At 61.5% G+C, this 115,343-nt stretch carries 101 protein-coding genes, 1 pseudogene and 1 riboswitch (2 of these 103 only partly in view); of the genes and pseudogenes, 54 read left to right on the top strand and 48 right to left on the bottom strand.

All coding sequences use genetic code 11. The annotated features are described in order from the left end of the window. A protein-coding gene (locus GR212_RS06570; RefSeq protein ID WP_204326281.1) for an MmgE/PrpD family protein crosses the window boundary here: on the top strand, positions 1-412 show its 3' end. 983 nt of this gene lie to the left of the window's left edge; the window shows 412 of its 1,395 coding nt (coding positions 984-1,395); the start codon falls outside the window, past its left edge; it ends in the stop codon at positions 410-412. 40 nt (positions 413-452) lie between these two features. Here GR212_RS06570 and GR212_RS06565 read toward each other — a convergent pair whose 3' ends face one another. Next, a complete protein-coding gene (locus tag GR212_RS06565; protein WP_163985649.1) occupies positions 453-1,772 on the bottom strand; it encodes an aspartate aminotransferase family protein in 1,320 nt (439 codons plus the stop codon). Further along, positions 1,769-2,827, bottom strand: coding sequence for a phosphotransferase (locus tag GR212_RS06560; RefSeq protein ID WP_163985648.1), 1,059 nt, complete (start codon positions 2,825-2,827; stop codon positions 1,769-1,771). Before GR212_RS06560 ends, GR212_RS06565 begins: the two co-directional genes overlap by 4 nt. Positions 2,828-2,936: 109 nt before the next feature. Between GR212_RS06560 and GR212_RS06555 the strand changes: the two genes are divergently transcribed. After that, positions 2,937-4,148: an ROK family transcriptional regulator gene (locus GR212_RS06555; protein ID WP_163985647.1), complete on the top strand. Its 1,212-nt coding sequence runs from the start codon at positions 2,937-2,939 to the stop codon at positions 4,146-4,148. A 2-nt stretch (positions 4,149-4,150) separates the two neighbouring features. Here the strand turns inward: GR212_RS06555 and GR212_RS06550 are convergent, their stop codons facing one another. After that, positions 4,151-5,179, bottom strand: coding sequence for an SIS domain-containing protein (locus GR212_RS06550; RefSeq protein ID WP_163985646.1), 1,029 nt, complete (start codon positions 5,177-5,179; stop codon positions 4,151-4,153). Beyond that, complete coding sequence (locus tag GR212_RS06545; protein ID WP_163985645.1) at positions 5,169-6,092, bottom strand: N-acetylglucosamine kinase; 924 nt, start codon at positions 6,090-6,092, stop codon at positions 5,169-5,171. The genes GR212_RS06550 and GR212_RS06545 overlap by 11 nt, the downstream gene beginning before the upstream one ends. Before the next feature lie 124 nt (positions 6,093-6,216). On the opposite strand from GR212_RS06545, the gene GR212_RS06540 reads away from it, so the two are divergent. Genes GR212_RS06540 through GR212_RS06520 form a run of 5 tightly spaced genes read left to right on the top strand, consistent with a single transcriptional unit; the run spans position 6,217 to position 11,138 of the window. Next, positions 6,217-7,467, top strand: a complete 1,251-nt coding sequence (locus GR212_RS06540) for an extracellular solute-binding protein (RefSeq protein ID WP_163985644.1) — start codon at positions 6,217-6,219, stop codon at positions 7,465-7,467. 1 nt (position 7,468) lies between these two features. Then, positions 7,469-8,404, top strand: coding sequence for a carbohydrate ABC transporter permease (locus tag GR212_RS06535; RefSeq protein ID WP_163985643.1), 936 nt, complete (start codon positions 7,469-7,471; stop codon positions 8,402-8,404). 45 nt (positions 8,405-8,449) lie between these two features. Further along, positions 8,450-9,280 (top strand): carbohydrate ABC transporter permease, encoded by an 831-nt coding sequence (locus GR212_RS06530; protein ID WP_163985642.1) that lies wholly within the window; start codon positions 8,450-8,452, stop codon positions 9,278-9,280. A gap of 20 nt (positions 9,281-9,300) precedes the next feature. Further along, positions 9,301-10,353: an ABC transporter ATP-binding protein gene (locus GR212_RS06525; protein WP_163985641.1), complete on the top strand. Its 1,053-nt coding sequence runs from the start codon at positions 9,301-9,303 to the stop codon at positions 10,351-10,353. An 11-nt stretch (positions 10,354-10,364) separates the two neighbouring features. Beyond that, on the top strand, positions 10,365-11,138 hold the full coding sequence (locus GR212_RS06520) for an SDR family NAD(P)-dependent oxidoreductase (protein WP_163985640.1): 774 nt from the start codon (positions 10,365-10,367) through the stop codon (positions 11,136-11,138). 230 nt (positions 11,139-11,368) lie between these two features. On the opposite strand, the gene GR212_RS06515 is transcribed toward GR212_RS06520, so the two are convergent. The 7 genes from GR212_RS06515 to GR212_RS06485 form a co-directional block, all read right to left on the bottom strand. Beyond that, positions 11,369-17,581, bottom strand: coding sequence for a putative Ig domain-containing protein (locus GR212_RS06515; RefSeq protein ID WP_163985639.1), 6,213 nt, complete (start codon positions 17,579-17,581; stop codon positions 11,369-11,371). Between the two features lie 936 nt (positions 17,582-18,517). Next, positions 18,518-19,036: a MarR family transcriptional regulator gene (locus GR212_RS06510; RefSeq protein ID WP_163985638.1), complete on the bottom strand. Its 519-nt coding sequence runs from the start codon at positions 19,034-19,036 to the stop codon at positions 18,518-18,520. 81 nt (positions 19,037-19,117) lie between these two features. Beyond that, positions 19,118-19,798 (bottom strand): ABC transporter ATP-binding protein, encoded by a 681-nt coding sequence (locus tag GR212_RS06505; RefSeq protein ID WP_163985741.1) that lies wholly within the window; start codon positions 19,796-19,798, stop codon positions 19,118-19,120. Next, on the bottom strand, positions 19,798-20,541 hold the full coding sequence (locus GR212_RS06500; RefSeq protein WP_348643448.1) for an ABC transporter ATP-binding protein: 744 nt from the start codon (positions 20,539-20,541) through the stop codon (positions 19,798-19,800). Before GR212_RS06500 ends, GR212_RS06505 begins: the two co-directional genes overlap by 1 nt. Further along, entirely contained in the window at positions 20,538-21,470 is a 933-nt protein-coding gene (locus GR212_RS06495; RefSeq protein WP_163985637.1) for a branched-chain amino acid ABC transporter permease, read from the bottom strand. The genes GR212_RS06500 and GR212_RS06495 overlap by 4 nt, the downstream gene beginning before the upstream one ends. 3 nt (positions 21,471-21,473) lie before the next feature. After that, positions 21,474-22,373, bottom strand: a complete 900-nt coding sequence (locus GR212_RS06490; protein WP_163985636.1) for a branched-chain amino acid ABC transporter permease — start codon at positions 22,371-22,373, stop codon at positions 21,474-21,476. Between the two features lie 77 nt (positions 22,374-22,450). Beyond that, positions 22,451-23,752: an ABC transporter substrate-binding protein gene (locus tag GR212_RS06485; protein ID WP_163985635.1), complete on the bottom strand. Its 1,302-nt coding sequence runs from the start codon at positions 23,750-23,752 to the stop codon at positions 22,451-22,453. Between the two features lie 239 nt (positions 23,753-23,991). Between GR212_RS06485 and GR212_RS06480 the strand changes: the two genes are divergently transcribed. Further along, a complete protein-coding gene (locus tag GR212_RS06480; RefSeq protein ID WP_163985634.1) occupies positions 23,992-24,678 on the top strand; it encodes a DUF2848 domain-containing protein in 687 nt (228 codons plus the stop codon). 109 nt (positions 24,679-24,787) lie between these two features. Beyond that, complete coding sequence (locus GR212_RS06475; RefSeq protein WP_163985633.1) at positions 24,788-25,486, top strand: GntR family transcriptional regulator; 699 nt, start codon at positions 24,788-24,790, stop codon at positions 25,484-25,486. A 139-nt stretch (positions 25,487-25,625) separates the two neighbouring features. Here the strand turns inward: GR212_RS06475 and GR212_RS06470 are convergent, their stop codons facing one another. The 6 genes from GR212_RS06470 to GR212_RS06445 form a co-directional block, all read right to left on the bottom strand. Continuing rightward, complete coding sequence (locus GR212_RS06470) at positions 25,626-26,972, bottom strand: amidase (protein WP_163985632.1); 1,347 nt, start codon at positions 26,970-26,972, stop codon at positions 25,626-25,628. 29 nt (positions 26,973-27,001) lie between these two features. After that, entirely contained in the window at positions 27,002-27,382 is a 381-nt protein-coding gene (locus GR212_RS06465) for a cupin (RefSeq protein WP_163985631.1), read from the bottom strand. Between the two features lie 65 nt (positions 27,383-27,447). Then, positions 27,448-28,935: a 4-hydroxyphenylacetate 3-hydroxylase family protein gene (locus GR212_RS06460; protein ID WP_163985630.1), complete on the bottom strand. Its 1,488-nt coding sequence runs from the start codon at positions 28,933-28,935 to the stop codon at positions 27,448-27,450. A gap of 24 nt (positions 28,936-28,959) precedes the next feature. Further along, positions 28,960-29,478, bottom strand: coding sequence for a flavin reductase family protein (locus GR212_RS06455; RefSeq protein WP_163985629.1), 519 nt, complete (start codon positions 29,476-29,478; stop codon positions 28,960-28,962). Between the two features lie 400 nt (positions 29,479-29,878). Next, positions 29,879-31,531 (bottom strand): alpha/beta hydrolase, encoded by a 1,653-nt coding sequence (locus GR212_RS06450; protein ID WP_163985628.1) that lies wholly within the window; start codon positions 31,529-31,531, stop codon positions 29,879-29,881. A 173-nt stretch (positions 31,532-31,704) separates the two neighbouring features. Continuing rightward, a complete protein-coding gene (locus GR212_RS06445; RefSeq protein WP_163985627.1) occupies positions 31,705-32,157 on the bottom strand; it encodes a DUF1801 domain-containing protein in 453 nt (150 codons plus the stop codon). A 148-nt stretch (positions 32,158-32,305) separates the two neighbouring features. Here GR212_RS06445 and greA point away from each other — a divergent pair, with 148 nt between their 5' ends. Then, positions 32,306-32,788, top strand: coding sequence for a transcription elongation factor GreA (gene greA, locus GR212_RS06440; RefSeq protein ID WP_163985626.1), 483 nt, complete (start codon positions 32,306-32,308; stop codon positions 32,786-32,788). Here greA and GR212_RS06435 read toward each other — a convergent pair. Further along, the gene (locus tag GR212_RS06435; protein WP_163985625.1) at positions 32,772-33,704 is read right to left on the bottom strand and encodes a LysR family transcriptional regulator; all 933 of its coding nucleotides are present in this window, start codon (positions 33,702-33,704) and stop codon (positions 32,772-32,774) included. The two genes, greA and GR212_RS06435, sit on opposite strands and share 17 nt — an antisense overlap. Before the next feature lie 242 nt (positions 33,705-33,946). Between GR212_RS06435 and GR212_RS06430 the strand changes: the two genes are divergently transcribed. Genes GR212_RS06430 through GR212_RS06420 form a run of 3 tightly spaced genes read left to right on the top strand, consistent with a single transcriptional unit; the run spans position 33,947 to position 36,956 of the window. Further along, positions 33,947-35,071 (top strand): ABC transporter substrate-binding protein, encoded by a 1,125-nt coding sequence (locus tag GR212_RS06430; protein ID WP_163985624.1) that lies wholly within the window; start codon positions 33,947-33,949, stop codon positions 35,069-35,071. 14 nt (positions 35,072-35,085) lie between these two features. Continuing rightward, positions 35,086-36,177, top strand: a complete 1,092-nt coding sequence (locus GR212_RS06425) for a FecCD family ABC transporter permease (protein ID WP_163985623.1) — start codon at positions 35,086-35,088, stop codon at positions 36,175-36,177. Further along, on the top strand, positions 36,174-36,956 hold the full coding sequence (locus GR212_RS06420; RefSeq protein WP_163985622.1) for an ABC transporter ATP-binding protein: 783 nt from the start codon (positions 36,174-36,176) through the stop codon (positions 36,954-36,956). The genes GR212_RS06425 and GR212_RS06420 overlap by 4 nt, the downstream gene beginning before the upstream one ends. A 40-nt stretch (positions 36,957-36,996) precedes the next feature. Here GR212_RS06420 and GR212_RS06415 read toward each other — a convergent pair whose 3' ends face one another. Beyond that, positions 36,997-38,016, bottom strand: a complete 1,020-nt coding sequence (locus GR212_RS06415) for a substrate-binding domain-containing protein (RefSeq protein WP_163985621.1) — start codon at positions 38,014-38,016, stop codon at positions 36,997-36,999. A 108-nt stretch (positions 38,017-38,124) separates the two neighbouring features. Between GR212_RS06415 and GR212_RS06410 the strand changes: the two genes are divergently transcribed. Together GR212_RS06410 and GR212_RS06405 are read left to right on the top strand one after the other, a co-directional pair. After that, complete coding sequence (locus GR212_RS06410; RefSeq protein ID WP_163985620.1) at positions 38,125-39,318, top strand: phytanoyl-CoA dioxygenase family protein; 1,194 nt, start codon at positions 38,125-38,127, stop codon at positions 39,316-39,318. A gap of 7 nt (positions 39,319-39,325) precedes the next feature. After that, positions 39,326-40,135, top strand: a complete 810-nt coding sequence (locus tag GR212_RS06405) for an SDR family oxidoreductase (protein WP_163985619.1) — start codon at positions 39,326-39,328, stop codon at positions 40,133-40,135. A 175-nt stretch (positions 40,136-40,310) separates the two neighbouring features. On the opposite strand, the gene GR212_RS06400 is transcribed toward GR212_RS06405, so the two are convergent. The 11 genes from GR212_RS06400 to GR212_RS06350 all read right to left on the bottom strand — a co-directional run bounded on the left by GR212_RS06400 (position 40,311) and on the right by GR212_RS06350 (position 49,977). Further along, positions 40,311-41,465, bottom strand: coding sequence for an alpha-D-ribose 1-methylphosphonate 5-triphosphate diphosphatase (locus tag GR212_RS06400; protein WP_163985618.1), 1,155 nt, complete (start codon positions 41,463-41,465; stop codon positions 40,311-40,313). Continuing rightward, positions 41,452-42,198, bottom strand: a complete 747-nt coding sequence (locus GR212_RS06395; RefSeq protein WP_163985617.1) for a phosphonate C-P lyase system protein PhnL — start codon at positions 42,196-42,198, stop codon at positions 41,452-41,454. Before GR212_RS06395 ends, GR212_RS06400 begins: the two co-directional genes overlap by 14 nt. Before the next feature lie 14 nt (positions 42,199-42,212). Next, complete coding sequence (locus GR212_RS06390; protein WP_163985616.1) at positions 42,213-43,040, bottom strand: ATP-binding cassette domain-containing protein; 828 nt, start codon at positions 43,038-43,040, stop codon at positions 42,213-42,215. After that, a complete protein-coding gene (locus tag GR212_RS06385) occupies positions 43,040-43,951 on the bottom strand; it encodes an alpha-D-ribose 1-methylphosphonate 5-phosphate C-P-lyase PhnJ (protein WP_163985615.1) in 912 nt (303 codons plus the stop codon). Before GR212_RS06385 ends, GR212_RS06390 begins: the two co-directional genes overlap by 1 nt. After that, complete coding sequence (locus tag GR212_RS06380) at positions 43,948-45,042, bottom strand: carbon-phosphorus lyase complex subunit PhnI (protein WP_163985614.1); 1,095 nt, start codon at positions 45,040-45,042, stop codon at positions 43,948-43,950. The genes GR212_RS06385 and GR212_RS06380 overlap by 4 nt, the downstream gene beginning before the upstream one ends. Then, positions 45,042-45,587 (bottom strand): phosphonate C-P lyase system protein PhnH, encoded by a 546-nt coding sequence (gene phnH, locus GR212_RS06375; RefSeq protein WP_163985613.1) that lies wholly within the window; start codon positions 45,585-45,587, stop codon positions 45,042-45,044. Before phnH ends, GR212_RS06380 begins: the two co-directional genes overlap by 1 nt. A gap of 2 nt (positions 45,588-45,589) precedes the next feature. Beyond that, positions 45,590-46,051 (bottom strand): phosphonate C-P lyase system protein PhnG, encoded by a 462-nt coding sequence (locus GR212_RS06370; RefSeq protein ID WP_246725695.1) that lies wholly within the window; start codon positions 46,049-46,051, stop codon positions 45,590-45,592. A 139-nt stretch (positions 46,052-46,190) separates the two neighbouring features. Next, complete coding sequence (locus GR212_RS06365; RefSeq protein WP_204326280.1) at positions 46,191-46,991, bottom strand: PfkB family carbohydrate kinase; 801 nt, start codon at positions 46,989-46,991, stop codon at positions 46,191-46,193. A gap of 7 nt (positions 46,992-46,998) precedes the next feature. After that, entirely contained in the window at positions 46,999-47,838 is an 840-nt protein-coding gene (locus GR212_RS06360) for a carbohydrate ABC transporter permease (protein ID WP_204326279.1), read from the bottom strand. Next, positions 47,835-48,719: a carbohydrate ABC transporter permease gene (locus tag GR212_RS06355; protein WP_163985611.1), complete on the bottom strand. Its 885-nt coding sequence runs from the start codon at positions 48,717-48,719 to the stop codon at positions 47,835-47,837. The genes GR212_RS06360 and GR212_RS06355 overlap by 4 nt, the downstream gene beginning before the upstream one ends. A gap of 10 nt (positions 48,720-48,729) precedes the next feature. Further along, positions 48,730-49,977 (bottom strand): extracellular solute-binding protein, encoded by a 1,248-nt coding sequence (locus GR212_RS06350; RefSeq protein ID WP_163985610.1) that lies wholly within the window; start codon positions 49,975-49,977, stop codon positions 48,730-48,732. A 223-nt stretch (positions 49,978-50,200) separates the two neighbouring features. On the opposite strand from GR212_RS06350, the gene phnF reads away from it, so the two are divergent. The 3 genes from phnF to GR212_RS06335 all read left to right on the top strand — a co-directional run bounded on the left by phnF (position 50,201) and on the right by GR212_RS06335 (position 53,166). Continuing rightward, on the top strand, positions 50,201-50,959 hold the full coding sequence (phnF, locus tag GR212_RS06345; RefSeq protein WP_163985609.1) for a phosphonate metabolism transcriptional regulator PhnF: 759 nt from the start codon (positions 50,201-50,203) through the stop codon (positions 50,957-50,959). Positions 50,960-51,057: 98 nt separating this feature from the next. Further along, entirely contained in the window at positions 51,058-51,870 is an 813-nt protein-coding gene (locus GR212_RS06340; RefSeq protein WP_163985608.1) for a class I SAM-dependent methyltransferase, read from the top strand. A 129-nt stretch (positions 51,871-51,999) separates the two neighbouring features. Then, on the top strand, positions 52,000-53,166 hold the full coding sequence (locus GR212_RS06335; protein WP_348643447.1) for an acyltransferase family protein: 1,167 nt from the start codon (positions 52,000-52,002) through the stop codon (positions 53,164-53,166). A 5-nt stretch (positions 53,167-53,171) separates the two neighbouring features. Here GR212_RS06335 and GR212_RS06330 read toward each other — a convergent pair whose 3' ends face one another. Then, entirely contained in the window at positions 53,172-55,208 is a 2,037-nt protein-coding gene (locus GR212_RS06330; RefSeq protein WP_163985607.1) for an FUSC family protein, read from the bottom strand. Positions 55,209-55,355: 147 nt separating this feature from the next. Between GR212_RS06330 and GR212_RS06325 the strand changes: the two genes are divergently transcribed. Then, positions 55,356-56,258, top strand: coding sequence for a LysR family transcriptional regulator (locus tag GR212_RS06325; RefSeq protein WP_163985606.1), 903 nt, complete (start codon positions 55,356-55,358; stop codon positions 56,256-56,258). A gap of 21 nt (positions 56,259-56,279) precedes the next feature. Here the strand turns inward: GR212_RS06325 and GR212_RS06320 are convergent, their stop codons facing one another. Together GR212_RS06320 and GR212_RS06315 are read right to left on the bottom strand one after the other, a co-directional pair. Continuing rightward, positions 56,280-57,206, bottom strand: a complete 927-nt coding sequence (locus GR212_RS06320; protein WP_163985605.1) for a cation diffusion facilitator family transporter — start codon at positions 57,204-57,206, stop codon at positions 56,280-56,282. A 138-nt stretch (positions 57,207-57,344) separates the two neighbouring features. Continuing rightward, positions 57,345-58,226: a helix-turn-helix transcriptional regulator gene (locus tag GR212_RS06315; protein WP_246725694.1), complete on the bottom strand. Its 882-nt coding sequence runs from the start codon at positions 58,224-58,226 to the stop codon at positions 57,345-57,347. A gap of 123 nt (positions 58,227-58,349) precedes the next feature. Here GR212_RS06315 and GR212_RS06310 point away from each other — a divergent pair, with 123 nt between their 5' ends. The 3 genes from GR212_RS06310 (at position 58,350) to GR212_RS06300 (ending at position 61,897) form a co-directional block, all read left to right on the top strand. Then, positions 58,350-59,582: a cytochrome P450 gene (locus tag GR212_RS06310; RefSeq protein WP_348643446.1), complete on the top strand. Its 1,233-nt coding sequence runs from the start codon at positions 58,350-58,352 to the stop codon at positions 59,580-59,582. 35 nt (positions 59,583-59,617) lie between these two features. After that, the gene (locus tag GR212_RS06305) at positions 59,618-59,938 is read left to right on the top strand and encodes a 2Fe-2S iron-sulfur cluster-binding protein (protein WP_163985603.1); all 321 of its coding nucleotides are present in this window, start codon (positions 59,618-59,620) and stop codon (positions 59,936-59,938) included. Positions 59,939-60,232: 294 nt separating this feature from the next. Beyond that, positions 60,233-61,897 (top strand): ABC transporter ATP-binding protein, encoded by a 1,665-nt coding sequence (locus tag GR212_RS06300; protein WP_163985602.1) that lies wholly within the window; start codon positions 60,233-60,235, stop codon positions 61,895-61,897. Between the two features lie 4 nt (positions 61,898-61,901). Here the strand turns inward: GR212_RS06300 and GR212_RS06295 are convergent, their stop codons facing one another. Both GR212_RS06295 and GR212_RS06290 read right to left on the bottom strand, forming a co-directional pair. Then, positions 61,902-62,957 carry an isopenicillin N synthase family dioxygenase gene (locus GR212_RS06295; protein WP_163985601.1) on the bottom strand — a complete coding sequence of 352 codons (1,056 nt, stop codon included), beginning with the start codon at positions 62,955-62,957 and terminating at the stop codon, positions 61,902-61,904. A gap of 160 nt (positions 62,958-63,117) precedes the next feature. After that, entirely contained in the window at positions 63,118-63,621 is a 504-nt protein-coding gene (locus GR212_RS06290) for an NUDIX domain-containing protein (RefSeq protein ID WP_163985600.1), read from the bottom strand. Positions 63,622-63,754: 133 nt separating this feature from the next. Between GR212_RS06290 and GR212_RS06285 the strand changes: the two genes are divergently transcribed. From GR212_RS06285 to GR212_RS06270, 4 genes are all read left to right on the top strand, one after another. After that, on the top strand, positions 63,755-64,141 hold the full coding sequence (locus tag GR212_RS06285; RefSeq protein WP_163985599.1) for a VOC family protein: 387 nt from the start codon (positions 63,755-63,757) through the stop codon (positions 64,139-64,141). Positions 64,142-64,179: 38 nt separating this feature from the next. Further along, positions 64,180-64,656 carry a GNAT family N-acetyltransferase gene (locus tag GR212_RS06280; protein ID WP_163985598.1) on the top strand — a complete coding sequence of 159 codons (477 nt, stop codon included), beginning with the start codon at positions 64,180-64,182 and terminating at the stop codon, positions 64,654-64,656. Between the two features lie 222 nt (positions 64,657-64,878). Next, a complete protein-coding gene (locus GR212_RS06275; RefSeq protein ID WP_246725693.1) occupies positions 64,879-65,460 on the top strand; it encodes an isochorismatase family cysteine hydrolase in 582 nt (193 codons plus the stop codon). Then, the gene (locus GR212_RS06270; protein WP_163985596.1) at positions 65,450-66,331 is read left to right on the top strand and encodes a phosphotransferase; all 882 of its coding nucleotides are present in this window, start codon (positions 65,450-65,452) and stop codon (positions 66,329-66,331) included. Before GR212_RS06275 ends, GR212_RS06270 begins: the two co-directional genes overlap by 11 nt. Positions 66,332-66,362: 31 nt before the next feature. Here GR212_RS06270 and GR212_RS06265 read toward each other — a convergent pair whose 3' ends face one another. Both GR212_RS06265 and GR212_RS06260 read right to left on the bottom strand, forming a co-directional pair. Then, the gene (locus GR212_RS06265) at positions 66,363-66,920 is read right to left on the bottom strand and encodes a cytochrome b (protein ID WP_163985595.1); all 558 of its coding nucleotides are present in this window, start codon (positions 66,918-66,920) and stop codon (positions 66,363-66,365) included. Between the two features lie 239 nt (positions 66,921-67,159). Further along, positions 67,160-67,393, bottom strand: a pseudogene (locus tag GR212_RS06260) (helix-turn-helix transcriptional regulator); the annotation flags it as partial. A gap of 136 nt (positions 67,394-67,529) precedes the next feature. Here GR212_RS06260 and GR212_RS06255 point away from each other — a divergent pair. The 7 genes from GR212_RS06255 (at position 67,530) to GR212_RS06225 (ending at position 74,647) form a co-directional block, all read left to right on the top strand. Beyond that, complete coding sequence (locus GR212_RS06255; RefSeq protein WP_348643451.1) at positions 67,530-70,451, top strand: monovalent cation/H+ antiporter subunit A; 2,922 nt, start codon at positions 67,530-67,532, stop codon at positions 70,449-70,451. After that, entirely contained in the window at positions 70,451-70,789 is a 339-nt protein-coding gene (locus GR212_RS06250) for a Na+/H+ antiporter subunit C (protein ID WP_163985593.1), read from the top strand. Before GR212_RS06255 ends, GR212_RS06250 begins: the two co-directional genes overlap by 1 nt. After that, positions 70,786-72,417 carry a monovalent cation/H+ antiporter subunit D gene (locus GR212_RS06245; protein ID WP_163985592.1) on the top strand — a complete coding sequence of 544 codons (1,632 nt, stop codon included), beginning with the start codon at positions 70,786-70,788 and terminating at the stop codon, positions 72,415-72,417. The genes GR212_RS06250 and GR212_RS06245 overlap by 4 nt, the downstream gene beginning before the upstream one ends. Then, positions 72,417-72,893, top strand: a complete 477-nt coding sequence (locus GR212_RS06240; protein ID WP_163985591.1) for a Na+/H+ antiporter subunit E — start codon at positions 72,417-72,419, stop codon at positions 72,891-72,893. Before GR212_RS06245 ends, GR212_RS06240 begins: the two co-directional genes overlap by 1 nt. Continuing rightward, complete coding sequence (locus tag GR212_RS06235) at positions 72,890-73,171, top strand: K+/H+ antiporter subunit F (protein WP_163985590.1); 282 nt, start codon at positions 72,890-72,892, stop codon at positions 73,169-73,171. The genes GR212_RS06240 and GR212_RS06235 overlap by 4 nt, the downstream gene beginning before the upstream one ends. Then, complete coding sequence (mnhG, locus tag GR212_RS06230) at positions 73,168-73,551, top strand: monovalent cation/H(+) antiporter subunit G (RefSeq protein ID WP_163985589.1); 384 nt, start codon at positions 73,168-73,170, stop codon at positions 73,549-73,551. Before GR212_RS06235 ends, mnhG begins: the two co-directional genes overlap by 4 nt. Positions 73,552-73,702: 151 nt before the next feature. After that, complete coding sequence (locus GR212_RS06225) at positions 73,703-74,647, top strand: isoaspartyl peptidase/L-asparaginase family protein (protein WP_163985588.1); 945 nt, start codon at positions 73,703-73,705, stop codon at positions 74,645-74,647. Positions 74,648-74,703: 56 nt separating this feature from the next. On the opposite strand, the gene GR212_RS06220 is transcribed toward GR212_RS06225, so the two are convergent. Next, positions 74,704-75,276, bottom strand: a complete 573-nt coding sequence (locus GR212_RS06220) for a GNAT family N-acetyltransferase (protein ID WP_163985587.1) — start codon at positions 75,274-75,276, stop codon at positions 74,704-74,706. A gap of 670 nt (positions 75,277-75,946) precedes the next feature. Here GR212_RS06220 and msrB point away from each other — a divergent pair. After that, on the top strand, positions 75,947-76,435 hold the full coding sequence (gene msrB / locus GR212_RS06215; protein ID WP_163985586.1) for a peptide-methionine (R)-S-oxide reductase MsrB: 489 nt from the start codon (positions 75,947-75,949) through the stop codon (positions 76,433-76,435). Between the two features lie 18 nt (positions 76,436-76,453). Then, entirely contained in the window at positions 76,454-78,307 is a 1,854-nt protein-coding gene (locus tag GR212_RS06210; RefSeq protein ID WP_163985585.1) for a cytochrome c biogenesis protein DipZ, read from the top strand. 40 nt (positions 78,308-78,347) lie between these two features. Here the strand turns inward: GR212_RS06210 and GR212_RS06205 are convergent, their stop codons facing one another. Then, positions 78,348-78,896 (bottom strand): cupin domain-containing protein, encoded by a 549-nt coding sequence (locus GR212_RS06205; RefSeq protein WP_163985584.1) that lies wholly within the window; start codon positions 78,894-78,896, stop codon positions 78,348-78,350. A gap of 143 nt (positions 78,897-79,039) precedes the next feature. Between GR212_RS06205 and GR212_RS06200 the strand changes: the two genes are divergently transcribed. From GR212_RS06200 to GR212_RS06135, 14 genes are all read left to right on the top strand, one after another. Further along, a complete protein-coding gene (locus tag GR212_RS06200) occupies positions 79,040-80,374 on the top strand; it encodes an aspartate aminotransferase family protein (RefSeq protein WP_163985583.1) in 1,335 nt (444 codons plus the stop codon). Positions 80,375-80,766: 392 nt separating this feature from the next. Beyond that, positions 80,767-81,912 carry an ABC transporter ATP-binding protein gene (locus GR212_RS06195; RefSeq protein ID WP_163985582.1) on the top strand — a complete coding sequence of 382 codons (1,146 nt, stop codon included), beginning with the start codon at positions 80,767-80,769 and terminating at the stop codon, positions 81,910-81,912. Positions 81,913-81,932: 20 nt separating this feature from the next. After that, positions 81,933-83,165: an ABC transporter substrate-binding protein gene (locus tag GR212_RS06190; protein ID WP_163985581.1), complete on the top strand. Its 1,233-nt coding sequence runs from the start codon at positions 81,933-81,935 to the stop codon at positions 83,163-83,165. A 23-nt stretch (positions 83,166-83,188) separates the two neighbouring features. Further along, positions 83,189-84,133 (top strand): carbohydrate ABC transporter permease, encoded by a 945-nt coding sequence (locus tag GR212_RS06185; RefSeq protein ID WP_432444354.1) that lies wholly within the window; start codon positions 83,189-83,191, stop codon positions 84,131-84,133. After that, positions 84,126-84,938, top strand: a complete 813-nt coding sequence (locus tag GR212_RS06180) for a carbohydrate ABC transporter permease (RefSeq protein ID WP_163985579.1) — start codon at positions 84,126-84,128, stop codon at positions 84,936-84,938. The genes GR212_RS06185 and GR212_RS06180 overlap by 8 nt, the downstream gene beginning before the upstream one ends. Before the next feature lie 2 nt (positions 84,939-84,940). After that, positions 84,941-86,644 (top strand): amylo-alpha-1,6-glucosidase, encoded by a 1,704-nt coding sequence (locus GR212_RS06175; RefSeq protein WP_163985578.1) that lies wholly within the window; start codon positions 84,941-84,943, stop codon positions 86,642-86,644. A gap of 13 nt (positions 86,645-86,657) precedes the next feature. Next, positions 86,658-87,692 carry a substrate-binding domain-containing protein gene (locus tag GR212_RS06170; protein WP_163985577.1) on the top strand — a complete coding sequence of 345 codons (1,035 nt, stop codon included), beginning with the start codon at positions 86,658-86,660 and terminating at the stop codon, positions 87,690-87,692. 281 nt (positions 87,693-87,973) lie between these two features. Then, positions 87,974-88,720 (top strand): transporter substrate-binding domain-containing protein, encoded by a 747-nt coding sequence (locus GR212_RS06165; RefSeq protein WP_163985576.1) that lies wholly within the window; start codon positions 87,974-87,976, stop codon positions 88,718-88,720. Positions 88,721-88,787: 67 nt separating this feature from the next. Then, entirely contained in the window at positions 88,788-90,443 is a 1,656-nt protein-coding gene (locus tag GR212_RS06160; protein ID WP_163985575.1) for an amino acid ABC transporter permease, read from the top strand. Next, a complete protein-coding gene (locus GR212_RS06155; RefSeq protein WP_163985574.1) occupies positions 90,424-91,143 on the top strand; it encodes an SDR family oxidoreductase in 720 nt (239 codons plus the stop codon). Before GR212_RS06160 ends, GR212_RS06155 begins: the two co-directional genes overlap by 20 nt. Before the next feature lie 16 nt (positions 91,144-91,159). Then, complete coding sequence (locus GR212_RS06150; protein ID WP_163985573.1) at positions 91,160-94,195, top strand: aminotransferase class III-fold pyridoxal phosphate-dependent enzyme; 3,036 nt, start codon at positions 91,160-91,162, stop codon at positions 94,193-94,195. Between the two features lie 123 nt (positions 94,196-94,318). Next, on the top strand, positions 94,319-96,355 hold the full coding sequence (locus GR212_RS06145) for a beta-galactosidase (RefSeq protein ID WP_432444353.1): 2,037 nt from the start codon (positions 94,319-94,321) through the stop codon (positions 96,353-96,355). 134 nt (positions 96,356-96,489) lie between these two features. Next, a riboswitch (cobalamin riboswitch) is annotated at positions 96,490-96,693 on the top strand. Between the two features lie 226 nt (positions 96,694-96,919). After that, positions 96,920-98,110: a formaldehyde dehydrogenase, glutathione-independent gene (fdhA, locus tag GR212_RS06140; RefSeq protein ID WP_163985571.1), complete on the top strand. Its 1,191-nt coding sequence runs from the start codon at positions 96,920-96,922 to the stop codon at positions 98,108-98,110. A 504-nt stretch (positions 98,111-98,614) separates the two neighbouring features. Beyond that, positions 98,615-99,199: a hypothetical protein gene (locus tag GR212_RS06135; RefSeq protein WP_163985570.1), complete on the top strand. Its 585-nt coding sequence runs from the start codon at positions 98,615-98,617 to the stop codon at positions 99,197-99,199. A gap of 614 nt (positions 99,200-99,813) precedes the next feature. On the opposite strand, the gene GR212_RS06130 is transcribed toward GR212_RS06135, so the two are convergent. Then, complete coding sequence (locus GR212_RS06130; RefSeq protein ID WP_163985569.1) at positions 99,814-100,416, bottom strand: inorganic diphosphatase; 603 nt, start codon at positions 100,414-100,416, stop codon at positions 99,814-99,816. 107 nt (positions 100,417-100,523) lie between these two features. After that, entirely contained in the window at positions 100,524-101,462 is a 939-nt protein-coding gene (locus GR212_RS06125; RefSeq protein WP_163985568.1) for a GlxA family transcriptional regulator, read from the bottom strand. Between the two features lie 199 nt (positions 101,463-101,661). Between GR212_RS06125 and GR212_RS06120 the strand changes: the two genes are divergently transcribed. Both GR212_RS06120 and GR212_RS06115 read left to right on the top strand, forming a co-directional pair. Then, positions 101,662-102,456, top strand: a complete 795-nt coding sequence (locus GR212_RS06120) for an SDR family NAD(P)-dependent oxidoreductase (RefSeq protein ID WP_163985567.1) — start codon at positions 101,662-101,664, stop codon at positions 102,454-102,456. 241 nt (positions 102,457-102,697) lie between these two features. After that, positions 102,698-103,762 carry a glycosyltransferase family 2 protein gene (locus GR212_RS06115; RefSeq protein ID WP_163985566.1) on the top strand — a complete coding sequence of 355 codons (1,065 nt, stop codon included), beginning with the start codon at positions 102,698-102,700 and terminating at the stop codon, positions 103,760-103,762. Between the two features lie 80 nt (positions 103,763-103,842). On the opposite strand, the gene GR212_RS06110 is transcribed toward GR212_RS06115, so the two are convergent. Beyond that, on the bottom strand, positions 103,843-105,075 hold the full coding sequence (locus GR212_RS06110) for a YbfB/YjiJ family MFS transporter (RefSeq protein ID WP_163985565.1): 1,233 nt from the start codon (positions 105,073-105,075) through the stop codon (positions 103,843-103,845). A gap of 104 nt (positions 105,076-105,179) precedes the next feature. Between GR212_RS06110 and GR212_RS06105 the strand changes: the two genes are divergently transcribed. Beyond that, positions 105,180-106,067 (top strand): LysR family transcriptional regulator, encoded by an 888-nt coding sequence (locus GR212_RS06105; RefSeq protein WP_163985564.1) that lies wholly within the window; start codon positions 105,180-105,182, stop codon positions 106,065-106,067. Here the strand turns inward: GR212_RS06105 and GR212_RS06100 are convergent. The 6 genes from GR212_RS06100 to GR212_RS37500 form a co-directional block, all read right to left on the bottom strand. Next, positions 106,051-107,781, bottom strand: a complete 1,731-nt coding sequence (locus tag GR212_RS06100) for a M14 family metallopeptidase (protein ID WP_163985563.1) — start codon at positions 107,779-107,781, stop codon at positions 106,051-106,053. The genes GR212_RS06105 and GR212_RS06100 overlap by 17 nt on opposite strands. A gap of 6 nt (positions 107,782-107,787) precedes the next feature. After that, the gene (locus tag GR212_RS06095) at positions 107,788-108,636 is read right to left on the bottom strand and encodes an ABC transporter permease (RefSeq protein WP_163985562.1); all 849 of its coding nucleotides are present in this window, start codon (positions 108,634-108,636) and stop codon (positions 107,788-107,790) included. 5 nt (positions 108,637-108,641) lie between these two features. Further along, the gene (locus GR212_RS06090) at positions 108,642-109,565 is read right to left on the bottom strand and encodes an ABC transporter permease subunit (protein WP_163985561.1); all 924 of its coding nucleotides are present in this window, start codon (positions 109,563-109,565) and stop codon (positions 108,642-108,644) included. Positions 109,566-109,629: 64 nt separating this feature from the next. After that, positions 109,630-111,165, bottom strand: coding sequence for an ABC transporter substrate-binding protein (locus tag GR212_RS06085; RefSeq protein ID WP_163985560.1), 1,536 nt, complete (start codon positions 111,163-111,165; stop codon positions 109,630-109,632). A 44-nt stretch (positions 111,166-111,209) separates the two neighbouring features. Next, positions 111,210-113,036, bottom strand: coding sequence for an ABC transporter ATP-binding protein (locus GR212_RS06080; RefSeq protein WP_163985559.1), 1,827 nt, complete (start codon positions 113,034-113,036; stop codon positions 111,210-111,212). Further along, the gene (locus tag GR212_RS37500) at positions 113,033-113,161 is read right to left on the bottom strand and encodes a hypothetical protein (protein ID WP_281411019.1); all 129 of its coding nucleotides are present in this window, start codon (positions 113,159-113,161) and stop codon (positions 113,033-113,035) included. The genes GR212_RS06080 and GR212_RS37500 overlap by 4 nt, the downstream gene beginning before the upstream one ends. 315 nt (positions 113,162-113,476) lie before the next feature. On the opposite strand from GR212_RS37500, the gene GR212_RS06075 reads away from it, so the two are divergent. Both GR212_RS06075 and GR212_RS06070 read left to right on the top strand, forming a co-directional pair. Continuing rightward, positions 113,477-114,169, top strand: a complete 693-nt coding sequence (locus GR212_RS06075; protein ID WP_163985558.1) for a GntR family transcriptional regulator — start codon at positions 113,477-113,479, stop codon at positions 114,167-114,169. Between the two features lie 239 nt (positions 114,170-114,408). Further along, positions 114,409-115,343: the 5' portion of an MFS transporter gene (locus tag GR212_RS06070; RefSeq protein ID WP_163985557.1), read on the top strand. It continues 289 nt past the right edge of the window; the window shows 935 of its 1,224 coding nt (coding positions 1-935); it begins with the start codon at positions 114,409-114,411; the stop codon falls past the right edge of the window.

Below are 115,343 nucleotides of genomic sequence, written 5' to 3'. Positions count from 1 at the left end.
GCCGCCTTCCGGCTATGCGGCAAAGTTCAGCATGCCCTTCTGCATGGCGGTCGCCTTCTTTGACGGCGACGCCGGTCTGCAGCAGTTCACCGACGAAAGGGCCGCCGATCCGCGCGTACTCGATCTTGCCAGCCGGATCCGCTACGTCATCGATCCGGCCAACGAGTATCCAAGGAATTATACCGGTCACATCCGGGTTAGCCTCAAGGATGGTTCGGTGGTGGAGCTGCGTCAGCCGCATTTCCGCGGCGGTGTCCGCGAGCCGCTGACCCGCGACGAACTGATCGCCAAGTTCAAAGGCAATATCGCTTACGGCGGCGCGTCGGCGGAATATGGAAATTCGCTTCTCGACTTCTGCCTCAACCTCCGCCAGCTGGACGAGGTGTCCCAGCTGACGGAGGCGAGCGCATGAAAAGACCCACGGTATAGTCGTCGTTGCGGACGGCCTGAAATCATCGGCCCTTTTGCATGACGTCTTTCAATGTGGCGTCGAAGGCTTCCATAAAGCAATCGGCGTGCGAGCGGGAAAATACCAATGGTGGCCGGATTTTCAGGACGTTGGCATGGGGGCCGCTGGCACTGATCAGAACGCGCCTGTCGCGGAGGCCGTTGACGATTCGGGCTGCCGCTGCCGCCGAAGGCTCTCCGCCTTCCATTACGTCGACGCCCAGGAACAGGCCGACCCCGCGGACGGACTTGATAAGCTCGGAGCGACCGGCATATGTCTCCAGCGCCGCCTTGAGATAGGCGCCCACCGAGCGGGCATTCGCGACAAGGTCCTGATCTCTGATGAACTCCAGGACGGCCTGCCCGGCGGCGGCCGCGACAGGATTGCCGCCGAACGTATTGAAATAGCGGGCGTTGCGGCCGAAATCGGCAATAATCTCCGGCCGGGCAATCAGGCCGGCCATCGGATAGCCATTGCCCATCGGCTTGCCGGTCGTGACAAGGTCCGGAACGATGTCGTGACGGAGGAAGCCCCATAGCGCTTCGCCCGTCCGCCCGAAACCTGGCTGGACCTCATCGGCGACGAAGATGCCGCCTGCCTCGCGGATAGCCGCGACCGCCGCTTTCAGAAAGCCCGGAGGATCGGCGATGACCCCATCGCTGGAGAAGATCGTATCGACGATGAGCATCGCCGGTTTGATGCCGTGCCGCCTGAGGTCGGCGATTGCGGCTTCGACTTCGCGGGAAAAGGCCGCTTCGACCTCGGATGCTGGCAGATCCGGGTTCGGCGGCGAAACAGTCCTGACGTGAATTCCAAGGTCGACATTGGGGCCAAGCGAGGGAGAGAATTCCGCCACCGTGCTGGTGACGCCATGGTATGCATGGGATGTCACAATGATACCCGTCCCGCCGGTATAGGTCCGGGCGATGCGCACGGCGAGATCGTTCGCTTCGCTTCCCGTGCATGTGAACATGACCTGGCTGAGCTCGGCCGGAAAGGTTGCCGTTAGCGCTTCGGCATAGGCCAGGATGCCCTCATGCAGATATCGGGTGTGGGTGTTGAGCGTTGCCGCCTGCCGACCGATTGCCTCAAGAACCGTGGGGTTGCCATGACCGATGGAGGCGACGTTGTTATAGGCGTCAAGGTAGGCTTGGCCGTCCGCATCGTAGAGCCAGACCCCTTCGCCGCGCACGAAATGCAGCGGCCGTTCGTAGAAGAGACGATAGGCCGGCCCGAGGACGCGTTCACGACGCGCGATCATCTCTTGCTCTTCCTTGTTCAGCCGGCTGAAATCATCAGCGCCGAATGCATTTGCCATCGTCATGAGAGGTCTCCGATTTTCTGCCGGAAGAAAGCGCCAAGGTCTGCGTCGCTGTGGTCGACAAGGCGCATGAGGCCGGCAAGTGCGATTGGGTGATTGCGGAGAATATAGTCACGGTTCTCCGGATAAAGGGCGGCGCGCCATTCGGTAATGATGACGGTCATGGCGAGCCGCGTGCGTAACAAAGTCGGAAGGCAGGAGATTTCCAAAGGATCGAGCGGATTGACGCGGTGATAGGCGCGAAGCATGGCGACGATGTCATCGAGCCCGTTTTCTGCGCCGATCTGGTATGAAAGTGCGACGGCAAGATCGTTGACGAGAGGTGCTTCGACCATATCCCCGAAGTCGATGACGCCCGTCACCGTCGCGGGATCCCGCTCCGAAACAACGATATTGTGCGGATTGAAGTCGTTGTGGATGACCTGCCGTCGCAGTCCCCTCATCGCCCCGTTTGCAAGCAGGTCGAAGTTTTCGAGAACGTGGCCGACCATCCTTTGCCGCGAAGGGTCGACATGGGCGACATAGCCGGTCAGCGCGGCCGCATTGCAAATATCCCAGAGCAGGGTCTGGTGCGGAGTTTGCAGGTGGAAATCCGCCAGGCCCTTGCCGAGACGCGCGAGCATCTCGCCCAGGGCGCCCATCTGCTCCGGCGAGCGCCGAGCCTTGTAAAGTTGCCGACCAGGAAGATAGGTCAGCAACCGCGCAATCCGGGGCTTCTCCCCGAGAGGCAGGGTAACCAGCATCTGGCCAGTTTTCGAAGGAATGGCGCGAGGCAGAGGAAGGGCCGGTGATTTGGCTGCGAGATGGATGAGCGCCTGCGTCTGAAATTCGAGGACATCGGGCCGCTCGGCCGGATTGGCGATCTTGAGAATATAGTCGTCTGCCGTATCTGTCTGGATCAGGAAGGTTTCATCCCGCTCGCTCGACAGCGTTGCCGCCTTTCCGGTGAGACCGAAATAATCGAATGCGATTGCCTCGACAGTCTCATGCGAAGTCTTTCCGACTTCGGCGCTGAGCGCGTCTTGGCTTTGCCGGTTTGGCTCTGATGTCGAGGACATAAGGATCACGCCTTTATTGACACTGGGCTATGGAGGATGATTGAAACTGCCAGATGCGATTTGCATTTTGCGGTGCCAGAATCGCCGCCGCCCACCGAAACGAGCCAAGATGCCACCCAGCCCAATTCCATCTCTCACGGAAAGTTCGCGTCAGGTTCTGCGCGTGGTGGCTTCGTCCGGACCGATTACCCGCCCAAGGCTTGGCGCGATCCTCGATCTGTCCAAGCCGACGATGACCGCGGTCATGAACGAGCTGGGCGCGCTTGGCCTCGTCGCGCCGATCGGCTCGCAGCAGGGCGCCATGGGCCGGTCCGCGACCGTTTATGCGCTCGGGCCCGCAACGGGTTACGTCATCGGCATGGATGTCGGCGCGGGACAGGTCCGCGCCGTCGCGCAGGGACTTGACGGCAGTCCGCTTGCAACCGTCGAGCTCAAAATCGCAAAGCAGAGCCGCGCGACGATTGAAGAAGTCGCGTCCGTGGTCGATGATGCCGCGAAGGCTGCGATCCTGGCCGTTGGCCCTCGTGGCAAGGTGCTCCGCAGCATTGCCGTTGCCGTTCCGCGCATCGTTTCCAGAAATCGCTTGGGTCAGAACAAGCGTCGCGCGCCGGAGGCCGTTCTGCAGCGCTTGCGCCAATCGGTTGATGCGCCGATCCTTCTCGAAAACAACGTGAACTGCGCCGCCTTCGGCGAACTGCAAACCGGCATAGCGAAAGGCCGGGACATCTTTGTATTCCTGCAGGTCGGCGTGCGCGTCGGTCTCGGCATCGTCATCGGCGGAAAACTGTTTCGCGGCTTTAACGGTGCGGCAGGGGAAGCCGGCCGCATCCCCTTTCCGTGGTCGCTGGATGCCGTTCCGGAACGTGAAGGCCTCGAACATTATCTCGGCTCCGATGCGTTGATGGAACGCTGCATTGCCGGATGGTCGGCGGGCGATGCGCCGGCAACCGCGCGGGAACTCTTCGATCGTGCGCAGCAAGGCGAAAAGGAAGCTCTGGACTGGGTCAACCGGCACGCTGCCGATATCGGACGGATGGTCGCTGGTTGCATCGGCTTCTTCGATCCGGGTCTCGTTGTGCTCGGCGGCGGTGTTGGGCAGAATCCCATGATTCTGGACGAGGTTCGACATGTGTCGCGCGATCTGAGCTGGGCAACGGAAATCGCAAACAGCACGCTCGGCGCAAATGGTACGGTTCTTGGCGCAACGCGGCTGGCCGCGGAATACGCGCTGGCGAGAATTCTGGGAGAAACGCCGGATGCCACCGTCGTTCTTCCCTGGAATGAGGCTGCGGCGGATGAACCGCAGCCTTCGTTTGGCTAGAGTCAGACTTCCGTCGGTGACCAGGGTTTCAATTTCGTATCGGTTTGGCGATAACGGAAGGTGATATCGGTCAGTCCGGCTGCGTCTTGCATATCGCCGACGATCATCTGCAACGCGACGATCTGTATGATCGCGTCGGCCACCGGATTGTCGAATCCCGGCACCGTCATGACGGTGAGGCCTGGACGCTCGGCGACGTCATCGCGATTCGTGATCAGAACCGAGGGGCAGCCGAAGCCCGCCATATCCTGCGCTATCCTCACCTCGCGGCCATTGCCGAAAGCGATGACGCCGGTGCGGCCATCCTGGGATTCCATCGGGCCGTGCAGATAGTTGAGGGTATCCCAGCCGGCGGCCGGGATACGCACCGCCTCGCGAATCAGCATCGCGCCTTCGCCGGCAGTCGCAAAGCCGGCGCCGGCACCGACGAGATCGATCTCGGCACAGGATTGCAGGCTGGCCGCTGCCGCTTTTGCCGCCCCCCGCGCCGATTGCAACGTCTGCCGAACGGCTGACGGCAATTCCGTCCACCCGTCGAAGGCCTTGCCAGCAATGGCATCGCAGAGAAGCCCAATGGCCAGCACCATGCCGGTATAACCGGTCGAGCTTGCACCGTTGTCCGCGCCGGATCCGCTTGGAATGACGGCGCCGACCAGCTCGGCCAGCGGATTGCCGCCGCTTCTGCAGATTGCCACGCGAGGCAGATGCGCGCGCAGCGCCATGACGTCGGAAATCTCCTTGCTCTGCCCGGATGCCGACAGAGCGACAAAAGCTTCCGCAGCGCTATCCACGGCCTGATAGAGATCGGTCGGGCAATAAGGGAAGGATGGGACGCCAAGCAGCCGGAGATAGAAGGCGCCGACCATCGCGGCCTGGTAGCTGGCGCCTATGCCCGCAAAACCGATCGACTTGCCGCGAAAAGGCGCAATATCGATCGCCTGCAACGCGCTCGCCACGGTCTCCAAGCCCTGAGCCAGGCTCTCCGGCTGCCGGGCGACGGCACCGCGATAGCCAATCCGTTCATTTGCCATTGAATTTCTCCATTCCTAGAATGCCATTGCGAAAACGTTCGGCCATTGCCAGCGCGCCGGTCACGGGAGGCGCGCGCAGCAGCGTGACCTCGCTGGCCGGCGACAGGTTCGACATGGCGTCGACAAATGCGTCGAAAAGCATGGGCTGCTCGACGACGACACCGCCGCCGATCACCACATGACGCGCATCCGCCCCGCGGCCGATCAGGACCCCAATCAGAGCGGCAAGCGCCTCCGCGCCTTCGCGGATCACCCGGTTTGCCAATGGCGAGCCCTGCCTTGCGGCTGCAAACACGGCATCGGCATAGCCGCCCCAGATGGCGGCGCTGCGGGTGTCGTTCAAAAGCCGGCCGATCTTGGTCGGATCGCCGATCCTGAGCTTTGCCATCAACTCCGCAATCAGCGGATCGTTCGTTTGTCCGAGGTCTATCGCGCCGCGAACCGCGCGCGCAGCTTCCCTGACGAGAGCGGCGGCGCTGCCTTCGTCTCCGAGAATCCAGCCCCATCCGCCGGCGACGAGCATTTCATCATCCGCGTTGCGGGCGACGGCGATCGACCCGGTTCCAGACACGACGCCGATGCCGGACTGAAAACCTGCAGCCGGAACGAGCAGTTCGGAATCGTTGACGACCTTTATGTAACCCTCCAGCTGCGGGGCGAGGTCGGATTCGAGCTGTTTGCAATGCAGATCCGTGTCACAGCCATGGGCACCGATTACGGTTGCAAATAGTTTGCCGCCGGCCGTCTGCTTGATGAGCGCGGCGAGTGCTGCGGCGTCTTTTTCCCGGTCCCATATGCGCCAGTCCGTGGAGGCAACCACCTTGTCCGCGATAACGCGGCCGGAATCCTTGACGAGGATATGCGTTTTCGTTCCCCCGATGTCGATCCCGGCGATGAGGTCAGCTTGTTTCATATGGTTTGGCGCCCTGTCATCAAAAATATAGTTAGGCAAATTTACAAACTATCTAGCCAGAACGCAAGAACTATGATTTGGTAATCGTCGTGGACATGCTCTAGAACCAAAAAGGGGGAGCGCAATGAAACTGAAATCGATTGCAGGGGTGCTGACCGCAGCAACCATCGCCTGGGGCGTTTCCGCGCCCTTTACCTATGCGACTGACATTTCTTTCTGGACCTGGCGTCAGGAAGACAAGGCCGCGTACAACGAGCTATTCTCCGATTTCACGAAGGAGAATCCGGATATTCATGTGAAGTTCGAATCCTTTCCGGACGAGAACTACCCGACGATCGTTTCCACCGCGCTTGCCGGCGGAAAGGGTGGCGATGTCATTCACACCCACGCCTATGGCTGGCTGGAGCAGTTCATAAAATCCGGCTACTTCGTCAAGCAGGACAGCTCGAACATGCCTTCGCTTGCCAACATGTCGGCCGACGCGCTGCTGGCCGGCACCTATCGCGGCGACGGGCAGGTTTACTCTCTGCCTTTCGCGTCGCAGACCCTCGGTCTGTTCATCAACAAGGATGTCTTCCAGCAGGCCGGCCTGAAGCCGCCGACCACATGGGACGAGTTCATCACCGTCTCCAAGGCGCTGAAGGAAAAGGGCATTATCCCGCTGGCGAACGGCCTCGGCACCAGCTGGTTCAATGAGATGTTCGTCGCATCCTTCACAGGGCCCTTCCTCGGACAGGATTTCGTCTCGGACCTGAAGACCGGAAAGGCGACATTCAAGGACCCGCGCTACATCGCAGCGCTCAACAAACTGCTTGAACTGCGCGACTACATGCCGTCCGGTTACGAAGGCGTCGACTACGACACCGCCGGCCAGTTGTTCGTGAGTGGGCGTGCCGCCATGCTTGCCGGCGGCAGCTTCGATATCGCCACCTACAAAAGTCAGAATCCGCAGCTCAACATGGAATTCGTCGCGCCACCGGCTGCCAAGGCAGGCGACATTCCGCAGGTGACGAAATTCTTCGACGGCGGCTATGCGGTCAATGCCGCTTCGCCCAACAAGGATGCCGCTCTGAAACTGGTGGCCTGGATGGGCACCAAGGAATTCGGAGACAAGTTCACCGCGCTTCTTGGAAACATCTCGCCGATCAAGGGCGTCGAGGTGAAGGATCCCCTGCTGGCCGAGGTTGCCAAGCTCAACGAGACGGCCATGCCGCATATCAACGTCGTCTACTTCCGTTTCGAAAAGCCGACGGGATCCGAGTTGCTGCAGACCGACATTACGAAGATGATGTCGGGATCGATGACACCTGAACAGCTGGGCGCCGACCTCACCAATGGTCTCGCCAAGTGGTACAAGCCTTTCCAGGGGAAATAAGATGAGTTCAGATCGGCGCCGATCCACGTCCCTTTGGCCGCGGCGCCGGTCGTGGTGGATTTTCTTCCTGCTGTTTCCGGCTCTGGCCGTGATGACGCTCTTTGTCGTCTGGCCATTGCTGTCCGCCCTGCGATTTGCTTTCTACGATTTCAACGGGCTCCTGCCTTCGAACTTCGTCGGGTTGGAAAACTTCCGCAAGGTGCTGTTCGAGGAGCCTTTCAGCGGCTGGACGTACAATGCCTTCTGGCACAACGTCATCGTATTCATCTCGCTGATGATCTTCGAGAACGGGACTGCCTTCCTGATCGCCTTCGCGCTCTTGAAAGGGCTGCCGGGGCACCGCATCCACCAAGTCATCATCTTTGTGCCCGTGGTGCTATCGTCAGTCATCGTCGGCTTCCTGTGGAAACTGTTCCTGCACCCTCTCTTCGGCCTGGTGAACGGCGCTTTGGCGCTCATTCACATCCAGGGGCCGGCCTGGCTGGGCAATGAGAACACAGCGCTCGGCAGCATCATTTTCGCCAATGTCTGGCACTGGCTCGGGTTTCCGACTCTTGTACTCCTCGCCGGGATGCAGCGCATTTCATCCGAGGTGATCGAGGCTGCCCGTCTCGACGGCGCCGGCGATTATGTCCTGCTTCGCAAGATCATCTGGCCGCTGATCGCGCCGAGCGTGACGATCGTCTGCATCCTGACATTCATCGGCAGCTTCAACTGGTTCGAGATTCCCTATGTGATGGCCGGCCTCACCGGTTCGCCGGGGGGCTCGACCGATGTCCTGGGCCTCTATTTCTACCGTACCGCCTTCGGCAGCGTGACGAGCGGCATTCAGGATTTCGGCCAGGGCAGCGCTCTCGCCGTGCTGATGTTCATCTTCGTCGCCGGCTTTTCGTTCGTCGCCCTGCGGTTCCTGCGCCGCCGTGAAATCCAGCTTTAGAGATTGCGCCTTGCCGTTGTCGCCTTCAAACCTGCGAGACTAGACATGAAGAATTCCAACGAGTGGATGAAGAACGGCGTCATTCAAGCGCTGCTGGCGCTGAACGGGCTGGTGATGCTTTATCCGCTCTTCGTCATGGTTGTGTCCGCCTTCAAGACGAATGCCGAGATCTTCAGCTCGCCCTTTGCCTTGCCGCACAGCTTCGCGCTGACGAACTTGCAGAAGGTGTGGGAGCAGACCAATTTCATTCGCTATATGCTGAATTCCTTCGGTGTCACAGCCGCCTCGATCGTGCTGATCCTCGTTTTTGGCACCATGGCGGCCTATGCGATAGCGCGGTATGAATTCAAGCTCGGCGGAGCCGTCCTGATGTTCTTCATCAGCGGCATGACGGTCCCCCTCAAGCTGGCGATCATTCCGCTCTTCATTCAGCTCGACGCGCTGCATCTGATCGATACCTATGCGGGGCTGATCCTCGTCTATGTCGCCATGGGCCTGCCGTCCGCGGTCTTCATCCTGACAGGCTTCCTTCGGACGTTGCCGCGGGAGCTCGAAGAATCCGCACGCATCGATGGCGCAAGCGAACTGCTGATCATGCTGCGCATCATGCTGCCGCTGGCGCGGCCGGCCATGGTGATCGTCGCGATCCAGAATGCCGTTCCCATCTGGAACGATTTCTTCTTTCCGCTGATCCTCATCACCTCGGATGATCTGAAGACGCTGCCGCAGGGCCTGACCGTCTTCATCGGCGAATTCACCACCGATTGGGGCGTCATGTTCACCGGCCTGACGCTGGCCGCGCTGCCGATCACGCTTCTTTATATCATCCTCTCCAAGCAGTTTATCGCCGGCATCACGCAAGGCGCCGTGAAATAGCCAGGCAAGGGAATCTCGACATGAGCTCCGTTCAAATCCGCAATGTCAGCAAGAGCTACGCGCAAACCAGCATCATCAAGGACATCTCGGTCGACATCCCGGATGGCGAGTTCGTCGTACTCGTCGGACCTTCCGGCTGTGGAAAGTCCACGCTCTTGCGGATGATTGCGGGACTGGAAGAGATTACGGATGGCGAGATAGCGATTGCTGGCAATGTGATCAACGATATCGCGCCCAAGGCACGCGATATTGCCATGGTTTTTCAGAACTATGCGCTCTATCCGCACATGACCATCCGCGAAAACATGGAGTTTGCGCTTTCGCTCAAGAAGGTGCCGAAGCCGGAGATCGATGGAAAGGTGATGCGGGCCGCGGAAATTCTCGGACTGCAGGATTTGCTGACCCGCTATCCGCGTCAGTTGTCCGGCGGTCAACGCCAGCGCGTCGCCATGGGCCGGGCGATTGTCCGCGATCCGAAGGTGTTTCTGTTCGACGAGCCCTTGTCGAACCTCGATGCCAAGCTGCGCGTGCAGATGCGCGCCGAAATCAAGGCGCTGCACCAGCGGCTGAAGACCACGACGGTCTACGTCACCCACGATCAGGTCGAGGCGATGACGATGGCCGACCGAATCGTGGTTATGCGGTCAGGGATTGTCGAGCAATCCGGAACGCCTTTGGACCTCTACGACGATCCGGCCAATATTTTTGTCGCGCAGTTCATTGGCTCTCCGGCGATGAACATCCTCGAAGGGGAGATCAAGGCTGGCGCTTTCGAAACAAGCGACGGCATGAGACTGACGCTGCCCGTCTCAAGCGCTGCCGATGGCCAGCGTGTTTTCTACGGCATCCGCCCCGAACATATTCGTCTGTCCGATCAGGGCGTGCCGGGCACGGTTCACATTATCGAACCCACGGGCGCTTCGACGGAAGTGATCGTCCAGGCGGGCGCGCAGCGGATCACGCTGACGCTTCATGAGCGCTTGATCTCGAAGCCGGGCCAAGACGTCCGCTTGAGGATCGATACGAGCAAGGTTTGCCTGTTCGATGCCGACGGCCGGCGCATCCGCGACTGAAGGGGCAAGAGATGATCGAGGAAACGGGCAGAAAATGCGTTGTTGTCACCGGCGGCGGTTCGGGGATCGGCGCTGCGGCCGCTTTCGCCTTTGCCGCGGCCGGCTACGATATCGTCGTCAACTACAGCCGCAACCGCGAAGGCGCGGAGGCCGTTGCCGATCGATGCCGGATCCGGGGTGTCGACGCGATCTGCATTCGGGGCGACATTGCCGATGATGCCGATTGCCGGTCAATCGCGGAGGCTGCAGTGAAGCATTTCGGCCGGCTTGATGCGCTGGTCAACAATGCAGGCGTGACCCGCTATGCCGAAGCAACCGATCTGGAGGCTTCGAATGCCGAGGATTTCGACCATATCTTCGATGTCAACGTCGTCGGCACTTATCAGATGATCCGCGCGGCCGTGCCCCATCTCAAACAGGCCGAGCTAGGGTCGATCGTCAACGTTTCCTCCGATTCCGCCTTCTCCGGCTCCGGCTCATCGCTTGCCTATGCCGCATCGAAAGGCGCGATCAACACGATGACGATGGGTCTGGCACGAACGCTGGCGCCGCGGATCCGCGTCAACTCCGTTTGCCCCGGCTTCGTCGATACGACCTGGGCGCTCTCCTGGCATGATGAAGCCTCCTATGGCGACTTCAAGGCAAACTTGATCGACGCATCCCCTCTGAAAAGCATTCCCGATGCCGCCGACATCGCAGACGCCATCTTGTGGTTGAGCGACCGGGCCAGCAAGGTCACGGGCCAATGCATCGTGATCGACAGTGGAATGCATCTCGGCGCCTAGGCGGAGATTGGTCTTTTGATTTCCGACAGGAACCGGCTCTCACTCATACGTGCCGCCGATTTCAGCGCCGATATTCGTGCTGGCGATCGGACTTGAGCGCTGTGCTCTTCAGGCACAGCGTCTGATGTCGTTGACAGCCCCATGGGCCAACGTGGACGTACCCATTTGACTGATCGGGTGACGTCTCCCATGTCCCGGCGGAGGCTGTGCGGCTGCCGTTGGAAGGCGCGCTAGAAGCGTTCGCGGATGCTCAGGCGCACTTGTTGCGGTGTCGTGCCCGTCTGCCCCAGTGTCGTTCCGTACTCTGCGCCAATTGTCAGGTCTTGCCCCACCTTGAAATCGGCACCGACGGAAACTGTTGCGTAGTCGTTTCCGGTTCCGAGCGTTTTCAGGTCGAACTTGGAGTTCGGCAGATCGGCGTAACCGAGCGAAACGCTGCTGTCTCCGGCGAAATCGTGCCCATACTCCAAGCGGGCACGCGGAGTGATGAACCCCCAATCCGTGCCGATTTTGTATGCGACCCGTAGGCCAAGAGTACCCGTGAGCGTATCGATCGACTGCGATCCATAACTCAAGTTCGCCCAGTCCGCCCCGGATTCCGTGAAGGAATCCAGTGTCGATCGGGACGCTGAAAGACGTCCGTAGGGAGAGATCAGGAAGCCGTCATTGGTATATTCGTAGCCCGTCGTTACGGAGCCGAAGAACTGATGGCCATCGCGGGAACCATTGGCAAAGCTGTCGGTATCCACCGCAAACCGTTTGGAATCGAAGTTCAGCAGTCCGTAACCCGCCAAGCTGTCGATGAAGGTGTCCGACGTCGGATGATAGCTGCCATAGAGCGCGAAACTATAGGACTTTGCGTCACTCTGCGTTCCATTGTCGCCGATGCGGCTCTGATCGCTTCCGTAACCCAGGCCGACGCCGGCCGTAAAGGATTTGCTGAAACGATAGTCCACGCCCGCGCTCACACCGACGGTCGTGTAGTCGTAGCCCTGGTCGAGAGAGCTGATATTCCTCGAGCCGAAGTTCACGAAGCCGCCGGTCCACACCGCAATGCTTCCCTCTCCAAAGGGCGAGCAACGATCCTTGCTGTCGTCCCGAGCCTTTTGAGGATGGGCTGGCTTGTCCTTGCCCTTGCGCGCAAGCAGACCGTCGTCCGATGAATCCGTCTGAGGAGTGGTCGAATTGTCTTTTGATCCGCTTCGATTGTCGCTGACCGTCAGGTCCCATTGATTCTGCAGGCAGCCGTCGCCGTGAAGCTGTTCCAGGTGATCGTTGAAGTTGGAGATCTGTGTTTCGGCGAAGCGCTTGGCTGCATCCGTTTGCGCGTTGATAAGGCCGATGACATCGGGATCCTTCGAGGGATCCTTGCGTGGTGTGACGACGAAGGTTACCGTGCCGGGCGGTGAGGATCCGAAGACGTTGCTGAGCGTGAAGGTTGCCACCGCGGTACCGGAAAAGTCGGGCGATGCCGTGAATTTCAGCTTGTAGTGCCCGGCGCTGACGACCTCGGCAACGACCATTTCGGAGGCTGCCGCAGTATCACCCAACGTGATCATCGCAGTGCCCGCCGAAGCCGGCGACAATGAAACCAGCCGGGCGCCGGTGAAGGGGCCGCCCGTCGCGCCCTGGGTCAGGTCTATCGTCGTCGAGACGCCCGCAACGACCGTAGCGCTTGAAGAAACAACGGTGATGGCCGGGCCGGAGATGGTCAAAGCGTAGGTGATCGAGCCGGTTGCGGTATGAACGTCGGTCGCCGTGATCGTGAAGTTGCTCGCGCCCGCGCCCTTCGGCGTGCCGCTGAGTTTTCCGGTCGCTGTGTCGAGCGACAGCCCATCGGGGAGAGATCCGCTGCTGACGGCATAGGAGTATGGCCCCATTCCGCTCGAGGCGGTAATGGTTTGCGCATAAGCATTGCCGGCCACGCCGTTCGGGAGACTGGTGGGCGTAAAGGTCAAGGTCGGAAGAATGACCGTTAAGCTGAAGGTTGCGCTCGCAGTGGCGCCATTGGTGTCGGTGACGGCGACGGTATAGGTCGTTGCACCGCTTATTGCCGTTGGTATGCCGGAGATGGCGCCTGTCGCCGTATTGAACGACAGGCCCGACGGGAGCGTCGGTGAAAGCGCATAGGTCAAAGCTCCAGTCCCGCCGCTCCCCGTGACCGGAGCGAACGTGGATGCCGCATGCCCGAGTATCAATGTCTGGGAGGCGATCGCCTGGGTGGCTGTTACCGCGCCATTTACCGTCAGGCTGAAGGCCGCACTGGCTGTCGCGCCGTTGGTGTCGGTGACCGTGACGGTATATGAGGCGGTGCCGCTTCCGGCACCTGGCGTACCTGAAACCGTCCCTGTCGCCGTATTGAACGTCAGGCCTGCCGGCAAGGATGGCGAGACGTTATAGGACAAGGTGCCCGTGCCGCCGCTGCCTGTAACCGGCGTGAACGATGTTGCCGCGTGGCCGCTCGTCAGTGATGTCGACGCAATCGCCTGGGTGGCCGTCACCGCGCCATTCACCGTCAGGCTGAAGGTGGCGCTGCCCGTCGCGCCGTTGGCATCACTAATGGTCACCGTGTAGGTCGTTGCGCTGCTCGCCGATGCCGGCGTTCCTGAAACCGTACCGCTGGAGGTGCTGAACGAGAGCCCTGACGGCAGGGAAGGTGAGACGGCGTAGGACAGGGTGCCCGTCCCGCCGCTGCCGGTAACGGGCGTGAATGATGTCGCCGCATGCCCATTTGTGAGCATTGTACTAGCGACCGCCTGCGTTGCCGTCACCGCACCGTTCACGGTCAGGTCGAAGGCGGCACTGGCCGTTGCGCCGTTGGCATCCGTGACGGTGACGGTATAGCTCGTTGCGCCACTGGCAGATGCTGCGGTTCCCGATACCGCGCCGCTCGAGGTGCTGAACGAAAGACCCGACGGCAGGGAAGGCGAGACGCTGTAGGACAGGGTTCCGGTGCCGCCGCTGCCGCTGACGGGCGTGAACGAGGTCGCCGCATGGCCGCTCGTCAGCGTCGTGGAAGCAACTATCTGGTTTGCCGTTACCGCACCGTTTACCGCCAAGCTGAAGGCGGCACTGGCGGTCGCGCCGTTGGCGTCGGTGACGGTAACGGTATAGCTCGTTGCACCGCTTGCCGACGTTGCGGTTCCCGACACAGTGCCGCTTGAACCACTGAACGAAAGCCCCGACGGCAGGGAAGGTGAGACGGTGTAGGACAGGGTTCCGGTGCCGCCGCTGCCGGTAACCGGTGTGAACGATGTTGCCGCGTGGCCGCTCGTCAGCGACGTGGACGCAATCGCCTGGGTGGCCGTCACCGCGCCATTCACCGTCAGGCTGAAGGTAGCGCTGCCCGTCGCGCCGTTGGTGTCCGTGACGGTGACGGTATAGGTGGTGGCGGTGCTTGCCGACGTTGCCGTTCCCGACACAGTGCCGCTCGAGGTGCTGAACGAAAGTCCTGAGGGCAGGGAAGGTGAGATGGCGTAGGATAGGGTGCCCGTCCCGCCGCCGCCGGTGACGGGGGTGAACGAAGCCGCTGCGTGGCCTCTCGTCAACGATGCGGAAGCGACCGCCTGCGTTGCGGTCACTGCGCCATTCACTGTCAAATTAAAGGTCGCAGTCGCAGTGGCGCCGTTGGCGTCCGTGACGGTCACGGTATAGGTGGTGGCCGCACTTGCCGCCGTTGGCGATCCCGACACAGCACCGCTGGAGGTACTGAAGGCAACGCCTGCCGGCAGGGATGGCGAGACGCTGTAGGACAGGGCTCCTGTCCCGCCGCTCCCGGTGACGGGCGTGAACGAGGTCACGGCGTGTCCGCTCGTCAATGATGCGGAAGCGACGGCTTGTGTCGCGGTCACCGCGCCGTTTACCGTTAAGCTGAAGGTTGCGGCGGCCGTGGCGCCATTGGCATCGCTGACCGTGACGGTATAGGTGGTCGCGGCATTTGCCGAGGTTGGCGTGCCGGAGACCACGCCCGTCGCCGTATCGAATGCCAGGCCTGCCGGGAGGGATGGCGAGACGGCGTAAGACAGGGCTCCCGTCCCGCCGCTGCCGGCGACGGGTGTGAAAGCGGTCGCCGCGTGTCCGCTCGTCAAGGATGTGGACGCGACCGCCTGTGTTGCGGCTACCGCGCTGTTGACCGTCAAGCCGAAGGTCGCACTTGCCGTCGCACCATTGATATCGGTGACTGTGACTGTGTAGGTGGTCGCGCCGCTCGCCGCAGTTGGCGTTCCGGATACGGTGCCGGTCGCGGTGCTGAACGAAAGTCCTGATGGCAGCGATGGCGAGACGGCGTAAGACAGCGTTCCCGTTCCGCCGCTGCCGGTGACAGGCGTGAACGAAGTTGCCGCGTGACCGGTCGTCAGCGACGTGGAGGCAACTGCTTGGCTTGCGGCTATCGGGCCGTTTACAGCGAGGCTAAAGCTCTGGCTGGCATTGGACCCGTTGGTGTCGGTAACCGTGACCGTATAGGTCGTCGCGCTGCTGGCCGACGTCGCCGTACCGGAGACCGCGCCGGTACTCGTGTCGAACGACAATCCCGCCGGCAACACCGGTGATATTCCATAGGCAAGCGGCGCAGTGCCTCCAGACCCTGTGACAGGTACGAAGGTACTCGCGGCGTGATTGGCCGTCAGAGTTGCGGATGCCACCGCCTGGCTGGCCGCTACCGGGCTATTCACGATCAGAATAAAATTATTGCTTGCCGTCGTGCTGTTGGAATCCGTCACCGTCACCACGAAGGTGGTCGCTGTGAGCGAGGTCGTCGGAGTGCCTGTGACCGCGCCCGTCGAGGCATTGATCGACAAGCCCGCGGGCAATGCCGGCGAGATGCTGTAAGTAAGCGGTGCGGTCCCACCCGATCCCGTCACAGGCGTGAAGGCGGTCGCCGCACGACCGCTCGTCAACGCGACAGAGGCGATGGCCTGCGTGGCTGTCGGCGGGCCGTTTACCGTCAAACCGAAGGTGTTGCTGGCTGTTGCGCCGTTGGTGTCGGTGACCGTCACCGTATAGGTCGCCGTGCCGCTTGCCGACGTCGGGGTCCCGGAGACGAGGCCCGTTGAGGCGTTGAACGACAGGCCACCGGGCAATGCCGGCGAAATGCTGTAGGTAAGCGGCGTGGTCCCGCCCGATCCTGTCACAGGCGTGAAGGCGGTGGCTGCATGACCGCTCGTCAACGTTATGGAGGCAACAGCCTGCGTGGCCGTTGGCGACCCGTTGACCGCCAGACTGAACGTGTTGCTGGCCGTTGCGCCGTTGATGTCGGTGATCGTTACGGTATAGGTCGCTGCACTGCTGGTCGCCGTTGGAACGCCCGATACGAAGCCGGTGGACGCATCCAACGACAGGCCTGAAGGTAACGTCGGGAAGACGCTATAAGTCAAACCGCCCGTTCCACCGCCGCCGGTCACCGGCCTGAATGCGGTTGCGGAATGATTGGCAGTCAACGCCGTCGAGGGAACTCCCTGCGTTGCCGTTACCGCCGAATTGACTGCCAATGCGAATCCCGCAGATGCAGTCAGTCCGTTCGTGTCGGTGACGGTGACGGTAAAATTCGAGGGTGCCAAGGTCACGCTGGGCGTGCCTGAAATAGTGCCGCTGGAGCCACTGACGCTTAGCCCGGCGGGAAGTGCCGGCGAGATACTATAAGTCAGTGGAGCGGTGCCACCCGAGCCCGTGACGGGTGTGAATGCCGAGACGGCCCTGGCTTGCGTGGCAGCTTTCGACGCAATCGCAGTCGTTGCCGTCACCGGAGAGACATAGGTGAATTGATTCGCGGCGCCTGTTGTCGACGTTCCACCGGGATTCGTGACCGTGACATTTACAGTGCCGGCACTCCCGGAAGGCGATGACACGGTTATGGAACTATCCGAATTTACACTGAAGCCTGGCGCATTCGTTGCGCCAAAATGCACGGCCGTCGCCCCCGTGAAACCCGTACCGGTCAGTGTGACGCTTGTGCCGCCCGCGGTCGGTCCCGTTGCCGGCGACAGGGCAGTTACCGTCGGAGCCGCGCCGAGCGGGGCCAAGCAACTCCAGTCGATCCGGAAGTTGCCCGTATTGTTGACGACCACTGCTATCGGGTTGGACGTTGTGGATGGGACCGTATAGGTGCCGGTGCCTGTCGACGGGCCAAATACCGTGGCGCCTCCCGACGTAATCCAGTAATTGGAACCGCCGTTTCCGCTCGTCCAGGTAACGACAACGCGCTCGCCTGTGTTGAAATTGGATGCGCTGGAGGTCCCGTGGTACCCCCCGCTTGCAGAATCGAAGTAACCCGACAAAGCGGTACAGCCGGACGACAGCGCGTAGGACGGGGTTGCGAAACCCTGCAAGGCAACCAGAAAAACAGCTGAGAAAAATGCCGGCGCGAGCGTCTGAAAGCGCTTCGCCAGAATTCGAATCGTCGCTAGCAGGAAGATGGCAGCCGGTACGACCATTCGAAAATGCATATGGATGGCTCCCTCAAGCCGTCAAGGATAGGCAAGCTTTGCAAGACGATCTGCCAGTGCCATTCCCGGCGCATCCCTCCATCCGCGAAATGGATTTAAACGTGCGCGCCTGCGTTGGGAAATAATAGTTTTACTAGAAAATTTAGAACCGCATGTCTGTGGCTTTTCAGCAACATGAGGTTGGCATGCCCTGTGTCATGCTTTGGCACGGTTTCGTAATTCGGCAGGGCAAGAAACGTTAATTGACCCGCTGGGATGCTGCCCGGGATTGCGATGGAAAATATTCAATTATCCGCCAGCTATGCTTCACGGCGTTCCAATATTAAGAAATGGGTAATGATTTTTATTAAATGATACGTGAATTATTTCTAATAAACACTAAAGAACACGCCGAGTAAACATAACTATACTTTGGATTCGGCTGGTAATTCCTCGGAATGTATTCTGACTTTGCATGCGGCAAAAGGCTCGGACAGATTCAAAGTGGCTTCATAGCGAGGCGCTAACCCAGGAGTTTGGGACGGGATGGCGAAATCGATAGTTCGCCTCCCGGCCATAGCTTTCCCCGCGGTCGAATCAATACAATCATGGAGAGCGCATTTTCAGTAAATGCACCTTCGATTTGGACATGGAATAGCAAAGAATCACACACGGGGAATCGATGTCCGATTCCCTGGCGGGGATACTGTCGATTCGAGCCAATGCAAGCCTCTCCGCGATCCAGTTCGCTATGAGCGATCGGGAGTGTCGATTGCCATTCCTCCGGTTGTTTTTCAGCACGCAGACCTGGCCGCATGAGATCATTGGCTTCGGCTGTGCAAAGCTGCGGCCAGCAAACTTCTGCTTCCTCCGGCTGAAGTGCGAAGCAGGTTCAGGTCGGAACTATCGAAAACAACGGGCAGAACGTTGCTGCGGTTCGGGGAGCCGCGGGATGCTTCAGGTGCGGCTGCGGCGCTGCTCGGCCCTGTAGCGTAGAAGAGCCAGGCTCTCGTCCGTGCCGGAGACGAGCTTTGTGGCGATGTCGGCAAAGGCGCGAAACTCGTCCGGATCGAGCGCTCCAAAAATAGCGTCGTTGACGGGACGCTGGGTTTCGGCAAGCTCGGTCAGAAGCGCGCGCGCCTTGTCCGTCACCTCGACAATGACGCGGCGGCCGTCCTCCGGGTTGGCGAACTTGTCGACGAGACCGGCCCTGACGAGCTTGGCCACCTCCAGCGTCACAAAGGCGCCGGACTGGTGCAGATGCTCGCTCACCTGGCTGATGCCGACATCGGCCTCCTTCGAGAGGTGCTCGATGGCAATCAGGATGGAAAAGGCCGGACCGGAAAGGCCTATGACCTCGCCGAGCCGGTTGCGGATTTCAAGGAGCCGGGTGCTGAAGCCGAGCGCATCGTGGATCATTTGGCGAAAGGGCGCGTCGTCGCCATCCTTGATCAGTTCGGGTCTGCTGATCGTCACCGACATCATTCGTCCTTCAGCTTTGTAAATTAACTAGCTGAGACGATATATAGAGCGGACCGACCGTCCGCTCAACAAGTGTCACGCCGTCATTTGCGTTTCCCGCGGCTGGAGGTTTACCGCGCCGCGCTCGATAAGCAGCGTCTCGTCCGCCACGGACTTCAGGAGGTTCGGGCTGGATTCGGTGATGAACAGCGCGAGGTCGCGCATGGTCTCGCGCAGGCGCGACAGAGTGCGTGCGTAATCGAGCGCGAGCGCCGGAGCCAGACCCTGGAAGGGCTCGTCGAGCATCAAGAGCTTTTCCGCCACCATCAGCGCCCGGCCAAGCGCCACCATCTTGCCTTGCCCGCCGGAAACGCCGTTGCCGGGGCGTGCCCGCATGATGTGCAATTCCGGCAAAAGCGCATAGACCTTTTCCAGACGGCGTTTGATTTCGGCTCGGGACAGCTTCAAGGCCTGCCCGGGCAGGAGGATATTGTCCTCGACGCTGAATTCGGGGATCAGCCGCCGGTCCTCCGGCGCATAACCAATGCCGGCCGGAGCGCGGGCAAAGGCGGCGAGCGGCAGAATGTCCTTTCCATCCAGGACAATCGAGCCGGAGTCAGCCGGTACCAGCCCCATGATGGCCCGCAACAGCGTCGTCTTGCCGGCGCCGTTGCGCCCGATGAGTATGGTCGTGACGCCGGGCTTCAACGAAAAGGTCACGTCGCGCAGGATTTTTGCTCCCGCCAATGAGACGTCGAGCGAAGAGACGGTCAGCATCATGCCACTCCAATCACGTTTTCGATGACACGGGGATCCTTGAAGACGGCGTCCGGTTTGCCCTGCGCCATCACCCGGCCGGCTTCCCAGACGACGACGCGGTCGGCATAGCGCTCCACGACGTCCATGTCGTGTTCGACGAAAAGGGCGGAAACCTTTGCCTGCCGGAGCGCGCCCATCAGCGTTTCCATCAGGGCAAACCGTTCGAGCGCGCTGACGCCGCTGGTGGGTTCGTCAAGAAGTACGAGCCGGGGTTTCAGCGCCAGGGCAATGGCGATGTCCACGAGCTTGCGCCGGCCTTCCGGCAGGCTTGAGGCGAGCGCCGGAGCGCAATCCGCAAGATTGAACATGGCGAGCAGCGCGGTGGCCTCATCGCGATAGACCTGACGGTCGAGCGCCTTGCCGGCCTGCCAGAGGCCCTCGCGCGAGGCGATTGCCAACATCAGATTGGTCAGCACCGTCTGTTCGAGGAAAAGCTGGGGGATCTGGAAGGCCCGCGCAATGCCCTTTCGCGCGATGGTGCGCGGCGGCAGGCGGGTGATCGGCTTGCCGTCGAGATAGACCTCGCCATCCGACGGTCTGATATAGCCGGTGCAGAGATTGAGAAAGGTCGTCTTGCCGGAACCGTTCGGGCCGATGATGGCGAGGAACTCGCCCTCATCGATATGCAGATCCACGCCATTGGCTGCTTTCACCGCGCCGAAGGTGATATGAAGGTTCTTCGCTTCGAGTAGAACGGTCACGCGAGGTCTCCCTTCCTGGCGGTGTTGAACAAGCCGATCAGACCCTTGGGCAGGAAGAAGATGACACCAAGCAATGCGGCGCCCACGATCATGTTCCAGGCATCCGTGTAGCCGGCGGCGAATGTATGCACCAGTTCGAGGAAGATCGCGCCCACGAACGGTCCGGCTGTTCCGCTGATGCCGCCAAGCACCGCGACCAGCACGAGATGGCCGGAATCGGTCCAGTAGGCCATATCGGGCAGGACATGCCCGATGGTCATCGCGGCGAGCGTGCCGCCGATGCCGGCGAGAAGCGCCGATAGGGCGTAGGCGACAAGAAGGACACCGCGCACCGGAATGCCGAGATATTCGAGGCGGATCTCATTGCTGTGGACTGCCGACAATGCCTCGCCGAGCGGGCTTTTGAAGTAGGCGTTCACCGCGAGGCAGGCCAGAATCATCAGCGCGATGGAGGCATAGAACAGGAAATTGGCAAAGCTCCTGGCCTCCATCGCCATGCCGAGCACGGTCGGCGTGGCAACGCGCATGCCGTCCGTACCGCCGGTGACGCCGTAGAATTTTGCCAGCAGGGAGAACATCACCATAGAGATGGCAAGGTTCAGCATGGCGAAGAAGATGGCGCGATAGCGCACCACGAAGGCGCCGATGAGAAGTCCGGCCGCAAGCGATGCCACGCTGGCGATCAGCAACAGGGCGAAGACATCGGAAATGCCGAAATCACGCATGGCAAAAGCGGTGGCATAGGCACCGACGGCAAAGAACATGGCGTGGCCTATGGAGATCAACCCGCCGCGCAGCAGGATAGCGACGCCGAGGGCGGCAAGGCCCTTGGCGATAGCGAGCGTCAGTATGAATTCGAGCCAGGGGAAGACGACGGTGGCCGCGATGAGGGCGGCAATACCGCCGGCGGCGATGACAAGGCGAGCCATGTTTCAGATCTTTCTCGTCGTTGCGGAACCGAACAGCCCGTAAGGACGGAACAGGAGAACGAGCAGCATCACCAGGTAAGGTGCGACTGCATCGAGTTCGGGAGCGAAATAGACGGCGCCCACACGGGCGAGCGCGACGATGACCGCGGCGACCGCCGCACCTTCGATCTTGCCGAGGCCGCCGATCGCGGCAACGGCGAAGGCAAGTACCATCGTATCGGCGCCCAGCCCCGGCGAGACGCCGGCCTGCGGCACCGTCAGCGCCCCGCCGAGCGCGGCGAGGAAGACGCCGAGGCTGAAGGCGATCATGAAAACACGGTTGGTATTGATGCCCATCGCCTGGGAGACCTCGCGGTCGGCGACGACGGCAGCGATCAGCTTGCCGATGCGGGTATGGCCGATGAAGAGCTTGAGGCCGATGAGGAGCAGTATGGCGAACAAAATCAGGAGAAGCTGATAGGTGAGATACACCACGCCACCGATCTCGATGCTGCCGAGCATCTGCACCGGCGTATCCTCATAGATGGAATCGACACCGAAGACGATGCGTTGCAGGTCTTCCAGGATGAGAAACAGGCCGAAGGTGACGAGGATCTGTACGGCCTCCGACTTGCCGTAGGTCCAGCGGATCAGCGTGCGCTCGACAATGGGGCCGACGATGAGGGCCACGATTGCGGCACTTCCGAAGAGCGCGACGAAGGTCAGCCCCGCCGGCAGGCCCGCGCTCACCACCCAGAGGCTGAGCGACGCCGCGGCATAGGCGCCGATCGAGTAGAAACTGCCATGCGCGACATTGAGCACGCGCAAAACGCTGAAAACGAGAGTGAGGCCAACGGCGACCAGAAAGACGAGCGCCGCGTTTGCCAAACCGTCGATGAGAAGAGGGACGATGGTTCCGAACATGAATTGAACTCCGTGCGCAGGGCACGGGGTGCCTGCGCAAGATGGAGGGTAAGGGGAAGGCGTTTGCCGGCCGAAACCTATTTGTAGGAACCGGGCTGCGGCAGCTTGGAAAGCAGGCTCGCGGAAAGCGTATCGATCCAGGCAATCGGATCCTCGCCCTCGGGCGGCATGAGATCGGCCCCTTTGTAGCGCACCATATTGGCAATGACCGTGCCGTCATGGCCGTTCGCCTTGGCGGTGACGCCGATGATCTGGTCGACCACGCCATCATTGTCGGCGCGGGTCTGCATCGTGCCGGTCAGCGTCTTGACCACGCTGTTCTTCATGGCGGCCGCAACCTCGTCGCGGCTCGGCCATTTGCCGCCATTTTCGGCCATGGCCTTTTCGTATGCTGCCTGCACGTAGAGGAAGCTGTTGGCCATCTTGATGGCCGGGAAGACCGGCCATTTGCCGTATTTGGTCTTGTAGGCCTCGGCAAACTCCCTGGTTTCCGGATTGGCGGCGGCATCGGGTGACATCCACCAGCCATCACCCAGCACGCCGACGATCGCGCCGTCCGGAATCTGCACGTTCTGCATGGAGGATTCGCCGAGGGCGAGGATTGCCTGGGAGGATCGGAACAGGCCGCGCGGGGTTGCCTGACGCACGAAGTTTTCGAGGTCGCCGCCCCAGAGGTTGGAGAAGATCACATCGGGGCGGGCGGCGGTCAGCCGGGAGATCTCCGTCTGATAGGTTCCGGCGCCGAGCTTCGGATATAGTTCGGCCACCACTTCCACATCCGGCTTGAAGGTCTTGATCGCCGTCGTGAAGATTTTCGCGGCGTCGTGTCCGAAGGCATAGTCCGGGTTAATGATGGCGATACGCTTCACATCCGGTTTCACAGCCAGAAGATAGGCGGCATAGGCGACGAATTCCGGCACGGTATTCCCGTTCGGCCGGAAGAAATAGGGATGAGCATCCTTGAGATAGAGCTGGTGCGTGTCGCAGTTCCAGCCGACGGTCGGCACCTTCAATTGATCGCTGATCGGGGCCAGTGCCATGCAATTGCCGGAAGAGAGCGCGGCAATCATCACCTGGTTGGCGGCATCGCCTGCAAGTTTGCGGTATTCGGCGATCACGCCCTCGGTGCCCTGTCCTTCATCCACATAGGTTGCCGAAAGCGGCACGCCGCCGATGCCGCCCTTGGCGTTGATGCGCTCGATCATCAGTTCGGCGGCATCGCGGCCAGGCTTGCCATAGGCAGCCGTGCCGCCGGAGGTGAAGCTGAACACGCCGACACCGAGGGCGGCTGGCTTTTCCTGCGAAAATGCGGTGCCGGCGGCGGCGAGCACGGCGGCGGCGGCAACGGCCGAACGAAGAATTCCACGGTAGCTGATCATCTTTATCCCTCTGGTTTTCCGGTGTTCCGGGTGTTTTGCGTCCGGCGATGCGGCATCGCTGCTTGAGGCGACACGTCCGGGCCGGTCCTGGCGCCGGTTTCCTCGTCCTGCGCCCTGTTTTGATGATTGCGTAAACTCATCTGATATGCAAGATAAAACTGCAGTGAAATATCACTGCCACAAATGAATGCCTTTTAACCCCTTTGCGGGGGTGTCGATACCCAAGGAGCCGTACCGCCATGACCACCCTGCATTTCACCCTGGAAAGCCGCGAGGGTCACACGCCCGTCGCCTTCGACGTCGCCGATTTCGTGATCGCCGGCTGGGCTGGCCGCAACAAGGAGGCGATGGAGCATCATATTCGCGAGCTGGAAGCGCTCGGCGTTGCCCGTCCTGCCGCAACCCCCACCTATTACCGCGTCGCCGCGGCGCGCCTGACGACGGCCGCGCGGATCGAAGACGCCGGGACCGATGGCAGCGGCGAGGTCGAGGCCCTGCTGATTGCCGCTGACGGCAAGCTGCATGTCGGCGTCGGCTCGGACCATACGGACCGCAAGGTGGAAGCCTACGGCGTCACCGTCTCCAAGCAGGTCTGCGACAAGCCTGTCGCCACCACGGTCTGGCCCTTCGAGGAGGTGGCGGATCACTGGGACGACCTGATCCTGAGGAGCTATGCCGTGATCGACGGCGAACGCGTGCTCTACCAGGAGGGGCCGATTTCCGGCCTGCTTGCGCCGAAGGACCTGATTGCTGGCTGGGCGACCGACGGCAGGTTGCCGGATGGGACTGCCATGTTCGGCGGCACCATGCCGGCCATCGGGGCCGTGCGGCCGGCAACGCGTTTCGAAGGCGAGCTGGAAGATCCGGTTTTGCAGCGCAAGATCGGGTTCGGCTATGATGTGAAGACGTTGCCGGTCGCGGGTTGATCTGCGGAAAGGTGGCGCACCCCGCTTGCTTGCGCCCGGCGAGTCGATACTAATCGATCTTGCCGGGCCGCACGAACGGACCGGCGAGAGAGCAATCCGGAATGTAGACATGACGGCCGAAACATCACCTGGCGAGACCGACGACGCTACACCCGCGCGGCGCAGGCGCGGCGACCCCGTCGTGTCCCTGCGCGACACAGCCTATGAGGCGATCAAGCGGCGCATCATCACTTGCGATCTGAAGCCGGGCGAGGTTTTGAGCGAAGGCGTGCTCAGCAGTGAGCTCGGCATCGGGCGTACGCCCGTCCACCAGGCGATCGACCGGCTGGCGGCGGACGGCCTGATCGACGTACTGCCGCGCAAGGGCGTTATGGTCAAGCCCATCAGCCTCAACGAGATTTTCGATATCATCGACGTGCGCCTGGTCAACGAGGCCTTCTGCGTGCGCAGGGTGGCGGAGCTGGCCGAGCCTGCGGATATCGCCCGGCTCTGCGAAAACCTCGACGCGACCTGGGAGGCAGCCAGGAGCCGCGAGATCGAGACGATGATGAACCTCGACCGTGCCTTCCATGCCGCCCTGGCGGCCAGCTCGCGCAATTCCCTGCTGCCCGACATCATGGGCAACCTGCACGACCGCTCGACCCGCCTATGGTTCATTTCGCTGCGCTCGAACGAGCAGCATGTCCGCGTCTGCGAGCAGCACGCGGCGGTAATCGAAGGCATCCGCAACCGGGACCCGGAGCAGGCGGAAAAAGCCATCCGCGAGCATATCGAAGCTTTTCGCGACAATATCGTTCGGCAGTTCTGAGGGCATTGTGACGCGCGCGATCGAGCGCGACCGTCGGCACGGCTCTCTCCCCAAGCGGAGAGGGGAATATGTCGAACCAGCCCGGCGACGGCTTCCCGTTCTTGGGAGAACGCCGCCGAACAAGTGCTTTCGCCGGACGTTATTGCCGCAATGCCGCTTCCACCGTCCGCGCGATGGCAAACAATGCAGCATCCCGCCCGCCGGCAGCCGCCAGCATCAGGCCGACCGGGGCCTCGCCCTCTTTGTGAACGGGCAGGGAGATTGCGCAACCGTCCAGCATGTTGATCAGCGTCGGATTGCGCAGCAGGGTAAGGTTGGTCTTTACGAAGAGGTCATTATCCGCCTCCAGCGAGGCGATGGTGGGTGCAATCATCGGCACGGTGGGCATGGCGATGACATCATAGGGAGAGATCGCTTTGCCTGCCTGATCTATGTAGGCGCGGCGAAGATGCAGCATGTCGATATAGTCGGCGGCCGTCTGATCCCTCGCACGCAGGATTCTGGCTCTGACCCGCTGATCGTACAGTTCGCCCTGTTCTTCGACCAAATCGCGATGCCAGGCAAGCGCTTCGGGCGCCGGAAAGCCGCCTTTGGCATTGATGCGCCCGACCATCTCGAACTCCTTGAGCGCGATTTCCGTCACGTTCGCGCCAGCGTCGGCGAGGCGCTTCAATGCAGCCTCGAAAGCCTTTGCAACGTGCGGCTCGATGCCGTCGAAGACGACGGATTGTGGTACGGCGATGCGCAGGCCGGCGATGGAGCGTTCGGCCTCGCCGTGAAGCGGCATGCCGCTCATGATTTCATGGAGGATCGCGCAACAATCGACGCTGTTTGCCAGCGGACCGATGGAATCGAGCGTGAAGGAGAGAGGCAGCGCGCCTTTCAGTGGCACGGTACTGGCCGTCGGCTTGTAGCCGACGATGCCGCAGAGCGCCGCCGGAATGCGGCAGGATCCACCCGTGTCCGAGCCGATCGCCGCGGCTGCCATACCGTCCGAAACCGCGACGGCGGCACCGGAGGAGGAGCCGCCCGGAATGCGGCCGATCCCGCGGTCATGGGGGTTGGCGGGCGTGCCATAATGGGGGTTGATGCCAACGCCGGAAAAGGCGAATTCCGTCATGTTATTGCGACCGACGACAATGAAGCCCGCGGCCTTGAGGCGTGCGATCGCGGGGGCGTCGGCCTCGGCCGGCCGGGCGTTCGCCAGCACCTTCGATCCGGCGGGCGTCGGCTCGCCCTTGAGGTCGAAGAGATCCTTGACTGCAATCGGAATGCCCGCGAAGCGCGACGGTTCGAGGCCCGCCTTGCGCAGGTCGTCGACGGCTTTCGCCGCGGTGCGCGCCTTGTCCGCGTGGACCTTGACGAAGGCGCGCGCACCTTCGCCGGTTTCGTCGGCGATACGCGCCAGCGTTTCCTCGACGAGCTGTGACGCGGCGACCGTGCCTGTCGCAAGGTTCGAGGCAAGTTCCTTCAGGGTTGCGCGCATCTTCTTTTGTCTCCTGCCCATGCTCTCATTCAAACCGGATCGAAATAGTGAATCTCGAGCAGCAGGCAACCTTTTTCCGACTTGAACGGGCCGTGTGGCGCATGCGGAGGCCGGCAGGCATAGGTGTTCGGCGGAAAGCTCTCGCCGCCATTGCCGTCCTGGTCGTTGCCGACCGTCAGGTCGCCGGAGACGAGATAGACCTCTTCCCAGTATTCGTGCTCGAAAGGCTTGGTCGTGAAGACGCCGGGATCGAATTTCAGAAGGCGTGTGCGGGTGCCGCGACGCTTGTCCTCGTCGAGCGCGCCGGAAAGGATCTTCTGCTTGATGCCCTGCGGATAGCCGGTGGGCACTTCCCAGCCTGAAGACATGTCAAGCGTGTAGAATTCGTCGTGTTTCTTGTTGACCGGCATGGGGTCCTCCTGTGGCGAGCGTGAAAAAGCGGGCACGCCGGAAGGCGTGCCCGCGAGAGATAAGGTCAGGCAGCCTTGCCGGCCGTCAGGCTGTCCTCGAGCGAGTAGGAGTCGAGGATGCTTTGCAGAAGGCCGTCGGCGGCCGACCAGTCGTAGGTGCGGAAGGCATGGTTCTTCGTCACGAAGGTCGCGCCGGCATAGAACATTTCATACTGGTGATGGCGCGAGCCGAATTCGGAGCCGACCGCATCCCAGGCGAGCTTGTAGAATTTGACGCGATCGCGGGACGAGGCGGCTGGCGATTGCTGCGTCTTGTCGATGAGGCGGGCGAGCTCCGGATTGCCGAAATCCTCTACCGAGGACGGCAGCATGATCATGCCGCCACCGGCAAGCTCGCGCAGCGTGTTGAGGATTTTCGGATAGAGCTGCTGGGTCAGCACCTGCGCACTGTAGAGCGTTCCGGCATCCGGCACGAAGTAGGAGCCGACCTGCTTGCCCTTCGCTTCCATCGCGGCAACGAGCGCATCCACCATGCCGGCTTCCGCGGCGAGCTGACCGAGCATCTCGCGCACCTGCGGGAACTGCGAGATGCCGTTGACGTCGGTCGTGCGCTTGGCGATCCCGACCAGGAAGCGAAGCTTGACGGACAGACGGATCATCGCCTGATAGTTCTGGTAGACATGGGCAGGTGTCGCATGGAACTGCTTTGCGCACATGGCAACGTCGCCATCGACGAACACGCGATCCCACGGAACCTTCACGTCGTCGAAGTAAAGCACCGCGTCATTCTCGTCGAAGCGGCTTGCGAGCGGATTGTCGAAGACCGAGGGCGAAGCCGCCTCATAGGACTTCCGGGAAAGAATCTTGAGGCCTTTGGCATTCATGGGAATGGCGAATGAAAGCGCATAGTTCTCCTCGCCTGCCTTTAGCGGCTGGATACAGGTGACGAAAACCTCGTTGGCGACGACGCCGCCGGTCGCCAGCATTTTTGCGCCGCGCACGGTAATGCCCTCCGCGTCGCGATCGACCACGCCGGCCGTCAGGAACGGGTCGGCCTGTTCGGCGGCACTCTTGGAGCGATCGGCCTGCGGATTGATGATGACGTAGGTGAGGTACAGGTCGTTGTCGCGTGCGTACTTGTAATAGTCGGCGAGGTTGCGCGCGAATTTGGGATTGTAGTCCTCAAAGACGTTAAGGCCCATGTACATGCCGGCGATGCAGGAGGCGACGTGATCCGGCGCGCGGCCGAGGAAGCCGCCATGCAGACCGGTCCATGCCTCGAGGCCGGCGCGGCGCTTGACGAGGTCCTGATAGGTGCCCGGTATCTCCCATATGCGGTTGGCGCGGCCGCCTTCGGGTGTGACGTAGGTCATCAGGTCGGCATTGGCCGGATTGTTCGCGAAGTCGAACATCTTTTCGACCGAGCGGGCGACATTGGCAAAGGCGTGATGCGTCGTCACGTCGTCGACGCGGGCGCCATTGATGAAGATCTCGCGGCCGTCGCGCAGGCTGGCAAGATGCTCCTTGCCGGATTTGGTTTCGGACTTGCTCATTGTCTTGTTCATCCTCCAGAGAGTTCAGTAGTGCAGGGGCAGGGGCCACGCATCGACATCGATGCGCGGGCCGGCGACGCTGTGATAGCGGCCGCGGAAAAACAGCAGCGGTTCAGTCGCCGTATCGGACGTATGGAAATTGACGACGCGACCGAGGAAGATCAGGTGATCGCCGCCTTCGTGGCATGCATAGGGTTCGCATTCGAACTGGGCGATGGCGTTGGTCAGCCGCGGAGCGCCCTTATGGCCTTCCGTGTGGTGCACGCCCGCCCATTTGTCGCTCGCGGCCCGGGCGAACTGGTTGGACAGGTGCTCCTGAGTCCGGGCGAGAATGTTCACCACATAGGCATCGGCCTCGCGCAACGCCTGAAGGCTCAGTGCTTTGACGCCGACGCTAAACAACACCAGCGGCGGGTCGAGCGAGACCGTGTTGAACGAGGTCATCGTCATGCCGATCTTTTCACCGGCTTTCGTCCTGGCGGTGACGATGGTCACTCCGGTCGCATATTCGGCAAGCACGTTGCGGAATTGCCGCTCGTCCATCGCTCTTCCTCCTGTCGCGATCTCTTGCAATATAGCTAAGTTATAAAGCTAATTTTGATAAAGTCAATGCAGTGATATTTCACTGCATCATTGAGGGTATGAGGGCGCTAAGTATCTGACCTGCCGCAAAGTTCTTCCGATGGGGGAATAACGACGCGGACCGATGTGGCGATGAAGGGACCTTGCGCCTGGAAATTTCACCGGGCGTCATCGGCCCATGATTTCACGTCGACTCGCGTTCAACCGCCTGCTGAACAGATAGGGAGGTGCAAGGCGGAACCCGGCTTCCGGTCGGGCCGGCATTCAGACGTCGCAAATTGCCTGATCGTCCCGCGCACGAAATCTGCAACGGAATGAGGCAGGGCGGATGATCAAACGGAATTCTGAATGTGGATCGGTGCTAGTTCGCCATGCCGAAGCGGCTCGCGAAAAGCGATTTGAGCCGCGTCAGATCCTCCGGCGAAATCCGGGCGTCGGTCAACGATATCCAGCAATCGATGTAGTGCTGGGGTGCATAGATATGCCCGTAGCCGATCGGCGATGTCGTCGCGATCATCATGTCGAAGAGGAGTTGTAGCATGGTGACGACCGGTATCCAGGTCAGCTGCGGCGAGACATCGGGTCCGCGCGGCGCCTTCATCCATTCCGGTTCGCGGTAGGCGGAAGCGGCGTCGAAGAACACCACCGGATCACTGGCATATTGGAGATAAATGACGCGCAATGGGCCCCAGGGGGCGGCAAACTGGTCCGGTGCGTGTTCCTGGTTTGCGAAGCGGATGACAGATCCGTCGCGAAATCTCGGCAGCCATTCCGGCGTGTCCGGGCTTCGTGCCGCGGTCGCCGCTTTCCATCGGGCGCTGCGGAAGGGCGGGCCGCTCCATAGCGCGCCGTTCACCGGATCGCCGATGACATTGTAGATATCGAGCGAGAGCTGCGAATTGAGCGCGCCGAGGCTCAGGCCGTGCAGATAGAGCTTGGGCCGCGTGTCGCGCGGCAGTTTCGACCAGTAGCCATAGACCGCATCGAACAGGTCTATCGCCGTCTCTTCGCCCTGCTGCGGCTCGAACAGCAGCGACATCCAGCTTGTCAGATAGGAATATTGCACGGCGACGCTGGCGACATCGCCATGCTGCAGATATTCGAGCGTATCCATCGCGGCCGGATCTATCCAGCCGGTTCCGGTCGGCACGATCACGACAAGCATGGACCGATCGAAGGCGCCCTGGCGTATCATCTCCTTCAGGGCAAGCGCTGCGCGTTCCTTGCTGGTTTCGGCGTTGTTCAAGCCGACATAGATGCGAAGCGGTTCCTTTGCCGGCGTGTTCCAGAAGCCTGAGATTTCGGAGGCGGCGGGTCCGGATGTAACGAAATGCCGGCCCTGGCGCCCCAATCCCTGCCAGGCGACGAGAGAGGCGGAGCTGCCCGTCTTGACGGCAGCCTGCGGCATGGGGAGGTCGTCCTCGATCAGCGCGTCCGCCTGCCGGAACGAAGCATCGGCGGCATCGAGCGCGAGCCGGAGCAGGATGCCCTGGCCGATCGACCAGAACAATGCGACGGCAAGCAGGACGCCGATCACCTTTGAAAGGCGGCTCGGCACCATCCGCGACAGCCATTGCGAAAACAGCAGACAGGCGATGCGAAAGAGACGGCCGACAATCAGCGCGACCAGAAAGGTCGCCGCCGCCACGGCCGCAAGCCAGTAGGGGTCGGCGCTGGCGATCGGCGGCATCTTCCACAGAATGCGGATGGAGTTCTGCCAGGAGGTCGCGTGCCAGAGCGCGGCAAGGCAAAGGATCAGGCAGGCAATGCCGATCGACCATCGCGCCGGTCTCAACGACCCCTTGGGAACCGGCAGCTGCAGGTAGATCCAGAGCCAGGTCAGCGTTGTGCCGATCATATAGCCGACGCCGGCGCTTATGCCGGAGAGAGCGCCCTGAACGAGATAGGAGCGGGGCATCAGGCTAGGTGTGAGCGAAGCCGCGAAGAAGATAAGGCCCAGGATCATGCCGAGGAGCGAGAGCGAGCGGAACATCTCCTTGTCCAGACGACGCATGGCGATCCCTTGTCTGCGTTGGGGGGAGCGGGCAGAGATTGCCCGCAGGACGTGTTGCGACTTCACGCGATGCTACGCAATGGCGTCCCGAATGCCAAGAAATCTCCTTGAACATATTTACCGATCTGTCGGTTCAGGCGGCGTCCAGCCCTGTCTCCAGCCCGCGTGGGCACTCACATGCGCTCGCCGGGCAATCGGCTGGCTTGCTTCACCCAGTCGCTCAACTGCGCTTCGTCCAGCGTATCGCCCTCGCGAATATTGAGGTAGCGCGTTTCCTTGCTTTTGGAATCGTCGGGCGGGATCGGCTGAAGCGACGTGCCGCGAAAGAAAGCCACCTTGACGTAGTTCGTGAAGCAATGGATGCCCAGAAACCAGCCATCGCCCTCCATGCCGTAGAGCGGCGAATTCCACTTGACCGCCTTTTGCACGCCGGGAACGGAATTGACGACGAGCGCATCGATCCGGCGTCCGATCTCGCTTTTCCAGCCGGGCATGGCGGCGATATAGGCCTGCACCGGCGCGTCGCCGTGACCCTTGGCAATCTGCGGGTTGCCGCCTGAAAGCAGTTTCGGTTCCGATGCCGCCACCGCGGCTTTTGTCGGCGACTTGGGCTTTCTATCGGTCATTGCATTTCTCCAAGGTTGCCATCTGGTCTATAGTATAGGGCTGATTTGCCAATCAGCCGCTCCGGCGTTCAAGCGGCCGTTGGCATTGCCAATCGGGGGGCCTTGCCGGAGTGCCCGAAAATACAATGCGTCGAAATGGAGTTTGAAATTGAGCACTGCGTTCATGAAGGAGGAAAGTGCTGAAACAGCTGCGGAAACCGTGCTGCCTGACCGGCCCGTTTCTCCGCATCCGAACCTCGTCACCGAGGCGGGGCTGAAGGCTTTGGAATTTCAGCTGCAAGAGGCGCGCAAAGCCTGTGAAACGGCGAGCGCGATCGAAGACATCAACGAACGCCGGCGCCAGACCTCCATCCCCCTGCGTGATGCCCGCTATTTCGCCGAAAGGCTGCGAACCGCCGAAGTCATGCCAACGCCTGCCTCGACCGATATCGTTGCCTTCGCAAGCACGGTGACTTTCAGCCGTGAAGACGGTCGCGTACAGAAATACCGCATCGTCGGCGAAGACGAGGCCGATCCCAGGGCCGGATCGATTTCCTACGTGTCACCGGTGGCAAGGCTGCTGATGGGGAAAGCGGTGGGGGATGTCATGAGCCTTGGCGCCGACGAGCTGGAGATCATTGCGATCGAATAGGCCGTTTCCCGGGTGATCCCGCCACCCGCCTGATCGTCTCCCGCAACCAGATATGCGCCGGCTGAGAATCCAGTCTCCTATGCCAGTGCATGCACGTCGTTATCCTGGGAGAGGCAAATGGAAGTTCGCTGATCGCCAGCCCGGAACCCTTGCAGATCGCTTCCGCAATGGGGCGTCTCATGGGGACATACATGTCCTGTTCCTGCAACACCGCGGTACATCCGAGTAACGGCACCGAATGCTTCACGTCGCGGCGAAGATGTTGCTCGGCAAGCCAGTGATCGAGGAACCCGGTGTCGTCCCCAGCCGACGACAGGTTCAGATGCGGCCTGCCAACGAGCTCGTCGGCGGTGATCGGGCTTTGCGTCGCTCGAATCTGCGATCGGTGGACGACGACAAAATCGTCGCTGCTCAGGTCCTCGGATGCGAAGCGCTCGCGATCCTCGCCGGGGCGCCCGATGAACAGGTCGAGCTCGGAGGCATCAAGCAGCCGGTCGATATCGATTGTGCCGCTCGGCCGAAGATTGAGTGAAATACCCGGCGCGGCAGCACCGACGGCGGACACGATCTTCGATGTCAGCGCGATCGCCGAACTGTTGTCGAGCGCGAGCTTGAACTGCTGGCGCGAGGTCGCGGGCTCGAACGATCCCGATTGCAGGCCGAGTTCGAAGTAGCTCAGCGCCTGCCGTATGGGTTCGGCCAGCTGCTCGGCGCGCGATGTCGGCAGCATGCCCTGGGCCGAGCGGACGAACAGGTCGTCATCCAGCGAGTGGCGCAGGCGAGCCAGAGCATGGCTTGCCGCCGGCTGGCTCATCCCAAGGCGTTGGGCAGCGCGCAGGATATTGCGCTCGCGAAAAACGGCGTCGAACACGCGCAGGAGATTGAGATCGATACTGTTTATATTGGGGGTCTGCATGCTGGCCGGCCGTCGATAGTTCATCTCGCATCAGCAAAATGCACATATGCGGGAAAAAGTGGAGAGCCAAATTCATATTATGCATATCGATATGACGAGGTTTCAGTTCTCCGCTTGGAGAAATTGAGGCAAGAGACGCTTGATCCGGCTGGCATGGGCTCGATGCGGAGCATTCCGCTTCGCGCAACTGGCCGGCTTGCACAGCCACTTTAATCATTTTGGAAATCACCAAGGAGTTCTCGATGACGATTGCCAGCGCGCTGTTCAGGGCTCTGCGTGTTCTTGCCGTCATATCGATCGGTCTGGTTTTGCCGGCGATTTCGCATGCGGCCGAAGTAACGGATATCCTTGGCCGCAAGGTCAACGTGCCCGACCATGTCTCGCGCATCGTGCTGGGTGAGGGCCGGCTCAGCTACGCGCTGGCTTTGCTCGATCGCGACAATCCGTTTCAGCGGATCGTCGGATGGCAGAATGATCTGCGCAAGCTCGATCCGCACAGCTTCGAAACCTACAAAAAGAAATTTCCCGACGTCGCCAATATCGCCGTGATCGGCGAGACTTCGGAAGTGAGCGTCAGCGTCGAAACCATCCTTGCGCTCAAGCCCGATCTCGTGATCTTCAGCGTCGCGGGCGAGGGGCCGAAGGCGCATAGTCCGATCGCGGATACGCTGGCGCAGGCAGGTATCGCCGTTCTCTACGTGGATTTCCGTGTCTCCCCCATCGAGAACACGCCGAAGAGCATTGCCGCGATCGGCGAGGCGATCGGACGTCAGGCCGAAGCAAAGCAGTTCACCGATTTCTATGCCCAGCATCTCGACCGGATCACCTCGCGCGTCGCAGCCTTGAAGGACGAGCGGAAGCCGAGCGTCTTCGTCGAACTTCTGGCGGGCGTATGGCAGGCTGCGGGTCACACGACAGGCAATGGCGGCCTTGGACAGTTCGTTTCCGCAGTTGGCGGGCGCAACATCGCGGCAAGCGTCGTGCCGGGCGCCATTGGCGATGTCGCCATCGAATATGTCCTCCATGCCGATCCGGATATTTATATTGCCACAGGCAACCGCTCTCCCGGTTTGCTGCTGGGCGCGGGCGTGGAAAAGGAGGCGGCGCAAAAGAGCCTCGAAAGCGTTCTTGCCCGTCCGGAATTCAAGGAACTTGGAGCGATCCGCGATCACAAGGCATATGGCCTCTGGCACGATTTCTACAATTCCCCCTACAACATCGTCGCCATAGAGGCTTTGGCGAAGTGGATTCATCCCGAGCTGTTTCAGGATATCGACCCAGCCAAGACACAGCAGGATATGGCAAAATCGCTGCTGGCCATCGACAACACCGGCACCTACTGGGTCGATCCCAGCGCCACGAATTGACGGGATCTTGGTGAATGGATGCTCCGGTAGCTTCCGGGAACAGGCCGGATGCCGGCGAGACCGCCGGCTTTGCCGAAACACAGGTCGCCTATCGCAGCCTCGTGGTCCGGCGTCTGGCCATCATGGTCCTGCTGTTTGGACTTCTGTTGATATCGTTCGGCTATGATGTCGTTACGGGCTCGTCCGGCATGAGTGCGGCAGACCTTCTTCACGGGATTTTCCATTCGGCGGAGCTGTCTCCCACCGATCGCGTCATCATCTGGAACGTTCGCCTGCCTTTCGCGCTCATGGCGGTGCTTGTTGGAGCATCGCTATCGCTCGCCGGAGCGGAAATGCAGGTCATTCTCAACAACCCCCTGGCCAGTCCCTTCACCCTTGGCGTCGCCTCGGCGGCGGCGCTCGGGGCATCGACGATCATCGTCTTCCATCTGGCGCTTTCCTGGCTGCCCTATAACTGGCTGGTCTCGCTTGCCGCTTTCGTTTTCGCCTTCGGTTCGGTGCTCCTGCTCGATGCTCTCTCGCGCCTGCGGGCTGCCAGCATGGAAACCATGGTGCTTTTGGGGATCGCGCTGGTCTTCAGCTGTAATGCCGTGATCCTGTTGTTTCAGCTGGTCGCGACCGAGGATGTGCTGCAGCAGCTTGTCTTCTGGTCGGTCGGCAGCCTTGCGCGGGCCAACTGGGACAAGGTTGCCGTTCTCGCGATTGCCCTTGTCGTCATCATGCCGCTGTCGTTTGCCTCTGCCGGCCAGATGACGGCATTGCGCATGGGGGAGGAGCGGGCAATCAGCTTCGGCATCGATGTCGTCAGGCTGCGCTATCTCTCTTTGCTGCGAGTGAGCCTTCTGTCGGCCATGGCGGTCGCTTTCGTCGGCACGATCGGCTTCATTGGCCTTGTCGGCCCGCATATCGCACGGCTCCTGGTGGGCGAGGATCAGCGGTTTGCGCTGCCCGCCAGTGCGCTGATCGGCGCACTGCTGCTCTCCCTTGCCTCTATTGCGAGCAAAATCGTTCTGCCAGGGCTCGTCGTGCCCGTCGGCATCGTCACGGCACTCGTCGGTGTGCCCGTGTTCGTCGCCCTGATTTTCAATGGGAAGCCGAGCCGATGACGGATGACAAGGCTGGCCTCGTCATCCGCGGCCTCACCGTTGCCTACGGACGGAAAAAGATTGTCCGCTCCTTTTCGCTTGGGCCGGTTCCGCGTGGCGAGGTTCTGGCGCTGCTCGGGCCGAACGCGGCCGGCAAGTCCACATTGCTGCGCGGCATTGCCGGGCTTGGTTCCGCCTCGGGGCAGGTGGTTTTCGACGGCGTCGACCTCGCCCGCTTGCCAAGGGTCGAGCGCGCCAAGAGGATCGCCTATATGCCGCAATCGCAGCCGCCGGGCATTCGCCTGGCCGTGATCGAAGCGGTGATGAGCGCGTGCAGCGGCATGATCGGACGACAGGCAGCCATGCGGGAGGCCTATGACGCCCTTGCCAGGCTCGGAGCAGACGAGCTTGCCATGCTTCCGCTTTCGGAGCTTTCCGGCGGCCAGCGCCAGATCGTCGCCCTTGCGCAAGCGATCGTGCGCCGGCCGGAGATTCTGATGCTCGACGAGCCGACAAGCGCCCTCGACCTCAAGCACCAGATTCATGTCATGGAATGCACTACGGCGCTTGCGCGTGAGCGCGGTACGATCGTCATCGCTGTTCTTCACGACGTCCCTCTTGCGCTTCGATATGCGGATTCCGTCGCGGTGTTGAAGGACGGTAGCCTGAAGGTTCACGGCCGAGCCGAGGAGATCGTCACTCCGCAATTGCTCGCCGACGTCTATGGGATCGAAGCCAGGGTGGAGCGTTGCAGCCTCGGGCGAATTCAGATCATGGTCGACGGGACGCTGTCGCGGTAGTCCTGTGGCCGCGTGTTCAGGACGGTCCTGCGGTTGCCGGTCAATGCGCCGGTTCGAACGGGGTTGCGATCGTGACGCGAGACGGCGCCACCTTGAAATCGGCCGGCAGCATCCGGTGATAGGCGAGCATGAGCTGGCAGGCGCTGCGGGCATCGTGGCGGAGGTCGTGATGAATGACGAACGTGATCTCGCCGGCGGCGAGAAGCCTGACATTGTCCTGATCGAGATCATGCGCCGCAAAGACCGTGCATTCGCGCCGGGCATCGCTGAAGGCCTTCAGTATGGCGCGATTGCCGCCTCCGGCCGAGTAGACCGCACGGATTTCCGGTTCGCGCGCCAGCGCGTCACGGACCAGCAGTTCCGTGGTGCGGTCGACGCCGAAGCCTTCGGAAACGCGCACGACCGAAAGATGGGGGAAGCGCTCCGCCAGAACGTGACGAAATCCCCGTTCGCGCTCGTCCTCGCCGGCAAACAGGCTGCTCGATAGCGTCACCAATATCTTGCCTGCCTGTGCTCCGGCCATGCGGCCGAGCAGATAGGCTGATGTCGCTCCTGCCACGCGGTTGTCCATGCCGACATAGCCGATGCGCGAATTTTCCGGCAGATCGGTGACGAGCGTGACGACAGGGATTTTTGCCGCCATGAGCTGGGCGGCCAGCTCGGCAATGGCAGGCGTGGAGGCGGCCTTGAGCACGACGCCGTGGCTGCCGCGCCGACGGATGGAACGCAGGATCGACAGAAGCTCCTGCTCGCTCATCGTCTCGGCCACATGAAAGCGTGCAGAGAATGACGCCGGGCGCATACCGGGCAATTCGGCCTCGAAAGCCTCGCGGACGGCGGCCGAGAAGCGCTGAGGCGTGTCCATCACCACATCGATGACGAGACGCCGTCCGGCAAGGCCCGACTGCACATATTGCCGCTCCAGTTCGGAAATCGCCGCCGCGACCCGTGCTCTGGTGACGGCGCGGACGCCTTTGCGTTCATGCATGACCCGGTCGACCGTCGCCAGGCTGAGGCCGGCCTGCAGCGCGATGTCTTTCAATGGGAAACGCGATTTCAAGGCGGCTCTTTCTGAGGTGTTTTTGAGGTGTTTCGCATCTTTCTCATAGGCCGTGCCGAGACTACGATCAATCTCATAAGTCCAACGTCACTTTGGGAGGAGAACACTATGGACGCTCAGACGCTCGCCAGCCGGCGCAGCCAGAAGGTTTGGCTTTCGGCCGATTGCGGCAGTTTCAGCACTTTCAAGAGCCTGGTCGAAAAGACCGCCGATCCGGCGGACTGGCCTTTGGCTGCGGGGATCGAGAAGAATATCCTCATCTATGACGGGGACAGGGTTCGCAGTGCTGCCGGGAATGAAGACGAGCGCCGCGCCCTGATGGCCGAGTGGGTCGAGGCTTTCACCTCCGGTCCCGGCATCGTCGTCATCAAGAATGCCATGCCCGATACGGCCGTTGTCGATCGCGCGACCGCCGTCTTCGAAGCCATCGTCCGCGAGGAGAAAGAGAAGGGCAAGGGTGCCGGCGATCACTTTGCCAAGCCCGGCGCCAATGACCGCATCTGGAACGTGCTGGAGAAGCACTGCCTGGCGGACCCAGAGAATTTTGCGCGTTACTATGCCTCCACCGCCGTCGCCATGGTGTCGGAAGCCTGGCTCGGGGTCGGCTATCAGATGACGGCGCAGATGAACCGGGTCAATCCGGGCGGCACCGCGCAGAAGCCGCATCGCGACTATCACCTCGGCTTTATGTCGCCGCAGCAGATGCAGGCCTATCCCGGCCATATCCACGCCGTTTCGCCGTTGCTGACGCTGCAGGGCGCGGTCGCGCATTGCGACATGCCGCTCGAAAGCGGTCCGACGCTGTTCCTGCCCTATTCGCAAACCTTCTTCGAGGGCTACATCGCCTTTGGCCGGCCGGAGTTCCAGGCCTATTTTGCCGAGCATCATGTTCAATTGCCGCTTGAGAAAGGCGATGCCGTCTTCTTCAATCCGGCCGTGATGCATGGCGCCGGCAACAATGTCTCGAAAGACATCTACCGCATGGCCAACCTCCTGCAGGTGTCATCGGCCTTCGGGCGGGCGATGGAGAGCGTCAACCGCAGCCGAATGTCCGTGACGGCCTATCCCGCGCTTCTGGCCGCTTTCAAGGCAGGCGCGCTCAGCCGTGCCGAGGCGGCCAATGTGATCGCATCGACCGCAGAGGGCTATGCCTTCCCGACCAATCTCGACAGCGATCCGCCGGTCGGGGGACTTGCACCGAAAACGCAGGCGCAGATCATGGCCGAGGCGATCGATGCCGGAACGGATGCCGGAAAGTTTGCCGAGCTGATTGCCGCCCATGCCGCACGCAGGGAGGCTTGAGGATCCGATGAGCCGACTGGATGGAAAATTCGCGGTCGTGACCGGCGGTACGCAGGGACTGGGTGCGGAAGTCGCCCGTCTCTTTGCCGAACGCGGAGCGGCGGGCATGACGATCTGCGGCCGCAGCACGGCCAAGGGCGAAGCCAAGGCACGGGAGATCGGCGAACGCTACGGCATACCGGTTGCCTTCGTGACGGCCGATCTCGGCCGGGTCGAGGATTGCCGCAAGGTCATCGAAACAGCGGTGGAAAAATTCGGCCGTATCGATGCTTTGGTGAATGTCGCCGCCATTACCGATCGCGGCACCATTCTCGATACCGATCCGGATCTGTTCGACCGGATGTTCGCCGTCAATGTGCGCGCACCGTTCTTCCTGATGCAGGATGCGATCAAGAACATGATCGCCAACGGCATCGAAGGCACGATCGTAAACATCTCCTCGATGTCGTCGATGGCCGGTCAGCCCTTCATCAGCGCCTATTGTTCGTCCAAGGGCGCGCTCGATACGCTGACGCGAAATACGGCCTTCTCGCTGCTCCGGAACCGCATCAGGGTCAACGCCCTCAATATCGGCTGGATGTCGAGCGATGGCGAGGACCGCATTCAACGCGAATATCATGGCGCAGCGGAGGATTGGCTGGCGAAGGCGGCCGCCGAGCAACCTTTCGGCCGGCTCGTCGACCCCGCCGAGGTCGCACGCGCCGTCGCCTTCCTGTCGTCCGAGGAATCCGGGCTGATGACTGGGGCCACGATCAATTTCGATCAATCGATCTGGGGCGCCTACGAGGGAACGCCGCATCCGCAGCAGGCGATGTGAGGAAGGCAGTCAGGGGGAGGGAAATACATTCCCGCCGACGACCGTAGCCGCACACTCCTTCTCCCCGAGAGGAGAAGGGGTCATGCGGCAATGACTCTGCGTCATTGCCATACCCTTGGCTGACGATCAGGTGCTGTGCATGGAAGCAAAGTGCCAGCCGCCCCTGCCTTCCGGCTCAGAAGCCCTTGATCGAGCCGTCGGACCAGACCATCTTGCCGCCACGGATCGTGGTGCGCAGGCGCGGCACCCGGCCGCGCTCGGCGATCAGAAGATCGGCGCGCAGCCCTTTGGCGATCCGGCCACGGTCATGGAGGCCGAGCGCCTTTGCAGGATTGGCGCTTGCCAATGCGGTGGAGGCGGGAAGACCGCCGGTGCCGATTTCCGCAAGGGCGATGACAGCCGGAAGAATGGCCGATGGATGGTAATCGCTCGCAAGGATATCGAGCACGCCCGCCTCATAGGCTTCCCGCGCAGAAAGATTGCCGGAATAGGAAAGGCCCCGCAGCGCATTCGGCGCGCCCATCGCCGTCGCCAATCCCAGCCGCTTGGCCTCGGCCGCCGCCGCGACATTGATTGGAAATTCGCTGATTGCCGCGCCCAGGCTATGCAGGAGCACCACCTTCTCGACGGTGTCGTCGTCATGCGAGGCCAGCACCACGTCATTCTCGCGGGCAAGTTCGGCCAGGCCGTTGATGATGTCCATGCTGTCGCCATGCTCGCTGCGTGCGGCCATGCGCTGCTTCACAAGCTCCGCTGCCTGAGACTCGCTGATCTTCTTTGCCTTTGCCGTGTTGGCGATATGCAGCTCAATATCCCGGTATTGTCCCTGGCCCGGCGTGTGGTCCATGAGCGAAATCAGGTGGAGCGCGCCGGCGTCGATCAGCGCCTTTGCCTCTTTCACGGCAGGTAGAAAAGTCACCTCGAACCGGCCATGGACGCGATGGTCGATCAGCAGTTCCTCCCGCATCGATGCAAGCGTTTCGATCATCGCACGCGTATGGTCGACGGAGCGGACATGGCCGTAGGTGGCGGGCGTAAAGGCCACCGCCGCATAGGCCGTGGTCACGCCGCAGGCGGCAAGCTTCTTGTCGAGATCGTAGACACCAAGCTCGATCGGCATACGGACGTTGACGCGCGGCTCCACGTCCTTTTCGATCATGTCGCCATGCATATCGACGAAGCCGGGCAGCAGGAGCCGACCGTGGCCATCTATGTCAGCCCCTTCGACGGGGCGTTCGCTGATGTCGGTGATCACTCCATCCGCGATCCTGACGGCGCCGCGCTCGATCACGCGGTCCTCCAGCACAATTTCAAAATTACTCAGCCACATCGTCTTGCTCGTCCTCGATCTTGATGGCTTCCAGATGAAGCTCCCGGTCGATCAATGCCTTTACATCCTCGGGGTGGTGAAAGACACCGATCATTGCAACGCCGGACGCCTTGAGTTGCGCCAATCTTTCGACCAGCGCCCGGCGGGCGGCATGATCGAGCGAGGCTGTCGGCTCGTCGAGCAGCAGAAGGCGCTGCGGCAGGATGAGGGCGCGGGCCAGATTGACCTTCTGCTGTTCGCCGCCGGAGAATGTCGATGGATAGGCCGACCAGAGCTGCCTCTTGACACCGAAGGCATCGAGCCAGCGACGGGCTTCCGCCAGGGCGTCGGAATGCGACCTGCCGGCAAGCCTCAGCGGCTCGGCGACGATTTCTTCGGCCGCGACGCGCGGGCGCGCATTGAGGAACTGCGTGACGAAGCCGATTTCGCGGCGGCGCAGCACGGCGATATCGACATCGGCGGCCGTCGCCAGATCGATGACACCCTCCTGCGTGTGATAGTAGACGTGGCCGGCACGCGGCAGGTAGGAGCGGTAGAGCGTGCGCAGCAGCGTCGATTTGCCTGCGCCGTTCTCGCCCTTCAGCAGGATGAATTCGCCTGCCTTCAGTTCGAAATCGATGTTTTCGAAGGCAAACAGCGTGCGCTTGAGGTGATGCATTTCGAATTGCTTCGAAAGGCCCTCGACGCGCAGCACCGGAGGCGGAGCCTGCCGGGCGGAAACTTGAATATTCATCTCTTGCGTTTCCCTCAAAGCTTGGCGTGAACGAGCTGTTGCGTGTAGGCGTGCTGCGGATCCTGGAAGATCTGGTCGGCCAGACCCTGTTCCACGACCCTGCCGCGCCGCATGACCATAACCCTGTCCGCCATCGTGCGGATGACGCCGAGATCGTGCGAAACCAGAACCATGGTGATGGAACGCTCACGCTGCAGCCGCTTCAGCGTGTCGAGAACCAGCGCCTGGACGCTGACATCTAGGCCGGTGGTCGGCTCGTCGAGAAGCAGCACGGCGGGCTCCAGCGCAATCGCCTTGGCAAGCTGCACGCGCTGCTGCATGCCGCCGGAGAGCTCGTTCGGCCGGGCGTCCATGCGCTCGATCGGAAATTCCGATGCATCGAGCGATTGGCGGGCCCGTTCGCGCAGCTCGGCGAAATTGCGGTTGCCGGCAATCAGCAGGCGTTCGGCGACATTGCCGCTGCTGGTGTGGTTCATCAGCAGACCGAGATGCGGGTTCTGGTAGACGATACCGATATGATGCGCGCGCAGCATCCGCCGCTCGAAGCGGTCGAGCGTGAAGAGGTTGCGGCCTTCGTGGCCGGGCAGGGCAAGAGTATAGGTTCCCGTGTCCGGCGTATCCTCGAGATTCATCATTCTGAGAAGCGTCGACTTGCCGGAGCCGGATTCACCGACAATGCCGAGGACTTCGCCCGGATAAACAGTCACATCGACGCCGCCGAGGGCGGTGACGTCGCCATAGTTGCGCGCAATGTTACGCATCGTCAGGATGGGTTCGGCCAGCATCAGCCGCGGCGGCTGGCGGGTCAGCTCCGCCGATTGAATGGGATCGAGCGCGGCCATCAGTCCATCCTTCCATTGTTGTACCAGGTTTCGCCGATCTCGACCGTTTCGGCCTCCGACTTGCGGATGTGCTTCACGCCGAAATGGCTGTCGGACAATTCGTATTGCGAGGAGCCGTCATCCTGCGGAAGTTCGTTCATGAAGAAGCCGGTGACGTTGCTGCGATAGCAGGTCTTGTCCTGGTGATCCTCGACGCGGTAGGGCACGTCGTCGAAAACCAGCGGCTCGACACGCGTATAGGGCGGCACGGCAAAGATGCGCTTTTCGCGGCCGGCCGAGAGGATCGTCAGGTGGTCGGCCTGATTGAGCTTCGGCACATCCCAGCGAGGAATGGGCGAGGGTGTCATCACATGCCGGCCGTTGACCATGCTCGGATAGCTCGAACCCTGCATGATCCGTCCCGATTTGACGAGCTGTTCGTAAAGCACGAGCCAGAGCTGCCCGTAATCCGCATCGCCATGCATTTCGCGTGCGACCGACATATCCGGCTGGACGGGGCGCAATGGCTCGGGGTTCGGCACCTGCAGCACCAGAATCTGATCGTCGCGCAGTTTTTCCTCGGGAATGCGGTGACGGGACTGGATGATGGTCGCGGCCATCGTGTCTTCCGTTTCCACGGCCCCGCCGACGCGCGCCACGAACTTGCGGATGCTGCTGGCGTTGACCGAGTCGTCGGACCCCTGGTCGATGACCTTCACGACGGAGGTCGGTTTGAGCAGCGTCAGCGTCACCTGCAGTCCGCCTGTTCCCCAGCCGCGCGCGATCGGCACTTCACGGCTGGCATAGGGCACCTGATAGCCGGGCACCGCGACCGCCTTCAGAATGCGGCGGCGCATCTCGCGCTTGGCGGATTCATCGAGAAAACCGTAGTTGAAGGCCATCCAGGGCTTGGTCAATTCCTGAAGTTTCATAGCGCGACCTCCTCCTGTTGCGAGGCAAGCTTTTCTGCAACGGCCGGCTTTGCGGCGGCGGCGTCCTTGTCCGTCTTGACGCGGCGCAGCGCATCCAGAGTCGACTGGAACGTGACATAGTGCGGAAGCTTGAAGTGGATGCAGAAGCCGGAGCTTTCGACCGGCTCGGTGTGATAGAGAACGAACTCCTCGTTGGAGGCCGGATGTGGATTGGGCTGGCTGGAGGCAAGATCGAGCGTTGCCGCCGCGATCACCTTCACCTCGTTCCAGCCGAAAGTCGCCGAGAAGCCCAGTTGCAGCTCCCTGGACTTCGAGATGACTTCGGTCTGGCTCACGCGGACGCGGCCGGCGCTGAAGATCGTACCCGATGGGTGGCGCAGGCGAACCGGGGCGTAGGCCAGACGCAGCTCGTTGACCGTCGGATGCACGGCGCTGTAGCCGCGCATCGTCGCATAGCCGAGTGCCAGCGTGCCGCCGGTGTCGGCCCGCGCCAGGCTCTGCAGCTTGTGGGCGCGAGCGGCTGGAAAGAGCAGAGGCTCGCGCGTCAGGTCCGGAATTTCATCGGGCGCGACCGTCTCGACCGGATGATCGGGAATGAGCCCCTGCGCCTTCTGCCAGCTGGTGAGCGACGGTTGGGTCGCCGGCGCCGGTTCGGCGGCCGGGATCACCGCTTCCGGCACGTAGTCCTCGCCCTGCAGCACCTCGACCTGAAGCAGACGATGGGAGTAATCCAGCGTCGGCCCCAATATCTGGCCGCCCGGAATATCCTTGAAGGCGGCCGAGATGCGTCGGACGGTGAAGAGATCCGGCTGGTCGACCGGCTCGGCGACGGCAATGCGCGGCTGCGTCGTCCGGTAGGCGCGCAGCAGCAGGATCGCCTCGTAGAGATCGCCGCCGGCCTGGGCGAGCGCCAAAGCCGCGAGATCGGGCTCATAAAGCGATGCTTCGCCCATCAGCCGGTCGATGAGATAGGGAAGGCCGGTCCGCACGGCCTCGACACGCTCGCGCGTGATCGGACCGAGATCGGCGCGGAAAAGCCGCTCCGCCTGGTCGATGGCGTATTCGCCGCCACGGGTTGCTACATAGGCCATCAGAGCACCTCGATTTTCGTGGAACGGGGAATGCCGAGCAGGCGTTTGCCGTCGACGAGATAGAGATCCCAGCCGAGCGGATAGCGGATCGCCTTTGCGCGCATCTGCCAGAAGCCGGGATCGACGCCGCCGATTTCGATCGTGAGGCTGTCCTTGATGCCGGGGCCGGAAAGACGCAGCCGTTGCCCGGAGCCGAAACGCGCGGGAGCAAACAGGGTCGCGGCATCGTCCGGATAGAGGAGGCTGCCGATCTGCAATGCCGACAAGGCTTCGACGTTCTCGGCGGAGTCGATGGCGGAAAAGACGTAGCCCGCATGGGCAAGCGGCATCCGTCTCGCTCCGGTTGCGATCATCCTCTGATCCAGCGAGGGATCGTTCGTCACATGGAAGCTGCATTCGCGATCGAGCAGGCTTTCGGCAATTGGCCAGAAGCCTTCGGCAGGCAGCTCACGCAGCTGGCCGGGGCGGCTCAGCGCCCACAGGAGTTCGTCGAAGGTGGCGTTTGTGCGGGTGTCGTCCAGGGTGGGCAGGAGATTGTGCGCCATGGTCAGAATGTCTCCATCTGTACGCGGGTCGCCTCGACTTTCTGCAGCAGCAGCCGGTCTTCCTCCTTCTGGTGAAGCCGTTCGCTATCGAGGAGTGCAAGGATGAGATCGGCCTGATGGCCAGCGGTGATCGCCGCGTCGATGACAGCCATCGCCATGGCATGTTCGAGATCCCGGCCAACCACCGCGCCGTAGCCTTCCACGGCGCGATCCGGCACGCGGATATGCGCTTCGGACACCAGGACTTCGCCCAGATGAAAGGCGGTGCTGCGAACGGTATCGATGAGCGGCAGCATCGCGAGGCCGGTACGGTTCACGATAACGTCGACCTCGCCGAGCGTGTCGAGCACCTTTTCGGCGGATGCCTTTATGTTCGCCGGACGGGCGGCAGCGAGAATTTCCAGCGCCTGCGCATGATCGTAGGATGCGCTGACCGGATTGCCGGTCTTCTCCTCAGTCATCATCTTTTCCTTGGGCCTTAGGGTTCGTCTGGGATCGGCGAGGACTCGCCTGAATTATTCGAATGACTACTATAATCATTCGAATGAATTGTCCACGACGTTTTGGCTTGCCTAAGGAGATTTCTGAAGCGGCGCCGGCTCTTCAGTCGCCGCGCCGGCGTAGCCATTCCGCCGTGGTCCGGCTTGCCGCGCGCGCTGCCGCGGCTGGCGGCTGCCCTTCCAGCAAGGCAAGCAGAAAAGAGCCTGCAAACCGGTCGCCGGCGCCGATGGTGTTTGCCGTATCGACCTTTGCCGCCGGTTCGACTTCGATGGCCGCCGAGCCGTCGAACAGGGTGATCGGGCGGGTGCCATCGGTCAGCACGAGCATCTTCAGGCGCGAACCGGCGATCTCGCCGGCGCGCCGCCAGGCAAGGGTAAGATCGTCGGGAACGTCGTCGCGGGAGGAGATGACATAGTCGGCCGGGCGCGGTGTCGCCGGCCGCAGCGGAAATTGCGAGAGGACGAGCGGCTGGAGGCTGATCTGATCGACAAGACTTGCAGCGAGGGCGAGGGCATTGATGTAGACGCCCGCGCCTGACAGATTTCCGGCGGCCGTGAGCGGTTGGGAACGCCCGCTCGGCCCTATGATCGTTCGTTCGCCGCTTGGTTCGAGGAATATTTCCAGCGGCGCCGTCTCTCCCGGGGCCATCGTTATGTAGTCCGTGTCGAAGCCGGATGCTCTGAGTGACTGGAGCGCCGCTTCTCCCTGCTCGTCCTGCATCAGCCGCGAGACGATGGCGACGTCGGCTCCCAATTCCAGAAGCTGTTGGCCGGTATAGAAGGCGCCGCCGCCGAGCCGGGTCGTGCGGGACGAAAACTGCATTCGCCCGCCCGGAACCAGCGGTGCGTCCAGTTGCCATATGCGGTCGTGATTGACCGATCCGATAACAATTACACGGGGCATGCTTTGCCTATCTGTCGTCAATGCCGGGCGCCAGCGCATCTACGATGAAACGCTGCGCCAGCAGGAATATCAGAAGAACGGGCACGATCGACAGCAAACTCGTGGCCATGAGCGGCCCCCAGGCGCGGTCGGCGCCTTCAAGATCGGCAAAGGACGCGATACCGGTCGTCAGCGTCTTCTTGAAAGCGTCATCCAGCACAAGCTGGCCCCACAGATAGATATTCCAGGCGCCCATGAAGGAAATGACCGAAAGGGCCGATATTGCCGGAATGACGTTCGGAACGCCGATCTCGATGAATTGCCGCCAGAGGCCGCTTCCGTCGATGCGGGCCGCCTCGAATATCGAAGCGGGCAGCGAGCGAAACGCCTGCCGCATGTAGAAGACGTAGAAGCCGATATAGGGGATCGATGGGACAATCATCGCGCCGTAGGTGTTGAAGGCCTGCAGCTTCACCACGGCGATATAGGTCGGGATGATCGCCAGCACGTTCGGAAAGGACATGGTGGCGATGACGAACCAGAACAGCGCCTGTTTCCCTCTAAACTCCAGCCGCCCGAAGGCAAAACCCGCGGGTACGGAAAGAACAAGCTTTCCGACGGTGATGAGGGTCGAAGTGAGCATGGAGTTCCACAGCCACATCCAGATCGGATGGCGGCTTGCGGCGGTGGTGAAATTCGACAGCGTCGGGTTTTCCGGCCAGAAGCGCAGAGCTTTCGCCATGATCATGTCATTGGGCGTAAAGGCCGCCGACACCATCCAGACCAGCGGAAACACGGTGACGATGCAGATTGCCAGAAGCGCGATATGAAGCAGCAACCTGTGAAGTCTATGGCCGATGCCGCTCATCTGTAGTGCACCCGCTTTTCGCTGACACGAAACTGCAGCCATGTGACGGCGAGCACGAGAACGATGATGATGACGGCGACGGCGCTGGCCGGCCCGAACTGGAAGAACAGCAGGCCCTGTTGCCACAGGAAATACAGCAGGCTCGAGCTTCTGCCCGCCGGTCCGCCATGGGTGAGCACGTCGATGATGCCGACGATGTCGTCAAGCACATGGAAGAAGGTCGTGACGCTGATGAAGAAGGCGGTCGGCGTCATCAGCGGCAGGCTGATGTTGAAGAAATGCCGTGTCGAGCCGGCGCCATCGAGCTGCGATGCCTCGCGTAGTTGATGCGGCAGGTTTGCCAGCGCCGCCAGCCATAGGAGCATGTTGAGGCCGAAGGTCTTCCAGAAGGTCACGAGGCTGACGCAGAGAAGCGCAAGATTAGGATCCGTGTGCCAGCGCGACGGCGGAAAGCCGAAATGGCCGAGGACCTCGTTGAACAGGCCGTTGACCGGGTTGAACAGCCAGGACCAGGCAACGCCCGCGACCGAATAGGCCACGATCGTCGGCAGGAACAGGCTGCCGCGGTAAAGCCCCTGCAGCGGATTCTTGCGCACCGAATGCAGCATCACGGCAAAGATCAACGGAATGACGATCTCGGCCGGGATGAGCACGATGCAATAGAGCAGCGTGTTCCACGCGGCCATGCGAAAATCGGGGTTGTCGAAAATGGAGGCGTAGTTGTCGACGCCGACGAAGCGAATGTCTGCCGACAGCAGGTTCCAGTCGACCACCGACAGCAACATCGAAGCAATCAGCGGGCCGTAGAGGAATATCGTCACGGAAAGAACGGCCGGCCCCACGAACAGGTATGGGGCCAGCGATCTGAAACGGAATGGCATGATGCTGGGCCTATGCCTGGATCAGTCCTGCCAGCTCGTCGTGAGCGCCCTTGATGCCATCGGCAACGGTCGTTTCCTTGAGCAGCATGCGCGAAACCCACTTGCGCCATACGGCCTGGCCTTCGAGGCCGCGCTTGCCGGGCCAGATCGTCTCGGCGGTCAGGCCATCCGTCAGCTGTGCGGCCGCGGGCTTCATGTATTCGTTGATCAGCGGAATGTCGTGCACCGACGTATTGAGGTAGCCGGTCTGCGACCAGAGCGCCTGGCCTTCCTTCGAGGCGCAGAATTCGAGGAAGGCAAGCGAGGCTTCCGCCTGTTCCTTGTTGTGCGTGTAGACGGCGAGGAAGTTGCCGCCGCTGTTCATCTTGCGCGCGTGACCGCCGAGCCCGGGGAACTTGGTCGTAACGGCTTTGGCCGCGCCGAAGGGGAAGGTGACGGCGGCCGTCGAGCTGGTCGTGCAGATGGCGAGAGCGCCGGACTGGAATGCGGCCGTCTGTTCCTTGTCGCTGACGGGCAGCCACAGGCCCTCGTGCGCGGGGGCGCAATATTCGCTCATGCCGGCGATCGCTTCCGGGCTGTTCAGAGCCAGCTTGCCGTCCGGATCGATGATGAAGCCGCCTGCATTCTGGATGAAGGACTGGCTCGTCCATTCGTTGTTGGAGAGCGACAGCGGCGAGCGGTAGGTCGGGTGCTTGCCCTTGAGCGCGGCATCGAGCTTGCGCGCGCTCTCGTAAAGCCATGTCGTATCCGGCGTTTCCGGCAGGTTCGGGTCGAGGCCGGCCGCCTTCCAGATCTCGCTGTTGATGTAGGTGATCGGCGTGGACATGGCCCAGGGGAGACCGATGACCGCGCCGTCGATGGTGACCAGCGGCAGCACGGACGAGCGGAAATTGGCGAGAATTGCCTCCGCCTTTGCGGCATCGATCTCGCGCAGATCGCGTGCGGCAAGCGTGCGCTTGGCGAAATAGCCGAACTTCCAGCCGGTGACCATCATGGCCGGCGGACGGCCTGCGGCAATGCTGGCGACAGCCTTGGCGGTCACGGCTTCATAATCGCCGTCGAAACGGTTTGTCACCGTCACGCCGAGCTGCTTTGCGTTGAAGGCATCGACAACCTTCTGGAACGGCTTGTCAGCGCCCCAGGTGCTCGAGATCTCGATAGCCGCGTCGGCGGACCGCGCCTTACCGGCCATGGCGATCGATGTGCCGATGACTGCGGTCGTGCCCGCGATAAATTGACGACGATTAAGCCCTACCATCTTTATCCCCAATATCCGAATGAATAATAAAACATCCGAATATTTATCTAGCGATGGCAAATGACACCCATATGAACAGGACCGTGGCTAAATGCGAGGAGTTTAATGATGAAATTGACTTTAGCGGCCGTTTGTTGGATCTCGATGGCAGGGTGGAGATTGAAAAGCGATGCTGTAGCCGATATATGACATTCGAATGACATGGTGATTTCGGAAGGCAGGCATGGAGAAAAAGTCGCTGCACGGGCAATGGCAACAGGTCGAGAGCGATATTGCCGAGGATATTCTGACCGGCCGCCTGTCGCCCAAGGCACAGCTTCCGACTGAAACCGACCTGATGGAACGTTTCGGCGTCGGGCGTCATACCATCCGGCGTGCCATCTCCCGTCTCGAAAGCCGCGGTCTCGTGCTGGTCGAGCAAGGGCGCGGAACCTTTGTCCGGGACAGCCGCCTCGATTACCGCTTGTCGGAGCGCACGCGCTTTTCGCAGAACCTTCTCGATCAGGGCAGGGAGCCGCTCGGGCAGGCCATCCACGAAGAAGTGGTTCCGGCCTCCGAGGCGATCGCGGAAGCGCTGCGGCTTCCCTATGGCGAGCCCGTCTACCACATCGTCAGACGGGGTTTCGCCGACGAGGAGCCAATCAACTATTCACACGCCTATTATCCTGTTCGCCGTTTTCCGGGGTTCGACGAGGCGCGGCGCAGCGGTCGAAGCGTGACCGTCATTCTGGCCGAATACGGCATACCCGACTATATCCGCCTGCGCACTGACATCATCGTCCGTCTGCCGACGAGCGAGGAGGCGAAGCAGCTCAGCCAGTCCATGTCCCAGCCGGTGGTGGCGCTGAGGAAGGTGGACGTCGATCTCAAGGGCACGCCGATCTCCTATTCCGAGTCGGTCTGGCCGGGCGAGCGCGTCCAGTTCTCGATCGACAATACCAGCCAGCTTCTGGATGTGCTTGCGCGCGGCGAAGCGGGCTGACGCATCGGCCCGGTGCGATGCGCTCCCGGAGACGCAATGACGCACCGGCTGCCATGTGCTAAAACAAAAAGCTGTCAGGCGCGTGGCGGGTGATGGCGATGTTGGAGACGGACAGGGTATTCGCGGGCTCGATTCCGGAAAACTACGACCGCTACATGGTGCCGTTGATTTTCGAGCCGTTTGCCGCCGATCTTGTGCGGCGGGCGGCATTGCTGGCGCCAGGGGCCGTCCTGGAAATTGCCGCCGGCACCGGGGCCGTCACCCGAGCATTGGCGCCCAGGCTAGCCGCCAATGCAAGCTATGTTGTCACCGACCTCAACCAACCTATGCTCGATTATGCTGCTGCACGGCAGGCTCCGGATAACCGCATAACGTGGCGGCAGGCGGATGCCCTGGCGCTTCCATTTGAAAATGCGGCCTTCGATCTCGTTTGCTGCCAGTTCGGCGCGATGTTCTTTCCGGACCGCTTGTCGGCTTATCGCGAAGCAAGGCGAGTCCTGAAGCCGGGAGGATGGTTTCTGTTCAACGTATGGGATCGCATCGAGGAAAACATCTTCGCGGATGACGTCACGAACGCTCTCGCGAGGATTTTTCCGGATGATCCCCCGCGCTTTCTGGCGCGGACGCCGCATGGCTATCACGACAAGGAACTGATCCGCACCGAGCTGGAGAGCGCCGGTTTCTCTGATGTGGTGATCGAAACCAAAGCCGAGCGGAGCCGCGCCTCCTCGCCACGCCTCCCAGCCATTGCTTATTGCCGGGGAACTCTTCTTCGCAACGAAATCGAGGCGAGAGAAGCGGGAAGGCTGGAAGCCGCAACCGATTATGCTGCATCCGCGATCGCCGACAGGCACGGCAGCGGCGAGGTTTCCGCCAAAATTCAGGCGCACGTCATCCTGGCGTCCGCTTAAGCATCCGCAGGCTTAACTCAAGACTAACCATGATTTGAAGCGGCACCGGTGCCTTATGCGCGCGGCGACGAGTTGTTAGAGCGTTCGGTATATCAAGGAGATCCAAGAAAAATTCTGCTGGGATTTCTGGTGAGGTTTTATAGGGACATAGTTGAGGGCCGCAAGGCGGGCAGCGATGCCGGCAATTCACCTCACATGCTCCTGAACCTCCAGGTGCTGCGCGCGCTGGCAGCTTTGTCCGTCGTCGTCGCGCATGCCTTGCACGAAACCGAGACGCTGGCCGGAGCGACAGGGCGAGCGGCGGTCGATGGCTCCGCGTGGAATCTCGGTTTCGGCGTCGACATATTCTTCGTCCTCTCCGGCTTCATCATGACCCACACGGCCGCATCGGAGTTCGGCAGGAGCGGCGCTCCACGGCGCTTCTTCCTGCGGCGCTGTGCACGCGTGATCCCGCTCTATTGGCTGCTGACGAGCGTCATGCTGCTTGGCGCGCTCGTGGCGCCCTCGCTGCTCACGGTCCCGATCGGCTCGGTGTCCCATGTGCTGGCATCCTATTTCTTCATCCCGTCCGGACGCGGCGTCGACGAGGTCAGGCCGGTGCTCGCGCTTGGCTGGACCCTGAACTACGAGATGCTGTTCTATGTGTTCTTCGCAGCCGCGCTCCTGCTGCCGATAAGGCTGGGCGTGGTATGGCTGTCGGTGCTCATGGTCGGCATGGCGCTCGTCGGGAATCTCGTCGATCCAAATCATGTCCAGATCGCTTTCTGGACAAGCCCCATCATCCTGGAGTTCCTGTTCGGCGTCTATGTCGCCCTGATTTTCCGCAGCGGCGTGAGGATCGGAGGCGGAGCGGCGCTCGGGTTGATGGCCGTCGGCTTCCTTGGCTTCATACGCATCTCCGTGCCCTGGGACGATGCGGCCTTGCCGCAATTCCTGCGGAGCGGCCTGCCCGCGGCTTTACTCGTTCTGGCGGCTGCAATCGGTCCTGTCTTGCCGCAAAAGCGGCTCGTTTTTTGGGGCGTTGCACTGGGAGATGCCTCCTATAGCCTCTATCTCGCCCATCCCTTTGTTCTAAGGCCAATGCGCGCGATCTGGGTGAAACTCGTCGGCGGGGCTCTTCCTCTCGGCCTGTTTGTCGTCGTCGCGACGCTTGGTGCTGCCGTATTTGCCCTGGCGCTTTTCAAAGGTGTCGAAAAACCGCTGACGAGCCGCGTTCAACGCATCATGCTTGGCTCGGCACAGCGGAAGCGGGCCTCGACCGATCCCCTCCCGACGGCCGACACCGAGAGCGCATGACGTTTTCAGGCGGCTCGTTTCCCGCTCAGAAAATCGGCATGGTTTGATGCGGCCGAGGCGACGGCATCCAGCTGTGTCGCCGCGCGGATGAGGGTGTGGCGTGCCGGGGCGTCGGGTTCGTTGATCCAATAGGAAAGATGGTTGGCGGCGTCGCGCGAAACTTTTGCGAGGCCCGCCGGATCGCCGCGACCGAGCCGGCGCAGCACGGCATTCAGCGGTTTGGAGAGGCGAGGGTGCTCTCTTGCCAGTTCGGCCAGCGTGATCGCCGCCTCGCCGATCGTGAGCGCGGCGAGCATTCCCCGCAGGTCTCCTTCGGCCTGCTTCTCCGGAACGCCGGCGTTGGTCGCGGCTTGCCCGCTTAGTCGGTCGACCGTCCTGCTGAGCCAATGCTCCCTTGTCCAGCGATAAGGCGTCCGGCCGATGTCCGCCAGGTCGCGCCGCGTTGCGCGCTGCAGGCGCCGCCTCTTTGCCGGCAAATTGGATGGAAACAGCAGCATGAAGACGAGAACGCCCGCTCCGACGCCGAGCAGCAGCGCCAACGCGCCGTTGAGAAAGGATGCCGCATCGGCTCGGCTGGTGTTGTCAGGCCCGACCAGATCCAGGAACAGAAAGGCAAAGCTCGTCGCCAGAGCGGCGGTGCGAGCGTTTCGCATGGCAAGGCCCGTTGCAAACATGATGATGCCGATGACGACGGCCAGCTCTGTAAAGTCCGACAGCATCGGCAGGATGGCGAAATTGCAAAGGGCGGCGGCCAGCACCGCGACCAGCCCGCCTTTCAGGAAGCCCATCCCGCCGGCCACCGGGTTGGGCCGGGTCGCAAACAGGGCGCAGATAACGCCGAGGATAACGATGAAGCTTGGGCCGGACGGCCAGGCGGTTGCGATCCAGAACCACGATCCGATGACGATGGCGACAAAGGTGCGAATGCCGTTGTGAAGGGCGAGGAGATGATCGACGTGAAAGGAGAGCTTGAGCCGAGAGGATGGCGCCTTCTCGTTCGAAAACAGAGCCTGACGCACAAGTGCATCATGCGCCCCCTCCAGCAGCCTGTCGAGGTGAGCCAGGATCGGCAGCCGGGGCGGAATCCCGTCGTCGGAGCTGCGGACCGCTTCGGAGAGAGCGGCCCGGACCTCCGCCCGCAACGCGGCAACGGTGTCCGGATCGATCTTCGGCGCGGAGCCGATCGTGTCGAGCAGGCCTGCGGTTTTCCCGACGAGAGGATCATCGAGATCCGGTCGCGCTGCGAGATGTTCGCGCAGAGACTGCGCGACGGCCAACTGAGTGAGCATTGCGACGGTGGCGCCGCGCAAATGACCGAACCGATTGCGTACGGAACTGGAGCTGGCCGCCGCATATTCCGCGGCGGCGTCCAGTTCGAGCGCGCCGGTCAGAAGTCGCTGGAAGCCGGCAGTGTTGGCCTGGCCGCGCAACGCCCGGGCGCAAAGATCGGCGACCTGACGAAGATATGTCGCCAGACGGCCCTGGGTCTCCTGCAGCGGCGCGCCGGGAGCGAAAATGGTGGTGAAGACCGCTTCCGTCATGATCCCGAGGCCGATGTAGATCACGCGCGCGATTGCAATGTCGAAGACCTCCGGCGGCGAACTGATGGAATCGAAGGCGATGATTGCCGCCGTATAGCCGGCAAGCACCGCGCCGTAGGCGCGAAAGTTGCGCAAGCCCGTGGCAAAAGCCGTGCAAAGCCCGAGCCATAGGGCGAGCGACAGAACGAACAGCTCCGGCACCTGCGCGAAAAGCGCGACCATCGTGACCGCGGCGACGGCCCCGATGCCCGTGCCCAGGATTCTGTACTGACCTTTCGAGAGCGACATGCCGCGGCTTGACTGGGCTACGATCCAGACCGTCATCGGCGCCCATTTCGGATCGTCCAGATTGAGCAGGAAGGCGATGTAGAGTGCCACCAGTGATGCGGTCGTCGTGCGCAGCGCGAAACCGACCGCCGGCCACGTCAGCCATTGCGGAAGCGCAAGGCCGCGCGCCATGGAGCCGAATAGTCTTGCCGAGTTGAAAGATGCCGCCGTCATGGGCGCACTGATAAAACTATGGGCGGGAAAAGATAATAGCGTATTTTTGAGACATATTATTGCTGAAAATGGTAGAATATGATTGAGGCAGTGGCGAAGGATCCAACGCAGGCGCGGGGAAGCATTATCCCGCTGAAACGGCGGAGTATGATCACCGATCTCGAGAGCATTCAGATTTTCCTCCGCGTCGTGGAGCGCGGCAGTTTCACGGCCGCTGCGACGCAATTGCGGCTGCCTTTGACCAGTGTGAGCCGGCGCGTAAAGCAGCTCGAGGACGATCTCGGCGTTCAATTGCTTTATCGCACGACGAGACGTGTGTGGGTCACCGACGCCGGGCGCGACTATTACGAGCGATGCATCCGGGCTGAGGAGATCCTGGAGGAAGCCGACCAGACCGCGCGCGCGGTGCGCATAGAGCCGCAGGGGATGCTGCGTGTCCTCATGCCCTACACTCTTGGCCTGAGTGTCGTGGAGCCCAGGCTGGGCGAGTTTCGCCAGCGCTATCAGAAAGTGCAGCTTGCGCTTACCTACGATAACTACCCTCTCGATCTGATCGAGCATGGCTTCGATGTCGCGCTCAGGACCAGCTCCCTTTCGGATTCCGGCTATTCCGCACGCACGCTTGGAAGGTCTCGCGCTCATCTTGCCGCAAGCCCCGCCTATCTCGACAGGTTCGGCCGTCCCCAACGCCCGCAGGATTTGAGGGAGCATGCCGTCATGATCATGGGAGCTGCAACCCAGCTGGCAACGCTTCGGCTGCAGGAGGTATCAGGCGATGTGGCCGAGGTTGTCGTCAAGCCGATCCTGATGTCCAACGAGGCGACGACCATCATCCGGCAGGCCGCCGCCGGTGCGGGCATAGCGTTGATATCGCCTCAGCTTGCCCCGCAGCATTTTGCGCGCGGCGAGCTCGAAGTCGTTCTTCCGCAATGGCAGCGTGCCGATGATATCGAGCTCAACGCGCTTTTTCCGAGGCGGGCCACCTCGGATCGCAAGGTGCGCAGCTTCGTCGATTTTCTCGCCGAGGTATTCCAGGATTGGCGGATATAGAGGCCTAGCCTGCTCAGCTGCTCAATCGGCCCATTCGGGATCGGTCGTGAAGGCGATCGTCAGCCAGCGGTCGGGACCTTCGTCGCCGATCGCCTCGCCGATCTCGTCGCGGATGCGGTCCCATTCCTCCAGCTTCTTCGCCGGTCCATCCGGCGGCACGATGAAGTAGAGTTCGATCTGCTTGCCGCGGCCGACGCGTGCGACATAGGAGCGGTAGGATTGAAAATCGTGGCGCCGAACGATGTCGGTCGCCACGCGATCGACGTGTTCTCTCAGATCCGAAGGGGTCACGAGGAGGATATCGGCAAAAGCCTGCTTGATCGTTCCGATCGGCATGGGAATGACGATGAGGCAGACCAGAGCGAGCGCAACCGGGTCGACATAGGGCGACATCCATTGCAGGCTCGTTCCCTGGATGAAGAAGCCGAAGATGAAGGCAAGCAGCAGCGCCCCGCTCAGGCTGCCCGTCATGATCCAGGCCTTGACGTCCAGCGCGATGAAATTGGATCTGAGGGTCTCGTTCGCCCGCCTGCCGTAGGCGGCCATCAGGAGGGCGATGAGCATGGTCAGCACCGCGTAGATGATGGCCTGGTCGAAGGAGAGATGCCGGCCGCCGGCCATGATGCTGCCGATCGCGTTGATCAAGGCATAAACTGCGGCTCCCGTCAGAAGGACGCCGTTGAGGCCGAGTACCATGGGTTCGAGGTGCCAGAAGCCCATGGTGAAATGCTTGGCGAACCTGCCGCCAGCCGCCGCGTTCGTTGCCGAAGACACGATCAGGTTGGAGACGATCAGCGCAACGATCGTCATGCTCGCATCCGTCAGCGCATAGACGCCGTCGAAGACGATCGCGTAGGAGCCGGAGAGAAGACCGAAGACGATACCGGCCACCGCCAGAACGAACGTCACGATAATGGAAACGCGCAGGACGCTTTGTTCGGTTGTCATTTTTCAATCCCCGGTGGAGGCGCGGCATGCGCGTCCGGTAGCTTCATATCCAGGCCGGAGTCTTATCGTGTCGCATGGCCGGAGCCAATCGGGGCGAGCCTTCTTCCTCGTGGGATCATGAACAGGCTGTTTGATCCGTCAGGCACCGCTTGGTCGGGCGCTCTGTCCCTGCCGCCTGAATTCGCTCGGTGTGACGCCGACCAGCTTCTTGAAGTCGCGGGCAAAATGGAAGGGGTCCGGGTAGCCGCATCTGGCGGCGATGCCGCCGATCTGCGCATCCGTCACGACCAGCAGCGACTTTGCGGCATTTATGCGCTCATGGCGCAGCCAATCGACGGGGGTTGTTCCCATCCGTTGCCGGAAGCGGCGGAAGAACTGCGCCGGGCTGAGATTGGCGGCGGTGGCGAATTCGCCGATGGTCCAGGGATGGGTCAAGTCTGCACGGACCATTTCCATCACGCGCTGCAGGCGCTGCACGGCGCCGCCGAGGTCGCCGCCGTCCGCGCGCTCCGATACCAGCGAGGAAATCAGCTGGGCAAGCAAGGCGAAGCAGCGGCTGTCGGCGAGGAAGCCATTTCCCTCCACTTCGTCGAGAATTCCGGCAAACAGCGCCTCCATATTGCGTGGGTTCGTCATTTCGAAGACCGGGTTCGCCATCACGTCGAGGCTGTCGAACAGGGTGTCGAGCCCATGTCCGACGAATCCCAGCCACAGATAGGACCAGTGCGAATGGCGCGGCTCGCAGCGGTGAGAATACAGCATCGAGGAATCCAGCCAGGCGATCGTTCCCTCCTGCAGGAAGCTTGAGAGGCCGTTGACCTCGAGCAGGCCTTTTCCGTTGAGCGTGAGGATCAGCGTATGCTGGTTGAACCGTTGGGCGATCGGCATCTCGTTGGGCATGGAGACCCGGCGACCGGCGGCAAGAAGCGCGTAGGGAAAGGCGCGCGATAGCCTGCCCGGCGTCTGGAAGAAGACTTCGTCCAGGGGAGACGCGGCTTCTGGGGTTGTTTCGTCGGTCATCGCGAGGCGCCCTTATCCGGGGATGAGAGTTTTATCCATATAGCTGCGGTTTGCATCCATGTCTTTCTGCCGTTCCGTCATTTATTCTGTCAGGGATCAACCAGAATGGAGGAGGTCCCGATCGTGACGACGGCAACCCCAGCATTTGACCCGCTCTCGCAAGCGTTCGCAGACGACCCCTATGCTTCCTACCGAGAGCTGCGCGCCAACCCCGGCCCGGTCTATTACGAGCAATTCGACGTGTGGCTGCTGTCGCGCTACCAGGATGTCGCCGCCGCGGCTGCCGACAAGACGCTTGTGCGCTCCCTGGAGTTCTTTCTCTCTCCCGAGGAGATAGAGGAGCAGAAGGTTCGCCAGAACTGGCACGACATGCCGAACCATTCCCGCTTCGTGCAGTTCAGCCTGCTCGATTCCGATGGGGAAACCCATGACCGGCTGCGCCGCAAGGTGTTCCGTGAATTTACCCCGGCACTCGTGGCGCGCCAGCGCGGAATGATACAGGATTTCGTCGATCGCCTGCTCGACCGCCTGCTTCAGGCGGGCAAGATCGATTTCGTCGAGGATCTCGCCTCGCAGGTTCCGGGCCACATCATCGGCTCGGTTCTGGGCGTGCCGGCGGAATATGCCGGACAGCTGCGCAAGTGGTCGGAAGAGGTCGTGCAATATTTCGACGTCGACCGTAGCGCCGAACGCAAGGCGATCGCCGAACGCGCGACGACGGAATTCTACGAACTGCTCAAGGAGCTCATAGCCGATCGCGTGCGCAATCCGCGCGAGGATCTTCTCTGTCGGCTGACAGAGGCGCATGTCGCCGGCGAGCTGACGGAGGACGAGCTGGTTTCCACCTGCATGCTGATCCTGATGGCGGGACACGGCTCGACGATCGATGTGCTGGGCAGCGGGATGCATGCCCTCCTGCAGTATCCGGATGCCTTGGCCAAGCTCAGGCAGACGCCGGCCGTGATGCCGGCCGCCATTCAGGAAATGTTCCGCTTCGAGTCGCCGCTGCCGTTCTTCCATCGTTATCTGACGGAGGAAAAGACGATTGCCGGCATGCGTCTGCCGAGGGGCACGAAGGTCGGCTTGCTCTATGGCGCGGCCAATCGCGATCCCGAGCAGTTCGAAGCACCCGATCGGTTCAATGTCGAGCGCACGCCCAATCGCCATCTGGCCTTCGGCGGCGGCGCCCATTTCTGTCTTGGCAACCATCTGGCCCGGCTGGACATGGAGATCATTTTCTCGACGCTCTTGCAGCGCACCCGCTTCATCGAGCTGCTGGAGGAAAGCCCCGCCTACAAGCGCGGGCTATCGGTGCGCGGCCCGAAGCGTCTCGACATCAGCCTCATTGCCGCTTGAGGCGGACCGATAAAAGCAGGGAGAATATGAATAGTATGTGTGAAATCGTGTTTATCGATTCCGCCGGGCGCGAAACCCGTGTGCATGCGCAGGATGGCGAGACGCTGATGGCGGTCGCCGTCAGGAGCGGCATCGATGGTATCGTGGCGCAGTGTGGTGGCGCCTTGGCCTGCGGCACCTGTCATTGCTATATCGAGCAACCCCATCTCGATCTCCTGCCACCTCCTTCGGAGGAAGAAGCGACGATGATCGAATTCGTCATGGAGCCGGCTGCCAATAGCCGTCTGAGCTGTCAGATCCTTGCAAGCCAGGTCGTCGACGGCATGCGCGTCGTCGTGCCCGGCAGCCAGCATTAACGCATCCGAATCCGCGGCGAGCCGGAGATTTGCTCGCCCGGTCTCCATTGCGATTGCCGCGCGACGTCATGTCGTCACGAAAAGCCGCTCCGACCCTCGGAGCGGCTTTTCGTGCTCTTGAGGGACGCCGGACTCAAGATGCCTGATATATCATTTCATGAGTATTGCAGTATAGATTTTTGGCGCTTATAGGTTGCGCCCCGCGATTCCGAATAATCTCCAGTTTCCGCCAGTTCTCCGTACCCTATGCCGGTGCCGGTCGGGGCTTGTGGCTTCACAGATCAGGTTGTTTCGATGGCTGAGAAAACCAGCATCCTTGAGCCCATCAATGAAATCCTGCGCGCCTATTGGAAATCCGATCGCAGGATGCTTTTCGTTTGCGTCAGTGTCGTATTTCTCTCCAGCATCAGCAGCGTCGCCGCACCCTATGTCTTTTCCCGAATTATCGATCGCTTGCCCCACGACGGCGCCGTCAAGGGAGTGGTGCTGGGCCTGTTGACCTATGCAGTCCTATTGGGTGCGGCGTCCGCACTCCAGCATATGGCGCAATATCTTTCGCTCATGAGTTCGCAGAATCTCGGCTTCATCACGAGAACGCGCTTCTTTGCCCGCATTCTGACGAAGACTTCGGCCTTCTTCGTCGAGTATAATCCGAGCGAGATCCAGACCGCGAGCGCAGGCGGCAGCGGTGCGCTGGCGATGCTCATACAGCTTGGCCTCGCCGTCCTCATTCCCGGCGTCACCCAGATCCTGCTCACGCTTCTGACGCTTGGTGCGCTCATCAACATCGAAGTAACCCTGATCGTCGTGCTCTATGGAGCGGCGACGATCGCGCTGACCGTGATTTCCGTCCGCCGCGCGCGCGTTTTCCTGGACAAGGCGATCAGTGCCGGCCAGGAAAACGCACGTTTCGTCGGAAATGCCATGAATGCCATGGAAACGCTGCGCCACTTCGGCAGTCATGACTGGATGAAGCGGCGCTTCACCATCAAGGCGGCGGAGGTGCGTGACGCATGGCGGGGTTACGTCTTGCAACGCGTTGGCTATATTGCTGTGCTGGGACTGGGGCTTTCGGTCCAGTTCGCCGTGACCTTCCTGTTGCTGCTGCCGCGCTACAATGCCGGCGAGGTGACGGTCGGCGATATCGTTCTGTTCAATACCTTGTTGCTTCAGCTTAACATGCCCTTCGATATGATTGCCCACGCGATCGACGATCTGGCTCGTTCCCGCGCAACGTTCGCACCGCTGGCACGGATGTGGCAAGCACCGGAAGAGCGGCAGATTTCGCAATCGACATCGCTGGCGATTGAGAAAGGCCGGCTGGTATTGGAGCGTGTCAGCCATGCTTACGACAATGGTCGTGGCGTGGCGGATGTCAGCTTCGAAGCGGAGCGTGGGGGTATCACGTTTCTGGTCGGCGAAACCGGTTCGGGCAAGTCGACGATCTTCAAGCTGATGCTGAAATCGATAGAACCGGATTCCGGACATATCTCCATCGACGGTATCGATCTTGCGTCGATCGACCGTGCCGATTGGTATTCGGCCGTCGCCGTCGTGCCGCAGGACGCCATTCTGCTGAACGAGAGCCTTGCGGAGAACATTCTGCTGGGTCGGCCGAGAGATGAAGGACGGTTACGGCTTGCTACCGAGAAGGCAGCGATTCTTCCCTTTATCGATGCTTTGCCCGAGGGGTTGGAAACGACGGTTGGCGAGCGCGGCTTGAAGCTTTCCGGCGGCGAGCGCCAGCGCATCGCGATTGCTCGTGCCCTCTACGGCAACCCCGCCATCCTCTTTCTCGACGAGGCGAGTTCGGCTCTCGATGAAGTGACGGAGCGTGACATCATGGAGCACATTCGCATGCTTGCCCGCGATGTCACCGTCCTTGCGATCACTCACAGGCGTTCGGTAATCACCGAGGCCGACAAGGTGGTGGATATGAACCACCTTGTCGGGGCCTAGGCCGTCAGCCAGCCGTCGCTGCTTGTTCCGATGCCAGGAGATCCGCATAGTGGGCGCGGGCGACATCCGGGTGCGACCGCAACCGGCTCTTGAGCTGGTTCTGGCCGACGTCGCGGAAGATCGGATTGAGCGGATCGACCGAGATGCCGCGCTCGGCGCGCTTCAGATCGTCCGGCAGTTCGATGACGGGAATCGTGGCGTCCGGCCGGGAGCCCAGGAAGAAGGCAACGGAAAACCGCTCGACACCGGCAGGCGGCGCGATGACATCATGCACGTCGGCGCGCACGAAGCCGTTTGTCGCAAGCTCGAGCAATTCCCCGGTGTTGATGATGAAGGTGCCGGGAACCGGCGGCGCGGCGATCCAGACGCCATCTTCCGTGCGCACGCGCAGGCCGGGTGTCGTATCCTGCAGCAGCACGGTGACGAAGCCGCCGTCCTTGTGGGCGCCGACACCCTGGTCCGTTTCGGCGACGTCGCGACCCGGATAGCGGATGATCTTGAGAAGCTGCGAGGCTTGCGGCTCGTATATGTCGGCAAAGACGTTTTCATCCTGGCCGAGCGCCGCGGCGATCGCCTTCAGAACGTCGATGCCGATGCGCGTCACCTCTGCTTGATAAGCAAGCAGCAGCGGCTTGAGTTCGGGCAATGCTTCCGGCCACTGGTTCGGCCCCTGTAGCCGCCGCCAGGCCGGTGTGTCCGGGCCGATCTCGAAAGGTGCGCTTTCGGTGTTGATGTCGAGCTGCTCGCGCCAATCCTGCTCGCCGCGGGTACGCTCCTGTCCGGCGCGGTTGTAGCCACGAAAATGCGGCGACTTCACCATCTCGATCTTGAGTTTCTCTTCCATCGGCAAGGCGAAAAAGCGCTTCGCCGTCGCGACGACGCCTCTGATCAGTTCAGGATCGACACCGTGGCCCGTCAGATAGAAGAAACCATGATCGTATAGCACCGTACGAAGCTCTGCGACGAATGCCTGGCGTTCTGCGGGCGAGGCGTAGAATCGGGAGATATCGAGCGTCGGCAACGATGTTTCGATGCCCGACGGCGAGGTGTGAGGGGTCAACGGGGTTTCCTCTTTCAAGCTAGTCTTGTTATCGAGGCAGATGCGAGCTGCCAATCGTGGATTGAGGCACGCTAGAATCCATCCGCCCCAAAGGCAAAGAAGATAATCTTAAAGAATTCCGATCTTTGGAACGGTTTTTGCTGTGCCCGGTCTGTCGCGCTCAGACCACGTCCCGACGCACGAAATGCCGAATGCCCTCGGGCCCGGCCTCGACCAGATCGCGTAAGGTCGGCGGCACCAACTCAAACCGGTCGAGCGCAGCCCGTGTGGCGGGTGCCCAGCGAAATTCGAGGTCGGCATTTCCGTCTTTCACCCGATGCACGATTTCCGTTGCGTGAAACAGGAGCGGTTGCGACAGCTCCGCCTCATAGTAGAAGCCGACTTCGTGAACGCGCCGGCCGGAAAGTTCGAAGAAGTTTTCGATGATGAAGCGCAAGGGGCCGACAGCCGCCTTGCAGCCGATTTCCTCCTCGATCTCGCGGGCCAGCGTTTCGGCGCCGGCCTCGTGAAACTCCACCCGGCCGCCGGGCAGAGACCAGAACGTCTCTCCGACCGCGCGATGAATGAGGATATGATCGCTGGAGCGGATCAAGGCGCCCGCCCGCAATTGAAAGCGGGATTCTGCCGAGTCGATGACAATCATGGTGCGCGCGGTTTCCGTCACGGATTGACCCTCCGGTTGCGCGATACGATGAAGATCATCTTTCCTGTATCGCTTCTGGTGTTGAGGTGTATCGAAGTCGTTTATAGGTTGTTTCTCTCCCGGTTCATCCTCCCCATTGGACGAGATTTTGGTGATGCGCTTCGTCAATCCCATTCCTTTCGTGACCGACATTGCCCGCTCGAAGGCATTTTACAGTGAGCTGCTTGGCCTCGGGATTGTGCACGACTTCGGCAACTTCGTGCTCTTCGACACCGGCTTTGCGATTCACGACGGCAAATCGCTGGAACGAACGATCTGGAAGAAAAGCGATGAGACATCTGAGCGATATGGCCGCGGAAACATTCTTCTCTATTTCGAACATGAGGACGTGGATGCAGCGTTCGAGGCGATCGCACCGCATGTGGACCTCATTCATCCCGTCGAGAGACAGGAATGGGGGCAGCGCGTGTTCCGCTTCTATGATCCTGACGGCCATGCGGTAGAAATCGGCGAGCCTCAGCTGGGCTTGGCGGCCGACTGACGCTTTTGCTCTTCGGCTTGAAACGGGGGAGAACGAGGATGCGGTTCGGACAGGATCTCCAATTCGAAGAGATTGCCGTCGATCTTCCGTACGATTTTGAGATGCTGCGCCGCGATGCCGCCCGCGAGGGCAAGCAGTTTGTCGAGAGGTTGCATGCCGAATGGGAGAGTGGCAGGCAGCGGTTCACCGGAGTGCATGAGGCCCTTGTCGCTGCCCGGGTGAATGGCGATCTTGCCGGGATCGGCGGACTGACGGTCGATCCCGGCATGACGTCCGCCATGCGCATGCGCCGCTTCTACATTCGTCCATCCCACCGGCGCCATGGCATCGGTCGTCAACTGACGATGACGCTCCTGAGCCGGTCGATTGCGAATGGAACAATCGTGACAGTCAATACGGACGATGCCGGCGCGGCCTTATTCTGGGAGACGTTGGGCTTTCAGTTCGATCCGAAAGCTGGCCGCACCCACCGGCTTCGATGGCAAGGGCAGGAGGCTGTCGGCTCAACGGATTGACAGCCGGTTCCAACCACCCGACCATTGCTGCGAGGAGTCGCAGGCTTCAGCGTCAATGGTGGTGGGATGGCTTTGAATCACGAGGTTGCGACAACGACAGAGCCTGAAGGCCCGTCGCCGAAATTGCATAATTGGCTTATCGAACCTCGCGAATATGCGCGGCAGGAGCAAAGGCGAGGCCGGCGATTTGCTTTCGAGCGAATTGCACCGCGCCGGACCGCATTGGTCGTCATCGACATGATCCCGTTCTTTGTCGCGGAGAGCGGATATTGCCGGGGAATCGTGCCGAATATCGAGCGGCTGGCCGATACCGTTCGGGCAGGCGGCGGTCTTGTCTCCTGGGTCGTGCCGGGTTCCGTGCAGCTTCATCCCGCTTTGGCCGAGGAGTTCTATGGCCGGGATATCGCAGAGCTGTTCCGGACATCGGGGGGATCAGGACCGATCGCGGAGAGAATCTGGTCAGGTCTTCATCGGGCTCCGGGCGACCTCCTTCTGGAAAAATTCACCTATAGCGCCTTCTTTCCGGGCTCCTGCGATTTGCCGCGCATGCTGGGAGCACGGGACATCGACACGGTGATCATCACCGGTACGCTGACGAACATATGCTGTGAGTCGTCAGCAAGAGATGCCTTCGCGTCCGGTTTTCGAGTGATCTTCGTGGCTGACGCCGCCGCAGCAAGACGCGACTGCGATCACAACGCCGCACTGCACAATATCTACCGCAGCTTTGGCGATGTGCGCCCGACGGAGGAGATCGTCAGCCTCCTGCAACAACAGACGGCTGATTGGCTCGATGATGCTTGATGATATCGTTTTGGAAGACTCCGCGATCCGGCGCCTGCTTTTGCAGGTGACGCCGCAATGGGCCGATCTTCCCATTCGCCGCCTTGTCTCTTCGGGCACGGACAACGCGATCTATCGATTGGGAGAGGAACTGCTGCTGCGTCTTCCCCGCCGCGAGACCGCGGCCAATCTGATTTCCAAGGAACTCGATTGGCTGCCTCGCTTTGCAGAGCTGCCGCTCGAAGTGCCGCGACTGCGTTTTCGTGGGAGCTTCGATTTTGGCTTGAAAGGCGATTTCGGCATTTTCGACTGGATGGAAGGCGATATTGCCTCGCCGCGAAATATTGCCGATCCGCTTGCGGCAGCGCTTGCGCTTGCGAACTTCCTGAACGGCCTGCATCTCGTGGAAACGGAGGGCGCGCCGCTGGCGGGAGAAAGCAACCATCGTCGGGGCGTGAAGCTGGAAGCCCTGTCGTCGGTCACGCTTCCCGCCATCGACATTCTTGCGGATGAAATTGATGCGGATGCAGCGATCAGGCTTTGGAAGCGGGCCTGTGCCACCGTTCACCGCGGCCCGCCGGTTTGGCTGCACGGCGATATCAAGGCGGATAATCTGATCGCCAGAGGTGGACTGCTGACCGGGGTCATCGACTGGGGTCTTTGTGCCGTCGGCGATCCGGCTGCCGACTATGCCGCCGCGTGGACCTGGGTCGACCCTTCCGCTCGTGAGGCATTTCGCGATGCTTGCGGTGTTGGCGATGCCGATTGGCTTCGCGCGGAAGGATGGGCACTCTATGCCGCCGTCATTGCCTTGAGCTACTATCGGGGTGGGAAAAACGAGGCGCTCTCCGAACAATCGCGCCTCACCCTGGCTCGTCTCGGTATGCGATAGCAGGTCGATCTGTCTGCGATACAAATGCCTGCTACAGCATGCGCTGCAGCACCTCATCCTTGCGGAAAAAATGGTGCCAGAGGGCCGCCAGGATATGAAGGCTGACAACGGCGTACAGGCAATAGGCGCCATATTCATGAATTTCGGCGGCTGTTCTCTCCAGCCCTTTGTCGAGCGGCAGCAGATTGGGCCATTGGAAGAGGCCGAACCACGGCAGATCGTGACCGCCGGCGGCGGAGGTGGTGTAGCCGGCAAGCGGCATCAGGAGCATCAGGGCGTAGAGCAGGATATGCGCGCCGCGGGCGGCATAGTGGTTGAAGACGTCAAGCGGCCGCCGATAGGCGGGCTCGCCAAGCGAGAGCCTGAGCGGCAGGCGGATTGCGATGAGGACGAGCGCCGTCATGCCGAGCGATTTATGCACGTCGAGGAGGGCTCGGCGCAAGGGGACGCCCGGCGTGAGGTACGAACAATAGAGGCCGATGACGAGCGCCGAGATGATGACGATGGCCATGAGCCAATGCAGGATCCGTTGCGATGGCCGGTATCGGGTCGTCGATACGGTTGCCGAGGCTTCGGTGGTGGTGGACATATGTTTCTCCGGTCGTCTGGGGGATGCGGCGCGGAGGTTTGATCGGCTGGAATATGGCTGATTTGAGGGCTCGTCCGTTCACCTTCTCGCGAGCGGTGGAGCATCCGCCGCCGGTGAGCCGGCAGCCATATTCGATGCTACTGTCCCGTTTTCGAAGAGGCCGTATGCCCTCGCTCGGCGGAAGAGGCGATGATCTCGCAGCTTTCGGTATGCTTCGGCGCAGGGGCCGCAACGGGAAGAGCCTTGGTGCAGATGCCGATCTCATGTCCGTCGATACGGAAGAAGGCGATGCCTCCCGTCTCGAGCGCCTGCCGAAGCTGGGCTTCCGTGGCCCGATGCAGGCTGTGGCGATTGCCCTCATAGTCGCGGATCGTGCTGCGCGATACGCCCGAGCGGTCGGCAAGGTCCATCTGCGTCCAATCAAGGAAGCCGCGGGCTGCTCGGCAGAGCGCTGGTGTCAAAATCATCGCCATTTCACCTTGACGCCGGGTTCAAAGCTGCCCATATTGGGCGATATCTATCATATAGGACATAATTCGACGGTTTTCTAGGGGGTGCCATTATGGCAGTCTGACCGAAGCCGGCCAAGCGAAGGAACGACGTTTTGGGATAACCAGCGGGCCTGTTTTCATTCTGGCACTTTTGGCTCTGCCGTTTATCGGAAGTCTTCTTTCCGTATGCCTGTTGCGCACACAGTCTCGGCGTGGTCCGGCCTGGATCGCCGGGACGACCACATTTCTGGCGCTGCTGATTTCAGCGAGCTTCTATCCCGCCGTCAAGGACGGTGGCGTCGTCCGTTATAGCATAGAGTGGCTGCCGCAGCTCGGGCTCGATTTCAGTCTCCGGCTGGATGGCTTCGCCTGGCTGTTTTCGCTCGTCATTACCGCCATCGGCTTTCTCGTCATCGTCTATGCCCGCTACTATATGTCGGAAGAAGATCCGGTTCCCCGTTTCTTTTCCTTCCTGCTTGCCTTCATGGGAGCGATGCTCGGCATCGTGCTTTCGGGCAATGTCATCCTGCTCTCGATATTCTGGGAGCTGACGAGCATCTTTTCCTTCCTGCTGATCAGCTATTGGCACAACACCGCCGCCGCGCGCGATGGTGCCCGCATGGCGCTGACGATCACGGGGATCGGCGGTTTCTGCCTGCTGATCGGATTGATCCTGCTCGGCCACATCGTCGGCAGCTACGATCTGGACAAGATCCTGGCCTCGGGAGACGTCATCCGCAACCACCCGCTCTACCTGCCTGCGCTGATCCTCATCCTGCTGGGAGCGCTGACGAAGAGTGCGCAATTCCCCTTTCATTTCTGGCTTCCGAACGCCATGGCGGCGCCGACGCCCGTCTCGGCCTATCTGCATTCGGCGACGCTGGTGAAGGCCGGGGTCTTCCTGCTTGCCCGCTTCTGGCCGGTTCTCGCCGGCACGGACGAGTGGTTCTATATCGTTGGCGCCGCCGGCATCATCACGCTGCTGCTGGGCGCCTACTTCGCGATGTTCCAGCAGGACCTGAAGGGCCTGCTCGCCTATTCGACGATCAGCCATCTCGGTCTCATCACCACCTTGCTCAGCCTCGGAAGCCCGCTCGCCACAGTCGCCGCCATCTTCCATATGCTGAACCACGCGACCTTCAAGGCGTCGCTGTTCATGGCGGCCGGCATCATCGATCACGAGACGGGCACCCGCGACATGCGCCGTTTGAGCGGCCTCTTCCGCTACATGCCGTTCACCGGGGCGCTTGCGATCGTCGCGAGCGCGGCCATGGCCGGCGTTCCGTTGCTCAACGGCTTCCTGTCGAAGGAAATGTTCTTTGCCGAGGCCATAGAGACCCACGCCGATTCCGTTCTCGACCGCATGCTCCCCTACGTGGCGACGCTGGCGAGCGCATTCAGCGTCGCCTATTCCCTGCGCTTCATCCAGACGGTCTTCTTCGGGCCGCCGCCGACCGATTTGCCGATCGCCAAGCCGCATGAGCCGCCGCGCTGGATGCGCTTCCCGATCGAGCTCCTGGTCGTCGTCTGCCTCGTCGTCGGCATCGCCCCGGCCCTGTCGGTCGCGCCCTTCCTGCAGGCAGCCGTCGTCAGCGTCCTGCACGCTGATACGCCGCAATACAGCCTCTCGCTTTGGCACGGCTTCAATCTGCCGCTGGTCATGAGCATCATCGCATTGGTCGGCGGAACCGTTTTCTACTTTGCTTTCAAGGATTATCTGGGTCGATGCGAGGACGGGCCACCCATTTTCCGCCGGCTGAAGGGGCAGCGCATCTTCGAGCGGGTGCTGGTGGAAGTCTCCTGGCACTGGGCCCGAATCGCGGAAAAGCGGATCGGCACGCGCAAGCTGCAGCCGCAGCTTCGCTGGGTTGTCGTCACCGGCTTTGCGGCAGGGCTGCTTCCTCTCTATCTCTCCGGCTTCGAGGCGACGCATTTTGCGTTTTCGGGGGCGGACCCCGTCTTCGCGGCGATCTGGGCGATCGGCATCTGCCTGGCGATCGGCACCGCCTTCTTTGCCAAATACCACCGGCTCGCCGCCCTGGTGATGCTCGGCGGCGTCGGGCTCGTCGTCTGCATGACGTTCATCTGGCTTTCCGCGCCCGATCTTGCCATCACGCAGCTTCTCGTGGAGATCGTCACGACGGTTCTCATTCTGCTGGGGTTGCGCTGGTTGCCGAAGCGGAATGAGGGGATCGACGATACGGTCAACCTGCGCGCTCGCTTCCGCCGCTTTCGCGATCTTGCGCTGGCCGTCATCTGCGGCGTTGGCATGATGTTTATCTCCTACGCCGTCATGACCATGCCGGTGCCGGACGCCATTGCGAATTATTTCCTCGAAAACGCCTATTCGAAGGGTGGCGGCCGCAACGTCGTCAACGTGATCCTGGTCGATTTCCGCGGCTTCGACACTCTGGGCGAAATCGCGGTCCTCGGCGTCGTCGCATTGACTGTCTATGCGCTGCTACGCCGTTTCCGTCCGGCTCCTGACAGCATGGAGATGCCGGAGCAGCAGCGGATTCAGAACCGCTTCGACGAGGAACGGCCGGAGCGGTCCGCCGGCGATACAGTGCGCGACTATCTGCTGGTGCCTTCCGTCATCATGCAGTGGATGTTCCCGTTCGTGATTGCGCTTTCGGTCTATATCTTCATGCGCGGGCATGACGCCCCCGGCGGCGGCTTCTCGGCCGGCTTGACGCTTTCGATCGGCTTCCTGCTGCAATATCTGGCCGGCGGTACGCGCTGGGCGGAGGATCGCATCCGTATCCTGCCGCTGCGATGGATGGGAGCCGGGCTTCTGGTGGCGACGGCAACGGGTATCGGGGCGTGGTTCTTCGGCTATCCGTTCCTGACGTCGCATTTCCAGTATCTGGACGTCCCGTTGATCGGCAAGGTGCCGGCCGCCAGCGCCCTGCTTTTCGATCTTGGCGTCTTCATGCTCGTGGTCGGCTCCACGGTTCTGATCCTTGTGGCCCTCGCGCACCAGTCGATCCGCATCAACCGTCTGCGCGCGCTCGATGCGGACAAGGCAAAGGGGGATTGATGGAACTCATCTTGTCCATTGCGATCGGTGTGATGACGGCCTGTGGTGTCTGGCTGATCCTGCGCCCGCGCACCTATCAGGTCATCATCGGGCTGTCGCTTCTGTCCTACGCGGTCAATCTCTTCATCTTCGGAGTGGGTGGCGTGAAGACAAACGTGCCGCCGCTGCTTGGCGACGGCACCGCGACGCGTGCGCTTGCAGATCCGGTGCCGCAGGCCCTGGTGCTGACGGCGATCGTCATCGGCTTCGCGACAACGGCCCTGTTCCTCGTCGTCCTGCTGGCCTCGCGCGGCCTGACCGGCACGGACCATGTGGATGGAAGGAACGACCGTAAATGACGGGCTGGTCGCATCACCTCATCATCGCGCCGATCCTCGTTCCGCTGATTGCGGCCGCGCTGCTTCTGTTCATCGACGAGCGCTCGCGCACGCTGAAGGCGCTCGTGAGCCTGGCCGCCACGCTCCTGCTGGTGGTCATCGCGCTCGCGCTCTTCCGCACGGAAGGCGGATCGGCGGGCCAGGAGCGCGCCTATCTGCTTGGAAACTGGAGCGCCCCCTTCGGCATCGTGCTCGTGCTCGACGGGCTTTCGGCGCTCATGCTGCTGCTGACGTCCATCGTCGCCGTCGCCGCGCTGATCTTCTCGCTGGCGCGCTGGCACGCGGTCGGGGCGCATTTTCACACCATGTTCCAGCTGCTGCTGATGGGCGTCAACGGCGCGTTCCTGACCGGCGACCTCTTCAACCTCTTTGTCTTCTTCGAGGTCATGCTGGCGGCGTCCTACGGCCTGCTCCTGCATGGCTCCGGGCCGCTCAGGGTCAAGGCGGGCATGCACTACATTGCCGTCAACCTCGCGGCGGCGCTGCTCTTTCTCATCGGCGTCAGCCTGATCTATGGTACGACGGGAACGCTGAACATGGCGGATCTCGCAGTCCGTATTCCGGAAATGTCCGCCGATCGCCGTATGCTCATGCAGGCGGGCGCCGGCGTGCTCGGCATTGCTTTCCTCATCAAGGCCGGCATGTGGCCGCTCTGCTTCTGGCTGCCGACGGCCTATAGCGCGGCGTCGGCGCCGGTCGCGGGCATATTCGCCATTCTGAGCAAGCTCGGCATCTATGTCATTCTGCGGCTGACGATGCTCCTGTTCAGCACCGGGCCTTCCGCAGGATTCGGCGCGCCCGTGCTTCTTTATGGCGGCATGGCGACGCTGATTTTCGGAACCGTCGGCGTGCTGGCGTCGCAGGCGCTCGGCCGGCTGGCCGGCTTTGCGGTGCTCGTCTCGTCCGGTACCCTGCTCACGGTGATCGGCATCAACGACGGCTCGATTTCAGCCGGTGCCTTGATGTATCTCGTCAGCTCGACCCTGACGATCAGCGCCTTCTTCATGCTGATCGAGCTCGTGGAGCGCGGACAGGATGCCGGCGCCAGCGTTCTCGCCGTCACCATGGAGGCGTATGGCGATGCAGAGGAGAAGGAGCCGGCGGAAGGCGAGGGCGTCACCATGCCGGGCACCATGGCCATGCTCGGTATCTGCTTTGCCGCCTGCGGCATCCTGCTTGCCGGCCTGCCGCCGCTTTCGGGTTTCGTCGCCAAGTTTGCCATGCTTTCGGCCATGATGGGAACCGGCGCGATCGGTATTCCTCCGAGCGCTGCCGTCTGGACGCTGATCCTGCTCGTCATCCTCTCCGGCATTGCAGCCCTGATCTCCATGACGCGCGCCGGCATACGCACATTCTGGAGTTCGCTGGAGGGCACGGTTCCACGCGTGCTCGTCATCGAGATATTTCCGGTGATGGGCCTGCTCGCATTGACGCTGGCACTGACCATCTGGGCCGGCCCTGTCATGCGGTACATGGACGCGACCATTCGCACCCTTAGCGATCCGAGCGTCTACGTGGATGCGGTTCGCAACGCTGTTGTCGCGCCGGCTACCGCCGCGGTCGAGGCAAGCAAAGCGGGAGGCCTGTGATGTTGCCTTATCCGCTTCTGGCGCTGAGCTTGATCCTGATGTGGCTGCTGCTGAACGGCTTCACGCTTGGCCAGTTGATCCTCGGCATTGTCGTTGCAGTCTTTGCCTCCTGGGGCATGGCGTCGCTGCGGCCCAGAAAGCCTCGGCTGCGGAAATGGTATCTGCTGCCCAAGCTGTTCTTCCGGGTCGTCTTCGACGTCCTGAAATCCAATCTTCAGGTGGCATGGATCATCCTGAGGGGACGGTCGCGCACCGCCACGCCGGGCTTCGTGGTCCTTGAGTTGAGGGTCAGGGATCAGATTTCGCTTGCGCTGCTCGCCATCATCCTGACCAGCACCCCGGGCTCCGCATGGCTGGAATATGATTCCAACGACAATACCGTGCTGCTGCACGTCCTTGACCTCGAGAACGAGGCGGCATGGCGCGATACGGTCGCCAATCGCTATGAAAGCTTGCTGATGGAGATATTCGCATGAGCGCCACCATCATCCAGATGTCCGTTGCAATCGCACAGGTGATGATCGTGGCCGCGATGGCGATTGCTTCCATTCGTATGTTTCGCGGACCGCGCGCGCAGGATCGCATCATCGCGCTCGACACACTCTACGTCAACGCCATGCTGCTCCTGCTGACCTTTGGCATCGGCACCGGGCGCGTCGTCTATTTCGAGGCGGCGCTCGTGATCGGCATGCTCGGCTTTGTCGCGACCGTTGCGCTGGCGAAATTCCTGATGCGCGGGGAGGTGATCGAGTGAGCACGCCCTTTGAAAGCATGCCTCTATGGGCGGCAATCCCCGTCGGTGGGCTTCTCATCGTCGGCGCCTTCTTTACCCTGGTCGGCGCCATCGGCTTCTTGCGGCTTGGAACGTTCTACGAGCGTATCCACGCGCCCACATTGGGCACCAGCGGCGGCATCGGTGCGATCATGATCGCGTCGATGATCTTCTTCTCGGCCTTGACGCAATCGCTCGTCATCCATGAACTGCTGATCGGGGTGTTCGTGACGGTGACGACGCCGGTCACCTTCATGCTGCTCGCCCGTGCGGCGCTCCATCGCGATCGTGTTGAGCAGAACGGCAATGTTCCGCCCAAACAGTCGCCCGAAGAAACGTCGCCCGGAAGCCATTCGTCATAGGCGCCTGATCCTTTCTTTCATGTGTGGCCGATGCCGTCTGGCGACGCGCGGTGCGTAAGAGTAAGGATGCACGCCTGGTCAGGCCGATCGGTCCTCATTCAGGGGCGGTCATCGGCAAGAGCGATATGACGACACAGGAGCGGAGCAGGAAATGACGAAGATCGCGCTGGCTATTCATGGTGGCTGCGGCGTCATGCCGGAGGACAGCATGACTCCCGAGGAATGGGAAGGGGCTCGCCGCGATCTGGCTGCCGCCCTGCGTGCGGGTCATGCGCGGCTGCGGGCCGGCGACAGCGCGGTCGATGCCGTCGAGGCCGCGGTCGTGGTCATGGAGGACAGTCCGCATTTCAATGCCGGGCATGGTGCCGCATTGAACGAAAACGGCCTGCACGAACTGGATGCCTCGATCATGAGCGGGGCAACATTGGAGGCCGGTGCCATCAGCGCATCGCGTGCGATCCGTAATCCGGTCAAGGCGGCGCGCGCGTTGATGGAGGACGGCCGCGCCGTATACATGACCGGGCCTGCGGCCGATCGCTTTGCCGAGGCCAAGGGCCTGCGGATCGAGCCGCAATCCTATTTTACCACGCCGAAGCGGGTCGAGGCGCTGGAGGCGATGAAACGCCATGCCGCCGCCGGCACCGACGGGACGGAAAACGAAAAGCACGGCACGGTCGGGGCGGTCGCGCTCGATGCCGCAGGCCACCTGGCGGCCGCGACCTCGACGGGTGGATACACCAACAAGCCGGAAGGGCGTGTGGGCGACAGCCCGATCATCGGCGCGGGCACCTATGCGCGCGACGGCGTCTGCGCCGTGTCGGGCACGGGTCAGGGCGAATTCTTCATTCGTTATGTCCTGGGGCATGAGGTGGCGTCTCGCGTGGCCTATCTGAAGCAGGATATCGCGACCGCAACGGAAGGGCTTATAATGCAAGACCTCGCGCCTCACCAGATCGGTGCCGGGCTGGTGGCTATCGATGCTCAAGGCGTGGCTGTCGCGCCTTACAACACGCCGGGGATGTTTCGCGGCTGGGTGACGCCCGAAGGCAGAGCCTTCGTCGCGACCCACGAGCAGGTCTTCGAAATCGATCTGTAATGGAAGCCTTCGTGTAAGGCCGTAGGCCAGTTCTCGCTCGGGCAAGAAGCGGGCCCTCAATCTCCCGTGTCGGCCTTGAGGCCGATATTTCGTGCTTCCTTTTCAAGCACATAGCAGCGCTGAACAATGGACTCGCGGCGGGAGTGCGAGAAAAGCTCCCTGCTGCCGACCTGCTCGAAGCCCAGTTTCGTCAGCACGCGACCCGAGGCGGCGTTGTCGGAAGCATGACCGGATTCGAGCCTCGACAGGCCGGCGTCCTGGAAAACGAAGCCGATCAGCGCTTGCGCCGCTTCGAACGCATAGGCCTTGCCCCAGGCCGATCTCTCCAGCCAGTAGCCGAGACTACCCAAACGGCCGTCGATACCATCGACGTCGACGATACCGATCATTCTTCCGGCTTGCTCGATCGCGAAACGATAGGCCGTGCCGTCGGCCCATTCACGCTCATGGCTGGAAAACCACTCCCCTATGGCGCGCTTGTCCGGCGGATAAGTGGCGTTGCCCAGCATGCGCGTCACGTTCCAATCGCTCTGGATTTCGAACGCCCGGCCTGCGTCGGTCGCAGAGGTGGGCCGCAGGCAGAGGCGCGCCGTCCCGATGGAAACACGAGGGAGCGATTGCCTGGTCATCTGGAACGCCTCGCCGATGGTGTGTTGCGCATGCGATCCCCGCACCGATACCTGGTTTTGCTCTTTTTGCGTGTAGTAGCCATGGATACTACTGTTCGTCGGAATTATAGCAACATCGAAGGAATGCGTTCGCGAGCCTTTTCCCATGGCACATCAAGCGTTCGATCCGGCGGTATATTCTTTAGCGTCAGCCAATATATTGCCGCAATGGGCGCGCAAAAGCGCCGCCTCTTGCGGGCCTAGCCGGCAGGAACATCGGGACCGGCCGTGAGAGCGTTCCGTTTACGAGGGGCGAACCCCCTTTCGCGGTCCGGTCCTTTCTTCCCTGCCGATGCCTTTGGCGTCTTCGTTCGGCGAACCGGATCCGGTGATTGCGACGCGGCATCTCCTCGCCTCCTGACGTGGGCTTCAACCGTCCGCCCAGAACGGCGATACGCGTCTGGCCCGCTCTCTTTGAAGGCTTGTCTCCGCCGCTGATGTCAGTGAGCAGTTTGTCTGCTATAAAGGCTATGGGCCATCCGGATCACGTTTTGGTGTTCTCACCAGCATGTGTGTAACAAAATGGCCGTCTCTTCCGTAATCCATAGTGACGCGACATGCCGCTGCCCGGACTATGGCAGCTCGAATGTCCTTTGAGCCGGCGGCTTATCCGCTGAAGGAGAACGGTGCGATGCTGAATAGACGACGAGTGCTTCTAGCAACGGTTCTTGGTGCCATCGGTTTGAGACTGGGCTATGGTTCCGCCGCAGCCAAAACGCCCGCGAATTTTCCCGTCTCCCATACGGACGAGGAATGGCAGAAGATATTGACATCAGACCAGTATGCCGTCCTGAGGGAGGAGGGAACCGAACGGCCCTTCACCAGCGCGTTGTTGAACGAGCATGGCAAGGGTAACTTCGCCTGCGCCGGCTGCGATCAGGATGCCTTCTCCTCGGCCACGAAGTTCGACAGCGGTACGGGCTGGCCAAGTTTCTGGGCGCCACTCGACGGGGCGGTGGCAACGTCGCGCGACGCGTCTTTCGGCATGGTGCGCAACGAGGTGCATTGCAGCCGCTGCGGCGGCCATCTCGGCCATGTTTTCGATGACGGGCCGAAACCGACCGGGCTTCGCTACTGCATGAATGGCGTTGCCATGAAATTTCATCCGGCTACTGCCTGAACGATCAGAGACCGACCGATGCTTTTGTTTATTCTCGCTTATCTTGGCGGTGTTCTGACGATCGTCAGCCCCTGCATCCTGCCTGTCTTGCCATTCGTCTTCGCGCGGGCTGGTCAACCCTTCCTGCGCAGCACACTGCCGATGCTGATCGGCATGGCGGCGACCTTTGCCGCCGTTGCGACGCTTGCAGCCTTCGGCGGCGGCTGGGCGGTGACGGCGAACGAATATGGACGCTATGCGGCCATGGCGCTGCTTGCGCTTTTCGGCATCATTCTGCTGTTTCCGTCGCTTTCGGATCGCTTGACGCGCCCGCTCGTGTCGCTTGGCGCGCGGCTGTCGCAATCGGCCGATCGTTCGAGCCGGAGCGGAGGGTCCGCGGTTGCGGCATCGTTGCTGCTGGGCGTGGCGACCGGTCTGCTCTGGGCGCCCTGCGCCGGGCCGGTTCTCGGCCTTATTCTGACCGGGGCCGCGCTCCAGGGAGCAAGCGTCGGCACGACGCTGTTGCTGCTTGCCTATGCGCTCGGCGCGGCGACATCGCTTGCGCTTGCACTTCTGATCGGCGGCCGCGTTTACCAGGCGATGAAGCAATCGCTCGGCATCGGCGAGTGGCTGCGCCGTGGCGTCGGCGTTGCCGTGCTGGTCGCGGTCGTTGCGATCGCAATGGGGCTGGATACAGGCTTCCTGACACAGGCCTCTCTCGCAAGCACAGCATCGCTCGAGCAGAATCTGGTCGACCGCCTCCGTGCCCAGGATCCGAACAAGCCGTCATCGGTCGTCATGAAGAATGACGGCGGTGCGATGATGAGCGCCACCAACGAGATGATGATGAGCGCAAAGCCGGATGGAGCCGCCGGCGGCGGTTCGATGGCAATGGCGATGACACAGAAGCCTGCCGCCGCGCAGCTGCCGGTCGAAGGTCCGGTTCCCTCGCTCGACGGTGCCGTGCAATGGCTGAATTCGCCGCCGCTGACCGCGGCCGGGTTGAAGGGAAAGGTCGTTCTGGTCGACTTCTGGACCTATTCCTGCATCAATTGCCTGCGTGCCATTCCCTATGTCGAAGCCTGGGCGCAGAAGTACAAGGATCAGGGCCTTGTCGTCATCGGCGTGCACGCACCCGAATTCGCCTTTGAAAAGAACGTCGACAATGTGAAGAAGGCCATTGCCGATCTCGGCATCACCTATCCCGTCGCGATCGACAACAACTACGCGATCTGGCGTGCCTTCGATAACGAATATTGGCCCGCCCACTATTTCATCGACGCACAGGGGCAGGTACGCCACCACCATTTCGGTGAGGGCGATTACGATCAGTCCGAGAGGGTGATCCAGCAGCTTCTGGCCGAAGCCGGCAAGGCAAATGTCTCCAGCGATATCGTCGCGGTAAAGGCAACGGGCGCCGAGGCCGCAGCCTCGGACGAAGCGGATGTCCAGTCGCCGGAAACCTATGTCGGCTACCTGCGTTCGCAGAACTTTGTCGATGATGCTGGCACGGTGAACGATGCTGCCCATGACTATGTCGCGGCAACTCCGAAACTCAACGAGTGGGGTCTTGCCGGCAACTGGACGGTTGGCGGACAAGAAGCGACCTCAAACAGCACCGATAGTCGCCTGTATTACCATTTCCATGCCCGTGACCTGCATCTCGTGCTTGGGCCGGCGGCGGACGGAAAGCCTGTCCGGTTCCAGATCACCATCGACGGCAAGCCGCCGGCAGACAGCCATGGCGTCGATACGGATGCGGACGGCAACGGCGTGGTAACAGGGCAGAGGCTTTACCAGCTCGTTCGGACAAGTGGTCCGGTCTCCGACCATACGTTCGAGATCAAGTTCCTCGATCCCGGCGCCCAGGCCTACGCGTTCACGTTCGGCTGACCGAGGTCGATTGCTCCTGAAAGGGCCGCCCGGCGAGAAATCAGAAGCTGGGCGGCGTGCAGGCGCTGATGACTTCGCAGGGCACCGGCCCGACGCAGCGGAAGCGGTGCGGGCGGCGGCTTTCGAAGTAATAGGCGTCGCCTGGCCCGAGAATGCGCCGTTCGTCATCGACGATGACTTCGAGGCGGCCGGACAGGACTATGCCGCCTTCCTCTCCTTCATGCACCAGCGGCACCTTGCCGGTATCCGCCCCCGGCTGATAGCATTCCTTCAGGATCTGAAGGCTGCGGCCGAAGAGATTTTCACCGATCTGGCGATAGGAAATCGGCCCTTTGCCGATCTCGACCAGCTCCTCGGCCGCATAAAAGGCCTTCTTCGGCGCTTCCGGCTCGAAGGCGAAGAATTCGGCAAGCCCGATCGGGATGCCGTCGAGGATGCGCTTCAGCGCGCCCACGGACGGATTGGCCGAATTGGATTCGATCAGCGAGATTGTCGAATTGGTCACGCCGGCGCGCTTGGCAAGCTCGCGCTGGGAAAGGTTGCGCGCCAGGCGCAGATGACGCAGGCGATTGCCGATATCGACGGACATCACGGCCTCGGGTTTCAGATGTTCGAAATATCGAAAACATCCCATGCCGGAAAAGCAAAATCAATGCCTTAAGTGGATCAAGAAAAGGACTTGTTCGGAACAGGAAAATCGCTGATGTCAGGGATAGCGCAATGGAGGCGACAATGGACAAGATCACGCACCCCAATACCCCTGTTCTCGACAATTTCTGGATGCCGTTCACGGCCAACAGGCAGTTCAAGGCAGCGCCTCGGCTGCTCGCCGCCGCCGATGGCATGTATTACACCGATGTCGACGGCAACAAGGTGCTCGACGGTACGGCCGGGCTCTGGTGCGTCAACGCCGGCCATGGGCGCAAGAAGATCGCGCAGGCCGTCGAGCGCCAGCTTTCCACCATGGACTTTGCTCCGACCTTCCAGATGGGCCATCCCATCGCCTTCGATTTTGCCGCCAAGCTTGCCGCGCATGCGCCGGGCGGCCCCGAAGCGGGGCTCGACCGTGTGTTCTTCACCGGCTCGGGGTCCGAATCGGTCGATACCGCTCTCAAGATCGCCATCGCCTATCAGCGCGCCATCGGGCAGGGCACGCGCACCCGTATCATCGGCCGGGAAAAGGGCTATCACGGCGTCGGTTTCGGCGGCATTTCCGTCGGCGGCCTTGTCAACAACCGCCGCGTCTTCCCGCAGATTCCCGCCGATCACATGCGCCATACTCTCGACATCGAGCGCAACGCCTTCAGCAAGGGGCTGCCTGCGCATGGTATCGAACTTGCCGAGGATCTGGAGCGGCTGGTCGCTCTGCACGGCGCTGAAACGATCGCCGCCGTCATCGTCGAGCCGATGTCCGGTTCCGCCGGCGTCGTCCTGCCGCCGAAGGGTTATCTGGACCGGCTGAGGGCCATTGCCGACAAATACGGCATCCTGTTGATCTTCGACGAAGTGATCACCGGCTTCGGCCGCCTGGGCACGCCGTTCGCGACGGAATATTTCGGTGTCGTTCCCGATCTCGTCACCACCGCGAAGGGCATCACCAACGGCACGATACCGATGGGCGCCGTCTTTGCCAGCCGCAAGGTCTACGACGGCCTGATGACCGGCCCGGAAAACCAGATCGAGCTTTTCCACGGCTATACCTATTCGGGACATCCGGTCGCTTGCGCTGCCGGTCTCGCGACGATGGAGATCTACGAGGAGGAAGGGCTGCTGACGCGCGCCGCCGAGCTGGCGGACGACTGGGAGAAGGCGCTGCATTCGCTGAAGGGCCTGCCGCATGTGGTCGATATCCGCAATCTCGGCCTCGTCGGAGCCGTCGAACTGGCACCGCGCGACGGCGCTCCCGGCACGCGCGCCTATGACGTTTTCGTCGACTGCTTCCAGAAGGGGCTGCTGACCCGCGTGACGGGCGACATCATCGCACTGTCGCCACCGCTCATCATCGAACGCGAGCAGATCGAAACGATCGTCTCGATGCTGGCCGATGCGCTGAAGCGGGCGGCCTGATAATTTGCAGGTCTGGCCGGCGCTGATGGCGCCGGCCAGACGTCCTTCCATGGATCTTTCCGCACCCGATCTGCTGTTGGTCGGTTGCCATAAGCCGAACCACACGCATGGCCATCTAGCATCCCGATGCATTTGAACGCGGTGGCCATACGATGTCGTGAGCCTGTTCCGACATTGAAGCCTTTTCGGAATTCCTCCCCTGGACATGACGGAAGATTCGCCGCGAGCGAGAAATTCGCGGCCGGATAAATCTTCATTGAGACGGCTTGTCCTACCCGTCATCCACATCCTGACATAAAGCGCATCAAAGGCCCTTTACAAAGAAGTTAAACGTTTTTATTTTGATATAAACGTTTAACAAGATGCCTTGCATCGCCGACAGGGAGGGACCGTTGGCACCCATTCGTATCGATAATCTCCGCAAGGGCTTTGGTTCGCTGGAAGTGCTCAAGGGCATCGACCTCGATATTGCGGATGGAGAATTCGTCTGTTTCCTGGGTCCTTCGGGCTGCGGCAAGAGTACGTTGCTTCGCTCGATCGCCGGTCTGGAAAAGCTGGATGGCGGCGTCATCCGTCTTGGCGAGCGCGACATCACCCACGAACCGTCGGCCAGGCGCGACATTGCCATGGTTTTCCAGAATTATGCGCTCTATCCGCATATGAACGTCCGCAGGAACCTGTCCTTCGGATTGGCGCTCAACGGCATGAAGCGCGGCGAGATCGATCGCCGCGTGGAGAATGTCGCAGATATCCTGCGCATCAAGGAGCTGCTCGGCCGCAAGCCGCGCCAGCTGTCCGGCGGCCAGCGGCAGCGTGTTGCCATCGGCCGCGCCATCGTGCGCGAACCGAAGCTCTTTCTGCTCGACGAGCCGCTTTCCAATCTCGATGCCGGCCTTCGCGTGACGATGCGCGTCGAATTGGCCGCGCTGCACGCCCGTCTCGGCACGACCATGATCTATGTGACGCACGATCAGGTCGAGGCGATGACGTTGTCCGATCGTGTCGTGGTCCTCGACAAGGGCAAGGTCAGCCAGTTCGGCACGCCGCTGGAGCTGTTCTACCAGCCTGCCAATCTTTTCGTGGCCGGCTTCATCGGCTCGCCGCGCATGAATTTCATCGAGGTGGCCGGAGCGTCGGGCCAGGGTTCGGGCATCACTCTTTCGGGCGGCGGCCTGATGCGACCCGTGACCTTCGAAACCGACCCGCCGACAATCCGCCCGAACGGCAAGTTCACCCTCGGCATCCGGCCGGACAAGATGGAAATCGTCTCCGCCGGCGAGGGAGAGATTGCCGGAACTGTCCGTCTCGTCGAGCGGCTCGGCACGGAAAGCCATGTGCATATCCATCTCGACGACGGCCGCGACATGACGGCGGTGGTTCGTGGCACGCATCCGGTCGCCAACGGCGAAACGGTCCATCTGCGGCTGCCGCCGCAGCATTGCTACCTGTTCGACGCTGAGGGGAGCGCGGTGCGCCGCCGCCTCGATGCCGAGACGCAGGCTCTTATCCATCATGAAAAGGGGAAGCGGGTCGCCTGATCCGGAACGGGAGTAGAGGAATGAAGAAGAGTGCGAAGATCTTTGTCAATTCACTGATCGCCTTGACGCTTGCCGGAGCCACGGCGGCGCGGGCGGATCAGGTTTTGCGGTTTGCCACCTGGGACTCAGGCGAAAGCCTTGCGATCGAGCAGAAGATCGCCAGCAAATTCGAAGAGACGCATCCGGGCGTGAAGGTGCAGGTGGAGCCCTATGCCGACGGCTTCGATCAGAAGCTGGTGGCAGCCTTCGGCGCCGGCAATCCGCCCGACGTCATGTATATGTGGAACTTTCCGCAGTATTACACCTCGCTGATGCCGCTCGACGATCTGATTGCGCGCGATGCCGCCGAGATCAAGCCCGACGATTTCCCCAAGGGGCTGATGAACACCACGCGCGTCGACGGCAAGATCTACGGCATGCCGGCGGGCTTCACGACGCAGGTCGTGTTCTACAACAAGGACATGTTCAAGGCCGCCAACGTCGAGGAGCCGAAGGATGGCTGGACCTGGAGCGACCTGCGCGCCAAGGCGGCAAAGTTCCGCGACAAGGACAAGAAGATCTACGGCTTCGCGGTCGATGCCAAGCCGGACCCTTATGATTTCGAGCAGTTCCTCTGGTCGAACGGCACCAAATACATCTCCGATGACGGCAAGACGATCGACGGCTACATGAACAGCGATGCGGCTGCCGAAGTGCTCGACATGTTCGCCGACATGGCGAAGAAGGAAGAGGCCGTCACGCTCAATGTCGGCGACGACACCACCGGCCTGACACTCTTCAAGGACGGCAAGATCGCCATGTTCCAGAGCGCCATGTGGTCGAAGGCCGGCATCGATGCGGCTGGCTTCAGCTATGGCGTGGCGCCGCTGCCGAAGTTCGGCGACAAGACCGCCCATTCGGCGCTCGGCGTTTCGGCGATTTCGATCGCCAAGGACGCGGCCCATCCCGACCTTGCCTGGGAATTCGTAAAATTCTTCTCCTCGCCGGAAGCCGTCGCCATGCGGACCAACGACCTTCCCGTGCGCTCCAGCGTCGCCGAGGCGAAGGGCATGACGAAGGACCCGGTCTACAAGCCGTTCTTCGACATTCTCGCAACCTCCGACAAGGAGACGCATGCCTTCCTTAAGAACCCGAATTGGGGGAAGATTCAGGACAATCTCGCCCGCGCCATCGAAGCGACGATGATCGACCAGGGCAACGCCAAGCAGCATCTGGATGATGCCGTGAAGCGTTCGCAACGGTTCTTGAAGTAGGCGGGAGCGGGGAGATGAACATGATGCATCCAGACGGCGTAAGGCCGCTAACGCAGAAACGGCAATCGGCTCTTATGAGCCATCTGCCGGCCTATCTCTTCATCTCCCCATGGATTTTGGGGTTCTTGCTTTTCACTCTCGGTCCGCTGCTGTTTTCGCTGACCATGAGCTTCTATGATTGGCCGGTGGTCGGCGCGCGCACCTTCATCGGCCTCAAGAACTATCGCACCATGCTCTTCGACGACCCCCAGTTCTGGGACAGTCTCTGGATCACGGTGAAGTTCGCGGCGATCTATGTGCCGTTCAACATCGTCATGTCGTTCCTGATCGCTCTATTGCTGCATCACGCTACGGTCTGGAGCGGGTTCTTCCGTACCGCCTTTTATCTGCCAAGCGTTATTTCCGGCGTTGCCCTGGTAACGATCTGGAGCTGGATCTACAGCCGGCAATACGGCCTTTTGAACTTCATGCTGTCATTGGTCGGCATTGATGGACCGAACTGGCTCGGCGATCCGGGCCTGGCAATCATCGCGATCCTTATCGCCAGCCTCTGGGGTTTCGGCGGCACGATGCTGATCCTGCTGACCGGCCTCAAGGCGATCCCCAAGGAACTGTACGAGGCAGCGACCGTTTCCGGCATTCCGGGCTGGGCGCAGATGCTGTTCATCACCCTGCCGATGCTGGGGCCGATGCTGCTTTTCACCTTCATCACCTCGATCATCGCCGCCTTCCAGCAATTGACGATCGCGCTGCTGCTGACCAAGGGCGGCCCACTGGGCTCCACCTATTTCTTCGCCATGTACATCTACGACAATGCCTTCAAATATTTCGATATGGGCTATGCGGCTGCGGGCTCGTGGGTGATGTTCATCATCGTGCTCGCTCTCAGCCTGCTCGTCATGCGCTGGTCGGCGGCATGGGTCTATTACGAGGGCGAGGTTCGCGAAAAGGGAGGTGACCATGCGTAAGACGCTGCTCTATTCCGCCCTCATCCTGCTTTCCGCTCTCTTCATCGCGCCCTTTTATTGGACCTTCATGACGGCCATCAAGAGCCAAGCCGATCTCTATCGGTTTCCGCCGGTCTTCTGGCCCTCGGAATGGCACTGGGAAAACTTTGCCGCCGCCTGGAGCAAGCAGCCTTTCGGCACCTATTTCCAGAATTCGCTCATCGTCGTCGTGTTTTCGACCATCGGCCAGCTCATGTCCAGCTCGCTGGTTGCCTATGGCTTTGCGCGTTTCAAGTTTCCCGGCCGGGATCCGCTCTTCATCCTGCTTCTCGCCACCATGATGATCCCTTGGGACGTCAAGATGATCCCGCTCTATATGGAATTCAATCTGCTCGGCTGGATCAACACGCTGAAGCCGCTGATCGTTCCGGCCTATTTCGCCGATGCCTTCTTCGTTTTCCTGCTGCGCCAGTACATCATGACGGTGCCGATCGAGATCGATGAAGCGGCGCGCATGGATGGCGCCAATTCCTTCGATATCTACTGGCGCATTCACCTGCCGCTGATGATGCCGGCGCTCGTCCTGGTCGGTACGTTTCACTTCATGAATGCCTGGAACGACTATCTCGGGCCGCTGATTTTCCTCAACGATCAATCCAAGTACACGCTGACGCTCGGTCTCTCGATGTTCAAGGGACTGCATGAGGTGGACGTGACGTCGATCGCGGCGATTACCGTGGTGCTCTGCCTGCCACCGCTCGCGCTCTTCTTCCTGGCGCAGCGTTACATCATGGACGGCGCCGTGGGCTCGTCGGTCAAGGGGTAGCCATGCTCTTCGATATCGCTCATATCCCCTTCAGCCGGCGGGGGCGTTTCCTTACCCTGTCGATGATGTCCGTGCCCGGAGGCGCCGGTGAGCAGGCGCTTTATCTGCGCTTCGTGGCGGGCGGCGACGAGCGACCGTCTCTCGGGCGGCTGTGTCGCGTGGACTTTCTCGATATGTCGGGCAATCCGGCGAAGCCGGCTTTCGAACTTGCGCCTGAGCGATTGATCGTGCGCGGCAATCACGGCGCGGCCGAATTCGTCATAGGCGAAGGGGAGCGGCTGCATATCCGCGGCGCGTGCGGCGGCGTGCGCTTTCACCTCGAAGGGTCGCGCTACGACTACCTCTATCGCACGCCGCAGGGCGAGCCGTGTCTGGTCGCTGCCGCCGAGAACGTGAAGTTCATCCCGCGCGCCGATCTCGGCTCGCTCGCCGTCACCGGCTCCTGGCAGCGGGATCATTCGGAGAAAGTCAGTTTCACCTTCTCCGGAGAGGGTGCCTTCGAAGGCAACATCGACTTTTTCCGTACCGTGCCGCCGCGCGAGCGGCCCGGTTCGTTCGATCAGGCTTTGGCCGGGGCGCGCACGGAATTCGCCGCGTGGCATGAGGCTATGCCGCACGGCCTTTCGGATCAGGCGGAAGCGCATCGCCTCGCAAGCTATCTTCTGTGGGCCAATACCGTCCCCACAGGCGGCGCGCTCACCCGACCGGCGATCTACATGTCCAAGAACCACATGATCAACGTCTGGAGCTGGGACAACGCTTTCTCGGCTCTCGGCGTCGCCGGGGTCGACAAGGATCTGGCCTTTGACCAGTTCGCCGTCATCTTCGATCATCAGGACGCCTCGGGGCTGCTGCCGGATTACGTCAACGATCGCGACGTGCTCTTTGCCTTCACGAAACCGCCGGTGCATGGCTGGGCCGTCTCGCTGATCGAGGCAATGCAGCCGGGTTTCCTGACGGCGGAGCGCAAGGCCTATCTCAGGGCCGCGATCGGCCGCCAGGTCGACTATTGGCTGACCCATGCCCGCACCGGCAACGATGCGCTTCCGTGCTACTTTCACGGCAATGACAGCGGCTGGGACAATTCCACCTTCTTTGCCGAAGGCGGCCCGGTCGTCACGCCGGATCTGCCCGTTTTCCTCATCCTTGCCTGCGATGCGCTTGCTGCCCTTCTGGACGACGATCGGCTGCGCGCCGAGGAGTGGAAGCAGAAGGCGGATCGGCTGCAGGCGATGCTTTTCCGGGATCTCTGGACCGGCGAGACGTTTCGCGCACGCCTGATGCAAGACCCCGGCCGCGAACTGCCCGACCAGAACCTGATCCAGTTCATGCCGTTGCTCCTCGGCGAGAGATTGCCGCGCGATATGGCGCGAAAACTGGTGACGCGGCTCGCCGATGGCGGATACGTCACGCAATGGGGGCCGGCAACCGAAAGCGTGAAGAGCCCCTTCTATGAGGATGATGGCTATTGGCGCGGCCCGATCTGGGCGCCGACCACGCTGCTGCTCTGGGATGGCTTGCGCAAACAAGGAGAAATGGAAATGGCGCGAACAATCGCGGAAAAGTTCTGTTCTCTTGCTTCCAAAAGCGGTATGGCCGAAAACTTCGACGCTCGGTCGGGGAGGGGATTGCGCGACCGGGCTTTTGCCTGGACATCCGCCGTCTATATTCTCTTGGCCGCCTCCCTCAGCACGAAACAGCCGTAGCGAGCCGAACTGCATGCAGAGACCGACGATCAAGACTATCGCGCAGGAAACGGGCCTTTCGATCGCAACCATATCGAAAGCTCTCAAGAATTCGCCGCAGGTCCGTCCGGAAACCCGCGCGATCGTCGTAGCCGCTGCCGAGCGCGTCGGCTACGAGCTCAACATGCATGGCGTACAGCTGCGCACCGGCAAGACCTATCAGGTGGCCGCCATCATGACCGCGCCCGGGCCGAAGCAGCAGGAATGGGAAGGCGTCGAATATGCTCAGCTCTTGAGCGGCATCTCCTGGGCGCTCGAGGAAAGCCCTTACCGCGTCTCCCTCTATGCCGTCCGCAATTTCGAGGAGAGCCTCGCGACTATCCGGCAGATCGTCTCGCTCAAGAAGGCCGATGGCATCATTGTCTCCGGTACGCGCGCCGACGACCCCCGCGTCCGCATCATGCAGGATGCCGATTTCCCGTTCGTCACCTATGGCACGACGATCCACAACGATCCGCACGCCTATGTCGATGCCGACAATGAGCAGATGATCCGTCGTTCGGTAGCCCGCCTCGTCGAGCGCGGCCACCGGCGCATCGCGCTCATCAATCCAATGGCGGATCTGAGCTACGCGATTACCCGTCTCGATGCCTATCGCGGTGCTCTGGATATCGCAGGCTTGCCGTTCGACCCGGCCCTTGTCGTTCACGACCGGCTGACGCCTGCTTTCGGTCGCGAGAGCGTCCTGACGATGTCCCGGCTGCCCGATCCGCCCACGGCCTATATCTGCGCCAACGAAGCCTCGGCGCTCGGGGCCTTTTCCGGTTTCCACGAGCGCGGTCTGGTGCATGGACGCGATGCGGTGATCAATGCGACCGACGATCTCAATGTCAGCCAATATTTCGCGCCGCCGATCACCACCTATTTCCTGCCGATCAACGAGCCGAGCGAGCTGCTGGGGAGCTATATTCTTCGCCGTATGGAGGGCGAGCCTCCTGAGGCTCTTCAGGCGCTCATCATGCCCAAGCTGATCGAGCGTTCGGACGATCGAGTCGTCCCGAAGCGCTGAGCAGGCTAGCCTTTCCTGCATTCGAGCGGAAATTATCCGAGACGTCTTCTTCGTTTCGGGGCCGGTTTCTCTTGCTCTTCGATGTCGCGCGCTCTCCTGCTGGAAATTGTGAATATCGGCAATAAAAACGTTTATATTTTGTATTGAAAACGTTTATATTCCTTGTTAGGAAGCCAAGGCATGAAGCGAAGATCGGATGGATGGCGTCGAGGGGCTGGGTCTTCTGAGGAGTTTTGTCGCGTGCCGCCGCGGTGGTGGTGCCGATGGTTGAGGAGGAAGAAATGAAGAAATTTGTCATGACGCTTGCGTTTGCCATGCTGGCTACAGGCGCTGCCCATGCCGCCGATCTCGGCGGCAAGCTGCTCAAGGTCGGCTCCGACACCACGTCGCCGCCGATGGAGAGCATCGATCCGGCAAGCGGTCAGATCGTCGGCTTCGACGTCGATGTCGTCAACGCCATCTGCGCCAAGATCCATTGCCAGGCCGAGTTCGTGACGACGGGCTGGGATGGCATTTTCGCGGCGCTCGACCAAAGCAGCTTCGATCTGGTGGCTTCGGGCGTGTCGATCACCGACGAGCGCAAGAAAGCGATGGATTTCTCCGATCCCTATATCGTCAACAGCCAGGTCGTGCTGACGCGCGCCGAAGACCAGGGCATCACGCTCGAGCAATTCAAGGCGCAGGGCCGCAAGCTCTCGGCGCAGGCCAACACCACGGATGCGCAGGTGGCCGAAGGCCTCGTCGGCAAGGAAAACGTTGCTGCCTACGACACCTTCAGCGCGGCAATCATCGCGCTCAAGAACAAGGATGTCGACGGCGTCGTCATCAACGGCGCGAATGCGGCCGCCTATGAGCGCGAGTTCGCGGGCCAGCTGGTCGCGGCCATCAAGGGCCTTCAGTCCGATCCGATCGGTCTCGTCTTCCGCAAGGGCGACGAGAATGTCGCGGCTTTCAACGAAGGCCTGCAGGAGATCAAGAAGGACGGCACGCTCGATAAGCTCGTCGCCAAGTATTGGGGCCTCAAGTAAGTCTTTTGCCGGGAGCGTGTTCTCGCGCTCCCGGCATCATCTGTTCGATCTGGCGCTGGAGGCCGGAATGTCATTCATCAAAAGCGTGCGGCCCAGCAATCTCATCATTCTCGCGGCGCTGCCTTTCATCGTCTATCTCTTCGCGTCGTCTCCGGACTATCAGCGCTCGCTGCAGGCAATCCTCGGCGTGGAGCCGGGATCTGCGGCCTTCGTGCCCGGCTTCCTGCTGCTGTCCATAGCATTCGCATCCGCCATCGGCGTTCTCGCTCTGTCGAAGATGAAGGTCGCCCGGCCTCGCCTGACGATCGCTGTGGCGCTTCTCGGGCTGGTCGCGACCGCTGCCATCCTTGCCGGCGATATGGTTCATCCCTTCATCGCTTCGGTGGTGGCCAATAGCGTCGATCCGTTCAAGTCCGATCTCGTGGTCAAGGGTGTCACGCCGCGCCAATTGACACCGGAGGCGGATATCATGGTGCGTCACGTCGAAGCCTGGATCTGGCCGGCCTATGCGCTCTTGCTGGTCGCTGGCCTCGGATTGCTCGCTGCCGGCAATCGTGCCGTGGTGCCGGCCGAAAGCGCCGTGCGCCGCGCAGGCGTCTGGCTGCTTGCCGTCGTCAACGGCGCCGGCCTCGCCTTTGTATTCCTGATTGCCTATATCGCCTTCGCTTCCGGTCTTGCGACGACGATCCGCGCCGCCATCGCGGCCTATCTTCTCGCCGCCGCTCTCGGCCTTGTCTGGGTCGGCTTGCAGAAACTGCATTATACGCGCTCGAGCCTGATGGCCTTCATCATCATGACGGTCTGCCTTGCCGCGCTCTCGGCGTGGTTCCTGCTGCAGCCGCGCGACGACTATGTTCTTGCCGGCACGCTCGGCGGCAAGATCGGCATCGTCACCAACACCCCGTCGGGTCTCATCAGCGCGGTGCGCTTCGGTCAGTACGAGGGTGCTCCCAAGACGGAAACGCCGGTCAGAACCTTCGTCACGCCGCAGCAGGCCATCGAGGCAATCGGCAAGAAGCAGGATGTCAGCGGTGCCTTGTTGCCGGCTGCATCCGCTCCCTCCGACTGGCCGGTCGTCTGGCGTACGCAGGCGTTGAACGATCGCGATCGGGCCGCGGGCATCACCTTCTCGGTCGTCGCCATCGTGATCGGTCTTCTGACCCTCGGCGGCTTTCTTCATCGCCGCCACCCCTTGTCGATCGGTTCCGAGTTCATCGTCGATACGATCCGCGGCATTCCGATGCTCGTCATCGTCCTTTATGTCGGCCTGCCGCTGAGCGGCGCCTTGAAGGACGCGACGCAGGGCGTATTCGATCCTCCGAACCTGATGCGCGGCATCGTCGCGATGGCGCTGGCCTATTCGGCCTACCTTGCGGAGATCTTCCGCTCGGGCATCAACGCCATCCCGGCTGGCCAGATCGAAGCTGCGGCAAGCATCGGGCTCAACCGCTGGCAGACTGCGCGGCTGGTTATCCTGCCGCAGGCATTCCGCATCGTCATTCCGCCGCTCGGCAACGAGCTTATCGCCATCCTGAAGGACACATCGCTGCTGTCGATCCTGTCGATCCGCGACATCACGCAGCGCATGCGCGAGTTCCAGTCGGCGAGCTTCCTGCCGTTCGCGCCCTATAACTCCGCGGCGGTTCTCTACATCCTGCTGACGCTTGCTGCCGCAAGCTTCGTAAGCCTCGTCGAGAAGAAGTATGACGTCAAGCATCGCTGATCGTTCCGCAGGGCCGCGCGCGACCGCCGGGACGGTCCTTGTGACCGGCGCGTCGCGCGGTCTCGGCCATGCGCTCGCCTCGCTCTATGCCCAGGCGGGCTGGCGCGTGCTGGCATGCATGCGCGAGATGCCGCCGGAACCGAAGGGTTCCATGCAGCGCTATTCTCTCGATGTCGGGAATACCGCCTCGATCGAGGCGCTTGGCAGAACTCTCGAAAGCCAGGCGATCGATATTGTCATCAACAATGCCGCCGTTCGTGGCGACACCGGCGGTCTTGGTTCGCTCGATGCCGATGATTTCATGGAGGTCTTGCGGGTCAACGCGCTGGCGCCGCTGCTGATCGCGCGGGCGCTCCGGGCCAATCTCCTCGCGGGCCAACGCAAGCTCGTGGTCAATATCAGCAGCCGCGCCGGTTCGCTCGCGGAAGGCACCGTCGATGACGATGACGGCGATTATGCCTACCGATGTTCGAAGGCGGCGTTGAACATGGCGACGGTGAAGCTCGCGCAGGATTTTCAGCGCGACGGCATTGCCGTCATCTCGCTGCATCCGGGTTGGATCCGTACCGACATGGGCGGCCCGGATGCCGTCGTCGACATCGCGCAAAGTGCGCATGGCTTGAAGGCCCTGATCGACACGACGACGATGGCCGTCACCGGAAGCTTCCGGGCCTACGACGGCAAGACTGTATCTTGGTAAGGGAAAGGGCGGGGCAATGACCGACGCGAACAGGCAGCATGGCGGCGAGATCGAAGCGATCGACGCGCTTCTCCGCAACAGCTACGGCATCTCGGGCAGGATTATCGCGCTGCCCGGCGAGCACGACCTGAACTATTGCATTGAGGCGGAGGACGGAACCCGCTTCCTGCTCAAGCTGCACGCTCCGGGCGATGCGGACGACCTTGCCATGCAGGTCGCCGTGCTCGATCATCTCGCTCTCGCCGCGCCGAAGCTTCCGATTTCGCGTGCGCTTCCGGACAAAAGCGGTTCCACGGCAATCACCGCCGAGCTGCGTGGCCAGCGTACGGCGCGCTTGTTGACCTGGCTGACCGGCAGTGTCTGGTCGAAATCGCCGGTACGCGGCAGGCAGAGTATCGTCACGCTTGGCCGGCTGCTGGGCGAGATGGATCGAAGCCTCGAAAGCTTCAGCCATCCGGGCGCAAAGCGCTCCTATGCCTGGGATATCGGCCGCGCCGACATGCATCTGGAAAACCTGGTCTTCATTGCCGATGCGGGCAAGCAGGCGGTCGTAAGAGCGGTTCTCGACCGCTTCGTCCATGAGGTGCTGCCGCGGCTGCGGCAATGCCCGCGTCAGGTCATTCATAACGATGCCAACGACTACAACGTTCTGCTGGATGAAGCCGGCGGGGTCAGCGGTCTGCTCGATTTCGGCGACATGGTCGAGACCTGGCGCGTCATCGAGATCGCCGTCGCCGGCGCCTATGCGCTGATCGGCGCGGATGATCCGGTGGATGCGATCGCGCGTCTTGCCGGCGCCTATCACACGGTCAATCCCATCAGCGACATCGAGGCGGAGCTCATCTTCGATCTGACCTGTACGCGCTACGCGGTCAGCATGTGCATGGCGGCAAAGCAGATCCGCGACAATCCGGAAAACACCTATCTGCTGGTGAGCCAGGAGGATGTCTGGCGCGAATTGCAGCGCCTGCAGCGGGAGAACCGTTCGCTGGCGGTTGCCCGCATCCGCGATGCCTGCGGCTTCGAGCCGATCCCGCATAGCGCCCGCATCGAGCGCTGGCTGGAAAGAAACGCTCATGACTTTGCCGGAGTTCTCAAGCCGTCGCTGACCAAGCCGAAGGTGCTTGCGCTCGATCTGACGGCGACCGGACCGGATGCCGGAGCATGGGCGACGCTCGATGCCGCCGGGGCCGAACGGCTGATCGAAGAGCGCGTCGGCCAGGCCGGAGCCGATTTCGCCATCGGCCTCTACGCGGAGGATCGCATCGTCTACAAGGGCGATGCCTACGAGACTCCAACCGCCGGCCAACGCCGGACGGTCCATCTCGGCATCGATCTTTTTGCCCCGGCGCGTGAGCCTGTTCATGCGCCCTTTGCCGGCGCGGTCGCCTTCATTCACGACGATGCGGTCGATTTCGGTTTCGGCCCCACGGTGCTGCTCGAACATCGCACGGAAGAGGGAGACATCTTCTGGACGCTCTACGGCCATCTTTCGCGCCAGAGCGTTGCCAGGCTGGTCGTGGGGCAGGCTGTCGCCCGGGGCGAGGCTTTCTGCACCCTTGGCGAGGCGTCCGAAAACGGCAACTGGTCGCCACATCTGCATTTCCAGATCGTCACGGACCATCTCGGCCTCCGTGCGCGGATGCACGGTGTCGGCGTGGGTGAGCAATGGCAGGTCTGGCGGGCAATCAGTCCCGACCCGAGCGTGGTCTTCGGTTTTTCCACGCCCGCTTCGGTCATCGTTGCGCGGGACAAGGATTTTCTGGTGCGCGAGCGTCACCGGCGGATCGGCCGTTCGCTCAGTATCGCCTATTCCGCAACGCCGCTGAAGATCGTCGGCGGCGAAGGGGCCCATCTCATCGACGAGGCAGGCACCCGCTGGCTCGATATGGTCAACAACGTCTGCCATGTCGGCCATTGCCATCCCCGGGTGGTGAAGGCAGCGCAGGCGCAGATCGCCAAGCTCAACACCAACTCGCGTTATCTGCACGACTCGCTCGTCGAATATTCCCGTCGCCTGGCGAACCTTTTGCCCGATCCGCTCAACGTCTGCTTCTTCGTCAATTCCGGCAGCGAGGCGAACGATCTCGCGATCCGTCTGGCGCGGGCCTATACCGGCAACCGCGACATCATCACGGTCGACCACGCCTATCACGGACATCTGTCGAGCCTGATCGACGTCAGCCCCTACAAGTTCGCCGGCAAGGGCGGGGAAGGGCGGCCGCGGCATGTGCGTGTTGCCGAAATGCCCGATCTCTATCGCGGCAGGTTCCGCTATGGCGATGCGGATGCCGGCCGCAAATATGCCGATGACGTGCGCGACCAGGTCGCGGCCCTGGCGGTGGAAGGCCGGCGTCCGGCGCTCTTCTTCAGCGAGGGCATCCTCGGCACCGGCGGCCAGCTGACGCTCCCGGACAACTATCTGAGGGAAGCCTACGCCCATGTCCGGGCGGCGGGCGGCCTTTGCCTGGCCGACGAAGTGCAGGTCGGATTCGGCCGCGTCGGCAGCCACATGTGGGCTCATGAATTGCAAGGCGTGGTGCCCGACATCGTCACGATGGGCAAGCCGATCGGCAACGGCCACCCGATGGCCGCCGTCGTGACGACGGAGGCCATCGCGGCCGCCTTTGCCAATGGCATGGAGTATTTCAACACCTTCGGCGGCAACCCCGTTTCCGCCGAGATCGGCCTTGCCGTTCTCGACGTCATCCGCGACGAGCGGCTGATGCATCATTGCCGCGTTGTCGGCGACCGGTTGATGGATGGCGTGCACGCCCTTGCTTCGCGCCATGAGATCATCGGCGACGTGCGCGGCCATGGCCTCTTCAACGGCGTCGAGCTTGTGCGTGATCGTGAGACGCTGGAGCCCGCCGCCGCGGAACTGGATTTCGTGATCGCCGAGATGAAGCGCAAGCATCACATCCTGCTCAGCAGCGAAGGACCGCATCATAACGTGTTGAAGGTAAAGCCGCCGGCGCCCTTCAGCGCGGAGGATTGCGACCGGTTCCTCGACGGGCTCGATGAGACCTTGTCTCGCTTGCCTCCTCGCTAACCCCCTGATCCAGAACAAGGATCACGTCGCGACGATTTCGGCGGCGATATAAACGTTTAAATTTCGACTGCGACAAAGGGTGATGCCCGACGTTCGGCGACTTGAATGAAGAAGGACAAGACAGTGCACAAGCCGCTCGCCAGACAGAACAATTTTGATGCCAGCCGGCCGGATGCCGGCATGCTGGAACTTGGCGTCTGCTATTATCCGGAGCAATGGCCGCGGACGAAATGGGAGGAAGATGCCGCGCGCATGGTGGAGCTGGGGCTCGCCTGGGTGCGCATCGGCGAATTTGCCTGGTCGCATATCGAGCCGAAATCCGGCGTCTTCCAATGGGACTGGTTCGACGACGCGCTCGACGTGCTCGGCAAGGCGGGATTGAAAATCATCATCGGCACGCCGACGGCCGCTCCTCCGAAGTGGCTGGTGGATCGTTACCCGGACATCCTGCCCGTCGACGCGCGCGGCGCCGTTCGCAAGTTCGGCGCGCGCCGGCACTATTGTTTCTCGAGCCAACGCTATCGTCTGGAAGCCGCGCGTATCACTGAAGCAGTGGCGCAGCGCTACGGCAAGCATCCCTTCGTGCACGCCTGGCAGACCGACAACGAGTACGGCGATCACGACACGATTCACAGCTATTCGCGTGCGGCGCTCCATGCCTTCCGTGAGTGGCTGGCCGCGCGCTACGGCACGATCGAGGAGCTGAACCGCGCTTGGGGCACCACATTCTGGAGCATGCACTACAACAGCTTCGACGAGGTGGATCTGCCCAACAATCTCGTCGAGGAGCCGAGCCCGACGCATCTGGTCGACTATTTCCGCTTCTCGTCGGATCAGGTGAAGAGCTTCAACAAGGTGCAGGTCGACATCATCCGCCGCCACTCACCGGGCCGGCCGGTCACGCATAACTTCATGTCGCAGAACACCGACTTCGATCACTACAAGGTCGGCGAAGATATCGATATCGCCTCGTGGGACGTCTATCCCATGGGCGGGCTCATCAATGGCCGGCTGAGCGCCGAGGAAAAGCAGCGCTATCTGCGCGTCGGCGATCCCGATCAAACGGCCTTCAATCACGACCTCTATCGGGCGGTCGGCCGCGGCCGGGCCTGGGTCATGGAGCAGCAGCCGGGACCGGTGAACTGGGCCTCGCACAACCAGTCTCCGGCCGATGGCATGGTGCGCTTGTGGACATGGCTCGCCTATGCCCACGGTATCGACATGGTTTCCTATTTCCGCTGGCGGCAGGCGCCGTTCGCGCAGGAGCAATTCCATGCAGGCCTCCTTCTGCCGAACAGCGAAGAGGATCAGGGTTACAAGGAAGTGGTGCAGGTCATTGCCGAGATGAAGCTGTTGCCGAAGGGCGAGGCACGCGGCAAAGCTGCCGTTGCGTTGCTGCTCGATTATGAATCCCGCTTTGCCACCCGCGCCTTGCCGCAGGGTCGCGATTATGCCGCCTCCGCCATAGCGCTCGACTGGTATTCCGCCGTGTCGCGCCTCGGCGTGGACGTCGATTTCATTGGCCAACATTCCGATCTCGAAGGATACAGGCTGGTGCTGGCACCGGATCTTGTCATTCCCGATCCGGATTTCATTGCGCGCCTCAAGGCTTCCGGCGCCAAGGCGCTGTTCGGGCCTCGCAGCGGCAGCAAGACCCGCGACATGCATATTCCCGCCGATCTGCCGCCGGGCGTGCTTGGCGACCTCCTGGATTTCCGCGTCACGCGCGTCGAGTCCTTGCCGCCGTTCCAGTCCGAGACCGTTCTCTACGGCAATTCCAGCCACGAGACCTCCACATGGCGGGAAACGATCCGGACCACGGAGACGGTGCTGGCGACGTTCCAGGGGGACTACCGGCCGGATTCACCGGCTGTCATCGGCAATGACATCGCGCGCTACTGCGCCACGCTGCCGCGCGACGAGTTGCTGTTGAAGCTGATGGGCGACACGTTTGCTTGGGCCGGCGTGAGCAGCCTGCCGGATCTCGGCGATCTGCGCCTTGCGCGGCGCGGACGGCTGCACTTCGCCTTCAACTATGGAAGCACGGTGGCGGCCGTACCCGCAGCCCAGAATGCCGAATTTCTCATCGGCAACCGCGCGCTTGCGCCTGTCGACGTGGCCGTCTGGCTCGATGGGGACAAGGGCGCTACGGCCGAGTGACGCGCCTCGACGGCAGGCTCGTCCTGCCGTTCGCGGTGCGACAGCTTGCTTGTGGCAATACCGACAAAATGCCTGATGTCGTCGTGCAGGGCGCCGATGTCGTTTTCCTGTGCGCGCCATGGCGCCTGCCGTGATCTTCTGGCCATGTTCAAGGTGCCATCGGCAAAGCGTGCCGGTGGATAATTGGGAAACCGGTCGCAGGCCGGTGCTGCCCCCGCAACGGTAGCGGACCGAATACTATCGACGGATGCCACTGGCACAACTGCCGGGAAGGTTGTCGACAGCGTCCGAACGGACAGGTCCGAAGCCCGGAAACCAGCCTTGACGGCAGGCTTGATTGATCACGGCGGGTGATCGAGAGGCGAATGCGGGCGTCTTGAGATCGCCCGGTTCCAATCTCGCAGCTTTCGTAGCAGTCATGCATGCGCCGGCCCGGCCACCGCTGAAGTCGCGGCTGTAGGAGCCGATTTCGCTGCTGTTCAGCCCGTTGAGGAGCGGGCCGATCCGAAGATGCCCGGGATTCCGGGCGAGGATGTTCAAGCGTTCAATCAAGGAGGAGATGGCATGACTGGGAACAGAGGCGTCGTCTACATGCGACCCGGCAAGGTCGAGGTTCGCGATATCGACGATCCGAAGCTGGAGGCGCCGGATGGCCGCCGCATCGAGCACGGCGTAATCCTGAAAGTGATTTCCACGAATATCTGCGGCTCCGACCAGCATATGGTGCGCGGCCGCACGACCGCCATGCCGGGCCTCGTGCTCGGCCATGAGATCACCGGAGAGGTCATCGAAAAGGGCATCGATGTCGAGATGCTCGACATCGGCGATATCGTCTCGGTTCCGTTCAACGTCGCCTGCGGCCGCTGCCGTTGCTGCAAGTCGCAGGACACCGGCGTCTGCCTGACGGTGAATCCGTCGCGGGCCGGCGGCGCCTACGGCTATGTCGACATGGGCGGCTGGATCGGCGGCCAGGCGCGCTACGTCACCGTGCCTTATGCGGATTTCAACCTGCTGAAATTTCCTGACCGCGACAAGGCCATGGCCAAGATCCGCGATCTCACCATGCTGTCCGATATTCTGCCGACCGGCTTTCACGGTGCAGTCCGCGCGGGCGTCGGCGTGGGCTCCACCGTCTATGTCGCGGGCGCAGGCCCGGTCGGTCTCGCGGCAGCCGCCTCCGCCCGCATCCTGGGTGCGGCTGTCGTCATGATCGGCGACTTCAACAAGGATCGTCTCGCGCACGCCGCCAAGGTCGGCTTCGAGCCTATCGATCTCTCCAAGAGCGATCGTCTCGGCGACATGATTGCCCAGGTCGTCGGCTCCAACGAGGTGGACAGCGCCATCGATGCCGTCGGCTTCGAGGCACGCGGTCATTCCGGCGGCGAGCAGCCGGCAATCGTGCTCAATCAGATGATGGAGATCACCCGCGCAGCGGGGTCGATCGGGATACCCGGATTGTATGTGACGGAAGATCCGGGTGCAGCAGATGCCGCGGCCAAGCAGGGCAGCTTGTCGCTGCGTTTCGGTCTTGGCTGGGCGAAGGCTCAATCCTTCCACACCGGGCAGACGCCGGTTCTGAAGTACAACCGGCAGCTCATGCAGGCGATCCTGCATGACAGGCTGCCGATTGCCGATATCGTCAACGCCAGGATCATCTCGCTTGAAGATGCGGCGCAAGGCTACGAAAGCTTCGACCAGGGCGCTGCCACGAAGTTTGTCCTTGATCCGCATGGTGAGCTGTTGAAGGCAGCCTGAGGCACGGAAGCTCATACGACCACGCAAGGGCTCTCAGATGAACATGACCATGAGCGGGATCATGCATTCCCGCTCACGGTACTGTTTCCCTAAATGCTCGTGAGTTTGCCGGGCAACAAAAGGGCAATAAACCTCCAAGCCAAGTCAAATCGCGTTGGAAACGGCGGCCCGTTGCCGCCGCCGAAGATGTCGGGCAGATATGGACGGAGGTCCTGGTTAGCGATGCTCACGGGTCTCATCCGAAGCAGAAGGCTCTCACCACTCAGAAGGTGACGAGACATCTTTTCATGAGCTGCTGAACCGTAAAATCATGCGTCTTCGGGATCAGGAAAAGTGTCAAACGGCGCTGCCGCCAAGGCTAATCGTCATCGATAATAGCAGTCGGTGTTGCCATTATACATCTATCCTTTACATTTATAGGGGCATCCCTATGGAGGAGCTCCGTCATCGCTTCCTAAGCAACGACGGCTTGGCAAGGAACGCTAACCCGAAGAGAACAGAAAAATGGCAAACTTTCTTGATAAATGGTCTTCTAAGAAGGCTGATAAGCCAAAGGCTGGCGCACGGAATGTCGTCGATACGTTTCGTGCACGAGTAGCGGAACAGAAGGCATATCTGGAGGAGTACGAGCGCGATTCAGCTGGTTTCAAGAAGTGGCGCTCCACCTGGTTCCAGCGCGTCCCCGGCGGCTTTGGCGTGACGGTTGGCCGTGACTCCGTCAATGCCGGCCATGGATTGAGCTATGTCGTCGTCGAAGCAGTCAAGGACGTGGCAGAGTTTCTCGACGATCTCACCTATCACGCGGAGAACGACGTCGGCTTCCAGCAGGCGCTCGAGCAGAACCGCCAGCGTCGCGTCGCACTTTTGAATGCGGCAAAGACCGGGGGTGATGCACCTGCCTCGAAGACCAAGGCGAAGGCCAAGCCTGCGGCAACAAAGCCGGCTGCTGCCAAATCCGTTGCCAGCAAGGCGGCACCCAAGGCTGCTCGGGCCAAGGCTGCTCCTGCAGCTGCTCCGGCGCCGGCTGTTGCAGAAACGGCAAAGCCGAAGCGCACTCGCAAGCCGAAAACTGCAGGCGCTGCCGAGTAAAGACAATAAAGCCCGCTTCGTGCGGGCTTTATTGTGCCGCTGTCGAGCGGCTTGAGCATCTCCCGTTCGGGATACAGCCGAGCGCAAGGCTGTGCCGATACGGCTGCTCCTGAAAGCATGGATCCGCGTTTCGAGAGAAGGTGGAGCTATAGGTCGATATGGCGAAAGTGGTCATTCGAAGCAATCGATGGCATCGCCGCCATATCTCCCGACGCTTGATCTCACCGCATCATCTGGAGATGAACCAGGCGACGCAAGCAGATCTGTAATGAAGGCAGATCTGCCTTCGGTGTTATTCAGGTCATAGGGCCTGGCAACACGCCGCAAGGCGAGGGAAAGAAACGTGGCATTGGCGACACGGCTGGCGACGTCGACGGATCGGCAGGATCTCTCAGCAGATATCAGGCTGCAATACCGAAGCTGCCCGCAGCGGACGGCACGGCTGCATCAGGCAAATGGATAGGGCGGCGCCTCCCGCAGGCCGAGCGATCGAGGGGGCGCGATCACGCCCGGCCTTGGGAAGATTGCTTCTCATGGCAGGAAGCAAGTCACGTTCGTCACGCGCCCGCTGCCAATCCGAAAGGAGCGGCGAAGGCCGCCCCTTTCGGCCGATTTCAATTTTTCTCGCCATATGCCTTGATGGCGGCGGCAACTTCGTTCCGCGCCTTTTCGGCGCTCTCGAAGCCGCCAACTTCGACAACCTTGCGGGCATCTGGAAGCTGCTTGTAGACACGGAAGAATGCCTGCAGGCGGTCCTGCTCGACCTTGGGAAGATCGGAGATTTCCTTGATGTCGTCGTAGGTCGGGTCGATCTTGGTCGTCGGTACGGCAACGATCTTGTCATCCACCTCGCCGCCGTCGATCATCTTCATGACGCCGATTGCCCGGACGCGGACAATGGCGCCGGGAACGATCGGCTCGCGCGTGTAGACGATGGCATCGAGAGGATCGCCGTCACCACCGAGCGAGCTGGTGATGGAGCCGTAGTTCGCCGGATAGGCGACCGGCATGGACTGGAAGCGATCGACAACGATGTGACCGGTCTTGGCGTCGATTTCGTACTTGGTGAAGCTGCCGGCCGGAATCTCGATAGCGGTGTAGAATTCCTGGCTTTCGTCCTTCGGCTGAGGATAGTCGATATAGGACACGTAGTCGGCGGCCGAAGCCGCGTTGCCGGACAGGATCGTCAATGCAATGACGGAGATAAGCTTTTTCATATACGCCCCCGCGTTAAGGTTGAACGCTATCGCCATAATCAGGGGTTGTTACGGGCTTGTGACATAAATCTATGAATGCACAGGGAAGTGCCCGTGACCGTTGGCGTCTATCCGAACGCGCGCACATTGCGGCGGATCGTCTGCGGCGGTTGGCCGAGCACGCGCAAGAAGGCGCGGCGCATACGTTCGCGGTCGGCAAAGCCCACTTCGACGGCGATCTCGTCCATCGAATGGCGGCCGTCCTCGATCATCAACCGGGCCGCCTCCACCCGCATGTTCTCGATCGCCTTGGCAGGCGACTGGCCGGTTTCGCTGCGAAAGACGCGGTTGAACTGACGAGGACTGAGGCTTGCGGCTTCAGCCATTTCCTCGACCGATACGATCTTGCGCAGGTTCCGCCCGGCGAAATCGAGCGCTCGCTGAACCCGATCGGATTTCGGCTCCAGTTCCAGCAGGGTCGAAAACTGAGACTGTCCACCGGCGCGGCGGTGATAGACGACGAGTTTTCTGGCCACGGTTCGCGCCAGTTCCTCGCCATGGTCCTTCTCGATCATCGCGAGCGCAAGATCTATGGTCGCGGTCATGCCCGCCGATGTCCAGATCGATCCGTCGATGATGAAGATCTTGTCTTCGTCCACCTTTAGGGCGGGAAACCGATCGCGCAGTTCTCGGGCGAAAAGCCAATGCGTCGTCGCGCGGCGGCCATCGAGCAGGCCCGTTTCGGCTAAGGTGAAGGCCCCGGTACAGGGTGCGACGACACGCCGGCAGGATTTCGATGCTTCACGAATATAGTCGAGAACCGCCGGCGACATCGACGAGATCTGCGTGGCGGCGCCGATGACGAGAGAGTCGAAGGAGCCGCTGCCGAAAGCCTCCGTTTCGACGCTGAATCCTGCCGATGAACGCACAAGCCCGCCGGTCTCCGAAAGCAGCGTTACGCGGTATAGCTCCCTTTCCCTCGCCAGATTTGCGACTTCGAAGGCCGTCACCGCGGTGAAGCCCATGACCTGGAAACCGGGGAAGACGAGAAATCCGATGGAATGCATGGTGGCGCTCGTGGCTGCAAAAGGTGCTTGTAGCATTTCTCGGACGAGATCCCATGTCAAACGGCGATAGCCGACCGGACCTCGCGGCGTGGGTTATGTCCTAAAACGTGGTGAATATGACATTTGGGCCATCCGGTTTCAAGCGTATGGTCGTCTTCGACACGGACGAGAGCTGCTCCGCGAGATAAGGATCAAGGCAATGACGAATTCAGCAGGTACAGCATTGGTAACAGGCGCCTCTTCAGGCATCGGCGCCATCTACGCAGATCGGCTTGCCAGGCGAGGTTTCGACCTCATTCTGGTTGCGCGCAATGGCGAGCGTCTTTCGGCCATTGCAGATCGCCTGAGCGCCGAGACGGGGCGGAAGGTCGAAACCATTGCCGCCGATCTGGGCTCTCCGAGCGATCTGCACCGTATCGAGCAAGTGTTGAAGACCGACGAGACGATTACGACACTCGTCAACAATGCCGGGTTTGGCGGAACGGCGCCCCTGCTTGACGCCGACGTGGACAAGATGCAGCAGATGGTCGAGCTGAATGTCACGGCGCTCATGAGGCTCACCTATGCTGCCGTGCCGGGCTTCGTGAAGCGCGGCGGCGGCTCTATCATCAACATCGCCTCGATCGTTGCAATCGCGCCGGAACTCCTGAATGGCGTCTATGGTGGCACGAAGGCTTTCGTGCTCGCCTTCAGCCAGTCTCTCAAGCATGAACTCGCCGACAGGAATATTCGCGTGCAGGCTGTTCTGCCCGGGGCGACGGCGACGGAATTCTGGGCGATTGCCGGCATGCCCGTCGAGCATTTGCCGTCTCAGATCGTCATGCCAGCGGAAGAAATGGTCGATGCTTCCCTGGTGGGCTTTGACCAGGGGGAACTGGTGACAATCCCGGCGCTCGAGGATGCACAATTGCAGACAGCCTACGAGGACGCGCGGCAAGCTCTGATGCCCAATCTGTCCCGCTCGGCGGCTGCTCGCCGTTATCAGCTGAAATAGAGAGACGGTCGAATGATGGAACGGCCGGCGTTCACATCATGAACGCCGGTCATTCAAAAGCCACAAAACTGACGAGGCTCGGGAGGGCCAAGAGGATCGGCACGATCCATGCAGCCGCTGCTTGAATATTTATGAGGCGTATCCCGCGCATTACGGTGCATTCCTGCCGGCAGCGAGTTCAATCACAGGACCTGACGAGAAGGTTCGCCGCGACCAAAGCAGATCTGCGAGGTTCAATGCGATGTATTCCACTCAAGACCGCACTCCCGTCTCCATCGTTATCGCAAACTACAATTACGCGCGCTTCCTGAGGCGCAGTATCGACAGCGCGCTGGAACAGAACTACGACGCTGCCGAAGTCATCGTCGTCGACGATGCATCGACGGATGCAACAGCCGACGTCGTCGCCTCCTATGGCCCGAGAATAAAGACGTGCCTGCGAGAGGTGAATGGCGGACATGCCGCGGCATTCAACACCGGCTTTGCATCCAGCCACGGCAAGATCGTGCTGTTTCTCGACGCGGATGATTACCTTTATCCCAACGCTGTATCGGAGGTTGTCGACGCCTGGGAAGAGAGGACGGCTCAGGTTCAGTTCAGGCTGCATATCGTCGATGAGGACATGCACGTAAAGGACGTCTTTCCGCCGGCGGAGCTGCCGTTCGACTCCGGCGACGTCACTCCGCAATTGTTGAGAAAGGGTCGCTATCAGACGACGGTGACAAGCGGTCTTGCCTTCAAGCGCTCGGTGCTGGACAGGGTCATGCCGGTACCGGAGCGGGAGTTTCGGCAGGGCGCCGATGGATATCTTGCCACCGTAGCGCCTCTGCATGGCGAGGTGACGTCCATCGACGACTGCCTCGGCGCTTACCGCATTCATGGCGCCAACCATTCCGTCTTTGCGGAAAAGCTCGGCCAGCGCGCGCGCTGGCGTATCGAGCACGACTTTCGCCGGCTGGAAGCCTTGTCGGATCAGGCGACGGAGATCGGCCTGGATGTGTCCGATGGTGCCGGTCTGCGCGACCCCGTGCATTTGGAGGAGCGCCTCGCATCGCTTTGCATCGATAGGGAGCGACACCCGGTCTCCAGCGACTCGCGGCTTTCCCTTGCGGCCGCCGGAGTGGCGGCCAGCCTGAAGATGAATGCCTCCCGACGGCGCCGGGCGCTGCTGGCCGCCTGGTTTCTTTCCGTCGGCCTCCTGCCTCGGCGAATGGCGAAGGCCGTTCTATCCTGGAAGCTCGTAGCCTCTTCGCGGCCCCAGTTCCTGCTACGCCTCTCGAAAACCATCCGGCAGGCGATGGGCTGAGCTAGTTTCGGAATTCTATGGGATGCTTCGCGCATGTCGGCTCAATTTCAACGGCCACCACGATCTTTCCCTGTCACGCCTCATGGCGCCCGGGCATTTTCCCGTGGGGCGCGGACGAAGGCCGCGACGGCGAGATCGATCGCCAAAGCGAGGACCATGGCGCCGGTGCCGATGAAGAAGAGCATGTAGTAGTTTCCACCGGTTCGGGCGAAGACGAAGGACAAGCCATAGGCGGCGGCCGCCTGGAACAGGGCAAAGAATACGGTCGCCAGGCTCCATGCGGTTTTCTGTTGCGCCGGATGGTGCGGCAGCAGTTCCGCGATTCTTCCGAGCATCAGGGGAACCGTGCCGGTCACGAATGCGCCGACGATCAGGCTCGAGACGATGAGCCAGCCTTGCCCGAGGCCGAAGGCGGGAATGGCGACGGCGACGGCCTCGAGGAGAAATGCAAAGCGCAGCGCCGCGGCAAAGCCGGTGCGGTCCGCGAGATGTCCGGCAAGGATGGGGCCGACGGTCGCGCCGAGGCCAAACAGGACCCAATATTCCGCGCCGACCTGCAGGCCGCTTCCCAAACCACGCGCGACGAAATCCACGAGGAAGATCATGTGAGGCACCCAGCCGGCGGCGTTCAGCGCATACTCGATATAGAGCGCCCGTAACGTCCATCGCTTCGGCAGATGCGCAGCATGTTGCGCCGGTGCCGAGTCGATTGCATCGTCGTGTGGCCATCCCGCCCAGGCGACGACCGTCAGCAGCAGCGACAAGGCACCGAGGCCAAGCCACGTTTGACGTAGCCCTTGCTGCAGCAACAACGGAACCAGTGTGCCCGACAGCGCAACGCCGGCGCCGATGCCCATGAAAATCACGCCGCTGGCAAGGCCCCGGCGGGAAGGCGGAACCAGCGGCAGGACGGCCGGCGCTGCCAATACCATCAGGGCGCCGCCGGCGAGGCCGGCCGCGAAACGCCACGCGAAGAACCATGGAAAGCTGATCGGGAAAGCGCAGGCGAAGAACGCCGCGGTTGCGGCCAGCATCATGATCCGGAGGGTCAGGACGGTGGAGATGCGCGCAGCGACCGGTCGCCCGAGCAAGGCGCCGGCCAGGTAGCCGGAAAGGTTGGCCGCGCCGAGATAGGCGGCGGCGGAGGCTTCGAACCAATGCGCGTCGACGATGGCAGGCAGAAGCGGCGTATAGGCGAAGCGGGCAAGTCCGATGCCGATGAGGCAGGCGCAGAACGCCGAGAGGACAGCGCGCCATGCCATCCGGGTGCCGTGGTGGTTCCGGTCGATTTCATGGGTCGTCGCGTCGGTCATGGAAATTCTCTCAACTGTCGGTGCTTGAGAGAATACGCCGCGAGATATATCATAAAAACTGAATTATTATGAGAGCAGTTATCTCAAAAGGAGATATGCAGGCAATGGACGCATCCGATCTCAGGGTTTTCGAGGCAGTCTCGCGGCATGGCAGCATGAACCGGGCGGCGCAGGAGCTGCACACGGTTCAATCGAATGTGACCGCGCGTATCCGGGCACTCGAAGAGGAATTGGGCGTCAGCCTGTTTCAGCGGCATGCCAGGGGCGTATCGACGACGCCGGCCGGACAGCGGATCCTGCCGTTCGTCGGCCGCATTGCGAAACTTCTCGCCGATGCGCGCACCGCAGCACTGGACGAAGGGTCTCCGTCCGGGACGCTCGCGATCGGCAGCCTGGAGACAACCATGGCGCTGCGATTGTCGCCGCTGCTGGGCCAATTTGCCAAGACCTACCCTCAGGTGAGACTCGTCGTCACGACAGGCACGACCCGCAGGCTGATCGACGATGTCGTCGCATGCCGGGTCGAGGGCGCGTTCGTGGCAGGTCCCGTCAGCCATCCCGATCTTGACCATGAGGTGGTCTTTCGGGAGGAACTCGTTCTCGTTACGTCGCCCGCCATTGGCGCAATGGAAGACCTGGTCGGTATCACCGATCTGAAGACTATCGTCTTCCAGATCGGATGTTCCTATCGGCAGCGGCTGGAGTCGCTTCTTGCCGACATGGGCATCGTCACGTCGAAGCCGCTGGAATTCGGTTCCCTCGATACGATCATCAGCTGCGTGTCGGCCGGCGTCGGCGTCACCCTTTTGCCGAAAGGTGTCGTTGCCGCTGCTCATAGAGAGGGCAGGGTGGCAATCCACCAGCTCCCATCCGGGCGTTCCCTGGTCGAAACGCTCTTCGTGCGCCGTTCGGACGCCTATACCTCCAGCGCCATGACCGCGCTTCTCGACATGGCGCGGCCGGGGCCGGTTCCGCTTAACTCGACGCCATGATCCCCTGCCAGGCGCGATAGGCCGAAAGCACGGTTTCCATCTGTGCGGTATGACCGGCGACAAACGCCTCGCCGTAGATGGTCTCGTCCGGATATTCGGTAATCAATGTCATCGGCACCGTATGGCGATCGTCGATATCGGCGAGGCAGGGAAAGCCGTTGATGATGCGGAAGCCGGTTTCGCCGGCATGGACTTCGTAGAGCGCGATCTGGCGGTCGTTGTAGTCCAGAAGCCCCGGAATGGCGCCGAGGTGTTTCGTGACCTTGTCCAGAAGCTGCTCCGCCTGTGCCGCCCAGCCGGCGTGATAGCGGGCAATCAGGAAGAAGCCTTTCGGCAGCGTCCACATGGCGAAATTGCGGGGAACGTAGCCGGAGAGCGGGCGGGTCCATTCATGAGCCGGGTAGCCATGCAGATTGACATGCAGCCGCGCGCCGCTCCGCCTCTCGGCCTCGAAGCGGATTTTCTTCTCGTAGAGATAGGGGCCGGCATTGTGCTCGGTGCGATATTCGAGGTCGTCGCCGAGCGCGGTATAGCGCGCGGCATGATACATGTGCCGCGGGCTGTCCTTGCGCAGGCGCTGGTGCAGCGCGTAGCCGTCGGGATTTTCCAGCGGCGAGATGGTGAAATGGGCGCCAGCGATCTTGGCGAGCCGTTGCGCGGCTCGGAGCGCACCCGCACCGCCGGTCGTCTCGTTGGCGTGCTGCCCGCCACTGACCATCACGGCCGCGTCGCCGCCTTTGATATACCGGGCCATGACCGTGCGTCCGGAGCGCGTGACAGCCTCGAATGCGTCGCCGCCGATCTTGTTAAGCTCGGCTTTGATCTGCTGCACGGCCAGAGGTTCGGTTGCGGCCTCGATCGACTGTTCCGGGCCGTCCCAGTAGCGTTGGGATAGCGGCTGCGTTTCCACTTTCCCGGAGATTTCGCCTTCGGATTGCACGATCTGCGGAACGATCTGTCCCGGCTTCAAGCCACGGTCGCCGAGCGGCCGTCCGGACTTCTTCTGGAAGAATTCAAGCAGCGAGAAATAGAAGTCTTCGTGCAACGCTTCCCGCAGGCTCATGACCTCGTCGCCGAGCGACAACGTCTCATCCGATGCCGGCAGGGCGACGCGGATATTGAGTTCCTCGAAATAGGGCTCCGTTGGCCCCCAGTCATGGCGGGTAATCGCGGCGATGGTGGCCTCAAAAAGCTCTTCGTAGTCCGTGAGGAGCCGTTCGCCCGTGGCATTGCCATCGCGCACGAGCCAGCCGGTCGGAGAGACGCTCGTCTCTCCGGCTGCATCGATGTGGACGCGATTGGGCACCAGTACCCTCAATCGGCGCTCGCCGCCGGCGCTGGTTTTCAACAGGATGTCATAATGAAAGTCGCTGTCGGCTCTTGCAACGAAGGCGATCTCGCGCTCCCCCACCATCGCCGCAAGCGGATAGGCTTCAAGCCGGAAGCGGTTCTCCGGCGCATTGGGATGCACCGGATAGCGGATCTCGATCGCATCCACATCCTGCAGGTCGATTTCCTCGATAAAGGCGTTGACCAGCGGCTTGTAGGCGCTGCGAATGCGCGCTTGAGCGCCCATTTCCTTCAGCCTGCGCTCCGCCTCCTGACGGCTTTGCCGGTCATCGAAGGTCCATGCCTCGAACTTCTGGCCGGGCTTGGCATCGGCGATGAGGCGCGACAGCGTGCGCTCAAAACTTCTCTCGAAAATTACGGTCATGATGTCTTACCTTGTCGTTCTGCCCGTCGGGTCGAGGCTGTCGCGCAGCCAGTCGCCCAGGAGATTGAGGCCGAGCACGGTCAAAAGGATTGCGACGCCCGGGAAAAGGCTCACCCACCAGGCGGTTTGCAGATAGGTGCGTCCGTCGGCGAGCATGCCGCCCCAGCTTGGAATGGTGGGATCGACGCCCAGTCCGAGGAAGGTGAGGCTGCTTTCCAGCAGGATGTTGTTGGCGATGTTCAATGTCATCAGCACGATCACCGGGCCGATGAGGTTCGGCAGCAGATGCTGGAAGATGATGCGCCAGTCCTTGACGCCGATAGCGCGCGCCGAGAGGATGAACTCCCGCTCGCGCAGGCTGAGCACGGAGCCACGCACCAGGCGGGCATATTGAACCCACTGCGACACGATCAACAGAATGATCGTGTTGGTAAGGCTGCCGCCGACGATGGCGATGAAGGTGATCGCCAGAAGAATGAAAGGCATGGCGAGCTGGATGTCGGCAAAGCGCATGAGCAGCATATCCCATATGCCGCGATAGTAGCCCGCCGCAAGGCCGACCAGCACGCCAAGCACCACGCCGCCGATGACGGAAGTGAGACCGACGGTCAGCGATATCCTGCCGCCGGCGACGACGCGGGCAAGCACGTCGCGGCCCAGAGGGTCTGTGCCGAAGGGATGGGCGAGGCTGGCGAAGGGCCTCGCAAGTCTCGCCATCAGGTCGATCTTTTCCGCGCCGCCGGGAAAAAGGACGTCGGAGAGCAGCACGGCAAGGCAGATGACGACCGTGATCAGCGCGCCGGCTATGAATTCGAAGCTGTAGAAACGCGAACGGCTTGAAGTCGTGGCGGCCATGGGCGTTACTCCGTGCGGATGCGGGGATCGACAAGGCCATAGGCGATGTCGACGAGAAGGTTGACGCCGACGATGAACAGCGCCAGCACGGTGATGACGCCCTGCAATACCGGATAGTCGCGGGCGCCGACGGCGTCGAATGCCAGCGTGCCGAGACCGGGCCAGTTGAAGACGCGCTCGATGACGACGATGCCGCCGAGCAGCCCGCCGAACTGGATGCCGAAATAGGTGATGAGCGGAATGGCGCAATTGCGCAGCGCATGCTTGTACAGCACCTTGCTCTCGCTGAGGCCCTTGGCGCGCGCGACCATGATGTATTGCGACTGCAGCGTTTCCAGCATGGCGGTGCGCACCAGACGCACATTCGTCGCCGTCAGGATCACGCCCATCGTCAAGGCCGGCATGACATAGCTCGAAATGCCGACCATGCCGCTCGGCGGCAGCCAGCCGAGTGTGATGGAAAACAGCAGGACCATCATCAGCGCCAGCCAGAAATTCGGGAAGGACAGGCCGAGGAGCGAGAGAACGCGAATGATCTGGTCCGCCGTCTTGCCGCGCGCCGTCGCAGCCTTGATGCCGAGCGGAATGGACAACGCGATCGAGACCACCATGGAGATGAAGGCAAGCAGCAGCGTCGCCGGCAGGGCGTTGGCGATCAGTTGGGAAACCGGCGTGCCGCCCGTAAAGCTGCGGCCGAAATCCAGCGTCAGCAGCCCCTTCAGGAAGGCAAGATACTGCACGATAAAGGGTTGGTCCGTGCCAAGCGCGGCGCGAATGCGCGCGAGGTCCTCTTCCGTCATGCTGCCGCCGCCCTGAAACATCATCAGGGCGGGATCGCCGGTGAGGCGGATGGCGAAGGAGACGAGAAGGGTGATGGCGATCACGACGAAAATCGCCTGCAGCAATCGCTTGATAAGAAAACCGGCCACGTTCTTTTCCCGAAAGTTCCTGGTCGGGCGCCGCCGGCAATGCCGGCGGCGCCGCATGTGACGATTACTCGACGGTGACTTCGTTCAGCTTGATGCGGGTATCCGGCGCGGGCACGAAGCCCTTGACCCGCTTGCTGACGCCGTAGATCGCATTGGAGTTGTAGAGCGGCAGTTCCAGCGCCTTGTCGGCAACGTATTTGCCGATGTCCTTGAGCACTTTCTCGCGCTCGGCGCGATCGGTGAGCGGACGCTGGGATTCCAGCAGCTTGTCCAGCGTCGCGTCCTTTTCATAGGGATTCCACTTTTCGCCGGAGTGGTACATCGAATAGGCGGTGTTGTCGTAGTCGAAGGTCCAGCCGCCCCATTTCTGCTGGAACAGCGCGCCGGTCTTGCCCTGCGGGATGATATCGTTCAGCAGAACGTTGGTTTCGTAAGGCTTGATGGTGGCGGTGAGGCCGACCATCTGCAGGTAGCTCGCGATTACCTGCGCCACCTCGTTCATGGTCGCGTCATTGCCGCGAATGTCGAGCTGAAGCGCTGCGCCGGGCTTCACGCCGGCTTCGGCGAGCAGCTTCTTGGCGCCTGCCGGATCATAGGGAAGCGGTTTAAGATCGGGATCGTAGCCGAAGGAGAGCGAATTCTGGAAGCTGACGATTTCGCTCCCCTGGCCCGCCAGGATCGACTTGACGATCGTGTCGCGGTCGACGGCCATGATGATGGCCTTGCGCACGCGCGGATCGGCGGTAATGCCGTCGCGGGTGTTGAACCGCAGCGCATCGACCGTCGGGCCGGGAACGCTGGCGATTTCAAGCTTGGAGTCGCCCTGGATGACCGGGAGCATGCCGATCGGAATGGTCGGCGGGATGACGAGATCGACGCGGCCGGCCTGAAGCTCGGCAACGGCCGTCGCCGGCTCGCTGATGAAACGGTATTCGAGCTCGGAAATCTTCGGCGCGCCGCCCCAGTAATCGGGATTGGCTTCGAGCTTGATGTTCACCTTCGGCGAATAGGAAACGAACTTGAAGGCGCCGGTGCCGACCGGATTGAGGTTGAAATAATCCTCGCCCTTTTCCTTGATGTATTTCGGCGGAACGATCATCGCGCCATAGCCGGCAAGCTTGGTCAGCAGCACCGGATCGGGCGCCTTGAGCTTCATGTCGACCGTGTAGTCGTCGACGATATCGACGCTTTCGATCGCGGTGTAGTTCGAACGCTGCGGGCCCTTGGCGCCCTGCTCGCCGAGCAGGCGGTCGAAGGTGAATTTCACCGCCTCGGCATTGAAGGGCTCGCCGTCATGGAATTTGACGTCGTGGCGGAGCTTGAAGCGGATACGCTTGCCCTGGTCGAGTTCTTCCCAGGATTCGGCAAGGCCCGGCACCAGTTTGAGATCGGGGCCGCGATAGGTCAGCCCGTCGAAGATATTGGTCGAGACGGCCGCCCATGCGACAAGAAACGTATCGATCGGGTCCCAGCTGCCGGGATCCTGCGGCGACGCAACCGTCATTTTCCCCGCCGCGAAAGCCGGAGCGGCGTTGATGGCGACGCTCGACAGGACGAGCGCCGTCAAGGCGGTCTTCAATCCCCATTTCATTTTTCTCATTGAACCTGTTTCCTCTTCAGATCGGTGCGGTGGTTGACGGTCGTTCAGGCGCTCTTGGCGATGAAGTGGCCTGAGGCGATTTCCTCGTGCGCCAGGATCGGCGGCTCGTCGCCGACGCGGCGGACGGGATTGGGAATCTCGCCTTCAAGCAGGGCGGTTCGGCGCTCCTGCGTCGGATCGGCGATCGGCACAGCCGAAAGCAGGCGTTGCGTATAGGCGTGCATCGGCGTTTCGAAGACTTGCCGCCGGCTGCCGATTTCCATGATCTGGCCGAGATAGAGGACGGCGACGCGATGGCTGATCTTCTCGACGACGGCCATGTCGTGGCTGATGAAGAGATAGGCAAGCGCGCGCTCGGCCTGCAGATCCATGAGGAGATTGATGATCTGGGCCTGGATCGACACGTCGAGCGCGGAAAGGGCCTCGTCGGCGATGATGAGCTTCGGATCGGATGCAAGCGCGCGGGCGATGCAGACGCGCTGGCGCTGGCCGCCGGAAAACTCATGCGGATACCGATCCGCATGGGCAGAGGTCAGGCCGACGCGCTCCAGAAGTTCGTCCACCCTGCGGCGAACGTTCTTCGAGCCGGAGATGAGGCCGTGGGTGTTGATCGGCTCCGCAATCGAAAAGCCGACGGTCTTGCGCGGGTCGAGCGACGCGAAGGGATCCTGGAAAATATACTGCACGTCGCGCCGCAGCCGGAAGCGCTCGGCTTGCGACATGGCGGCGAAGCTCTTGCCGTTGAAGGTAATTTCGCCGGAGCGCGCCTTCTGCAATTGCTGGATGGTGCGGCCGATCGTCGATTTGCCCGAACCGGATTCACCGACGAGAGCAAGTGTTTCGCCTGGATGAATATCGAATGCGACCTTCTGGACGGCGCTGCAGCGATGCGTGACCTGGCCGAACATGTTCTTTCTTATATCGAAGCGCACGAAGAGATCACGCACCGACAGGAGCGGCTGCTGGTCATAGCGTGCGGTATTCTGTATCCGCTCTTCGCCGACGACCTTCGGCTCGCCGCTGTCCAGCACCGTCAGCGGCATGCGCTTTGGAAAATCCTGGCCGGCCATGCTGCCGAGCTTGGGCACTGCGGCGAGAAGCGCACGGGTATAGGGATGTTTCGGCTCCGCGAATATCTCGCGAACCGGGCCTTCCTCGACCTTCTTGCCTTTCCACATGACCACCACGTCGTCGGCCATTTCGGCGACCACGCCCATGTCATGGGTGATGAAGATCATGCCCATGCCGAGATCCTTCTGCAGGTCCCGCATGATGTTGAGGATCTGCGCCTGGATGGTTACGTCCAGCGCCGTCGTCGGCTCGTCGGCGATCAGCAGCTTCGGGCGGCAGGCAAGCGCCATGGCGATCATGACGCGCTGGCGCATGCCGCCGGAAAGCTGATGCGGGTAGCGCTTCAGGAGCGCCTCCGCATCCGGCAGGCGCACCATTTCGAGCAGGCGCCGGGCCTCCGCCATGGCGGCGGATTTGCTCATGTTCTCATGGAGCAGCAGGACTTCGCAGATCTGGTCTCCGATGGTGAAGACGGGGTTGAGCGAGGTCATCGGCTCCTGGAAGATCATGGCGATCTCCTTGCCGCGGACGGAGCGCATTTCCTTCTGTGGGAGCGTGAGCAGGTCCCTGCCGTTGAAAAGGATGCTGCCGGCTTCGAACCGCGCGCCCATCATATCGGCGAGACGCATGATCGAAAGCGAGGTTACCGATTTCCCCGATCCGGACTCTCCCACGACCGCGAGCGTTCGTCCGGGTTCGACCGACAAGAAAAGTCCCTCGACCACGCGGCTTTCGCCAAACCGCACGGTCAGATCCGCTACAGACAGAAGCGGTTTGTTTTCGCCTGCAGCACTCGTCATGCGTTGACCTCGGTATCGGGTAGATCGTTCAGGGTATTCGAGACGGCAGCGCCGTCACGCTTTGGATTCACTAGGCGGAAGCCTTCGCCAAGGTCGTTGTCGAGATCGGATACCGGCATGCTCACGCCCACACCCGTTCACGTCTGGCAAGGTCAGGTTTTCTCCAAAACAGGCGTTTCATGAGCACCTATGTCCGTTGTTCCCATTATATTTGTTAGGGCACGAGATAGCATCAAACAACAATCTGGTCTATATTGTTCAACAATTTTCGTTTTGTCGATTAAAAATGGGAGGTGTTTGCGCAAAATCGTCCAACGGATTTTCCGCTGGGGACATTCCGACAGCTGCAGGCAAGCATGGCATTGCTTACTTCGTTCTCAAGCAAGGCTTGAGACGGGCAGACATCGGCAGACGATTGATCGCAAGTGCCGGGAGAGCAGATGAAGCAGACAAATCTCGCGAGCATCGAGCCGATGCCGGTGGCGGAAACCGGCCAGACGGTTGCCGAACTGACTGCCGCTCGTATCCGCGAGCGGGTAATCAACGGAACGCTGTCGCCGGGCAGCCATCTGTCCGAGGCTGCTCTTTGCGAGGAGCTGCAGGTCTCGCGCAATACGTTGCGCGAGGTGTTCCGGTTGCTGACGAAAGAGGGCGTGCTGCGCCATGAGGCCAATCGCGGCGTGTTCGTAACCACGCCGAGCATGACGACGATCATGGATATCTTCCATATTCGACGCCTTATCGAATGTTCGGCGCTCGCCAATGCGCATCACCGTCATCCGAGCGTCGACAAGATGCGGGCCGCTGTCGATGCCGCGGTCCGGCATCGCGATCTCGGTGAGTGGCTGGAAGTCGGCAGCGCCGATATCGCCTTTCACGCCGCTATCGTGGAGCTGGCCGACAGTCCGCGGCTTTCCGCATTCTACGCGCAGATCTCCCTGGAATTGCGCCTCGTGTTCGGCCTGATACGCGATCCGGAATATCTCCACGCTCCCTATGTCGGTCAGAACGCGACCATCCTTTCGCATCTTGAGGAAGGATCTGCCGCGAACGCCGCCGAAGCGCTGGAGAAATACCTGTTTCAGTCGGAACGCTTCATTCTGGCCGCCTATTCACGGGCGATGCCCGGCTGAGACCTGCCAATGTGATTGGTATGATGAATGATGTGGATAATCCGCGCCAGATAGGTCAAAGCGCGATGCAACCATTTGCGTCTCAAGCCGCTTTGACGGAAGGATATGCAGCACCCCGGACGAAGGCGTGATGTCTATCGGGTAGCCAAGATTGGCTTGGCTGCAATCGATCAGGATAGTTATGCGCTGCGCAACCGGACCACGCATTTCGAAAACCGGTTAAGACGGATCATGGGGTTATGGACGCGCAATCCTTGACGACCTCCAGTAGGGCCACGGCACTCCGGCAGGTATGGGCCTCGCCACTCTATCGCGGAGCGACGCTCGCGCTGTTTCTCTCCGGGCTTGCCACCTCGGCTTCGCTGCCGCAGATCGTTCTCTTCCTCGTGAAGGAACTTGGCGCGTCCTTGCCGGTGGCGGGGCTTTATTATCTGACCGGCCTTACCGCGCCGGTCGCCGGCTATCTCGTCGGCAGCTATTCCGACAGGACCGGCCGGCGCCTCGGCCTCTTCCGGCTTTGCGCCGTTGCCGGGGCTCTCGGATGGGCGGGGATTGCCCTTTCGACCACCTCATGGATGCCGTTCGTGATCGGCACCGTCATTCTGGGTTTTTCCGGATCCGCGACGTCGCAGCTTTTCACCGCCGTTCACGACGATCTCAAAGCCCGGGGTACGGGCGCGCACGACAGCGTGGTGGCGATTATCCGAATGGCCTTGACGGCTGGCTGGGTCATCGGACCGTTCCTGGGCGCCTGGTTCGCCGCTCAGATCGGACTGCGCGCCATGTTCTGGGGAACGGCAATCTGCTTCCTTGCGCAGATTATTCCACTGGGGACCATGCGTGCCTTGACCGGCTCCAGGCAGCGAGCCGACAAGCAGACCAAGGCGACCGGTCGCGTCGGCTGGTCGGAGATGCTGCCGCTATTGGCATTTACCGGGCTTTACGTCCTCGTCTATGCGGGCGAGCCGATCAAATATGGCTTCCTGCTGCTTTACATGCAGGATCAACTCAAGCTTGACCCTTCCATCCAGGGATCGGTGATCGGAACACAGCCGTTCATCGAACTCGTGCTGATGCCGTTCAGCGTCTTGCTGGCGCGGCGGATCGGGATTCTCTGGGTGATGTGCATCGCCGCGATCTGCGGCGTGATGGCCAACCTATGCTTTGCGGCATG

Source organism: Martinezella lusitana (assembly GCF_010668395.1).
GTDB classification, from domain to species: domain Bacteria; phylum Pseudomonadota; class Alphaproteobacteria; order Rhizobiales; family Rhizobiaceae; genus Rhizobium; species Rhizobium lusitanum_A.
Note: the sequence above shows the minus strand (reverse complement) of the source record. Positions and strands in the feature narration are given on the sequence as shown.

What these genes read in the sequence shown, in the direction of transcription:
- GR212_RS06270 (WP_163985596.1), top strand. Translation starts at nt 65,450, where the DNA reads ATGATGCTTGATGATATCGTTTTGGAAGACTCCGCGATCCGGCGCCTG.
- GR212_RS06305 (WP_163985603.1), top strand. Translation starts at nt 59,618, where the DNA reads ATGTGTGAAATCGTGTTTATCGATTCCGCCGGGCGCGAAACCCGTGTG.
- GR212_RS06130 (WP_163985569.1), bottom strand. Translation starts at nt 100,416, where the DNA reads ATGAAAAAGCTTATCTCCGTCATTGCATTGACGATCCTGTCCGGCAAC.
- GR212_RS06475 (WP_163985633.1), top strand. Translation starts at nt 24,788, where the DNA reads ATGACGGCCGAAACATCACCTGGCGAGACCGACGACGCTACACCCGCG.
- GR212_RS06265 (WP_163985595.1), bottom strand. Translation starts at nt 66,920, where the DNA reads ATGTCCACCACCACCGAAGCCTCGGCAACCGTATCGACGACCCGATAC.
- msrB (WP_163985586.1), top strand. Translation starts at nt 75,947, where the DNA reads ATGCTGAATAGACGACGAGTGCTTCTAGCAACGGTTCTTGGTGCCATC.
- GR212_RS06135 (WP_163985570.1), top strand. Translation starts at nt 98,615, where the DNA reads ATGGCAAACTTTCTTGATAAATGGTCTTCTAAGAAGGCTGATAAGCCA.
- GR212_RS06210 (WP_163985585.1), top strand. Translation starts at nt 76,454, where the DNA reads ATGCTTTTGTTTATTCTCGCTTATCTTGGCGGTGTTCTGACGATCGTC.
- GR212_RS06385 (WP_163985615.1), bottom strand. Translation starts at nt 43,951, where the DNA reads ATGAAACTTCAGGAATTGACCAAGCCCTGGATGGCCTTCAACTACGGT.
- GR212_RS06450 (WP_163985628.1), bottom strand. Translation starts at nt 31,531, where the DNA reads ATGCGTCGTCTGGACAAGGAGATGTTCCGCTCGCTCTCGCTCCTCGGC.
- GR212_RS06490 (WP_163985636.1), bottom strand. Translation starts at nt 22,373, where the DNA reads ATGTTCGGAACCATCGTCCCTCTTCTCATCGACGGTTTGGCAAACGCG.
- GR212_RS06190 (WP_163985581.1), top strand. Translation starts at nt 81,933, where the DNA reads ATGAAGAAGAGTGCGAAGATCTTTGTCAATTCACTGATCGCCTTGACG.
- GR212_RS06545 (WP_163985645.1), bottom strand. Translation starts at nt 6,092, where the DNA reads ATGAAACAAGCTGACCTCATCGCCGGGATCGACATCGGGGGAACGAAA.
- GR212_RS06445 (WP_163985627.1), bottom strand. Translation starts at nt 32,157, where the DNA reads ATGACCGATAGAAAGCCCAAGTCGCCGACAAAAGCCGCGGTGGCGGCA.
- GR212_RS06165 (WP_163985576.1), top strand. Translation starts at nt 87,974, where the DNA reads ATGAAGAAATTTGTCATGACGCTTGCGTTTGCCATGCTGGCTACAGGC.
- GR212_RS06485 (WP_163985635.1), bottom strand. Translation starts at nt 23,752, where the DNA reads ATGATCAGCTACCGTGGAATTCTTCGTTCGGCCGTTGCCGCCGCCGCC.
- GR212_RS06425 (WP_163985623.1), top strand. Translation starts at nt 35,086, where the DNA reads ATGGATGCTCCGGTAGCTTCCGGGAACAGGCCGGATGCCGGCGAGACC.
- GR212_RS06225 (WP_163985588.1), top strand. Translation starts at nt 73,703, where the DNA reads ATGACGAAGATCGCGCTGGCTATTCATGGTGGCTGCGGCGTCATGCCG.
- GR212_RS06515 (WP_163985639.1), bottom strand. Translation starts at nt 17,581, where the DNA reads ATGCATTTTCGAATGGTCGTACCGGCTGCCATCTTCCTGCTAGCGACG.
- GR212_RS06400 (WP_163985618.1), bottom strand. Translation starts at nt 41,465, where the DNA reads ATGTGGCTGAGTAATTTTGAAATTGTGCTGGAGGACCGCGTGATCGAG.
- GR212_RS06380 (WP_163985614.1), bottom strand. Translation starts at nt 45,042, where the DNA reads ATGGCCTATGTAGCAACCCGTGGCGGCGAATACGCCATCGACCAGGCG.
- GR212_RS06525 (WP_163985641.1), top strand. Translation starts at nt 9,301, where the DNA reads ATGAGCTCCGTTCAAATCCGCAATGTCAGCAAGAGCTACGCGCAAACC.
- GR212_RS06410 (WP_163985620.1), top strand. Translation starts at nt 38,125, where the DNA reads ATGGACGCTCAGACGCTCGCCAGCCGGCGCAGCCAGAAGGTTTGGCTT.
- GR212_RS06095 (WP_163985562.1), bottom strand. Translation starts at nt 108,636, where the DNA reads ATGGCCGCCACGACTTCAAGCCGTTCGCGTTTCTACAGCTTCGAATTC.
- GR212_RS06565 (WP_163985649.1), bottom strand. Translation starts at nt 1,772, where the DNA reads ATGACGATGGCAAATGCATTCGGCGCTGATGATTTCAGCCGGCTGAAC.
- GR212_RS06325 (WP_163985606.1), top strand. Translation starts at nt 55,356, where the DNA reads ATGATCACCGATCTCGAGAGCATTCAGATTTTCCTCCGCGTCGTGGAG.
- GR212_RS06285 (WP_163985599.1), top strand. Translation starts at nt 63,755, where the DNA reads ATGCGCTTCGTCAATCCCATTCCTTTCGTGACCGACATTGCCCGCTCG.
- GR212_RS06155 (WP_163985574.1), top strand. Translation starts at nt 90,424, where the DNA reads ATGACGTCAAGCATCGCTGATCGTTCCGCAGGGCCGCGCGCGACCGCC.
- GR212_RS06240 (WP_163985591.1), top strand. Translation starts at nt 72,417, where the DNA reads ATGTTGCCTTATCCGCTTCTGGCGCTGAGCTTGATCCTGATGTGGCTG.
- GR212_RS06460 (WP_163985630.1), bottom strand. Translation starts at nt 28,935, where the DNA reads ATGAGCAAGTCCGAAACCAAATCCGGCAAGGAGCATCTTGCCAGCCTG.
- GR212_RS06430 (WP_163985624.1), top strand. Translation starts at nt 33,947, where the DNA reads ATGACGATTGCCAGCGCGCTGTTCAGGGCTCTGCGTGTTCTTGCCGTC.
- GR212_RS06535 (WP_163985643.1), top strand. Translation starts at nt 7,469, where the DNA reads ATGAGTTCAGATCGGCGCCGATCCACGTCCCTTTGGCCGCGGCGCCGG.
- GR212_RS06340 (WP_163985608.1), top strand. Translation starts at nt 51,058, where the DNA reads ATGTTGGAGACGGACAGGGTATTCGCGGGCTCGATTCCGGAAAACTAC.
- GR212_RS06235 (WP_163985590.1), top strand. Translation starts at nt 72,890, where the DNA reads ATGAGCGCCACCATCATCCAGATGTCCGTTGCAATCGCACAGGTGATG.
- GR212_RS06550 (WP_163985646.1), bottom strand. Translation starts at nt 5,179, where the DNA reads ATGGCAAATGAACGGATTGGCTATCGCGGTGCCGTCGCCCGGCAGCCG.
- GR212_RS06370 (WP_246725695.1), bottom strand. Translation starts at nt 46,051, where the DNA reads ATGATGACTGAGGAGAAGACCGGCAATCCGGTCAGCGCATCCTACGAT.
- GR212_RS06555 (WP_163985647.1), top strand. Translation starts at nt 2,937, where the DNA reads ATGCCACCCAGCCCAATTCCATCTCTCACGGAAAGTTCGCGTCAGGTT.
- GR212_RS06220 (WP_163985587.1), bottom strand. Translation starts at nt 75,276, where the DNA reads ATGACCAGGCAATCGCTCCCTCGTGTTTCCATCGGGACGGCGCGCCTC.
- GR212_RS06185 (WP_432444354.1), top strand. Translation starts at nt 83,189, where the DNA reads ATGCATCCAGACGGCGTAAGGCCGCTAACGCAGAAACGGCAATCGGCT.
- GR212_RS06150 (WP_163985573.1), top strand. Translation starts at nt 91,160, where the DNA reads ATGACCGACGCGAACAGGCAGCATGGCGGCGAGATCGAAGCGATCGAC.
- GR212_RS06315 (WP_246725694.1), bottom strand. Translation starts at nt 58,226, where the DNA reads ATGACCGACGAAACAACCCCAGAAGCCGCGTCTCCCCTGGACGAAGTC.
- phnH (WP_163985613.1), bottom strand. Translation starts at nt 45,587, where the DNA reads ATGGCGCACAATCTCCTGCCCACCCTGGACGACACCCGCACAAACGCC.
- GR212_RS06350 (WP_163985610.1), bottom strand. Translation starts at nt 49,977, where the DNA reads ATGGTAGGGCTTAATCGTCGTCAATTTATCGCGGGCACGACCGCAGTC.
- GR212_RS06175 (WP_163985578.1), top strand. Translation starts at nt 84,941, where the DNA reads ATGCTCTTCGATATCGCTCATATCCCCTTCAGCCGGCGGGGGCGTTTC.
- GR212_RS06180 (WP_163985579.1), top strand. Translation starts at nt 84,126, where the DNA reads ATGCGTAAGACGCTGCTCTATTCCGCCCTCATCCTGCTTTCCGCTCTC.
- GR212_RS06365 (WP_204326280.1), bottom strand. Translation starts at nt 46,991, where the DNA reads ATGCCCCGTGTAATTGTTATCGGATCGGTCAATCACGACCGCATATGG.
- GR212_RS06105 (WP_163985564.1), top strand. Translation starts at nt 105,180, where the DNA reads ATGGACGCATCCGATCTCAGGGTTTTCGAGGCAGTCTCGCGGCATGGC.
- GR212_RS06320 (WP_163985605.1), bottom strand. Translation starts at nt 57,206, where the DNA reads ATGACAACCGAACAAAGCGTCCTGCGCGTTTCCATTATCGTGACGTTC.
- fdhA (WP_163985571.1), top strand. Translation starts at nt 96,920, where the DNA reads ATGACTGGGAACAGAGGCGTCGTCTACATGCGACCCGGCAAGGTCGAG.
- GR212_RS06470 (WP_163985632.1), bottom strand. Translation starts at nt 26,972, where the DNA reads ATGCGCGCAACCCTGAAGGAACTTGCCTCGAACCTTGCGACAGGCACG.
- GR212_RS06100 (WP_163985563.1), bottom strand. Translation starts at nt 107,781, where the DNA reads ATGACCGTAATTTTCGAGAGAAGTTTTGAGCGCACGCTGTCGCGCCTC.
- GR212_RS06300 (WP_163985602.1), top strand. Translation starts at nt 60,233, where the DNA reads ATGGCTGAGAAAACCAGCATCCTTGAGCCCATCAATGAAATCCTGCGC.
- GR212_RS06110 (WP_163985565.1), bottom strand. Translation starts at nt 105,075, where the DNA reads ATGACCGACGCGACGACCCATGAAATCGACCGGAACCACCACGGCACC.
- GR212_RS06360 (WP_204326279.1), bottom strand. Translation starts at nt 47,838, where the DNA reads ATGAGCGGCATCGGCCATAGACTTCACAGGTTGCTGCTTCATATCGCG.
- GR212_RS06330 (WP_163985607.1), bottom strand. Translation starts at nt 55,208, where the DNA reads ATGACGGCGGCATCTTTCAACTCGGCAAGACTATTCGGCTCCATGGCG.
- GR212_RS06520 (WP_163985640.1), top strand. Translation starts at nt 10,365, where the DNA reads ATGATCGAGGAAACGGGCAGAAAATGCGTTGTTGTCACCGGCGGCGGT.
- GR212_RS06170 (WP_163985577.1), top strand. Translation starts at nt 86,658, where the DNA reads ATGCAGAGACCGACGATCAAGACTATCGCGCAGGAAACGGGCCTTTCG.
- GR212_RS06085 (WP_163985560.1), bottom strand. Translation starts at nt 111,165, where the DNA reads ATGAGAAAAATGAAATGGGGATTGAAGACCGCCTTGACGGCGCTCGTC.
- GR212_RS06205 (WP_163985584.1), bottom strand. Translation starts at nt 78,896, where the DNA reads ATGTCCGTCGATATCGGCAATCGCCTGCGTCATCTGCGCCTGGCGCGC.
- GR212_RS06080 (WP_163985559.1), bottom strand. Translation starts at nt 113,036, where the DNA reads ATGACGAGTGCTGCAGGCGAAAACAAACCGCTTCTGTCTGTAGCGGAT.
- GR212_RS06200 (WP_163985583.1), top strand. Translation starts at nt 79,040, where the DNA reads ATGGACAAGATCACGCACCCCAATACCCCTGTTCTCGACAATTTCTGG.
- phnF (WP_163985609.1), top strand. Translation starts at nt 50,201, where the DNA reads ATGGAGAAAAAGTCGCTGCACGGGCAATGGCAACAGGTCGAGAGCGAT.
- GR212_RS06465 (WP_163985631.1), bottom strand. Translation starts at nt 27,382, where the DNA reads ATGCCGGTCAACAAGAAACACGACGAATTCTACACGCTTGACATGTCT.
- GR212_RS06505 (WP_163985741.1), bottom strand. Translation starts at nt 19,798, where the DNA reads ATGCTGACCGTCTCTTCGCTCGACGTCTCATTGGCGGGAGCAAAAATC.
- GR212_RS06420 (WP_163985622.1), top strand. Translation starts at nt 36,174, where the DNA reads ATGACGGATGACAAGGCTGGCCTCGTCATCCGCGGCCTCACCGTTGCC.
- GR212_RS06495 (WP_163985637.1), bottom strand. Translation starts at nt 21,470, where the DNA reads ATGGCTCGCCTTGTCATCGCCGCCGGCGGTATTGCCGCCCTCATCGCG.
- GR212_RS06455 (WP_163985629.1), bottom strand. Translation starts at nt 29,478, where the DNA reads ATGGACGAGCGGCAATTCCGCAACGTGCTTGCCGAATATGCGACCGGA.
- GR212_RS06530 (WP_163985642.1), top strand. Translation starts at nt 8,450, where the DNA reads ATGAAGAATTCCAACGAGTGGATGAAGAACGGCGTCATTCAAGCGCTG.
- GR212_RS06160 (WP_163985575.1), top strand. Translation starts at nt 88,788, where the DNA reads ATGTCATTCATCAAAAGCGTGCGGCCCAGCAATCTCATCATTCTCGCG.
- GR212_RS06075 (WP_163985558.1), top strand. Translation starts at nt 113,477, where the DNA reads ATGAAGCAGACAAATCTCGCGAGCATCGAGCCGATGCCGGTGGCGGAA.
- GR212_RS06115 (WP_163985566.1), top strand. Translation starts at nt 102,698, where the DNA reads ATGTATTCCACTCAAGACCGCACTCCCGTCTCCATCGTTATCGCAAAC.
- GR212_RS06540 (WP_163985644.1), top strand. Translation starts at nt 6,217, where the DNA reads ATGAAACTGAAATCGATTGCAGGGGTGCTGACCGCAGCAACCATCGCC.
- GR212_RS06280 (WP_163985598.1), top strand. Translation starts at nt 64,180, where the DNA reads ATGCGGTTCGGACAGGATCTCCAATTCGAAGAGATTGCCGTCGATCTT.
- GR212_RS06435 (WP_163985625.1), bottom strand. Translation starts at nt 33,704, where the DNA reads ATGCAGACCCCCAATATAAACAGTATCGATCTCAATCTCCTGCGCGTG.
- GR212_RS06395 (WP_163985617.1), bottom strand. Translation starts at nt 42,198, where the DNA reads ATGAATATTCAAGTTTCCGCCCGGCAGGCTCCGCCTCCGGTGCTGCGC.
- GR212_RS06560 (WP_163985648.1), bottom strand. Translation starts at nt 2,827, where the DNA reads ATGTCCTCGACATCAGAGCCAAACCGGCAAAGCCAAGACGCGCTCAGC.
- GR212_RS06480 (WP_163985634.1), top strand. Translation starts at nt 23,992, where the DNA reads ATGACCACCCTGCATTTCACCCTGGAAAGCCGCGAGGGTCACACGCCC.
- GR212_RS06390 (WP_163985616.1), bottom strand. Translation starts at nt 43,040, where the DNA reads ATGGCCGCGCTCGATCCCATTCAATCGGCGGAGCTGACCCGCCAGCCG.
- GR212_RS06250 (WP_163985593.1), top strand. Translation starts at nt 70,451, where the DNA reads ATGGAACTCATCTTGTCCATTGCGATCGGTGTGATGACGGCCTGTGGT.
- GR212_RS06125 (WP_163985568.1), bottom strand. Translation starts at nt 101,462, where the DNA reads ATGCATTCCATCGGATTTCTCGTCTTCCCCGGTTTCCAGGTCATGGGC.
- GR212_RS06405 (WP_163985619.1), top strand. Translation starts at nt 39,326, where the DNA reads ATGAGCCGACTGGATGGAAAATTCGCGGTCGTGACCGGCGGTACGCAG.
- GR212_RS06120 (WP_163985567.1), top strand. Translation starts at nt 101,662, where the DNA reads ATGACGAATTCAGCAGGTACAGCATTGGTAACAGGCGCCTCTTCAGGC.
- GR212_RS06355 (WP_163985611.1), bottom strand. Translation starts at nt 48,719, where the DNA reads ATGCCATTCCGTTTCAGATCGCTGGCCCCATACCTGTTCGTGGGGCCG.
- GR212_RS06245 (WP_163985592.1), top strand. Translation starts at nt 70,786, where the DNA reads ATGACGGGCTGGTCGCATCACCTCATCATCGCGCCGATCCTCGTTCCG.